The organism is Streptomyces sp. NPDC057307, assembly GCF_042667665.1.
Lineage (GTDB): Bacteria > Actinomycetota > Actinomycetes > Streptomycetales > Streptomycetaceae > Streptomyces.
In genome coordinates this window covers 1-87,371 of record NZ_JBHUZM010000018.1, presented here as the reverse complement: position 1 = coordinate 87,371, position 87,371 = coordinate 1, and the positions used below count along the sequence as shown (strand labels likewise).

The following is an 87,371-nucleotide window of genomic DNA, read 5'->3' as shown; positions in this document are numbered from 1 at the left end:
GATCTTGATGTCCCGGAACCCGTGCTCCTCGAACAGCGACGCCTCCCACAACGCCGACTCCACCAGCGCCTCCGGAGTCGCCCTGCCGTACTTCCGCAGCAGCCGCGCGTCCAGCGAACCCGCGTTCACCCCGATACGGATCGGCGTCCCCGCCGCCGAGGCCGCCTTCGCGATCTCCTTCACCTTGTCGTCGAACTGCTTGATGTTCCCCGGATTCACCCGCACCGCCGCACACCCCGCGTCGATCGCCGCGAACACATACTTCGGCTGGAAATGAATATCCGCGATCACCGGAATCTGCGACTTCCGCGCGATCGTCGCCAGCGCGTCCGCGTCATCCTGCGTCGGACACGCCACCCGCACAATCTGACACCCCGACGCCGTCAGCTCGGCAATCTGCTGCAACGTCGCCCCGATGTCCGACGTCCGCGTCGTCGTCATCGACTGCACCGACACCGGCGCATCCCCACCGACAGCCACCGAACCGACCTGGATCTGTCGACTGACCCTCCGGTCGGCGAGCTTCGTCGGGATGTCGGGCATGCCCAAAGCGATGGTGGTCATGGAGTGAGTGTCCTTTCCGGGGTCAGCCGGGCCAGCACCTCGGTGGTGACGGCGTCGGCGGTCAGGCCGCAGTGGGCGAGGACCTGGGCCCGCGACCCGTGGTCGAGGAATTCGCGCGGCAGGCCGAAGTTCCGTACGGGGGTGTCGATCCCGGCGTCCCCCAGGGCCTGCGCGAACGCGCTGCCCACGCCGCCGACGCGTCCGCTGTCCTCGATGGTGATCACCTGTTTGAAGTACGCGGCGGCCTCCACCAGTGTGGGGTTGACCGGTACGACCCAGCGCGGGTCGACCACCGTCGCCCCGATGCCCGCGTCCGCGAGCTGCCCGGCGACGTCCAGCGCGAGCCGGGCCATCGGGCCCACGGAGACGATCAGCAGGTCGCGGCCGGGCGCGTTGTGGAGCACGTCGAAGCCGTCCGTCGTGCTGAGGGCGGGGATGTCCGCGCCGGGCGTGCCCTTGGGGAAGCGCAGCACCGTCGGCCCCCGGTCCCAGGCGACCGCCTCGCGGAGCAGTTCCCGCAGCCGCGTACCGTCGCGTGGCGCGGCGATACGGATGCCGGGTACGGCCTGGAAGAGCGTCAGGTCCCACATGCCGTTGTGGCTGGCGCCGTCGTCGCCGGTCACGCCCGCGCGGTCCAGCACCAGCGTGACCGGGGCGGAGTGCAGGGCGATGTCGGTGACCATCTGGTCGATCATGCGGTTGCCGAACGTCGCGTAGATGGCCAGCACCGGGTGCAGCCCGCCCAGCGCCAGGCCGGCCGCCGCTGCCGCCGCGTGCTGCTCGGCGATCCCCACGTCGATCGTGCGCGCGGGGAACTCCCGCTGGAACTCCAGCAGTCCGACCGGTTCCGCCATCGCCGCCGTGATCGCGACGACATCGGGGCGCTCCGCCCCGATACGGACCATCTCGGTCGAGAACACCGAAGTCCAGGAAGGGGAGGAGGGGGCGGCAGCAGCAGACGGTGGCGTCGCCCGGACCACATGGCAGCGGTCCAGCTCGTTCGTCTCCGCCGTCTCCCAGCCCCGCCCCTTCTCCGTCACCACATGCACCAGCACCGGACCGCCCATCGCCCGCGCCCGGCCCAACGCCTCCTCCACGGCCGCGATGTCGTGCCCGTCCACCGGGCCGAGACAGCGGAACCCGAACTCCTCGAAGACGTTCCCGAACCCCGACTCCACCCCCGCTTCCGCCCCCGCCCCCGCCCCCGCGCGCAGCCGCGCCAGGTGCGCCGCCAGGCCGCCCACGGTCGGCGCGTAGGAGCGCTCGTTGTCGTTCAGCACCACGATCACCGGCCGCTGCCGCGCACCGCCCAGGTTGTTCAGGGCCTCCCACGCCAGCCCGCCGGTGAGCGCGCCGTCCCCGATGACGGCCACCACCGCGCGGTCGGTGTCGCCGCTCAGCTCGCGGGCCCGCGCCAGCCCGTCCGCGTAACTGAGGGCCGTCGACGCGTGGGAGTTCTCGATCACGTCGTGCTCGGACTCGGCGCGCGAGGCGTACCCGGACAGCCCGCCGCGCGTACGCAGCCCGCCGAACGCGGCGTGGCGGCCGGTCAACAGCTTGTGTACGTACGTCTGGTGGCCGATGTCCCAGAGCAGCGTGTCCCTGGGTGAGTCGAAGACCCGGTGCAGCGCGATGGTCAGCTCCACCACGCCCAGGTTGGGCCCGAGGTGTCCGCCGGTGCGGCACACCGCGTCGATCATCAACTCCCTTATCTCACCGGAAAGTTGGTCCAGCTGTGGCGGAGTGAGGGCGCGGAGGTCGCGAGGGGCCGCGATCTCGTCGAGTAGGGGCATGACCGAATCCTCCATGTCGTACGGGGCCGTCACGGCCGGCCCGGACCCGTGTCGCCGGCCGTGGACGGCGGCGGACGGAAGGTCACCTGCGAGCCGGGGCGCAGCCCGGCCTCGGGACCGGTGAGTGTCCAGGCGGTGTGGATCAGCACGTTGTAGTGGTTGGGGAAGTGGCAGGCGTCGAAGCCCAGGAGAGTGCCGATGGGCTCCCCGTCGACGAGGACGATGTCGCCCCGGTCCAGCACCCCGGCGACCGAGATCTCCACGAATCCGAGGAAGCCGACCCGGTCGATACGGGAGCCCTCCTCGGTCTCCAGGTGGTCGGTGGTGACCAGTTCGTGCAGCTCGCCCTGGCGTACGCAGCGGGAGGCGAACTCCTCCAGGCGCATCCCCCGGTCCGTACGGCGGTGGCGCAGCACCTTGACCACCTCGGACCTGACGGTGCGCTTGTCGCCGTTCTCCGGGCTGGGCGCGAGCGGCGCGGGCGCCGGGGGACCGTACGCCGTCCTGTTCAGCACGGGACCGCCCCCGCCCGCTCGGTCCGGTACGTCGCGTCGACCAGTTCCAGCATCGCGAGCCCGGCGCGGGAGGCGTCCGTACCGGCGCGGACCGCCTGCTCGAACTCGCCCAGCACACCCACGTATTCGTGCTTCAGCGAGCTTTTGAACGCGTGGTGTCCGGCCAGCATGTCGGCGTGGTGCTCGGTGCCGTCCTTCAGCCGGACGGTGACGTCCTTCGCCTCGCCGTGCGGATACGACCAGTCCAGCTCCACGGTGGCGGGCACCCCGCCGGCGGAGCGCAGCGCCACCCGCGCCTGCCGGTCGACGCCCTCCTCGTCGCGTACGACCTCGGCGGACTCGACCGTCAGCTCGCCGAGGAACAGCCGCACGGTGTCGAAGGCGTTGGGGCCGTTGTCGGCGACGCAGCCGCCGCCGCAGCGCGCCGGGTCGAGATACCAGCGGTCCGCGCCGACGTGCTCCTCGATCTTCTCCAGATAGCGGACGGTCACCGACTCCACGGCCGACGCGTCGGCGGGCAGTGAACGCAGCAGGCCGAGCACGTTGTCGTTGTAGCGCCGGTGGAACGCGGTGAACAGCACCGACCCTTCGCGCGCGGCCAGTCGGGTCAGCGCGCGGCCCTCGGCCAGGTCCAGCGCGAGCGGCTTCTCGACGCAGACCGCGACGCCCGCCTCCAGCGCGTCCCGGCAGACGGCCGCGTGCGCGTCGTTGGGGACGTTGACGACGATCGCGTCGAGTCCGGCCTCGGCCAGCATCCGCCGGTGGTCCCGGTAGCAGGGCAGGCCGGCGGCGCGGTGCGGGGCCAGGGCCTCCTCGCGCAGGTCGCACACCGCGACCAGGTCGAGCGTGGGCAGGCCGGGGAAGGCGTCGAGATAGAACCGGGAGATGACCCCGAGCCCCACCACGCCTGTCCGCAGGGGTTTCATTGTCTGTGTCCTCCTTGATGGGGCTGTAGGGCGCTTCGGCGTCGCGTGTCAGTTGGGGGGCGGCAAGGGCGCGGGCGCCGTGAGGCCCCGCTCCGCCGCCACCGCCACCAACTCCTCGAACAGCGAACGCGACAGTGGCACCCCGCTCTTGCCGTGCTCCGTCGCCCGCTCCGCCTCGAACCAGCCGGGGTAGCGGACGGGACGGTCCTCGGCCACCGCCGGGGAGCCGACCAGCGCGTCGAACATCCCCGCCGTCTGTGCCTCGAAGTCCTCACGCGGACGCAGCTCCGCGGGCGCGACGACCAGCACCGTGAAGCCGATGTCGTCGTCCTGGCCGCTGGGGCTGCCGCTGCCGGACCAGGCTTCCCTCGCCGGGCCGAGCCCCGCCCCCGGCAGGAGCGCGCCGAGGACTTCCACGAGCAGGCCGAGCCCGTACCCCTTGAAAGCCCCCGTCGCCGGATCGCCGCCCAGCCACTTCAGATAGCCGTCGCCCCGGTCGAGCGCGTGCGGATCCGTCACCGGCCGGCCGTCCCCGTCCTCCAACCACCCCTCGGGGATGGGCTGTCCGGCCCGCGCCGCACCTCGGACGCGCCCGGTCGGGACCACGGTGGTGCTCATGTCGAGTACGAGCGGGGGCCGCGGACCCGCGGGGGCCGCGAACGCGAGCGGGTTGGTGCCGAGCAGCGCGGCCCGTCCGCCGGGAGGCCGGATGATGCGCTGCTGACCGCAGTTGGAGACCAGCAGACAGATCATTCCCCGGTCCGCCGCGCGCTTGGCGTGCGCGCCCGCGCAGCCCAGGTGGGTGGCGTCGCGTACGGAGACGAGCCCGACGCCGTAGGCCAGGGCACGCTCGGCGGCCAGGTCGACGGCCTCGCTCGCCGACCAGAGGCCGAGTGCGCGGTGCGCGTCGAGCAGTACGGCGGCGCCCCGGTCGGCCAGCACCTCGGGTTCGGCGGCAGGGTCGCAGCGGCCGTTCTCGAACAGCTTGAGATAGAGGCGGGTGAGGTTGGTCAGGCCGTGCGAGGTGATGCCGGTCAGGTCGCCGTGGACCAGGGCGTGCGCGGCGGTCAGGGCCCGTTCGGCGGGCAGGCCGTGGTGCCGGAACACGGCGGCGGTGAAGGCCACCAGTTCGGTCGCGTCGACCCGCACCGAAGTGCCGGTGCCGGTGGCGGTAGTGGTGGCGGTGATGGCTGTGGAAGTGCTCGTCGTCATAGGTCAGTTCCCCTGGTCGAGCCGGTCGAGCCGGTTGCGTGCGAAGGAGATGAGCAGGCGGTCGATGTGCCGCGCGTACCGGTCGAGGTCGGCCAGATCGGCGAACTCCCCTTCCGCGTGTGCCTGGTTGCCGCCGAGGTCGCCGGGGCCGAAGACCACCGTCGAGGTGTCGGGTACGCCGGCCAGCCAGATCGCGTCACAGGTGAACGCGGGCAGCCCGGCGGGCCACGGGGCGAACCCCGCCCGGTCGAGCAGCAGCTCGCCGACCCACGTGTCGTCGGCGGACAGCGCGGGCAACCCCCGCTTCAGCCAGTCGAGATGGGTCACACGCGCGGCGTCGCGGGCGGTGGTGGCGAAGGCCGGGATGCCGGCGAAGCGTTCGCGGAAGCGCTCCACGCCGGTCCGCAGCGCGTCGTCCAGCGCGGCTTCCAGCTTGCGCCCGGTGTCCTCGGAGCCGTACGACAGATTGAGCAGCAACTGCCCGGTGCCGTAGACCTTGTTGTGCATGGAGCCGGTGTTCATACCGGCGACGCAGACCTGGCCGTCGACCGCGTACGGAGGCAGTTCGGTGGCGAGGTGCTGGGCGAGATAGCCCAGGAGCACCGTCGCGTTGTGGCCCGCGCCCGGCTCGTCGTCGATACCGTCACGGCCGGCCACGCGCAGGCGCGCGGTCATGGAGGCGGTGGCCCTGCCCAGTACGCGAAGGCCGGTCGGCTCGCAGAACACGTTGAGCCGCCCCACGTACCCCTGCTCGACCAGCGGTCTGGTGCCGAACACGCCCATGGCGCCGCCCTCTTCGCCCGAGACGAGCTGGATCAGCACGCCCACCTCGGTACCGAGCGCGGGGGAGGCGGCGAGGGCCGCCCGTACACCGGCGAGCAGTCCGACGGCGGGGCCCTTGGCGTCGATGGAGCCGCGGCCGTGGAAGCGCGACCCGTCGAACGAGACGGGGCCGCCGCCCGCGACGGTGTCCAGGTGCACGTTGAACATCACCGTTGCCGCGCGCGGCAGTTCGGGTCCGAGCCGCAGCACCATGTTCGGCTGGCAGTCCAGGAAGCCGGGCAGGGTGTCGGCGGCTTGGCGCACCGCCCGGGGCACGTCGGAGCCGGTGAGCGCGTCCGGTCCGGCGGGGGTGTGGTGGACGACCCGGAAGCCGAGTTCGGCCGCCGCCGCCGCGTACGCGCTCTGCGCCTCCCACAGCTCCACCGGCTGACCGCCGCCGGTCTCCAGCGGCCCGGCGGTGCGCAGGGCGAGCAGGCGCAGCAGCAGTGCGCGGTCGGACCCGGTCAGCGCGGCGGTGGTGGACGGGTCGATCCGGCGGGGGCGCGGGGCTGGGTGGGTCATGGGCGGTCCGCCGCCGGGCCCAGCCCGTTCACGAGCTTTTCGAGTCGCTTCCCGTACGCCACGAACTCGTCCACGTAGTCCCCGGACGGGTCCGACCACCCCTCGTGCGGACGGATGTTGATGTGCGGCTCGATCGAGACGGCGCCGGAGTAGCCCCGGGCGAACAGCAGCCGCAGCGAGTCCGCGACCCGGCAGTCCCCGTCGCCGGGGAGCGAGTAGAACTGCGCGGTCGTGTCGCCCGTGCCGTCCTTCACATGCACATGGGCGACGTACGGCGCGACGGTCGCGAGCAGGTCGTACGCCTCGTAGCCGTACGCGATGCCGTTGCCGACGTCGAAGAGCAGCCGCAGCGCGGGGCTGTCGGCGGCGTCGAGCAGCCGGAGCATGCGCGCCGGGTCGGTCGCGGCCCAGCCCGCGCAGTTCTCGTGCACCAGCACCAGCCCCGCGCCCTCGGCGCGGATCGCGAGCCGCCGCACCCGGTCGAGTACCTCACGCTCCCAATCACCCTCGGACAGACCGGCGTTGGGGTACGACATGATCCGTACGAAGCGGGTGCCGAGGTGGTCGCACCGGTCGGCGAGCCGGTCCAGTTCGGCCAGGTCGTCGGCGAACGGGGAGACGACCGTACGGGCCCAGTTGCCGATCCGGGAGTCGACGCAGGAGACCCCGAGCCCGGCGTCGGCGATCCGGCCGGCCACCCGGTCGAAGGCCGGGGCGTCGAGGTCGGCGAGGGGGACACCGTCGACCGAGCGCAGCTCCAGGCTGTCCCAGCCGAGCCGCCGCACCGCCTCGATCTGGCGGTCGAGTCCGGGGGCGGCCTCGTCGCCGATGCCACTCAGCCGGATGTCAGCTCTCATGGTCGGCTCCGCTCCGGAGGGCGGGGGAGACCCCGGTCAGCTGTGGGCGGGGGGACGCGGGCTGCCCTTCGCGCCGTGCGGAGGCCAACAGACGCGCTTCTTGCAGGAGTTGGACCACTCGCCGGGCGATCGTGTAGTCGTCCCGGCCGTCGGAACCGCCCGACCGGTCCGTGCCCGCCGCGTAGTCCCGGTAGGCGCCGTCGACGTAGCTGGTCAGCGCGTCGTCGAAGAGGAGCCGGGGGGCCGGTGTGGCGCCGCCGGTGCCGTCGTGGACCGTCAGGGTGGCGTAGTGGTCGACGTCGCTGATCGGGTAGTGGCCGACGACATGACCGGTGTCGAACCGCAGCCCGATCCGGCGTTCGCGGACGGGCGAGGTGAGGTCGGAGGCGATCTCCGTGGTGACGCCGTTGTGGTGCCGGAGCGTCAGCCGGGCGCCGCCCATGTCGGGGATGACGGTGTCGCCGATCCGCATGTCCGTCAGCGCCGCGTCGGTGATCCGGGCGTCGCCCGCGAGCCGCAGGGCGACACCGAGCGAGTGCGGCAGCTCCACGTCGAAGGCGGTGGTGTGGTTGTCGGAGCGCAGGGTGCGCGTCCAGCGCGGCTTGAACTGGGTGAAGGACATCGAACGCAGCGCGCCCAGCTCACCGCCCGGCGCCTCGCCTTCGGCCCCGTACCGCACCAGCTCCGCCAGCTTCCCGGTCAGCGAGCTGGCCAGCCACGGCGAGACGACCCGCAGCCGCAGACCGCGCACCCGCGCCAGCATGTCGATGGCCTCCAGACCGGCGGTGCCGACGGCCAACGGCTTCTCGACCACGATGCGCGTGTAGCCGAGGTCGGCCAGCTCCTGGAGCGTGGCGAACCGGTCGGCCGGCGGTGTGCACAGATGGACGACCGTGGTGGCGGGGTCCGCGAGCGTGGCGGCGTGAGCCGGCGAGTCCGCGGGCAACAGGCCCTCGGCCAGGGCCTGTTCGCGGATGTCCTGGACGTCCCAGACCACGGGCGGATCCGGTGACCACAGGCCGGATTCGTCCGGCAGGGCGCGCAGCTTGCGCAGCACCGGCCAGTGCAGCCCGAGGCCGGCTCGCCCGCCGCCGACGATGAACGTGTTCAGCATGACGTGACCTTCGCTCTTGAGGAGACCTGGCGACTCCGAGAGGGAACGGACGGACGGTCGGATCAGTGGTCGCGGTAGGCCACGGACACGGCCATGTCGGCGAGTTCGCGCTTCCACTCCTCGCCGATGGGGGCCGCCGACAGCGCCTCGTGCGCCTGCACCACCAACTCGTCGATGCGGTGCTCCACTTCGGCGCGCACACCGCTGCTGTTCAGCGCCTCCGCGAGGGCGGCGCCGTCCCAGTCGGCGGCCCGGACCAGCTCGCCGACACGGGCGTCGCGCAGCGCGGCGAGGCTCACCAGGAGCGTCATCTTGTGCTGTTCGGCGTCGGCGCCGACCGGCTTGCCGACGGCCTCGGCGTCGCCGTAGGTGTCGATGAGGTCGTCGCGCAGCTGGAACGCCTCGCCCAGCGCGGTGCCGTACGCCTCGAAGGCGGCGGCCGACGAGGAGTCGCCCGCGATGGCCGCGCCGAGTTCCAGCGGGCGGTGGACGCTGTAGTGGCCGGACTTGGCGTTGGCGATGTACCGGGCCAGCTTCGGGTCCGGGAGGGATTCCGCGGCGACCGTGACATCCAGGTGCTGGCCGATGATCATCTCGCTGACGAGCCGCCCCCAGACCAGCCGGGCCTCGGCGGGCAGGTCCTGGATGAGCTGCCCGGCGTACGAGAAGGCCAGGTCACCGGCGAGTACGGCGATGCCCTCGCCGTAACGGCGGGCCTCGCCCTGCCAGCCGCGCTCACGGTGCTCGTCGATGTGCCGGACATGGACCGTGGGCTTGCCGCGGCGCAGGTCGGAGTCGTCGATGACGTCGTCGTGGATGAGCGCGAACGCGTGCAGCATCTCGATGGCCGCCGCCGCGTCCACCACCCGCGAGTCGGACAACTCGCCGCCCGCCGCGAGGAATCCGGCGGCGCAGAACGAGGGGCGCAGCCGTTTGCCGCCCGCCCGGATCAGGTCGCCGATGGCCTCGACGGGGACCGCGGCGCGCGCGTCGACCGCCGCCCAGCGGGAGTGCTCCGCGGCGAGCATGGCGTCGAGCCGCGCCTCGGTACGGTCCAGGACGGCCGCGCGGGACCGGGCGGCGAGGCCCCCGAGGCGTTCGACGGCCGGTGCGGGCGGTGAGACGGTCATGAGCGTTCTCCTGTCGTGTCGGCGATCTGGTCCTTGGGGCGACGGGTCGGTGCCCTTTGGGCGTACGGCTCCGAGGCCCGGGGCTCCCGGCTCGCGGCGCCGGCTCCGGTGCGTACGCGGCGCACCTCGTACGGCACCCGTCGGAGAGGGCCGACGGCTCGGCCACCGGCCTCACGCCACCGGCGCGACGCCAACGGCCTCACGCCACCGGCGCGACGCCACCGGCCTCACGGCTCCGGTCAGGCGGACGGCCGCGCCCGGGTGAGGCCCGGCGGCAGCTGGAAGACGATGTCCTCCTTGGTCGTGACGGACAGCTCCACATCGTGGAAGTCCAACTGGTCCAGCCGCTCCAGCAGTTGGTCGACCAGCAGCTCGGGAGCGCTGGCGCCGGCGCTCACGCCGACCGTCCGTACCCCGTCCAGCCAGCTCACGTCCAGCTCCGTGACGTCCGGCACCAGATACGCGGCGGTCCCTTCGAGGAGGGCCACCTCCACCATCCGTACCGAGTTGCTGGAGTTGCGCGACCCGACGACCAGCACGAGATCGCTGCGCGCGGCGATCTCCTTCACCGCGACCTGCCGGTTGGTGCTGGCGTAGCAGATGTCGCCGTCGGCGGGACTGCGCAGGTCGTCGAAGCGCTCGCCCAGCGCGGCGACGATGCCGGCGGTCTCGTCCATCGAGAGCGTGGTCTGGGTGAGCACCGCGACCGGGGTGTCACGCGGCAGGTCGAGCGCGTGCGCGTCCTCGACGCTCTCCACGACCACCGTACGGTCGGGCGCCTCGCCGTACGTGCCCTCGACCTCCTCGTGGTCGGCGTGGCCCACCAGCAGCAGGGTGCGGCCGTCGCGGGCGTAGCGCCGCGCCTCCTGGTGGACCTTCGACACCAGCGGGCACGTCGCGTCGATGGTGTCGAGCCGGCGGGCGGTCGCGTTCTCACGTACCTCCGGGGAGACGCCGTGCGCGGAGAACACACAGACCGCGCCGGGAGGCACGTCCGCCTCGGAGTCCACGAAGATCGCGCCGCGTCGCCTCAGCACTCCCACCACGTAGTGGTTGTGGACGATTTCTTTTCGCACATAGACGGGGGCTCCGTGGACCTCCAATGCCTTCTCGACGATTTCTATCGCCCGGCGTACCCCCGCACAGAATCCGCGTGGCTCGGCGAGGATCACTTTCTTGTCGGTCACGACTGGAAACTCCTGTCGGTCCGTGGAATTGGGCTTCACCGTCCGTCACAACGAAGAGGCAAGTCAAGGTTTTTCGGACCGGCAATAAGTAACGACCCGGGTAATAGGCAGAGTTCTGCACACGCTTGCCTGCGCCGTCCTCGGCAATTGCCAAGGGATTGCCGGGTGATTGCTATCGAAGGCGCGTCGGCGTGCCGTCTACGTTCGAACCGCTGAGAGATCCGCCCGACCGCTTTACCGCCGAGACGAGTGGAGTGAAATGAACAGCAAGGCGATGCCGGCTCCGGCGAGCAGCGTCCCGTTCTTCACACAGGCGGAATCCTTCGAGCGGCTGTGGCCCCGACTGAGCGCGTATCTCGACGAGGTGTGCGAATCGGGTACGTACTCCAACGGGCCCAGGACCGCCGAGCTGGAAGCCGCCCTGCGCGCCTACACCGGTGCCCGGCACGCGATCGCCGTCGGCAACGGCACCGACGCGCTCGTCCTGCTGCTGCGCGCGGCGGGGATCGGGTACGGCGACGAGGTGATCGTGCCGGCCTTCAGCTTCTTCGCGTCGGCCAGTTCGGTGGCGCTCGTCGGGGCGGTCCCGGTCTTCGTCGATGTCGACCCGCTCACCTACAACCTCGACCCGGCCGCGCTCGAAGCGGCGGTCACGGAGCGCACCAAGGCCGTCATGCCGGTGCATCTGTTCTGCCAGCCCGCCGACATGACCGCGGTGCTCACGGTGGCCGAACAGCATGGACTGCTCGTCCTGGAGGACAGCGCCGAGGGCATCGGGATGCGGCTGAACGGCCGCCACACCGGTCTGATCGGGGCGGGCGGCGTGCTGTCGTTCTTCCCCACCAAGACGCTGGGCGCGCTCGGCGACGCCGGCATGGTGCTGACCGACGACGACGCGCTCGCCCGTGCCGTACAGCGGCTGCGCGACCACGGCCGGCCCGCCCTGGCACCTTCTGCCGCGCCGCAGGCGCCGACCGCGCGCGCCGAGTACGCGCGGCAGGGTGAACTGGCCGGCACCAACAGCAAGATGGACGAGATCCAGGCCGCGGCCCTGCTCACCAGGCTGACCACGCTGGACGACGACATCCGCCGCCGCGCCGTGCTCGCCGACGCGTACACCCGGCGCCTGCGCGGCATCCCCGGCGTCCGCCGGCTGCCCACGGTGGTGGAGCGCGGTGAGCCGGTGGACCCCGTCTTCTACGTCTATCTCGTCGAGACCGACCGGCGCGACGCCCTCGTCTCGCACCTCGCCGCCGCGGGCATCGGCACCGAGACCTACTACCCGCTGCCGCTGCACCTCCAGCCGTGCTTCGCCCATCTCGGCCACCAGGAGGGCGACTTCCCGCACGCCGAGGCGGCGAGCCACCGCACCGTCGCGCTGCCGCTCTACCCCGAGCTGACCCTCACTCAGCTCGGCCGGGTGTGCGACGCCGTCCGCTCCTTCTTCACCGGGAGTACGTCATGACCACCGAGACCTCGCCCGCCCAGACCAAGGCCCAGACCAAGGCCCAGGCCCGGACAGCGCCCTCCGCCCCGGCCCCGGCCGCCGACGTCGTCCCCTACGCCCACACCCGGCTCCCCGACACCGAACGTGAACTGCTGCGCGAGGTGCTGTACGAGGTCGGCACCGACCCCGAGCAGAAGTTCATCCTCGGCCGCCGCACCGCAGAGCTGGAACGGCGGCTGGCCGAACGCACGGGCGTACGCGACGTGGTCGCCTGCGCCAGCGGGACCGGCGCGCTCACGCTCGCTCTGCGGGCCGTCGGGGTCGCCCCCGGCGACGAGGTGATCGTGCCCGCCTTCGGCGCGGAGCCGCTGGCCGCGACGGTGCTGGGTGTCGGCGCGGTGCCGGTCTTCGCCGACGTGGACCCGGTGACGATGGTCCTGGACCCGGTCGACGCGGAGAGCCGGGTGACCGGCCGCACCCGCGCGGTCGTCCCCGCCCACACCTTCACGACGATGGCCGACATGCCCGCGATCCGGTCCTTCGCGCGCCGCCGGGGGATCGCGGTCGTCGAGGACGCTGCGGTGGCCCAGGGCGCGACCCTGGGCGGCCGGGCGGCCGGTACGTGGGGGGACGTCGGGCTCTACTCGTTCTTCCCGGTCAAGCCGTTCGGGATGCCGGGCGAAGGCGCGGTCGTCCTCTCCGACGACGCCGAACTCGCCTCACTCGTACGGAGGTTGCGCAACCACGGACAGGACGGCGTCCAGCGCTTCGTGCACCACGAGGTCGGCTTCAACAGCCGCTTCGACGAGGTGCAGGCCGGCTTCCAGCTCGGCCGGCTGGAGCGCGCCGACGACATGGTCGCCCGGCGCGCCGCCGTCGCCGAGCACTACAACGCGCGCTTCGCGGCGCTGCGCGGGCGCGGCCTGCTCGCCCCGACCGCCGGGGCCGACGGCCAGTGCCACTACGTCTACGCCGTACAGACCATCTGCCGGGACTCGCTGGCCGCCCACCTCGCCGCGCACGGAGTCGGCAGCCGCGTCTACTACCCGGTGCCGCTGCCCCGGCTGGCCGCCTTCGCGGCGTACGCGGGAACGGGCGCCGACGGGCGGCGGCCCGGCGCGGAGCTGGCGAGCGCCCGGCATCTCGCGCTGCCGCTGAACCTGAGCCTGACGGACAGTCAGGTCGAGCGTACGGCCGACGTGGTCTGCGCGTTCTTCGACTGAGCGGGGCCGCGCCCCACGGAGTCCGGCTCGCACAACTCCGCCCGCCCGATCGGCCGCCCGAACGACCGATCGCCCGACCGACGGACCAACTGACCCGACCAGCCGACCAGCCGACCAACTGACCCACAACCAACACCCCCACCACCAACTGACCCACTTCCTCCGACGGGAGCAACCGTGAAAAGCAAGGTCGTCGTTGTCGGGCAGGGGTACGTGGGCCTGCCGCTGGCAGTCCGGGCCGCGCTGGCCGGCCACCAAGTGGTCGGCTACGACGTGGACACCGACCGCGTCAAACGGCTCATCGGCGGTGAGTCCTACGTCGAGGACATCCCCGACGCACAGCTCGCCGTCCTGCTCGACCAGGGCTCCTACCTGCCCACCACCGACCCGTCCGACCTCGACGGCTTCGACGTCGCGGTCGTCACCGTGCCCACCCCGCTGCGCGACGGCGCGCCCGACCTCTCGTACATCGAGTCGGCCGCCCACACCCTCGCCGCCCGGCTGCGCCCCGGCGCGACCGTGGTCCTGGAGTCCACCACGTACCCCGGCACCACCGTCGAACTGCTCGTCCCACTGCTGGAGGAGGGCTCGGGCCTGACCGCGGGCGACGACTTCCACCTCGGCTACAGCCCCGAGCGCATCGACCCCGGCAACCCGACCTGGCGCCTGGAGAACACGCCCAAGGTGGTGTCCGGCATCGACGCGGCGTCACTCACCGCCGTAACGGCCTTCTACGACACCATCACCAGTACCACCGTGCCGGTGCGCACGACCGAGGTCGCCGAGCTGTCCAAGCTGATCGAGAACACCTTCAGGCACGTCAACATCGCGCTGGTCAACGAGATGGCGATGTACGCGCACGAACTCGGCGTCGACGTCTGGGAGGCGCTCGACGCCGCCGCCTCCAAGCCCTTCGGGTTCATGCGCTTCACCCCCGGACCCGGCGTCGGCGGGCACTGTCTGCCCGTCGACCCGGAGTATCTGTCCTGGCGCGTACGGCGCACCCTCGGCCGCCGCTTCGAGTTCGTCGAACTCGCCAACCACATCAACGGGCACATGCCCGACCATGTGGTCCAGCGGCTGCTGCTCGCCTTCAACGCCCGCCGCAGGCCGCTCGCGGGCTCCCGCGTCCTGCTGCTCGGCCTCGCGTACAAGCCGAACACCGGCGACGCGCGCGAGTCGCCCGCGCTGCGCGTGGCGGAGCTGCTGCTCGGTCTGGGCGCCGACGTGCGCGCGGCCGACCCGTACGTGGTCGAGGCGGTGACCGTGGACAGCAAACTGACCCGCTGCGACTTCTCCGAGGCGGAGCTGGCGGCGGCCGACGCGGTGGTGCTGCTGACCGACCACGACGCCTTCGACTACGAACTCGTCAGCCGTGCCTCGGACTTCGTACTGGACTGCCGGCACCGGCTGGAGACCGGCCCCACCGTCGAAGTCCTCTGACCGGCCGCGTGGATGCCCAACGGGAGACGGAGACAGGGACGGAGACGGAGACACACGTGAGTGACGGACATCTGGAGGTCTGCGTCGTCGGCGGCGGACCCCGGGGCCTCTCGGTCCTGGAACGGCTCTGCGCCAACGCGCGCCGCCGCCTCCCGCCCGGCTCCACCCTCGTGGCGCACATCGTGGACCCGTACCGCCCCGGCGCCGGAAGCGTGTGGCGCACCGACCAGTCCCACCACCTGCTGATGAACACCGTCGCCTCACAGGTCACGCTGTTCACCGACGAGAGCGTGGGGATCGAGGGCGAACTCGCCCCCGGCCCCAGCCTGTTCGACTGGGCGGCCCGGCTCGGCACGGAGCCGGGGGAGGCGTACGACGACCAGGTCCGCGCCGAGGCCCGCGACCTCACCCCGGACTCCTACCCGACCCGCGCCTTCTACGGCCACTACCTGGAGTGGGTCTTCGGCCAGGTCGTCCGCACCGCGCCCGCGCACGTCCGCGTCGTCGTCCACCCGGGACGGGCCGTCCGGCTGGACGGGGGCCCGGACGGCCCGCAGGCCGTGCTGCTCGCCGACGGCTCGCGTATCGAGGACCTGGACGCGGTCGTCCTCGCCCAGGGCCATCTCCCGGTCGTCGGCGGCCCCGGCGAGCGCGAACTGGCCGGCTTCGCGCGGGCCCACGCGCTGACGTACGTCCCGCCCGCCAACCCCGCCGACACCGACCTGTCCGCCGTCCGGCCCGGCGAGGCCGTCGCCCTGCGCGGACTCGGGCTGAACTTCTTCGACCATCTGACGCTGTTCACACTCGGCCGCGGCGGCACGTACACCCGCCGGGACGGCCGGCTCGTGTACGGCCCCTCGGGACGCGAACCGCGCCTGTACGCCGCCTCCCGGCGCGGCATCCCGTACCACTCGCGCGGCCGCAACCAGAAGGGCGCGCACGGCAGGCACATCCCGCGGGTCCTCACCCCGGCGGAGCTGGAGCGGCTGCGTACCGCCGCCCGGCTCGGCGGCGGCCTCGACTTCGGCCGCGACCTCTGGCCGCTGATCGCCAAGGAGGTCGAGACCGTCCACTACACGGCGCTGCTCGCCCGGCGCGTCGGCGAGCACGAGGCGGGCCGGTTCGCGGACCGGTATCTGACCCCGGCCTGGGGGTCGGCCGAGGAGTCCGACCTGCTCGACGCGTACGGCATCGGCCCCGACGACCACTGGGACTGGAAGTACCTCTCCGCGCCCCACGCCGACCGGGGCTTCCGGGGCCCGGCGGACCACCGCGACTGGCTGCTGGACCTGCTGCGCCGGGATCTCGCCGAGTCCGACGCGGGCAACGTCGACGGCCCCCTCAAGGCCGCGCTCGACGTGCTGCGCGACCTGCGCAACGAGATCCGGCTGGTGGTGGACCACGGCGGACTCACCGGCGGCTCGCACCGCGACGACCTGGAGCGCTGGTACACCCCGCTCAACGCCTTCCTGTCCATCGGCCCGCCCGCGATACGGATCGAGCAGATGATCGCCCTGATCGAGGCCGGGGTGCTGACCGTCCTCGGCCCCGGCCTGCGCGTCGGCACCGACCCCGGCCGGGGCGCCTTCACCGTCGAGGCGCCCGCCGTGCCCGGCTCCCTGACGCACGTCACCACCCTGGTCGAGGCCCGCCTGCCCGAGCCCGACCTGCGCCGGACGGCCGACCCGCTGCTGACGGACCTGCTGGCCACCGGGCAGTGCCGCCCCTACGCGATAGCCGACCCACGGCTCGGCGCGTACGAGACCGGCGGCCTCGCCGTCACCCCCCGGCCGTACCGGCTCGTCGACGCCGAGGGCCGCGCGCATCCCAGGCGCTTCGCCTACGGTGTGCCGACCGAATCGGTGCACTGGGCGACCGCCGCCGGGGTCCGCCCCGGCGTCAACTCCGTGACACTGGGAGACTCCGACGCCATCGCGCTCGCGGTACTGGCCCTGCCCACGGGCCCGCCACGGCCGCCGGTGCCGGATCATCAGAGGTCCAAGGCGACGTGAAATCGCCATCTCTCAGCAGTCTTTGACGGGGGATCAGATATGACGACCGACCAGTTCGCCGCAGACACGGGGCTGTTCTCCCCGGTCCGGGCCGGCACCCCGGCCGAGGCCGCCACCACCGACGCCGCGTGCCTCCAGGCCATGCTCGACACCGAGGCGGCCCTGGCCCGCGTCCAGGCCCGGCTCGGCGCCGTACCCGAGTCCGCCGCCCGCGCCATCGGCGCGGCCGCGCGGGCCGAGCACTTCGACCTGTACGACCTGGCGGTGCGCTCACGCGGCGCCGCCAACCCGGTCGTGCCGCTCGTACGACAGCTCACCGCGCTGGTCGCCGCCCAGGACCCCGACGCCGCGCACAGCGTCCACCAGGGCTCCACCAGCCAGGACATCCTCGACACCGGCCTCATGCTGGTCGCCGCGCGCACCCTGGACCTCGTCCTGGCCGACCTGGACCGCACCGCCGACGCGCTGGCCCGCCTCGCCGCCCGGCACCGCGACACCCTCATGGCCGCCCGCACCCTCGGCCAGCACGCCGTACCGACCACCTTCGGCCTCAAGGCGGCCGGCTGGCTGCAAGGCGTACTCGACGCGCGCGACCGGCTGCGCCGGGTGCGCGGCGAGGGGCTGCCGGTCCAACTCGGCGGCGCCGCGGGCACGATGGCCGGATATCTGGAGTACGCGCTCCTGCACGTACCGGACGCCGCCGACGACGGAGGCGCGCGGTACATCCAGGAGCTGCCGGCCGCGCTCGCCACCGAGCTGGGCCTCACCGAACCGCTCGTGCCCTGGCACACCGTCCGTACCCCCCTCGCCGACCTCGGCGCGGCGCTCGCCCTGCTGACCGGCGCCCTCGGCTCCGTCGCGGCGGACGTCCAGCTGCTGTCCCGCACCGAGTCGGGCGAGGTCGCGGAGCCGGCCGCCGAGGGCCGGGGCACGTCCTCCGCCATGCCGCACAAGCGCAACCCCGCCCTCTCGGCGCTGATCCGCTCCGCCGCCTACCAGGTGCCCTCCCTCGTCGGCACCCTCATGCAGGTGTCGGTCCACGACGACGAACGGCCCGCCGGCGCCTGGCACGCCGAATGGCTGCCGCTGCGCGACTGCCTGCGCCTGGCCGGCGGCGCGGCGCACACCGCCGCCGAGCTGACCGAGGGCCTGACCGTCCACGAGGACCGGATGCGGGCCAACCTCGACCTCACCGGCGGCCTGGTCGTCTCCGAACGGCTCGCGGCCCTGCTCTCCGTGGAACTCGGCAGGGCCGAGGCGAAGACCCTGCTCGCCCAGGTCTCGGCCGAGGCGGCCACCACCGGCCGCCCCCTCGCGGACGTCCTGGCCGAGGCCCCGGCCCTCACCGGCCGCCGATCGGCCGACGACCTCAGGAAACTGGCCGACCCGGCGCACTACACCGGGGCGGCGGGCCAGTTGGTGGACCGGGTCCTGGGGCGCTTCCACCTCGATCGGCCGACGGGCTGAGCCCGTCCCGGCACTCAACTCGCTTGTCAAGATCGAGCCCTATGTAAGGATGAGCCAGTCGCCCGGCAATGGGCCGCGCGGCCCGTACGACTCCCTTCCCTGGATGGTCTTGGATGCAGAGCTCTCAGCGTCGTATCGTCCGAACCGCGCCTCTTCCCGCCGCAGATGAGTCCGTTTCGCGTCCGCAGCACAGCGACCTCTTCCTGGAGGCGCACTACACCATCGACCTTCCCCCCCTCGACGACGAGGCGGACTTCGACGGCACCACCGTCCCCGACCCCGGCGCCTACCGGGGAGGGCGCCCGCATGCCGCCGGATGAGAAGGGCCAGGACGACGGGCCGGACGTCCTTCTGGACGGGCTGACCGTCGACGACCGGAACCCCGAGCAGCCCGTCCTGCTCGACAAGTCCGGCCGCCCCGTACAGACATGGCGGCAGAACTACCCGTACGACCAGAAGATGCGCCGCCGCGAGTACGAGCGGACGAAGCGCACGCTCCAGATCGAACTGCTCAAGTTCCAGCGCTGGGTGAAGGACACCGGCCGACGGGTGGTGGTGGTCTGCGAGGGCCGGGACGCGGCGGGCAAGGGCGGCACCATCCAGCGGTTCACCGAGCGGCTCAACCCGCGTGGTGCCCGCGTGGTGGCCCTGGAGAAGCCCACCGAGCGAGAAGCGGGGCAGTGGTACTTCCAGCGGTACGTGGCGCATCTGCCGTCCGCCGGGGAGATCGTCTTCTTCGACCGCTCCTGGTACAACCGGGCCGGCGTCGAGCGGGTGATGGGCTTCTGTACGCCGGAGGAGTACGAGCACTTCCTGCGCCAGGCGCCCCAGTTCGAGCGGATGCTCACCGACGACGGCGTCCTGCTCGTGAAGTTCTGGTTCTCGGTCTCGCACGACGAGCAGCGCACGCGCTTCGCGATCCGCCAGATCGACCCCGTACGGCAGTGGAAGCTCTCGCCCACCGACCTCGCGTCGCTGGACCTCTGGGACGCGTACACCGCCGCGAAGGTCGACATGTTCCGGGCCACCGACACGGCGCACGCGCCCTGGAGCGTGGTCAAGAACAACGACAAGAAGCGGGGGCGGCTGGAGGCCATGCGCAGCTTGCTGTGGCGGATGGACTACGACCGGAAGGACGAGGAACTCCTCGGCGTACCCGACCCGCTCATCGTGGGCCCGGCCGACACCCTGCTCGAAGAGGGCGAGGAGAGCACCGACCTGTCCCCGACCCCGCTCGCCGCCCACACCCACGGCCCCGGCGACCACCCGGCGGAGCCCACGAGCTGAACGCGGGGCGGGGGTCGGGGGGCGGGGGCTTCTCGGAGACGCGAGGGTGTCCCAGATCCGCGCCGGTGGCTCAGAGGTAGCGGCGGATCGGGACCACGGACGCCTCCCGGGCCCGCTGCGCCAGCGAGCGGCGCTTCCAGCGGCGCGGACAGATCGGCTCGCTCACCGTCAGATCCTCCTCGAAGTGGCCGTCCAGCTCGGCCGTGAAGGACTCGTCCAGTACGGCGAGCATGACCTCCTCGTCGTGGTCCAGCGAACGCCGGTTGAAGTTGGTGGACCCGATCAGTGAGGCGATCGAGTCGACGGTGATGACCTTCGCGTGCATCATCGTCGGCTGGTACTGGTAGATCTTCACGCCGCACGCCGTCAGGTCCTCGTAGTACCGCTGTCCGGCCAGCAGACAGACCCGCTTGTCCGTGTGCGGCCCCGGCAGCAGGATCTCCACCGAGACTCCGCGCCGGGCCGTCGCGCACAGCAGCTTCACGAAGTACTCGTCCGGCGCGAAGTACGCCGTCGCCAGCCGTACGCGCTCCTCCGCCGATTCCAGCATCACCCGGATCAGGGTCTGCATGTCCTGCCAGCCGAAGCTGGCCGACCCACGCACCACCTGCACGATCGCCTCGCCGTGCGTGGACTGCTCCACGAACCGGTCCCGCTCGTCGAACATCTCCTGGTGGCACTCCGCCCAGTTCTGGGTGAACGCGGCGGCGATCCCGTCCACCGCGGCCCCCTGGACACGGACGTGCGTGTCGCGCCACTCGCTCTCGTTCCGCGCGTCGCCGCACCACTCCTCGGCGATGCCCACACCACCGGTGAACGCGGTCGTCTCGTCCACGACGAGCACCTTGCGGTGGCAGCGGTGGTTCTGCTTGAGGGGCGACAGATACAGCGGCTTGCGGAACCAGGCCACCCGCACCCCGGCCCGCTCCATCGCCTCCAGCTGGTCCTTCTCGATGAGCCGGCTGCCGAAGCCGTCGAGCAGCAGCCGCACGCGCACCCCGGCGCGCGCCCGCTCGCCGAGCGCCTGCGCGAACTCGTGGGCGATGTCGCCGCGCCAGTAGACGAACGTCATCATGTCGATGGTGTGCCGGGCGCCGCGGATGCTCTCCAGCATCGACGCGAAGATCTCGTCGCCGTTCCGCAGCGGGACGAGCGCGTTGCCCTCGGTCATGGCGATGCCGATCAGCCGCTCCAGGCGCCGCCGTATGCGCCGGATCTTCTCGGTGGTCATCGGGTCACCGTCGCCGATCTGACCGATGCCGCTCTGGCCGTCACCGCTCTGACCGTCACCGATCTGACCGGCCGGGAGCACGGCGGCGGGGAGAACAGACGTGTGCTGATCAAGGGAGGAACCCCTTTCGGGTCGCGTCGGGTCGCATCGGATCCTGGGCGTGTCTCCACGCCCTACGACCGGGTGCCCCTCTCCCGACCCGCCACGCTGTGTTCAGAAACGCATTCCGCCCACGGTGGTGAGGAACTTCTCGATGAGCCGGACGTCCTTCACACCCCGGCTGCTCTCCACCCCGCTGGACACGTCGACGCCCCACGGCAGCAGCGCCGTCGCGGCGTCCACGACGTTGTCCGGCGAGAGCCCGCCCGACAGCACCCACGACCCCGTCGGCCGCTCCGGCAGCGACTCCGGGGACCAGCGCTCGCCCGAGCCCGGCCGGGGTGAGTCGATGATGAGCAGGTCCTCGCCGTACGCGCCCGCCGTCAGCGGATCGCCCGACGCCGGCGAGGTGGCGCGGATCAGCCGGAATCCGTCGGCGCGCAGCGCGGCGAAGAACTCGGGCGGTTCCCCGCCGTGCAGTTGGACGGTGTCCGCGCCCGCCTCGGCCGCCGCCCGGCGCACCTCCTCCAGCGGCTCACCGCGGAAGACCGCCACCTTGGCGATGCCCGGCGGCACGAGCGCGGCGAGCGGACGGGCCTCGGCGGGGGACAGCCGCCGGGGGCTCGTCGTCAGGATGAACCCGACGGCGGAGGTCCCGCCGGCCACGGCGGCCTCGACCTCGGCGGGCTTCCGCAGACCGCAGACCTTGACGTACAAGTGGTGCAACTGGAGCTCCTCGCTCGACGGACCTGATGCGAGGGTACGAAGAAAGCGAGCCGTACGTTGCCGCACACCGCCGCCCTGACCGCCCCCGGGGCGCCCTTCGAGGTCGTACGCGCCGAGAACGGCTCGCTCATGTACGCGGACGGACCGCGCACCCTGCGGGAGTTCGTCGAGACGACCTGGGCTTACGGGGAGCGGCCCTTCCTCGTCGGCGGCGACGGGGCCCACCTCCTTACCTACGGTGATTTCTTCGCCGCCGCGACCATGCTGGCCAACCGTTTCGTGGACACCTACGGCCTGCGGCCGGGCGACCGGGCCGCCGTGGTGATGGGCGACCGGCCCGACTGGCAGAGCGCCTTCTGGGCCACGCAGCTCGCCGGGCTGGTCGCCGTACCGCTCGACGCGGCGTGGACCGGGGACGAGCTGGGCCGGGTGCTGGACCACTGCGCGCCCCGCGTGCTGCTCGTGGACGACGAGCGGCTGCCGGTCATCGCGGGGTGGGCGGAGCGCGAGCGCGTACGCGTCGTGGTCCTCGGCCCGGGGAAGCTGCCCGCGCCCGACCCGTACGCGGCCCCGCCGGACATCGAGATCCGGGCCGAGGACGACGCCACCCTCGTCTACGCGTCACCGGCGGACCCCCTGCGGGGCGCCGTCGCCACCCAGCTCGCGCAGGCGGGCGCCGCGATGGACGCCCGCTTCCGGGCCGCCGCCGACGCGCTCGGCCGCGGCGAACTGCCGGGCCTCGGCCCGGCCCCCGTCACGCGGCTCACACGCCCCTTCTCCGGCCCCGTCGCGCTCGCCCAGGTGTACGGCGCGATGGCGGCGGGCGGCGCGCTGGTCCTGGACGGCGCGGCGGAAGGGCCGGCGGAGCGGCCGGCGGAAGGGTCGGTGGAACCGTCCGAAGCGACGCTCCGGGCCACGCCCACCGCCGAGGGGCCCACCGTCGAGTCACGCGTCGTGGCGGAGACCGGCGAGCGGTGGCTGCGCGGTCAGTCGCTCCCGTACGCCTACTGGCGCGACGAGCGGGCCACCGCCGAGGCGTTCACCCCCGACGGCTGGTTCAGGACCGGCTGATCCGGACCCGGTAGCCGCCGTCCCCGCTCTTGCCGAGCACCGCCACGCTGACGCCGCTGTCCCGGTCCCGGAAGGTCTCCCCGGGCCCGTACGGCGCGTCCGACAGCTCCGCGTGCACGTTGGGCCGCCGCGTACACCCGCCGCTGCGCTCCTCGCTGTCGGAGACGGTCACCGGACCGCGCCCCGTGTCGACGTCGGACTCGACCCGGTAGATCAGCACGCCGGGCTTGCAGACGGCCTCGTCGTTGCCCGCGCGGGTGCGGACCTCGACGGCGAGGCCGGAGTCCTCGGAGAGCGGCACGAACGCGAGCTTGTGGCCGCCCTGTTCGGCGAGCGGGGTGAGGTCGTGCTCGCTCACGCCGGGGGCCGACGCGCAGCTGATCTGCTCGTTGTCGAGCCAGCCGAGCTTCCACTTGTGCCAGCCCAGCAGGTCGTTGTTGGCCCCCCAGTCCTCGGACATGATGTCCCAGTGCCCGACCGTGCCGCCGCCGTCCATCGTGTAGAGGTCGGGGAGGCCGAAGACATGGCCGTTCTCGTGCGGCAGGACCCGGTAGCCGGTCCGCGCGTACGACCCCGAGCCGTCGTCCTGCCTGCTGTAGACGAAGGACGTGTTGGAGAGCGGGACGCCGTCCGCCTTCGGGGCCTCGCCGTTGCCGGAGAACGTCACGGACAGGACGGTGTCGAGGGCCGAGGGGCCGGCGTTGGGGGTGACGAGGATGTTGACCAGGTCGTACTCGCCGAAGTCCACCTCGGGGTCGGCCGCCGTCACGATGTCCTGGACGAGGCGCCGGTAGCCGGGCTCGTACGGCGCGCCGCGCTCTATCCCGTACTCCTCGAACGGCAGCGGCATCCGCAGCCAGTCCTTCAGGGGGGCCTCGGGCCGGTAGTCGAGCCGCCCGTACGAGCTGGTGCGGAACCACTGCGACGTCTGCGGGAAGAACTCGCCGAGCCGGTCGGCGGCGCTGCCGGGACCCGGCGCGTCCGAGAAGTCGACCATCAGGTTGAGCGCGCGGACCGTGCCGGTGGAGCGGGAGTAGCCGGCGGGGGTGGGCACGCCCTCGGACATCTGGACGCCGGTGGCGGTGGCGATACGGCACGGGGCGAGCGTCGCGTCGTGCGCGGTGGAGACCGGGCCGGCGGAGGCGCGGGTGGGGAGCGGGAGGGTCGCGCTGGCGGTGGTGAGGGCGGCGAGGGTCAGGGCGGCGAGCGCGGCGAGTGCACCGAGCCGACGGGGTCTGGCATGGCGGCCGTGACCTGCGGTTCCGCGTATCCGACGGGTGTGCTTCATCGGCCGCCTTCGGGTCAGCGGCAGTCGTCCGTGCTGACTGCTCTCCGTCCGATCACACTGCGACGGGCGGCGTGTCGGCGCTCGCTGGGTGCGCCGATCGTGGGGTTTTCGTCGTGGGTGACCCAGCTCACACGCCCCGGTGAAATAACCGGGGACGGCTTCCCCGTTTGCACCCGTGTCAAGGAAAGCGGGGACACCTTCCCCACTTCCGTGAACAGAGCGAACCGAGTGACCCGAGTTGACCGAGGGAAGGGCCCGCCGTGACCACCGCTGCCGAATCCGATACGCGTCGCGTTCCGCGTCCGCGAGCGGACGCTCTGCGCAACCGGGAGCGCATCGTGGCGGCGGCCCGCGAGATCCTCGTGGAGTCGGGCCCGGACGTGCCGCTCGACGAGATCGCCCGGCGCGCCGGCGTCGGCAACGCGACTCTCTACCGACACTTCCCCGACCGTGCCGCGCTCGTCCTGGAGGTGGTGCACTCCGTCATGGCGCGCACCGCGGACCAGGCGGAGCGTGCCGCGGCCGAGGAGACCGACGCGTTCGTGGCGCTCAGCCGCTTCGTCCACGCGGCGGCCGACGAGCGGATCGGCGCCCTGTGCCCGCTCCTCTCCGGCAGTTTCAACGGAGACCTCCCTCACCTGCACGCGGCGCGCGAACGTCTCGAAGGGGCCGTGGAAGGTCTCATGGAGAAGGCGCGCGCGGCAGGCAGGCTGCGCACCGACGTCGCGGTCGGTGACCTGATGGTCGCGCTCTCCCAGCTCACCCGTCCGCTGCCCGGTATCGGCTGTCTGAACATCGACCGCTTCACGCACCGGCATCTACAGCTGTTCCTCGACGGTCTGGAGGCGCCCGCGCGCTCCGAGCTGCCGGGTGCGGCGGCGACTCTGGAGGACCTGCGGCACGGTCGATGACGACGTGTGACGCGCCCCCGGACCAAGAACTTCTGTCGACCACGTAACACCACTGCGTAACACCACTGCGTGACACCGGCACACAGGACCACTACGTCACGCCGCCGGCCTCGACCAAGCCGGGCGGCCACTCCCGAACCAGTAACGCGTAACCGCGCGTAGGGCCGACCAGTGCGTCCCCGCGCCCGTTATGAACTCTTCGTACGCATAGGCGGCCTCACCCATGTCAAAAACAGCCGAGACCCGGCTCCCGGACCCCCAGGTCCCCGATTCGGTCCCTGATCCCAACCGCTGGAAAGCCCTGGTGTTCATCGCCCTGGCCCAGCTGATGGTCGTGCTCGACGCGACGATCGTGAACATCGCGCTGCCCTCCGCCCAGCAGGACCTGGGCATATCGGACGGCAACCGCCAGTGGGTCATCACCGCCTACGCGCTCGCCTTCGGTGGTCTGCTGCTCTTCGGCGGACGTATCGCCGACCTGTGGGGACGTAAGCGCACCTTCACCGTCGGCCTGCTCGGCTTCGCCGCCGCGTCCGCCATCGGCGGCGCCGCGACCAGCGAGGCCATGCTGCTCGGCTCACGCGCCCTCCAGGGTGCGTTCGGCGCGCTTCTCGCGCCCGCCGCGCTCTCCCTGCTCGCCGTGACGTTCGGCGATCCCAAGGAGCGCGCCAAGGCGTTCGGCATCTTCGGCGCGATCGCCGGTGGCGGTGGCGCGGTCGGCCTGATCCTCGGCGGATTCCTCACCGAGTACCTGGACTGGCGCTGGACCTTCTTCGTCAACATCCCGTTCGCGATCGTGGCCGCCGTCGGCGCCTACTTCGTGATCCGGGAGCCCGCGGGCGGCCGTAACCGCAACCCGCTCGACATCCCCGGTGTCTTCCTGTCCACGCTCGGCCTGGTGGCGCTGGTGTACGGCTTCACGCGCGCCGAGTCCGAGGGCTGGTCCGACCCGACGACGATCGGCATGTTCGTCGCCTCGGCCGTACTGCTGGCCACGTTCGTCGCGGTGGAGGCACGGGTGAAGTCCCCGCTGCTGCCGCTGCGCGTCCTGATGGAGCGCAACCGCGGTGGTGTCTACCTCTCGCTGGGCCTGGCCATCATCGGCATGTTCGGTCTGTTCCTCTTCCTGACCTACTACCTCCAGGTCGTGAAGGGCTACTCGCCGGTCCAGACCGGCTTCGCGTTCCTGCCGATGATCGTGGGCATGATCACGGGCTCCACCCAGATCGGCGCCCGGCTGATGACCCGTGTGCCGCCGCGGCTGCTGATGGGCCCCGGCTTCCTGGTGGGCGCGACCGGCATGCTGCTGCTGACGCGGCTGTCGCTCGACACCTCGTACCCGGCTCTGATCCTGCCGGCGCTGCTGCTGCTCGGTCTCGGCATGGGTACGGCGTTCATGCCGGCCATGTCCCTCGCGACGCACGGCATCGAGCCGCGTGACGCGGGCGTCGCCTCGGCGATGGTCAACACCTCGCAGCAGGTCGGCGGCGCGATCGGTACGGCGCTGCTGAACACCGTGGCCGCCTCCGCCACCACCGCGTACGTCGCGGCGAACGCGGCGGGCGCGAACAACCCGAAGCTCCTGGAGCTGCAGGCGATGGTGCACGGCTACGCGAGTGCCATCTGGTGGGCGGTCGGCATCCTGGTCCTCGCGGCCGCGATCGCCTTCACGTTCATCAACACCGGCCGTCCGGGGAGCACCAAGGTGGCCAAGGGTGAGGGCGCCGACGCCTCGGCGGAGGACGTCCAGGTCCCGGTGGTCATGCACTGACGGTCCGGGCGGTGACCACCGGCCCTCGCCGGTGGTCACGCACCGACCCCTCGCCGGCGGTCACGCACCGACCCTCGGCAGCACGACGAGAACTGCCCTGGTGCCGCTGTTCCTCAGCGGCGCCAGGGCAGATCCGCGTCCGAACCGTCCGGCTGAAGGCCCTCCGCCAGCACCCGCATGATCTCCCCGAGCTGGGTCACCTGCTCGGGGCCGAGCCGGTCGAAGATCGCCTGCCGTACGGCGGAGACATGGCCAGGCGCGGAGTGCCTGAGTACCGCCTCGCCCGCGTCCGTGAGGATGGCGTTCTGCCCGCGCTTGTCGGAGGGGCAGTCCTCGCGGCGCACCCAGCCCTTCTTCTCCAGCCGGGCTATGGCGTGCGAGAGCCGGGACCGGGTGATCTTGGCGTTCTTGGCCAGCTGGGTCATCCGCAGCTGGCGGTGCGGGGCGCGGGCCAGATGCACGAGCAGCGCGTAGTAGATGTGCGGCATGCCGGCGTCACGCTGCAACTGGCGGTCGAGATGATCCTCCAGCAACGTGGTGGCCTGCAGATACGCCTGCCAGACGCCCTGCTCCTCGGCGCTGAGCCAGCGTGGCTGCCCGTCGCTCTCCATGCTCCCCACTGTACGTGCTCCTTGAAAGTTGAACTAGATGGAAGTAAGGTCCGGCTCAGTAAGTGCTTTAAGGTTCAAGTAGATCGTGACCGGCAGGGAGACGCCATGACCAGCACAGCGGAGCGCATGCCCGCCCTCTACCTCTCCCACGGCGCCCCGCCCCTCGCCGACGACCCCCTCTGGCCCGGACAGCTCGCCGCGTGGTCCGCCGACCTGCCGCGCCCCCGGGCGATCCTGATCGTCTCAGCCCACTGGGAGGAGGCACCGCTCGCCCTCGGTGCCACCGAGACCCTGCCGCTGGTGTACGACTTCTGGGGCTTCCCCGCGCACTACTACCAGGTGCGGTACGCCGCCCCCGGCGCCCCCGGCCTCGCCGACTCCGTCGAGAAGCTGCTGCGCGGCCCCGGCACCCCCGTACAGCGCGTCCCCGACCGCGGGCTCGACCACGGGGCGTACGTCCCGCTCGTCGAGATGTTCCCCGGCGCCGACATCCCCGTCCTCCAGATCTCCATGCCGACGCTCGACCCGCGCCAACTCCTCGCGATCGGCCGCAAGCTGGCCCCGCTGCGCGACGAGGGCGTCCTCGTCGTCGGCAGCGGCTTCTTCACCCACAACCTGGCCGCGCTGCGCCACGAGGGACCCGGAGTCCCGGGCTGGTCGGCCGAGTTCGACGCCTGGGGCCGGGAGGCGCTGCTGGCGCGCGACGTCGACGCGCTGCTCGACTTCGCCCACAAGTCCCCGGCCGGGCCGCTCGCCCACCCGCGTACCGAGCACTTCGCGCCGCTGTTCGTGACGCTCGGCGCGGCGGAGGACGAGCTGGACACCGTACGCAACGTCATCGACGGCTTCTGGATGGGGCTGGCCAAGCGGTCGGTCCAGTTCGGCTGATCCCTCTGATCCCTCGTCGGCCGATCGTCGGCCGATCCGTCGGCTGATCCGTCAGTGGTCGGTCCAATGGCAGACGGGTTCAGATAGGCAACGGTTCGACATCCCCTGGCCGACGGCACTTGACCGGGCAATCCGGGCTCCGTACGTTCCTGTGGTCTAGACATCCTGTTAGGGAGCGGCCATGCGGAAACATGTCATCGGGGCCCTTGTCGTCACCATGGCGCTCGGACTCTCTGCCTGCGGCAGCGGGGACTCGGGCGGGGACGGCGGCGAAACGTCGGGCAAGGGCAAGACCCTGACCGTATGGATCATGGAGGGGACCAACCCGGACCCCAAGCCCTTCTTCAACGAGGTCGCCGCGGCCTTCAAGAAGAAGACGGGCGCCACGGTCAAGGTCGAGTACCAGCAGTGGGCCACCGCGCAGAAGAAGTTCACCACCGCGATCGAGGGCGGACCCAGCCAGGTCCCCGACGTCGCCGAGGTCGGCACCACCTGGATCCCGCAGTTCGCCGAGACCGGCGGCCTCGTGGACGTGACCGACAAGGTGAAGGAATCCGGGCTGGGCGACGACCTGGTCGAGGGCCTGGCCGACGCGGGCACGCTGGACGGCAAGCAGTACGGCATGCCCTGGTACGCCGGTGTCCGCGGCCTCCTCTACCGCAAGGACATCTTCGAGAAGCACAACCTCAAGGCCCCGACCACCTGGAAGGAACTGCGCGACACCGCGCTGGTCCTGAAGGAGAAGGAGCCGGGCATGATCTCCTTCCCCGTCGCGGGCGGCGCGGAGATGTTCGCGACCCCGTTCATCTGGGGCGCCGGCGGCGAACTGGCCGTCGACGAGGGCGGCAAGTGGAAGTCCGGCATCAACTCCCCGGAGTCGGTCAAGGGCATCACGTACTACACCGACCTCGCGAAGAAGGACAAGCTGTCCCCGGCGAAGGTCACCACCTGGACCGAGAAGGAGGTGGCGACCGACTTCCAGAAGGGGAAGGTCGCCATGACCCTCTCCGGCAACTGGACGCCCAAGGCGTTCGTCCAGGCCGCCCCCGACCTTGAGGGCAAGCTCGCCGCGGCGCCCATCCCGGGTGAGACCGGCGGCATGAGCAAGTCCTTCCTGGGCGGCTCCTACCTCTCCACCTTCAAGGGCGAGAACCAGGACCTGGCCTGGGAGTACGTCAAGCTCGTCACCACCGGCGAGTTCGCCACCAAGTGGGCCGAGCAGACGAACTACTTCCCCGGTCAGAACTCCCTCCTCAAAGAGGTCCAGGCGAAGGCCGACCCGCTCGTCGCGCCGTTCGCCAAGCAGATGACCGAGGCCGGCGCGACCGTGCCCAAGACCCCCGCGTACGGCCAGATCCAGGCCACGCAGGTCGTCACGAAGATGATCCAGTCGATCCTGACGGACAAGCAGACCGTGCAGGAGGCCGCGGACCAGGCCGCCGAGGAGATGGACAAGATCTTTGCCTCCTGAGTCGCTCATCGAAGACTCGGCGCACGACGACGTGGCCGCGACGACCTCCTCCGTAAGGAAGTCGTCGCGGCCACGCGCCCCGCGTCCGGGCCCGACGCTGCGCCGCAAGCAGCTCGGTCGCACCACCCGCCCCTGGCTGCTGCTCCTGCCGTCCCTCGTGGTGCTGGCCGGTCTGCTCCTGTGGCCGCTGGTCAAGGTCGGCATCCTGTCCGTCCAGGACTACGAGGTGAAGTTCGGCGGCGGAGTCGGCACGTACACCGGCTTCGACCACTACAAGGACCTGCTCACCGACGGCGATCTGTGGCGCACGGTCCTGCCCAACACCGTGTTCTTCGCGGTCGCCTGCGTGGCTCTCACCGTCGCGCTCGGCACCCTCGCCGCCCTGCTGCTCCAGCGGCTCGGTACGACCTGGCGGGTCATCTGCTCCACCGCGATCATGGCGGCCTGGGCGATGCCCGCCGTCACCGGCACCTATGTCTGGGTGTGGCTGTTCTCGGCCGGCGACGGAATGATGAGCCAGCTCGCCGGCTCGCTCGGGCTCATCGACCCCGAGACCACCAACTGGTTCACCGAGCGGCTGTCCTTCTACGCCATCGCCACCCTCAACGTGGTGCACCACGGCTTCCCGTTCGTCGCCATCACCGTGCTCGCGGGGCTGCTGACCATCCCCAAGGAGCTGTACGAGGCGGGGATGATCGACGGCGCCAACGCCTGGCAGCGGTTCTGGAAGATCACCGTGCCCACCATCAAGCCGATCTTCCTCGTCGTCACCATCCTGTCGACCATCTGGGACTTCAAGGTCTTCACCCAGATCTATCTGATGCCGGGCGGCGCGGGCAGCAACGAAGAGGTCCTCAACCTGGGCGTGTGGTCCTACCAGCAGGCGTTCGCCCTGAACGACTACGGCGCGGGAGCGGCCACCGCCGTACTCCTCACCCTGCTCCTGCTGCTGATCACGATCGTCTACATCCGAACCCTCTTCAAGGAGAGTGACGAGCTGTGACCCGCACGACGACCGCCGGGCGGATCGGGCTCGCTGTCGCGGTGTTCGCGCTGCTGGTCTTCACGCTGTTCCCGGTGTACTGGATGGTCAGCACCGCGCTCGACCCCAACGCGATCACCCGTGGCGCCGACGTCCTGCCCAGCGGCATCAGCGGCGAGCACTTCAGCTACATCTTCGACCGGGGCAACTTCGGTCAGTTCCTGACCAATTCGATGATCGTCGGACTCGGCACCATCCTGGTCTCCGGGCTGCTGGCGCTGTTCGCCGCCGTGGCCGTCGCCCGCTTCCGGTTCCGGTTCCGCACCTCGGTGCTGATCATGGTGCTGATCGTGCAGATGGTCCCGCTGGAGGCGCTCGTCATCCCGCTCTTCCTCCAGATGCGGGACTACGAACTGCTCAACAGCCTCATCGGACTGACCGTCGTCTACATCGCGCTGTCACTGCCGTTCGCGATCTGGACGCTGCGCGGCTTCGTCGCGACGGTGCCCAAGGAGGTCGAGGAGGCCGCGTATCTGGACGGCTGCTCATGGCCGCGGATGTTCTGGTCCGTCCTGCTGCCGCTGGTCGCGCCCGGACTCGTCGCCACCAGCGTGTTCGCGTTCATCACCGCGTGGAACGAGTTCGTCTTCGCGTACACCTTCATGAAGGACGGCTCCAAGTACACGGCGGCCGTTGGCCTGTTCCAGTTCTTCGGCGAGAACTCCACGTCCTGGGGCCCGGTCATGGCCGGCTCCACCCTCATCACCCTGCCCGTGCTGATCTTCTTCATCATCGTGCAGCGGCGGCTGGCCTCCGGACTGGCGGCCGGGGCGGTCAAGGGATGACCGCCCGGGATTCCGCCGGAGGGGTCCTGCGCCTGGTCAACTCCGTCCTGCTGCCCGGCTTCCACGGCACCGAGCCGCCCCGGTGGCTGCTCGGCGCCGTGGACGACGGGCTGGCGGGCGTCGTGTACTTCGCGCACAACGTGCCCGACCCCGAGACCGCCGCGGCCCTCTCGGCGACCCTCTACGCCCGCCGCGCCGACCTGATCGTCGCGAGCGACGAGGAGGGCGGCGACGTCACCCGCCTGGAGGCCGCGACCGGCTCCTCGTACCCCGGCAACGGCGCCCTCGGCGAGGTCGACGACACCGACGTCACCGAACGGGTCGCCCGCGCCATCGGCCACGACCTGCGCGCGGCGGGCATCGGCCTGAACCTCGCGCCCGACGTGGACGTCAACGCCGACCCGGACAACCCGGTCATCGGCATACGCGCCTTCGGCTCGGACGCCGCCCTGGTGGCCCGGCACTCCGCCGCGTACGTCACGGGCCTGCAGTCCGCCGGTGTCGCGGCCTGCGCCAAGCACTTCCCCGGCCACGGCGACACGGCCGTCGACTCGCACCTGCGCGTGCCCCAGCTCGACGCCGACCTCGACCTGCTCCGGCGGCGCGACCTGCTGCCGTTCACCGCCGCGATCGAGGCCGGCAGCCGCTGTCTGATGACCGGGCACATCAAGGCCCTCCCCTTCGGGGAGGCACCGGCCTCACTGAACCCGGAGGCCGCCCGGCTGGCCCGGGAGGAGCTGGGCTTCACCGGCGCCATCGTCACCGACGCCCTCGACATGGGCGCCGTCCTCGCCGACCCGGGCTTCGGCCCCGCCTGCGTCCAGGCCGTGCTCGGCGGCGCCGACCTGCTGTGCCTGGGGAACCCGCAGAGCGCGGAGGCCGCCTCGCTCTCCTACGCGACGGCACGCGACGCGCTCCTCGACGCGGTCGCCTCCGGAGCGCTGCCCACGGAGCGTCTCGCGGAGGCCGGCCGCCGGGCCCGCGAGCTGGCCGAGTGGATCGTCGCCGCCCGTGCCACGCCGCCGCCTCCCAAGGAGGACGCGCTGCCGCTCGCCGTGGCCCGTACCGCACTGCGGGTACGCGGCAACGTGGCCCTCAGCTCGGCGCCGTACGTGATCGACCTGCGACAGCGCGTCAACCACGCGTCCGGCAGCCGCGCGCGGCACCTGAACCGGCTGCTGGCCGAGGCCATGCCAGGCCTGACCACCACCGGCGTACCCGCCGAAGGCCCGACCGCCGCCCGCGCGGACACCGCCCTCCAGGACTCCGACGGCCGCCCCCTGGTCGTCATCGCCAGGGAACCGCACCGGGACGCCGCCGAGCTCGCGCTGCTGCGCGAACTGGTCGCACGCCGCCCGGACGCGGTCGTCGTCCTCACCGGCTGGCCGCACGCCGTGGACGCGCTGGCGGCCAACACCGTCGTGACGTACGGCTCTGCCCGCGTCAACGCCCAGGCGGCCGTGGAGCGCCTCCTGGGCGGCACCCCGCACGGAGGCTGACCCGGCGGCCTACCGACCGCACGACGCCTCCGCAGGCCCCGGACCGCACCGGTCCGGGGCCTGCCGCGCGTGTGCGGGACCCGCGCGACCCGCAATGAGGTCAGAACGGACATCCTGAGCAACCTTTATGCGATGTGCGCCGTCTTCCGGGTAGGAGAGCGGGCACGGGCGGCGTTGTACGGGAGTGAAGGCGCGGTGTCGAAGGTGATCGGCGTCTCACGGATGAAGTGGTGGTAAATGTCCGTGCGCGCCGTCGGATCGTCCTCGATTCCGGTTCTGACCAGCACTTCCGCCCGGCTTGGCACTATGCGTCCCCCCTCGGTGGCGGGACAGGGTACTGCATGATCACAAAAATGAGTGCACGCCGTGGGAATTCTGTCCGGATTCCAGTCGTTGTTTCCAACGGATGCAGGGCACCCGAAAAGGTGTCGCGACCGACTTAGTAAGGGAGCTCGCATGGCAACCCGTGCCGTCGCCCGTCGCACCGCCACCGGTGGTTCGAAAGCGGCAAGCAGTGTTCGCGCCGTAGGCGGGGAGATCGCCGACCGCGACCTGGTCGGCATGTACCTCGACGAGATCGCGCGCACGCCGCTGCTCGACGCCGCCAAGGAGGTCGAGCTGTCCCAGACCATCGAAGCGGGTGTGTACGCACAGCAGATTCTTGACGGAGGCGTGGAGAGCGAGGGTGCCGGCGCGCAGCGCGAGGAGCTCGAAGCCCTCGTCGCCGCCGGTGAGCGCGCGAAGGACGTCTTCATACGCTCGAATCTCCGTCTCGTCGTCGCCGTGGCCCGCCGCTACCCGCGCAGTGGACTGCCTCTGCTCGACCTCATCCAGGAAGGCAACGCCGGCCTGGTGCGCGCGGTCGAGAAGTTCGACTACGCCAAGGGATTCAAGTTCTCCACCTACGCGACCTGGTGGATCCGCCAGGCCATCACCCGGTCCATCGCGGACCAGTCACGCACGATCAGGCTGCCCGTCCACCTCGTGGAGGAGCTCGGCCGTATCCGCAGGGTGCAGCGCGAGTTCAACCGTGAGAACGGGCGCGACCCCGACCCCACCGAGGTCGCCGCGGAGCTGGGCTCCAACGCCGCGCGTGTCACCGACGTACTGGACTGGGCCCGTGACCCGGTCAGTCTGAACATGTCGGTGGACGACGACGGCGACACCCAGTTCGGCGATCTGCTGGAGGACACCTCGGCGATCTCGCCCGAGCAGTCCGTCCTCACGCTGCTGCGCAGCGAGGAGCTGGAAGACCTGATCGGCAGGCTCGACCACCGCACGGCCTCCATCATCAAGATGCGGTACGGCATCGAGGACGGCCGGGAGCGGACGCTCACCGAGGTGGGCAAGCAGCACGGCCTGACCCGTGAGCGGATCAGGCAGATCGAGAAGCACGCCCTTCTCGAACTGAAGAAGATGGCACACGACGTGGGCTTCGAATCCGCGGCGTGAGGCCCTGAGCCAGGGGGACCGACTTCCCCCCGCTGAACGGAGTCCCGGTACCCACCCCCCCGGTGCCGGGACTCCTCACGTACTCACGCGTCCCCGGCACCCGCCGCACCCGCCGCACGCGTCAGCCGGCCGCCCAGCTCACGGACGTGCTCGATCAGCCGCGCCGGCTGACGGACCGTGAACTCGCAGTCCACCAGCGCCAGTCGGAGCGCCAGCCACTCCAGCGAATCGGCCGCGCTTCCCCGCAGCCGGCAACTGTCCGGACCGGTCGGCTCCGGCACACCGACCGAGGCGGGCAGCCGCGCCGCCACGAACTCGGCGGGCGCCGCGAAGCTCACGTCCAACTCCACCTGCGACTGCGCCCGTGACATGGAGCTGCTCAGAAACTCCGCCGCGTCCCCCGTCGGCAGCTCACGAGGCGTGAAGCGGGCCCCCGTCGGATACGGCTCGCTGACCCGGTCGAGCCGGAACGTACGCCAGTCCTCCCGCCCCAGGTCGTACGCGACGAGATACCAGCGCCGGGCCGTCGACACCAGGCGGTACGGCTCGACCTGCCGCTTGGTCTCCGCGCCGTCCCCGGCGCGGTAGCCGAACCGCAGCCGCTCCGTACCGGTGATCGCGGCGGCGATGGCCGTCAGCGTCCGCGGATCCACACTCGCGGCGTCGCCCCGGACGAGCAGCGGCACCGTCGCGGCCTGAAGCGTCGAGACCCGGTGCCGCAGCCGCGACGGCAACACCTGTTCCAGCTTCGCCAACGCCCGTACGGACGCCTCCTCGACGCCCTCGATGGCATGCCCCGCACCGGCCCGCAGCCCCACCGCGATGGCCACGGCCTCCTCGTCGTCCAGCAGCAGCGGCGGCATGGCGGCACCCGCGACCAGCCGGTACCCGCCGACCGCGCCCCTGCTGGCCTCGACCGGATAGCCGAGATCGCGCAGCCGGTCGATGTCCCGGCGAATCGTGCGCGCGCTGACGTCGAGACGCTCGGCCAGCTCGCTGCCCGGCCACTCGCGCGGGGTCTGGAGAAGCGACAGCAGATTCAGGAGTCGTGCCGGGGTGTCCGTCATACGTTCCAGAGTGGCAGCCATCTAGGACATGACCTGACCTAGATGATGACTAGCTTCCTCGCATGACTTCTCCAGCGACCTCCCCGGTCGCCCTACCTGACACAACCCTCGCCCCCGCCTCCACCCCCGTGCCGGCTCCGGGGCCCGCCGACCGCCGGCGCTGGCTGGCGCTGGCCGTGGTCATGACCGCGGCCTTCATGGACCTCGTCGACGTCACCATCGTCAACATCGCCATCCCCAGCATCGAACGGGACCTCTCCGCGAGCTTCGGCTCGATCCAGTGGATCACCGCCGGATACGCGCTGGCCTTCGCCGCCGGACTGATCACGGGCGGCAGGCTCGGCGACATCTACGGCCGCAAGCGCCTCTTCCTCCTGGGCATCACCGGCTTTACCCTCGCCTCCGCGCTCTGCGGCTTCGCGGTGAACCCCGAGATGCTCGTCGCCTCCCGGCTCCTCCAGGGCGCGATGGCCGCGCTGATGGTGCCTCAGGTGCTGGCGATCATCCATGTCACCTTCCCCGCGCACGAACGCGGCAAGGTCTTCGGGATGTTCGGCGCGATCGTCGGCCTCGGCGCGGTCTCGGGGCCGCTGCTCGGCGCGCTGCTCACCCAGTGGAACCTCTTCGGCCTCGAATGGCGCCCGATCTTCCTGATCAACCTGCCCGTCGGCATCGCCGGCGTGATCCTGGGCCGCAGGTTCATCACCGAGTCCAAGGCCCCGAAGGCCCTGCGGCTCGACGTGGTCGGCGTCGTCCTGGTGACCGGTGCGCTGCTGATGCTGATCTACCCGCTCACCCGCGGCCGCGAGCTGGGCTGGCCGCTCTGGGGCCACCTGTGCATGGCGGGCAGCTTGCTGGTGTTCGCGGCGTTCGTGGCGTACGAGAAGGTGAAGACCCGCAAGGACGGGTCACCGCTGGTGGAACTGTCCCTGTTCAAGGTCAAGAGCTTCGCCGCGGGCATCGCCGTACAGCTCACCTTCGGCGTCAGCCTCGGCATCTTCTTCCTGGTCTGGACGCTCTACATGCAGATCGGCCTCGGCTGGAGCCCGCTGCACGCCGGACTGACCGGGCTGCCGTTCTCGCTCGCCGTCTCCACGGCGGCGGGACTCTCCGTACAGAAGCTGGTCCCGCGCTTCGGCCGCAAGGTCCTCCAGACCGGCGCGCTGACGATGACCGCGGGCGTACTGATCTACCTCTGGGAGGCGGGTCGGTACGGCGCGGACATCAGCACCTGGCAGATGGTGCCGCCGCTGGTCGTGATGGGCCTCGGGATGGGCCTGATCGTGGCACCTCTGACGGACGCGGTGCTGTCGGACGTCCCGCGCGAGCACTCGGGTTCGGCGTCGGGCCTGATCAACACGGTGCAGCAGATGGGGACCGCGCTGGGTCTCGGGCTGGTGTCGGTGGTCTTCTTCGGGGTGGTGGACGACCGCGGGGCAACGACGCCGGACGCGGTGGCGACGGCGTTCACGGACGGGTTCCAGAACGCGCTGTGGTGGGTGGGGGCGGTACTGGTGGGGATCTTCCTGCTGATGTTCGCGCTGCCGAGGCGGCGGGGTGCGGGGGTGCATTGACCGGTGCCGCCCGGTGGTCGGTTTTGTCCTCAAGCGCCGGACGGGCTGGGGTGGTTGCGGTGGTGGCCGGGTGCCGCTCCGGGGTCATGGCCGGACGGCGTGACTTACGCCGCGTGCACGGCTCGTTGGACCCGAGGGAACCGGGCTTCCCACGCGGCACAAGTCAGCCTGAGTGTCCGACCACGACCCCTGCGCGTCCCCCTTCCAACCCGCAGACCGGCGGTAGGTGTGAACAGCGCCACGTGACGGCGTGAGGGGGGCGGGGTCGCAGGAGGGGTGTGTTCGGACACTCAGGCTGACTTGTGCCGCGTGAACAAGAACGTCTCATCGGGTCCAACGAACGTTGCACGCGGCGTAAGTCACGCCGTCCGGACATACCCCTCCGGAGACCCCGCACCCCGCCCACGACCGGTCACGGCAACCACCCCCAGCCCGTCCGGCGCTTGAGGACAACGACCACCGGGCGGCACCGGCAAACGAAACCCAGAAACCGCACCCCCGGAGGCGCCCGCCCACATGCGTTTACTTCCACGAACTCCCGCCGTAATGTGACCCCGAAACCACAGACTCGGGCACGGAACGGACTCAAACCCACATGTACGCACCAGAGCGGCAGCAAGAGATCCTGCGCCTCGCCCGCGAGGGCGGCCGCGTCGACGTGCTGTCGCTCGCCGAGGAGTTCCAGGTCACCGCCGAGACGGTCCGCCGCGACCTCAAGGCGCTCGACCGCGCCGGCCTCGTACGCCGGGTGCACGGCGGCGCCATCCCCGCCGGCCGACTCGACTTCGAGCCCGACCTCGCCGAGCGCGAGTCGACCGCCGCGGACGAGAAGGACCGCATCGCGCACGCCGCGCTCGCCGAACTGCCCCGCACCGGCAGCGTGATCCTCGACGCGGGCTCCACCGTCGCGCGGCTCGCCGCGGAGCTGCCGCTGGACAGCGAACTCACCGTCGTCACCCACGCGTTGCCCGTCGCCGCGCGCCTCGCCGACCACCCCGGCATCGACCTCCACCTCGTCGGCGGCAGGGTCCGGCACCGTACGCGCGCCGCCGTCGACGCGTGGGCCCTGCGCGCGTACGGCGAGATCCGCGCCGACGTCGTGTTCCTCGGCACCAACGGCTTCTCGCCGGACGGCGGCCTCACCACCCCCGACCTCGCCGAGGCGGCCGTCAAGGGCGCGCTCGTCGCGGCGGCACGCCGCGTCGTCCTGCTGGCGGACTCGGCCAAGCACGGCCAGGAACACTTCGCGCGCTTCGCCCGCCTCACCGACGTCGACCTGCTGATCACGGACACCGGCCTCGCCCTCGACGCCCGCGCGGCGATCGAGGCCGTGGGCACCGAGGTCCTCGGTGTCTAGGCCCTTCGAGCCCGTCCGGCGATCGAGGACAGGCCGCCCCACCGCCACCGCCCGGAGGGCCGCCGCGTGATCCTCACCGTCACCCCGAACCCCAGCCTGGACCGTACGTACGAGATACCCGCCCTGGACCGCGGTGAGGTCCTGCGTGCGACCGTCGAGCGGATGGACCCCGGCGGCAAGGGCGTCAACGTCTCGCGGGCGGTCGCGGCCGCCGGGCACCGTACCGTCGCCGTGCTGCCCCTCGGCGGCGCCCCCGGCGCGCTCGTCGCCCAACTCCTCGCCGGCCAGGGCATCGACGTCGCCCCCGTGCCGATCGCCGGCGCGACCCGCTCGAACATCGCCCTCGCCGAACCGGACGGCACGCTGACGAAGATCAACGCGCCCGGCCCCGAACTGACCCCGGCCGAGTCGGAGTCCCTGCTGTCCGCCCTCGACGACCATGCCGTGGCGGAGGGCGACTGGATCGCCTGCTGCGGCAGCCTGCCGCGCGGGCTTGGCCCGCGGTGGTACGCCGAACTCGTCGCCCGCGCCCACGCCGCCGGCGCCCGCATCGCGCTCGACACCTCCGGCGCCTCGCTGCTGGCCGCGCTCAAGGAACGCCCGGACGTCGTGAAGCCCAACGCCGAGGAACTGGCCGCCGCCGTCGGCCGCCCGCTGGCCACCGTCGGCGACGCGCTGAAGGCGGCGGAGGAACTGCTCACGTACGGTGCCGGCTCCGTCCTCGCCAGCCTCGGCGCCGACGGTCAGCTTCTGGTCTCCGGCGCGGGCGCCCACTTCGCCAGTGCCTCCGTCGCCACCGTCCGCAGCAACGTCGGCGCCGGTGACGCCTCCCTCGCGGGCTTCCTCGCGGCGGGCGGCACCGGCCCGGACGCGCTGGCCTCGGCCGTCGCCCACGGCGCGGCCGCCGTCCAACTGCCGGGCAGCGTGATGCCGTCGCCCGCGGACCTCGACCCGCGGGCGGTCACCGTGTCCGCCGACATCCCCCTGAACCGTCCCCTCTCGGAGCCCGCCTCATGACTTCTCCCCGTACGTCCGCACGAAGGAGCCCGCGATGAGCGACATGATCACCGCGGACCTGGTCGACCTCGACCTGGCCGCAGAGACGAAGGAAGCCGCGGCCCGCTCGCTGGCCGAACGCATGGTGGCCCTGGGCCGGGTCACCGACCTGGACGGCTTCCTCGCCGACGTGGCCGCCCGCGAGGCGCAGCTGCCGACCGGGCTCGACGGCGGGATAGGCATCCCGCACTGCCGCAGCGAGCACGTCACCGAGCCGACCCTGGCGTTCGGCCGCCCGGCCGAGGGCATCGACTTCGGGGCGCCCGACGGCCCGGCGGACCTGATCTTCCTGATCGCGGCCCCGGCGGGCGCCGACGACGCGCACCTGTCGATCCTGTCCGCCCTGGCCCGCCGTCTGATGGACCCGGACTTCACGGCGGCGCTGCGCGCGGCGACGGACCCGGTGGCGACCGCGCGCCTGATCAGCGGCGACGCGCCGCCGCAGACGCCCGCCCCGGCGGAGCCGGAACCGCCCGCCGAGGAAACCCCGCCCGCCGTCTTCCGTATCGTGGCCGTCACCTCCTGCCCCACCGGCATCGCGCACACCTACATGGCCGCCGAGGCCCTGGAACAGGCCGGCCAGGCCGAGGGCGTCGAGGTCGTCGTCGAACCGCAGGGCTCCGCCGGGTTCACCCGGATCGACCCCGCCGTCATCGCCGCCGCGGACGGCGTGATCTTCGCGCACGACGTACCGGTACGGGAGAAGGAACGCTTCGCCGGCAAACCGACCGTCGACGTCGGCGTCAAGGCGGGCATCAACCGCCCCGCAGAACTGATCGCCGAGGTCCGCGGCAAGGCGGCCCGCGGCGAGACCACGGCCCCCGCAGGCACCGGCTCACCCGTCGACGACGCGGGCGACCCCGGCGAGGGCTACGGCACCAAGCTGCGCAAGTGGCTGATGTCCGGCGTCAGTTACATGGTCCCCTTCGTCGCGGCCGGCGGACTCCTCATCGCCCTCGGCTTCGCCATCGGCGGCTACACCGTCGACAAGGCGCCCTCCGTCGCCGAGCACTTCGTCTGGACGGACTCCACGAGCTGGGCGGCTCTGCTGTTCCAGGTCGGCGGCCTCGCGTTCAGCTTCCTGGTGCCGGTGCTGGCGGGCTACATCGCGTACGGGATGGCCGACCGCCCCGGTCTGGTCCCCGGCTTCGTCGGCGGCTCCATCGCGCTCACCATCAACGCGGGCTTCCTGGGCGGTCTGGCCGCCGGTCTGATCGCGGGTGGCACGGTCATGGCGATCCAGCGGGTCAAGGTGCCCGCCGCGCTGCGCGGCATCATGCCGGTGGTCGTCATCCCACTGATCTCCTCCGCCGTCGTCGGTTTCCTGATGTTCCTGGTGGTCGGCAAGCCGATAGCCGAACTGCAGAAGGCCCTCACGGACTGGCTGTCGGGACTCTCCGGCACCAACGCGATCATCCTCGGCGTCGTCCTCGGCCTGATGATGTGCTTCGACCTGGGCGGACCGCTCAACAAGGTCGCCTACGCCTTCGCGGTCGGCGGCCTCGCCAACCCCAACGACGGCAGCCTGAAGGTGATGGCGGCCGTGATGGCGGCCGGCATGGTCCCACCGCTCGCCATGGCGCTGGCCACCGTCGTACGCGGTGGCCTCTTCACCCGCACCGAACGCGAGAACGGCAAGGCCGCGTGGGTGCTCGGCTCCTCGTTCATCACCGAGGGCGCGATCCCCTTCGCCGCCGCCGACCCGCTGCGCGTCATCCCGTCGGCCATGGCGGGCGGCGCGGTCACGGGCGCGCTGTCGATGCTCTTCGAGTGCACCCTGCGGGCCCCGCACGGCGGGATCTTCGTGCTCCCGCTGATCGGCAACCCGGTGCTCTATCTGATCGCGATCCTGGCCGGTACGGCGGTCAGTGCCGCCCTGGTCATCCTGCTGAAGGGCATGGGCGGTCGCGGCGACGGCAAGGACCTGGACGGCGCCGCCGCCCCGGAGTCCGGGGCCGCGCCCAAGGTCCCGGCCACCGTCTGAGCGGCCGCCTCACCCGGTCATCTGACCCGCGCGCGGAGCTCCATCGCTTCGCGCGCGGCGCTCTGCGCCGCGTACACCTCACACATATGACGGCCGTCGGGCGTCGCCGTGTGCTCGACCTCCCACAGGCTCGTCTCCGTGCCGTCCAGCAACAGGAACGCGTGCTCGTACAGCGTGAAACCCGCGTCCTTGCCCTCGACATGGCCGTGTCTGCCGAAGACCTGGGTGATCTGGTGGGCGAAGGCGGCCCGCAGCGGTCCCGCGACCTCCTCGCCCGGCCGGTCCACGTTCTCCGCGCGGCGCAGCACGCGGCGCGCGTGGTCGGCGGAGTTGTCCGGGAGATACACCCGGGGCAGCGGTGTCTGGGGCGCCGTCAGCAGGTCGCTGAGCAGGTCGAGATCGGCCGCGAGGTCGGACTCGAAGCTCGGATCGAGACTGACGCCGAGGCCCGACTCGAAACGGGACCCGAAGAGCGCGTCGGAATCGGCGGCGGGATCGAGGGCTTTGGGATCGATGGATCGGGGGGAGGGGCGGCGCAGCCGGGAGGCTGCCAGCCGTGCCTCGTACTCGTCGGTGTAGAGCTCGTGCTGTTCGGCGCCGTCGCGCCCGGTGTTGTGGACCAGCTCCCAGAGGGTGAGGGCGGTGCTGTCGGCAAGCAGGTAGGTATGCCGGTAGGTCTCGCGATGCAGTCCCGCACTGTGGTGCGAGGATCGCAATGAACTGGCGTGCGCCAGAGCGGAGTCGAGCCGCTCGATCACGGCGTCGGGCAGATCGAAGGAGTTGAGTGCCCGACCCAGGAGACGCTCTAGATGCGTCTCGCTTGTCTCATACGGATCGTTCAAGGTGGGTCTCCAGGCCGTCGCCACATGTCACTTGGTGATTGCATAACGTAGCCCCTGGGGCTGACATTGCGTCCCAAGTTTGGTAAAACGATTGGGGGCGCGCGGGAAGTTCCCTCAAGCCCCCCTCAACTCCCTTACGCCGCCGGTCAGTCCGAGCCGTACAGATCGCGGTACGCGGGGAACGTACCGCCCGGCCCGTCGACCCCCTCGGCCACCACCATCGCCCGGACGATCGCCCTGGTCACAGCGTCGGCCCCGGCCGCGAGGAGTTCGTTGAGCGCCAGCGGATCCGCGGTGTCGAGCGTGCGTTCCCCAGTGGCGAGCGTGAAGACCGTGTCGCCGTCATTGAGCATATGTACAGGACGGACGGCGCGCGCGATGCCGTCGTGCGCCGTCCCCGCGAGCTTCTGCGCCTGTGCCTTGGAAAGGTCGGCGTCGGTCGCCACGACGGCCAGCGTGGTGTTCAGCGGAGGCCGCCCGTCGCGCTCGCGCACCTCGGCGAGCCGCGCGAGGGCCGCCCCGTGCACACCGGCCGCAGGATAGGCGGGACGGCCCTGGAAGTACCGCCCGTACAGCACACCCGTCAGCGGATCCACCGCGGAGCCCGCCGCGTTCGCGACAACCAGCGCCGCGACGGTGATCCCGGACGCCAGCAGCACGCTCGCCGTACCGACGCCGCCCTTCAGCTGCCCCACCACGGCCCCGGTCCCGGCACCCACCGCTCCCTCGGCGACCGGTGCCCCCGATTCGGTACGGGCCGCCGCCTCCACCGCCGCGCGGCCCGTGGAGGCGTCGGGGCGGGCCCGCCAGTCGCCGCCGCGCCCGAGGTCGAAGACGCAGGCGGCCGGGACGACCGGCACCACCTGGGCCGGATCGGGCCCGACCCGGACGCCCCGCCCCCGCTCCTCCAGCCACGCCATCACGCCGGCGGCGGAGTCGAGCCCGTACGCGCTGCCGCCGGTCAGCACGATCGCCTCGACGCGTTGCACCAGATTGCGCGGATCCAGCGCGTCCGTCTCACGGGTGCCGGGACCCCCGCCCCGTACGTCCACGGCGGCGACCGCGCCACCCTCCGGCGCGAGGACGACCGTCGTACCGGAGAGCGCCCGGTCCCCGCCCACCCGCGCGTGGCCGACCCGGATCCCCGCCACATCCGTCAATGCGTCATTGGTTGCCATGGGCCCCATGCGTACCACGAGGTCGGACCCCGCCACGGCGGATCACCCCGTCCGCCACGCCCACCCCCGTACTCTGGACGCATGAGTACCGCCCGCACCTCCGGACCGCGTGACACCGTCACGGACCCGCCGCGACCGGCCCCGCCCAAGCCGGCGCCCCCGAAGCCGGGCCCGCCCAAGCCGCCGATCGTCTTCGACGACCCGCTGGACCGGCAGTCCTCCGACGACACGGACACCGGCTGGGGGGAGCGGCCGGCCGCGAGCGGCGACGGCGCCGCCGACCTGGCCCGCTTCCTCGACGAGAAGCCGCCCCACCACATCTGAGCGCCCGGAGCCCGACCGCACCGGCCGGGGTCTGTCCCGCGAGGATCCGCCGGACAGGCCCTACGGAGTGCCGCTCTGCTCCGGCCCACGCCGCTGAGCCACCAGGGCGTCCCTGATCTCCTTCAGCACCTCCAGCTCGCTCACCTCCATGACCTCCTCCACCTGCTCCTTGGCGGCCAGCAGCCTGGCGCGCCTGGCCAGATACTTCGCCATCGGCAGGACCATCAGGAAGTACACGACGGCGGCGGTGATCAGGAAGCTGAGTGTCGAGCTGAGGACCGTCCCCCACATGATCGGGATGCCCGACACGACGTCGCCCGCGGCGTTCGTCTCGCACGGCTCCTGCAGGCATGAGGTGTAGCGGTCCAGGTCCTTGGTGCCGAACGCGCCGACGACCGGATTGATGACGCCCTTCACCAGGGAGTTCACCACGTTGGTGAACGCGGCGCCGATGACCACCGCGACCGCGAGGTCGATCACGTTGCCACGCGTCAGGAAGGCTTTGAAGCCCTCCAGCAAGCTGTCCTTCTTGTCGCTCACGAGTGAGCCCTTCGTCGTGTGTGCCATGGGGGCGGCGATCGGGACCGCCAATCGCCTGGACACCATGGGCAACTCGCGCCCCGGCTGTCCAATCCGCCCATGCTTTCGTGTGACCAGTCTGCTCATCAGTACGACGGCTATGAGCCCGGACCGGCACAGGGCGGCTCAGCACAGCGTCACCGCCAGCCGGGAGTTCGTGCTCGCCCCCGCCAACTCGGCGGCCACGTCCCGCGCGACAGTCAGCAGGACCAGCGCCCCACCGTCGGCGGCGCTCTCCAGCGCCCGCGGGACTGATTGCACCCGCACCTCCGTGGCGAGCACCCGGGCGTCCGACTCCCCGCCACCGGGGGAGTGGGCGGCGGCGATCACATCGACCCGGTCGCCCGGACGCAGCAGCCGGACCGTCGCCACATCCGCGATGCGCACCGGCGCCGTCACCAACTCCACCTTCCGCGGGCCCGGCCGAGCGGCCGCGCCCGCACGGGACGCGCCACCCGCCGCCGCCTCGGCGCGGTCCTCCGCCCCGGCCGCGGCACCGGGACCACCCGCGCCCGACGCCGCCAACGCGGCCGCCGTCACGGCCAGTCCGGCCGCCATCGCGCGCCGCCGCCGGAGCAGCGCCCTGCGCAGCCGATGCCCGCCGCCGCGCACCCGCAGCGGATCGAACGCCGGCACCCCGCACGGGGCGGGCGCCGCGACCACCGGCACGGGCGGAAGGAACGGAGGATCAGAGGGCTGGGTGACGGGGGAGTGGGGAATGGAACGCGAAGAAGATGAAGAAGAACGGGACATGGCAACCACCACCTGCCGTGAGGAGTTTCTGCTGGCCGCTCCTCACGATCCACGCCCGGCCGAAATCCTGCCGAAGCCTGTGGACAACTACCCCGATGTGAATATCTCGCTCACCCGAACGAGGCCCACTTCAGGCGTTTACGGCAGCTCAAGCCCCGTATCGATGCCATCCAGCGCATGCGAGCACAGACAGTCCCGCGTCTCGCCGGCCTGCAGCCCGCCCACCGTGTCGAACAGCACCGTGCGCAGCCGGTCCACGTTGGAGGCGAAGACCTTCAGCACCTCCTCGTGCGAGACGCCCTCACCCGTCTCGGCCCCGGCGTCCAGGTCGGTCACGAGCGTCAACGACGTGTAGCAGAGCCCCAGTTCACGGGCGAGCACGGCCTCGGGGTGACCCGTCATCCCGACCACGGACCAGCCCATCGACGCGTGCCAGCGTGATTCGGCGCGGGTCGAGAAGCGCGGTCCCTCGACCACCACCAGCGTCCCGCCGTCCACCGGCTCCCACTCACGTCCACGCGCCGCGGCGAGCGCCGTCCTGCGCCCCTCGGGGCAGTAGGGATCGGCGAGCGAGATGTGGACGACCTTCGAAGCCCCGCCGTCGGGCAGCGGCACACCGTCGTAGTACGTCTGCGTACGCGCCTTCGTACGGTCCACCAACTGGTCCGGTACGAGCAGTGTCCCCGGCCCGAACTCCTGCCGCAGCCCGCCCACCGCGCACGGACCGAGCACCTGCCGCACGCCGACGGACCGCAGCGCCCACAGATTGGCGCGGTAGTTGATGCGGTGCGGGGCGATGTCGTGCGCGCGCCCGTGGCGCGGCAGGAACGCGACGCGCCTGCCCTCGACGTCGCCGAGGAACAGCGAGTCACTGGGCGGTCCGTAGGGGGTGTCGACGGTGACCTCGGTCACGTCGTCGAGGAATGAGTACAGGCCCGAGCCGCCGATGACGCCGATCTCCGCGGTCTCCGAGCCCTCTGCGTTCGCCTTGGTCGCCATGACGATCACCCTAGCCGGGGCCCGAGGGCTCGCGTGAGCGCGGCCGTGCGGGAACGCCGAGGACCCCGCCGTACCGCACGGCGGGGTCCCGGAGAGGAGGAATCAGGCGATCAGGCGGCGGAGGAACCGCTGGAGCCGGAGCTGCCGCTCGAAGCGCTCGACTTCGAGCCGGAGCCGGAGGAACCCGAACCCGACGAGGACGACGAAGAGCCGTTCGACGACGAGGACGAGGCCGACGACGAAGACGTCGACTTCGAGTCGGACGACGACGAGCCCGACGCGGAGGACGACTTGTCGCCCGAACCGCCCGAACCGCCCGAGTCACCCGAACCGTTCGACGCGCCCGCCTTGGCCGGCGTGCTGCTCGTGGACGAGCCGCGGCTGTCGTTCCGGTAGAAGCCGGAGCCCTTGAAAACGATGCCGACCGCCGAGAACACCTTCTTCAGGCGTCCTTCGCACGCGGGGCACACGGTGAGGGAATCATCGGTGAATTTCTGCACCGCCTCGAGGCCCTCGCCACAGTCGGTGCACTGGTACTGATAGGTCGGCACTTGTTCCTCCTGGCACTCTCACTCAATGAGTGCTAACGACGCTCCATAGTGACGTATTCCGCTGGATCAGTCCACTGCCACCGGCACGCGGTGACCCATTCCACGCGCGGCGACGAGCCCGGACGCCTTCGGCGTGAGCCGTGAGCGCAGCACGACGAGCGTGGCCAGAGCCAGCGCGGTGCCCACCAGTGGCACCACGAATCCGGCGCTCGCGCCGTGCGCGTCCGCCAGCTGACCGGCCACCGACACGGCCCCGGCCTGGCCCAGCGCGACCGCGCCGGTCAGCCAGGTGAAGGCCTCCGTACGGGCCCCGGCGGGGACCAGCGCCTCGATCAGCGTGTAGCCACTGATCAGCGCGGGCGCGATGAAGAGCCCGACCAGCAGGCCGAGCCCGGCGAGCAGCGGCACCGAGTGCACGGCCCACAGCCCGGAGGCGGCCAGCGTCAGGCCCACGTAGCCGGTGATCAGCCGGCGGCGGGGGCCGATCTTCCAGGCGATGGCACCGCACGCGATACCGGCGAGCATGTTGCCGGCGGCGAAGACTCCGTACAGAAGGCCGTTCGCGCCGGGGTTGCCGATCTCCTCGGCGAAGGCCGTGAGCGAGACCTGCATGCCGCCGAAGACCGAGCCGATACCGAGGAAGACCACGGCCAGCACGCGTACGCCGGGCACGGACAGCGCCGAGACAGGCGCGCCGCCCGACCCGGCCGCGCCGGTGGCGCTCTTCGAACCGGCCGCACCCTGCCGCCGTACCGGCTTCGGCTGCGTACCCCGCTGCGCGGCGAACAGCAGCCCGCCCGCCAGAGTCAGCGCCGCCTCGGCGACCAGTCCGGCCGCCGGGTGTACGCCGGTGCACAGCGCGGTCGCGAGGACGGGCCCGATGACGAAGGTGAACTCGTCCGTGACGGATTCGAAGGCGGCGGCTGTCGGCAGCAGCCGCGCGCGCTCCTCGGAGGTGCCGAGGACGGCCGCCCAGCGGGCCCGCACCATCGGCCCCACCTGCGGGATCGAGGCGCCTGTCGGTACGGCGGCGACGAACAGCGCCCACAGGGGCGCGCCCGCCAGCGCGAGCACGGTCAGGGCGGTGACGGACGCCGCGTGCAGCAGCACGCCGGGCACCAGCACCGCGCGCTGCCCGAACCGGTCGGCCAGCTTGCCGTTCTGCGGCGCGAAGAGCGCCATGGAGACACCGGTGACGGCGGCGACGATGCCCGCGCTGCCGTACGAACCGGAGGTGTGCTCGACGAGCAGCACGATGCCGATCGTCAGCATCGCGAAGGGCTGCCGCGCGGCGAAGCCGGGAAGCAGAAACGTCCAGGCGCCGGGTGTACGCAGCAACTGCCCGTAACCGGGACGGCGGGCCGGACTCGTTCCCTCGGAGGCGCCGGCGGTGGTGTCGACCGTGTCGGACACGGTCCTTGCCTTTCTGCCGCCTGGTGGCGCCCCCGGACGTGCGGGGGCTGCCGAGAGCTGTCCTCTTGCGCGGAACTGCGGTAGATACCCGGGTCCACTGAAGGGGACACCACGGCCGCCATACGGTCGCGCCAGCTCTGCGTCAGGCAGAGTTGGTCGATCAAGTCGGTGCGCCACGTCTTCTCGACGCGACAGGCACGGGCCTTATCCTACCCGGGAAATACCAGGAAGATCCCGGCCCGTACCTGTGATTGACGCCTCCGGACGGCACAGCCTTCGATTCCTCGGCGGCCCCCCATCAGGCCTCCGTCAGCCTCCGTCAGGCTTCCCGTCAGCCGGGCCCTCGGCCGATCCCGCCGACCCCGCTGCCCGGCCTCCTGGTCGGCCCACCAAGGCCACCCGCGCCACCCGCGCCCCCCGCGCCGCCGGCGCCACCTGTCCCACCCGTCCCGTTCGTCCCCAGCCAGTCGGCCAGCTTTCCGCCCTGCCCGACGGCCCGCAGCCGCCGCTCGGCCGCGTCCCGAACCGGATCCGTCGCCACCACCAGCAGTTCGTCCCCCCGCCGCAGCACGGTGGACGGCCCCGGCACGAAGCTCTTGTCCTCCCGTACGACCAGCGTGACCGCCGACCCCGGGGGCAGCCGCAGCTCGCCGACCTCCACGCCGTGCATCTTCGACCGCTCCGGGATGGCCACGGACAGCAGATGGCCGCGCAGCCGCTCCAGCGGCGCGGACTCGACCCCGAGGTCGGCCGCCTCGGCGGGGTCGCCGAGGTGCAGCATCCTGGCGACCCAGGGCAGCGTCGGCCCCTGCACGAGCGTGTAGACGACGACCAGCACGAAGACGATGTTGAAGATCCGGTGGCTGCCCTCGATCCCCGAGACCATCGGGATGGTCGCCATGACGATGGGCACGGCGCCGCGCAGCCCCGCCCACGACATCAGCGCCTTCTCCTGCCAGGGGATACGGAACGGCGCGAGGCTGACCAGCACGGACAGGGGCCGCGCCACCGCGGTCAGCACCAGACCCACTATCACCGCGGGCCAGAAGTCGTCGCCCAGTTCGTGCGGTGTCACCAGCAGCCCGAGCAGGACGAACATGCCGATCTGCGCGAGCCAGCCGAGCCCCTCCGCGAAACCACGGGTCGCGGGCGCGTGCGGCAGCTTGGAGTTCCCCAGCAGCATGGAGGCCAGATACACGGCGAGGAACCCGCTGCCGTGCGCCATGGCCCCCGCCGCGTACGCGACGACGGCGATGGCCATCACGGCGATCGGATACAGGCCGGAGGCCGGCAGCGCCACATGCCGGAGCCCGAAGGCGCCCAGCCAGCCGACCGCGATCCCGATGGCGGCGCCGATGGCCAGTTCCAGGACGATCTCGCCGACCAGTACGTACCAGTGCTCCACCGGTCCGACGGTCGACAGCGCCACGACCATGATCACCACGGGGGCGTCGTTGAACCCCGACTCCGCCTCCAGCGCGCCCGTCACCCTCGACGGCAGCGGAATCTTCCTCAGTACGGAGAAGACGGCGGCGGCGTCCGTGGACGAGACGACCGCGCCGATGATCAGCGCCTGCCGCCAGTCCAGACCGACGAGATAGTGCGCGGCGGTCGCGGTGACGCCCACGCTCACCCCGACACCGACGGTCGACAGGGCGACGGCGGCCGGCAACGCGGGTTTGGCCTCTTTCCACTTGGCGGCGAGGCCGCCCTCGGCGAGGATCACGACCAGGGCGGCGTAGCCGATCACCTGGGTCAGCTCGGCGTTGTCGAACTTGACGTTGAAGATGCCGTCCTGGCCTATGACGACGCCGATCCCGAGGTAGAGCAGCAGGCTGGGCAGCCCGCTCCGGGACGAGATCCGTACCGCGGCGACTGCGATCAGCAGCACGAGCGAGCAGATGAGCAGGAGTTCATTGAGCTGGTGGACAGTCAGCGGCCGATCCTTCCCCTCGCGCACACCGGATCGTTTCTCCGGCAGTAGGCACTTCGTTACCTTACCTAATCTTTAACGTTTTCTTGACGCGATCGATCGCCCGTGCGATCGATCGCGTGATTTCCTGTGTGATCGTCCGAGGAGTCCCGCCAGGTGGCGGTCCGGGTCGTGGTCCGGGTCGTACTAGTGACACCGCGTCGGGACGGGTGAAGCGCTGCGCCTATGGTTGCTGCAGCATTCCAGGACCACCCTGCCCCTCGAAGGACAGCGATGCCCGCCAACTCAACGCCCCCTGCCACCAAAAAGAAGGGGCGACGCGCCCGCTTTGTCGTGATCGTCCTGGTGCTGGCGCTGGTAGCAGGCGTTGGTTACGGCGCCTACTGGGGCGTCAGCACCGTGCGTGCCTCGCTCCCGCAGACCACCGGCACGATCAAGCTGCCGGGACTCGACGGCCAGGTCGAGGTCAAGCGCGACAGTTACGGCATCCCGCAGATCTACGCGAACACCGACAAGGACCTGTTCCGCGCGCAGGGCTACGTCCAGGCGCAGGACCGCTTCTGGGAGATGGACGTCCGGCGCCACATGACCTCGGGCCGGCTCTCCGAGATGTTCGGCAAGGGGCAGGTCGAGACGGACGAGTTCCTGCGCACGCTGGGCTGGCGGCAGGTGGCCCAGGAGGAGTACGACACCAAGCTCTCGGACGAGACGAAGAGGAACCTCCAGTCGTACGCGGACGGCGTCAACGACTACCTCAAGGGCCGCGACGGCAAGGACATCTCCGTCGAGTACGCCGCGCTGAACTTCACCAACGACTACAAGCCCGCGAAGTGGACCCCCGTCGACTCCGTGGCCTGGCTCAAGGCGATGGCGTGGGACCTGCGCGCCAACATGCAGGACGAGATCGACCGTTCGCTGCTCACGAGCAGGATGGACGAGAAGCAGATCGAGGACCTGTATCCGTCGTATCCGTACGACAGGAACCAGCCGATCGTCTCCGAGGGCGCGGTCGACCCGCTCGCGGAGAAGTTCGACCCCAAGGCCGAACCGGGCGACGCGACAGGCGACGGCACGGGAACAGGGACCGGTACGGGAACAGGGACAGGAACCGGCACGGGCACCGGCACAGGTACCGGCACCGGCGTGGGTGACGCCGTCCAGGGCCTGGAGTCCCAGCTCGACGCCCTCTCCGGCACCCTCGACGAGATCCCCGCCCTCCTCGGCCCCAGCGGCAGCGGCATCGGCTCCAACTCGTGGGTCGTCTCCGGCAAGTACACGACCACCGGCAACCCGCTGCTCGCGAACGACCCGCACCTCGCGCCCCAACTGCCCTCCGTCTGGTACCAGATGGGCCTGCACTGCCGCAGTTTCACCAAGGACTGCCAGTACGACGTGGCCGGCTACACCTTCGCCGGAATGCCGGGCGTCATCATCGGCCACAACAAGGACATCGCCTGGGGCATGACCAACCTCGGCGCCGACGTGACCGACCTCTATCTGGAGAAGGTCAACGGCGACACCTACCAGTACGGGAACGAGCAGAAGAAGTTCAAGACCCGTCAGGAGACGATCAAGGTCGCCGGGGGTGAGAGCCGGACCATCACGGTCCGCTCCACCGAGGACGACCGCCCGGTCGTCTCCGACCGCGACTCCGAACTGCGCAAGGTCGGCGACAAGGCCCCCGTCAACAACGCGGCCCCCGACCGCGGCGAGGGTTACGCGGTCTCCCTCCAGTGGACCGCCCTCGAGCCCGGCAAGTCCATGGACGCGGTCTTCGCGCTCAACAAGGCCAAGAACTTCCCGGAGTTCCGCAAGGCGGCCGAGAACTTCGAGGTCCCCTCGCAGAATCTGATCTACGCGGACACGAAGGGCAAGATCGGCTACCAGGCGCCCGGCCGGATCCCGATCCGCGCCGAGGGCGACGGCTCGATGCCGGCCCCCGGCTGGAACCCGAAGTACCGCTGGGAGGGCTACATCCCCTTCGACGAGCTTCCTTACGAGGAGGACCCGGAGCGCGGCTACATCGTCACCGCCAACCAGGCCGTCATCGACTCGGACGACTATCCGTACCCGCTGACCGAGGACTGGGGCTACGGCGCCCGCAGTCAGCGGATCAACGAGCTGATCAAGTCGAAGATCAAGGACGGCGGCAAGATCTCCACCGACGACATGCGCACCATGCAGACCGACAACCACAGCGAGATCGCCCAGCTGCTGATGCCGCACCTGGTGAAGATCGATGTCTCGGACCCCGCCATCCGCGAGGCCCAGAAACTCCTCGAAGGCTGGGACTACTCCCAGGAGCCGGACTCGGCGGCGGCCGCGTACTTCAACGCGGTCTGGAGCAACGTCCTCAAGCTCGCCTTCGGGAACAAGCTTCCCAAGGAGCTGCGCGCCAAGGGCGATTGCCTCAACGTGCGCCCCGCCGACAGCACGGGCCCGGCCGACGACCTCGACGAGCTGGTACGGGAGTGCGGCCAGCGCTCCGCGGACTCGGCGCAGCCCGACGGCGGCGACCGCTGGTTCGAGATCGTCCGCAAGATCCTCAAGGATGAGGACAACACCTGGTGGCAGGCCCCGAAGACCCGTACGGAGAAGGCCGCCACGACCCGTGACGAGCTGCTGCTGCGCGCCCTCACGGACGCCCGCTGGGAGCTGACCGCCAAGCTCGGCAAGGACGTCTCCACCTGGAGCTGGGGCCGGCTGCACCAGCTGACCCTGGAGAACCAGACCCTCGGTACGGAGGGGCCCGACATCGTGAAGTCCCTGCTCAACCGCGGCCCCTGGAACCTGGGCGGCGGCGAGGCCGCGGTCAACGCCACGGGCTGGAACGCGGCCGGCGGCTACGAGGTCATGTGGGTGCCGTCGATGCGGATGGTGGTCAACGTCGGCGACTGGGACAAGTCCCGCTGGATCAACCTGACGGGTGCCTCGGGGCACGCGTACAGCGCGAACTACACCGACCAGACGGAGAAGTGGGCCAAGGGCGAACTGCTCGACTGGTCGTTCACCAGCAGAGCCGTGGAGGAGAGCACGGGGGACACCCTGACGCTCGCGCCGTAGAGCACCCCGCCCGGCCGGCGGCCCCGGCCGGGCACGCCTCTCAGACGCTCCCGAAGCGCCTTGTCCCGCCCGGAGTCACCACCACATGCACGGGACGGTCGTGCGGCTCCTCCGGGACCCGGGCGACCACCTCGTGGTCGTACAGCAGCACCGCGAGGACGGCCCCCGCCCCCGCCGCCTCCAGCCGGGCCAGGACGCGGTCGTACGACCCGCCGCCGCGCCCCAGCCGCATCCCGCGCCCGTCCACGGCCAGCCCGGGAAGCAGCACCACCCGCGCCTGAAGCACCGCGCCCACCCCCAGCCGCGCACCGTCGGGCTCCAGCAGCCCCCGCCCCGCGGGCGCCAGCCGCTCCGCCCCCTCGTACGCCGCCCAGTCCAGATCGTCGTCCGGCAGCAGCACGGGCAGGAGGACCCGCGCCCCCCGCTCGCGCAGCGCGTCGAGCAGCGCGCGCGTGCCGGGCTCGCGTCCTACGGAGACGTACGCGGCGACGGTCCCGGCCCCCGTGAGCTCGGGCAGTTCCAGGGCCCGCCGGGCGAGAACCGCGGAGGCGTTCCGCGCGTCCTCCTCAGAGAGGAGGCGACGTCCGGCGAGGAGTTCCCGCCGAAGTGCGGGCTTTCCTGACTTGTCGTAATTCAATGGACTTCGCAAATCTCTCGTATGCGTATGTATGGAGAGAAAGTTAACCGGAGCCACATCTTCCCCTCATGAGTGGCGGATATGGTTCTCGGCATGACTCAGTCGCCCCCCAGGATCAGCAAGGCCGTCATCCCCGCCGCCGGCCTCGGAACACGATTCCTGCCTGTCACCAAGGCCACTCCCAAAGAGATGCTGCCTGTCGTGGACAAGCCCGCGATCCAGTACGTGGTCGAGGAAGCCGTGATGGCAGGGCTCTCCGACGTTCTCATGGTCACCGGACGCAACAAGCGTCCCCTGGAAGACCACTTCGACCGAAATTACGAACTGGAGGAGGCGCTCACCCGCAAGGGAGACACCGAACGCCTCGCCAAGGTGCAGGAGTCCAGCGACCTGGCGACGATGCACTACGTCCGGCAGGGCGATCCCAAGGGCCTGGGCCACGCCGTCCTGTGCGCCGCTCCGCACGTCGGCGACCAGCCCTTCGCGGTTCTCCTCGGTGACGACCTGATCGACCCCCGCGACCCGCTGCTGTCCCGCATGGTCGAGATCCAGGAGCGCGAGGGCGGCAGCGTCATCGCGCTGATGGAGGTCGAGCCCGACCAGATCCACCTCTACGGATGCGCCGCCGTCGAGCCCACCCCCTACGGGGACGTGGTGAAGGTGCACGACCTGGTCGAGAAGCCCGACGCGGCGGACGCCCCGAGCAACTACGCCATCATCGGCCGTTACGTCCTGGACCCCGCCGTCTTCGAGATACTGCGCCAGACCGAGCCGGGCCGCGGTGGTGAGATCCAGCTCACCGACGCGCTCCAGCAGCTGTCCGCCGACGAGAAGGTCGGCGGCCCGGTCCACGGCGTCGTCTTCAAGGGACGCCGCTATGACACGGGTGACCGCGGCGACTATCTGCGTGCCATTGTCAGACTCGCGTGCGAACGTGAAGACCTGGGACCGGACTTCCGGGCCTGGCTCCGCAGTTACGTCAACGAGGAGATGTAGCACCTTGAGCAGTACGGCGACACCGGCACCGGCATCCGTCTCGGGCCAAGGACGGCTCTGGACGGTGGACGAGCACCTGGCGGACATCCTCGCCACGGTCCGCCCGCTCGACCCGATCGAGCTGCAACTGCCCGACGCCCAGGGCTGCGTCCTCGTCGAGGACGTCACGGTGCCGGTGGCCCTGCCGCCGTTCGACAACAGCTCCATGGACGGCTACGCGGTCCGTACGGCCGACGTGTCCGGCGCCGACGAGGAGTTCCCGGCCGTCCTGACCGTCATCGGCGACATCGCGGCGGGCGGTGACTCCCTGCCCCGCGTCGGCCCCGGCCAGGCCGCCCGGATCATGACCGGGGCACCGCTCCCGCCGGGCGCCGAGGCCGTCGTCCCCGTCGAGTGGACCGACGGCGGTACGGGCGGCGGAGCCGCCACCTCCATGCGGCCGGCCGGCTCCGACCCCGAGGGCTCCGGCGGCGAGGTCCGGGTGTACCGCCCCGTCGAGCCCCGCGCCCATGTCCGCGCGCGCGGCAGCGACGTCCAGGCCGGGGACCTCGCCCTGGAGGCCGGCACGATCCTGGGACCGCCGCAGATCGGTCTGCTGTCCGCCATCGGCCGCGCCACCGTGCGGGTCCACCCACGCCCGCGCGTGGTCGTCCTGTCGACCGGCAGCGAACTGGTCCAGCCGGGCGAGCCGTTGGGCCAGGGCCAGATCTACGACTCCAACAGCTTCGCCCTCACCGCCGCCGCGCGGGACGCGGGCGCCATCGCCTACCGGGTCGGCGCGGTCACCGACGACGCGGAGACCCTCCGCTCCACCATCGAGGACCAGCTGATCCGCGCGGACCTGGTGGTGACGACCGGCGGGGTCAGCGTCGGGGCGTACGACGTGGTCAAGGAGGCGCTGTCCTCCGTAGGAGACGAGGACGAGCCGGGCAGCGGCATCGACTTCCGCACGCTCGCGATGCAGCCGGGCAAGCCCCAGGGCTTCGGCTCGATCGGCCCCGAGCACACCCCGCTGCTCGCCCTCCCCGGCAATCCCGTCTCCAGTTACGTCTCCTTCGAGCTGTTCGTACGCCCCGCGATCCGCGCGCTCATGGGCCGCCAGGACGTCCACCGCCCGACGGTCCGCGCGACCCTGAAGGCCGACAAGGCGCTGACGTCCCCGGCCGGCCGGCGCCAGTTCCTGCGCGGTACGTACGACGCCGAGAGGGGCTCGGCCGTCCCCGTCGGCGGCGCCGGTTCCCATCTCGTCGCCGCCCTCGCCCACGCGGACGCGCTGATCGTGGTCCCAGAGGAGGCCACGTCGGTGGAGCCCGGAAGCGAGGTCGACGTGGTGCTGCTCGGCTGACGGCCGCCCGGTGGCGGTAGCGTGTCCTGCCTAACAGGCCCCGCCGGGCCCGGACCGGGAGCGCCACAGCGATGACTGCGTTTTCCCGGGGGGAGACCCCCGGACCTTCTCGACAAGGCCGCCTGACGCATATCGACGAGGCGGGCGCGGCCCGCATGGTCGACGTCTCCGCCAAGGAGGTCACCGCGCGCACCGCCAGCGCGAGCGGCCGGGTGCTGGTGTCGCCGCGCGTGGTCGAACTGCTGCGGGGCGAGGGGGTGCCCAAGGGCGACGCCCTGGCCACCGCACGTATCGCGGGCATCATGGGCGCGAAACGGACCCCGGACCTGATCCCGCTCTGCCATCCACTGGCGGTCTCGGGAGTCACGCTCGACCTCGCCGTCGCGGACGACGCGGTCGAGATCCTGGCGACGGTGCGGACGACGGACCGCACGGGCGTCGAGATGGAGGCCCTGACCGCGGTCTCGGTCGCGGCGCTGACAGTGGTCGACATGGTGAAGGCCGTCGACAAGGGCGCCGTCATCACGGACGTACGGGTCGAGGAGAAGACCGGCGGCAAGTCCGGCCACTGGTCCCGCCGGGCAGCGGCCGGGCCTGAGCATCCGAACGGGACACCGGAGAGGGGCACGGCATGACCGATCCCGCCGAGAGCGGCCCCGCGGCCCCCGCGCCGCGGGCGAGGAAGCCGTACCGCGCGCTGGTCGTCACCGCGTCCAACCGCGCGGCGGCCGGCGTGTACGCGGACACCGGAGGCCCGGTCATCGTGAACGCCCTCACGGAGCTGGGCTTCTCCGTCCAGGGACCGCTGGTCGTACCCGACGGCGACCCGGTCGAGCAGGCCCTGCGGGACGGGGTGGCCGCCTCGTACGCCGTCATCCTGACCACCGGCGGCACCGGCGTCTCGCCCACCGACCGCACCCCCGAGGCCACCCGTCGCGTCCTCGACCAGGAGATCCCCGGCATCCCCGAGGCGATCCGCGCCGAAGGCGCCCGCAAGGTCCCCACCGCCGCGCTCTCTCGGGGCCTCGCGGGCGTCGCGGGCCGGACCCTGATCGTGAATCTGCCGGGGTCCTCCGGCGGTGTACGGGACGGGCTCGCCGTCCTCGACCGGCTGCTCGTCCACGCCGTCGACCAGATCCACGGCGGCGATCACCCCCGTACCGACGGATGAACCCCTTCTGGCCCGTGGCGCTGGTGGACGGCGATGTCGTCCTGCGCCCCATAAAGTCGCGCGACCAGCGGGCCTGGCGCGAGGTGAACCGGCGCAACCGCGAGTGGCTCCGTCCCTGGGAGGCGACGATCCCGCCGCCGCCCCCCGGCGCCCCGGTCGCCCAGCGGCCGACGTACCGGCAGATGGTCCGTCATCTGCGGGCCGAGGCGAACGCGGGGCGGATGCTGCCGTTCGTCATCGAGTACCAGGGGCGCCTGGTCGGCCAGTTGACGGTGGCCGGGATCACCTGGGGCTCGATGTGCTCGGGGCATGTCGGCTACTGGGTGGACCGCGACGTCGCGGGGCGCGGCGTCATGCCGACGGCTGTGGCCCTCGCCGTCGACCACTGTTTCCGCATGGTGGGGATGCACCGGATCGAGGTCTGTATTCGCCCCGAGAACGGGCCGAGCCGCCGTGTCGTGGAGAAACTCGGATTCCGCGAGGAAGGCACGCGCCCCCGCTATCTGCACATCGACGGGGCCTGGCGGGACCATCTGGTCTTCGCGCTGACGGCGGAGGAAGTGCCCGAGGGACTCCTGTACCGCTGGCACCAGGCGCGACCTGGTACGCCCTATAAATAAAACAAGCGTTCGAAATTAATCCCTGTCCGACCATCAAGTGATCCGAACAATCACAAAAAAAGTCCGTGATATCAGCCAGATCGTGCGACACACCGGCTCAATTGGCGGATGCCCCCGCGCGAACACCTCTACGGTGTGAACCGTGAGCAGCAGCGGCCTCATCTACGCAGTCATCGTCGGGGCCTGGGCCGCCTACTTGGTACCGATGTGGCTCCGCAGGCAGGACGAGCTGAACGAAGCCCGTCCGACGGAACGCTTCAGCACCGCCATCCGGCTGCTGTCCGGACGGGCGGCGATGGAGCGCCGGTACGCCAAGGAGTTGCAGGACCGCACCACCGAGGAGGCCGGGCCCGACGGTGCACCGGACGTCGCGGCGGAGCCGACGAGCTCTGTCGACGTCCGGTCCTTCTCCGCGCCCGCGGCCCATACGGAAGCCCGCCTGGAGATCCCGGCACCGGCCCCGGCCCCGGCACCGCCCGAACGGCGCGCTCGCCCCTCTTCCGGCGCCGCGGCCGAACGCGCCCGGCGCGCCCAGCGTTCGCAGGTACTCGCCCGCCGCCGGCGCACCACCGTCGTGCTCTTCCTCGCCTTCACGACCGGCGCGATCGTCGCGGGCGTCCAAGGGCTCGCCTTCCTGTGGGCGCCGGGCGTCCCCGCCGTACTCCTCAGCGCGTACATCGTGCATCTGCGCGCCCAGGAACGGCGCCGCTTCGTCTTCACCATGGACCGCCGCAGGGCCGAGATCGCCGCGCAGCGCCTGCGCGAGAACCGCCCCCGCCGCCACCACCAGGCCGCGGCCCCGGCGGACCCCGACGAGGAGCCCGACCCCCGCCCCGCCCCGGAACCGGCCGCCTCGGTCTCCCCGCAGGAGGCCGGCCGCCGCGCGCTGGTCGAGCAGACGGACCACGCGGAGTGGGTCGACCAGCAACGCGAACGCGAGCGCGGCCCGGCCCGCGGCGACAGCTGGGAGCCGGTCCCGGTCCCGCTCCCGACGTATGTGACGGCCCCGGTCGCCCCGCGCGCCTCGGGCGGCGTGAACGTCAGCGACCCGGAGACCTGGAGCGCGGCCCGCTCCTCCACGGCGGAACCGACCCCCGCGGACGCGCCCACCCCCGAACCCCCCGCCCCACGCCGCCCCCGCGACCGCGGCCGCGGCCGGACCCCACTGTTCGACCAGTACGACGAGGACGACCGCCCCCGCGCCGCCAACGAGTGACCAGCGCGGAACGGATTTCCAAGCAGCCCGACGGGGGTGCTAAAGTTTCATTCGTCGCAAGGGCCTGTGGCGCAGTCTGGTAGCGCACCTCGTTCGCATCGAGGGGGTCTGGGGTTCAAATCCCCACAGGTCCACCGCGTTCACGAAGATCCCGTCCGATCGTCACGATCGGACGGGATCTTCGTTTTCCGGCGGGTCCCGTTCTCCCGCGTCCTCACTGCCCGTCAGGACCTCGCCGGCACCGGTTCCGCCGGGCCGGCCCACACCCGGCAGGAGACGGCCACCACCAGCGGCCACACGGCCTGGACGACGGTCACCACCCGTTCCGCGATGCCCGGTGCCTTCCCGCTCTGCAGCTCGAACACGAACCACAGCGCGCAGAGGCACATCGCGGCGCTCGCCACGACCGACACCTTGAACCGGAGTCCCCACGGCGCGTGTCGCTTCCGGCGGCGCGCGGCCAGTGCCGGCCAGATCGCGAGCAGGACGAAGCCGGTGGCGGCCACCACCCCGTGGCCCAGCGCCCCGCCGCTGAGAGGTGCCGGGACCAGGGTCAGGGCCATCGCCGCGACCCCGCCGCCCGCCAGGGCGAGGCGGCCGGGGAGCGCCGCCTCGCGCAGGCCGTGTGCCGTGGCCATGTAGCAGGCTCCAAGCACCAGCAGTATTCCCGTCATGAGCCAGTAGCCGCGGGCACCGTAGGACGCGAGGATGCTGAGCGTTTCCACCGCGGGGTTGTAGGCCGGTCCTTGCAGCACCTGCGAGATCGCCGAGGCACCGACCAGAAGCACAGGGGCGCCGCTCGCGGAGAGCAGCACCCACCAGGGGGCACGTCGCATCAGCCCACCGTAAACAGCACGCGCACTCTCTTCCCGTTGACACACCATCACCTGAACCAACCGGGCCCCGCACCCGTGCCTCCTGTACAAGATCCGCGGCACAGGCCGCCACCTCTACAGGAGAACCCCATGGCCACGGCGCCCCCACAACAGCCGGAACCGCAGGCGGCGACGAGCGGCGGTCCGGAGGGCAAGGACAACTGGCTCGCGCGCATGGCGCTGCGCTTCACCGCGTTCACCGAGAAGTGGCTGCCCGACGCGCTCGGGTTCGTCCTCGTCGGTACGTTCGCGGTCTTCGCGCTCGGACTCGCCACCGGGGAGGGGCTGTACGGGCGGCCCGACGACCCCGCCGACACCGCCGGGTTCGGGCTGGTGGACGCGTGGGGGCAGGGATTCTGGTCGCTCATCACCTTCACGCTCCAGATGGCGATGATCATCATCGCCGGGTACGCGGTCGCCGTCTCCCCGCCGATGAGCCGGCTGATCGCCAGGATCGCGCGCGTGCCCCGTACCCCGCGTGGCGCCATCGCGTTCACCGCCGCCGTCGCCATGGCGACCTCGTACCTCAACTGGGCCTTCAGCCTCATCTTCACGGCGATCCTGGCCAAGGAGATAGCCCGGCGTATCCAGGGTGTGGACTACCGGGCGCTCGGCGCGATGGCCTTCCTCGGGCTCGGGACCGTCTGGGCGCAGGGGCTGTCGGGGTCCGCCGCGCTCCAGGTCGCCAGTGAGGCATCGAGCCCGCCCGCCGTCCAGGAGGTCATCGCGGACGGGCGCGGCGGCAGCGGGCTCATCCCGCTCACCGAGACCATCTTCCTGTGGCAGGGCATGGTCGCCACGGCGATCATCTTCGTCATCGCGGTCGTCATGGCCTGGTTCCTCTCCCCGTCCCCCGAGCGCGCGAAGACCGCGGAGCAGCTCGGTATCGAGCTGGGCCCGAGCGTCGCCGAGAAGCGGGCGGAGACGCGGCGCGGCCGGCCGGGGGAGTGGATCGAGTACAGCCCCGTCTTCGCGATCCTGTTGTTCGCGCTGGGTGCCTGGTACCTCGTACGGCACTTCGCCCTCGCCGAGGGCGACCCGCTCAACGCGCTCGACCTCAACACCGTCAACCTCATCCTGATCCTGCTGGCCCTCATCCTGCACTGGCGCCCCGTCCGTCTCGCCCAGGCCGTCAAGGAGGGCACACCCGCCGCGTCCGGCGTTCTCCTCCAATTCCCCCTCTACGGCGGCATCTTCGGGATGATCGCCTTCACCGGGCTGAGCAAGACCATCGCCGGCTGGCTGGTCTCGGTGTCGAACGAGTTCTTCTATCCGGCCTTCATCGGCATCTACAGCATGGTGCTGGGCGTCTTCGTGCCCAGCGGCGGCAGCAAGTGGGTCATCGAGGCGCCGTACGTCCTGGAGGCGGCCAACCAGCTGCAGGTGAACCAGGGCTGGATCGTCGTCGTGTACGACCTCGGCGAGGCCAGCGCCAATCTGCTCCAGCCGTTCTGGATGCTGCCCACGCTGACGATCCTCGGCCTCAAGGCGCGCGACATCATGGGCTACACCTTCGCCATGTTCCTCGCCTGTTTCCCCGCGGTGCTGATCCTGGTGACCCTCTTCGCCCGTACGCTTCCCTTCCCGTAGGGAAGAGGACACGCGGAGGAGTGGCGGACGTGCGGCGTATCGACGTGGCGGAGCGGCGGGCACGGCTGGGCGTACGGCATCGGCTCGCGGTGGCCGCCCGCGCGGACGGTCCCGTCGAGGTGGCACGCGCCCTCGTGGCGCTGCACAGCACCGACCCCACTTCCGTGTACGTCGCCACCTGGGCACGGACGAACGGCGGTGCGGTACGGGACGTGGAACGCGCCCTGTACGAGGACCGCTCCCTCATCCGCCTCCTCGGTATGCGCCGTACCGTCTTCGTCACCCCACTCGACGTGGCCCCCGTGATGCAGGCGGCCTGCTCGCACGCGGTGGCCGCGCGCGAACGCCGCAAGCTGCTCGGCTTCCTGGCCGCGTCGGGGGTCGCGGACGACGAGGCGGGCGTACGCGAGTGGCTGGCCGAGACGGAGAGCATCGCCGTGCGCGCGCTCGCCGCACGCGGTGAGTCCACGGCCGCCGAACTCGCCGGCGACGACGCCCGCCTCAGTACGAAGGTCGTGCTGTCGGCCGGCAAGGACTACGAGGGCACCCAGAAGGTCGCGAGCCGGCTGCTGCTCCTGCTCGCCGCCGAGGGCCGTGTCGTACGCGGCCGGCCACGCGGCTCGTGGGCCTCGCACCAGTACCGCTGGGCCCCGCTGACCGACTGGTTCCCCGGCGGCCTCGCACCGTGGGACACCCACCGCGCGGAGGAGGAACTGGCCAGGCGCTGGCTGCGGGCGTTCGGACCGGCGACGGCCGACGATCTGCGCTGGTGGGCTGGGTGGACGAAGACGCAGGTCAAGCGGGTGCTGACGGAGCTGAAGCCGGTCGAGGTCGATCTCGGCGGCGGTACGACGGGTCTGCTCCTGCCCGACGACCTCGCGGAGACCGCGCCGCCCGAGCCGTGGGCCGCGCTGCTGCCCGCGCTCGACTCCACGCCGATGGGCTGGCACGAACGCGACTGGTTCCTCGGCGACCACGGCCCACGCCTCTTCGACAAGGTCGGGAACATCGGCCCCTCGCTGTGGTGGGACGGCCGCGTCGTCGGCGGCTGGGCGCAGGACAGTAGCGGCGAGATCGTGTGCCGCTTCCTGGAGGACGTCGGCGCGGACGCCGAGGCGGCGGTACGACGCGAGGCGGAGCGCCTCGCCGTCCCCCTGGGCGAGGTCAGACTCAGCGCCCGCACCCGGGGCCGCACCTGGCTGGAGGACGAACTGGCGGGTTAGGCAGCCTCCTTGGACCGGGCCGCGTCCTTGGGAGGCCGGCCCAGCGCCAGGCTCAGTGCCGCGCTGACGAGCAGCGCCGCCGTCGCCGTCAGGACGCTCGCCGTGAACGCCGTCGCGTACGCGTCACCGCCCCCGTCCCCGTCCACCACGGTGAAGAAGATCGTGCCCATCCCGGCCACCCCCACAGCCGCCCCGAACTGCTGGCTCGTGCTGTAGATGCCCGACGCCGAACCCGCGTGCTCGGGCGGCACGGTCGAGAAGAACAGCGTGCTGAGCGTCGGCATGACGAGATTCATCCCGACCCCGATCGCGGCCAGACCCGGCACCAGCGCCCAACTGTCCACGCTCCCCGGCGCCGTGGCCCCGGACGGCGCCGCGTACAGCACGGCCAGCGTGCCCGCCACGGCCAGCAGACACCCGGCCACCACCACCGAGCGGCCGAACCGGACGACGAGGCGCCCGACGAACGGGGACATGGCCAGACCGCCCGCGGAGAAGCCGATGGTCAGCACGCCCGCGTCCAACGCCGAATAGTGGTGCCCGTTCTGCAGCCACAGCACGAACACCAGCAGGAACCCGGTGAACGCGGCGAAGGCCACCAACTGCACGGTCAGCGCGGTGACGACCAGCCGGTTGCGGAACAGCGCCATCGGCAGCAGCGCCCCCGCCCGCCACGCCGGCCTCCGGTGCTCGGCGACCGCCAGCCCCAGCACCGCCAGGACACCCGCGGCCAGGCAGCTCCAGATCCACCAGGGCCAGCCGAACGTACGGCCCTCCATCAGCGGGAACACCATCGCGACCAGACCGGCGGTGAGCACCCCGGTCGACAGCCAGCGCGGCCGCGCGCTGCCCGGCACCCGGCTCTCCGGCACCAGCCAGGCCCCGAGCGCCACGAGCACTGCGGCGGCCGGGACGGTGATCAGGAAAACCGCGCGCCAGCCGAGCCCGGCGACGTCCGCGCCGATCAGGGCACCGCCGAGCAGCAGGCCCCCGGCCTGGGCGAGCCCGGCGACGATGCCGAACGTGCCGAAGACCGTGGCGCGTTCGCGGCCCTGGAAGAGGGTGAACAGGATGCTCATCACCTGCGGCGCGAGCGCCGCCGCGGCCAGCCCCTGCGCGGCGCGGGCGGCGATCAACTCCTCCGGACCGTTCGCGAAGCCGCTCCACAGCCCGGTGAGGCCGAAGGCGACGATCCCCAGCAGGAAGACCCGCTTGCGGCCCCACAGGTCCCCGGCGCGCGCGAAGGTGATCAGCGCGGCGGCGAAGGCCAGCAGATACGACGCGGAGATCCACTCGAGCTGGGTGGAGCTCGCGTCGAGGTCGCGCTGGATGGCCGGCAGTCCGACGTTGACGATCGTGACGTTCAGCAGGTCCAGCATGAAGGCCAGGATCAGTACGACCATGGCCACCCACCGCCGCGGGTGGGGTGATTGCCCGGTGTCGTCCGTGACCTCGCCGTCGCTCTCGGGCTGTACGGCCAGCTTCTCGGCAGTCATGACGGTCCCCCTGGTTGTCCGGTCCGGCGGCGTAAAATGGCAGCGGCGAGAGACTCGCCGAAGCGACTGTGTCGCCAGGACGACTAAGTCGTGGTGACGACAGATTAAGCAGGGAGGCCGTCGATGACAAACCCGTCAGCCGCGCTGTGCGACCGCATGCAGGCCGCGGCACTCCGGCACGCGGCGGCGTCCGCCCGGTTCGACCACGAGGTCGGGGCCCAGGCGGGGGTGACTCTCAGCACGTGGGAGGCGAACTTCGTCAACCTGCTGCGCCTGCACGGCCCGCTCAGCCCCGGGCAGTTGGGCCGGCTCGCCGGGGTCAGCTCGTCGGGGACCATCACCGGCGTGATCGACCGCCTGGAGCAGGTCGGTTACGTCACCAGGACCCGCAGCCGGGACGACCGCCGCAGGGTGACCGTGTCGCTGAACACCGCGTGGCTGGAGCGGGAGGACGCTCCCCGGCTCAAGCGGCTGCGCGCACTGCTCGCCGACTACGACGAGGCGCAGCTCACCACGATCGCGGAGTTCCTCACGCGTCTCGCGGACGTCGAGACCGAGGCGGCGGACGCCGTCGCGTAGCGACGCGCCCCCCCCGCCCCGTCGAAGGACATCGAAGGACGTCGAAGGGCTCAGTGGCCGCCCGCGAACGCGCACGGCATCGAGCGCACCCGGTTGTCGAAGTTCGACGGCACCAGCACCGGTGCTCCCACGGTGCGCAGTTCGGGCGATCTGGTCAGCAGCTCCCGGAACAGCGCCTTCATCTCCTGCTTCGCCAGGAACGTGCCCAGGCAGTAGTGCGGCCCGCCGCCCCCGTACCCCACATGCGGGTTGGGGCTGCGGGTGATGTCGAAGCGGTCCGGGTCGGTGAAGACCGACTCGTCGCGGTTGGCGGAGGCGTAGAACAGCACCACCCGGTCGCCCCGCCGGAAGTCGTGGCCGTTCATCCGGTGGTCCTGCGTGAGTCTGCGCCGGAACTGGATGATCGGCGTCGAATGGCGCACGATCTCCTCGACGGCGCCGTCCGCGTACCGGTCGAAGTCGTCGAGCAGCAGGGCCCGTTGGTCCGGATGGTCGGTCAGCAGGGACATGCCGTGCGCGATCGCGTTACGAGTGGTCTCCACGCCGGCGACCATCAGCAGCGAGAAGAACGAGCCGAGTTGGCGGCCGTTCAGCGACTGCCCGTCGATATCGGCGTTCACGAGCGCGGAGATGAGATCCCCGGTCGGATTCCTGCGCCGTTGCCGCCCGAGGTCGGCGACCATTCCCTGCATGGACGCCAGGGCACGAAGGCCCTTTCCGGGTACGCGAATTCGCTGCCGTACCGTACGCGCGACGCCGGTTTCGACGGATGCCCGATTCACCTGCGCGAGGATCGACGGGCGCTCCTTCTCCGGGATACCCATCAGATTGCAGATGATTTCGAACGGCATACGTGACGCGACGGCCGTGACGAAATCCGCCGGACGCTCCCTGAGCAGGTCGTCCACAATGCGCTTCGCCACCGAGCGGACATCCTCCTCCGTCGCGGCGAGAATGCGCGGAGTGAAGGCACGGGAAACGATACGCCGCAGTTGAGCGTGCTGGGGCTCGTCCATATTGACCAGGGACTCCCCGAACAGCGCCCGCACCCAGCGGGCCGGCTCGGGAGTGGTGACGCCGGGCGCGCTGCCGAACACCTGGGCGTCGCGGCTGGCCTCCACCACGTCCGCGTGCCTGACCAGCGCGTAGAAGCCCCGCTCCGGCCGCAGTCGACCCCCCGGCCGCTCCACGAAGTACCGCGGCGCCCCGGCGGCACGCAGCCGCGCGAAACCCGCCAGCCTTTCGGAATGCGGCAGTTGCCAGAACGAGGGATCGGCGAGATTCGGCGTCATTGTTCATTCCTTCCGTGGCTTCGAGCTTCCCACGGCCGACAACACATCAGCGTGCGCCGAACACACGGCAGACGGGGGTATCGAACGGCCGCCGTCGCACAGAGGGACGAATGCTCCGCCACTCGGGTGACGCGAACTCACCTGTGGCGCCCACGGGCCGCTACTGTGCCGAAGCATGACCTCTACCAACACCGCGCAGGGAAGCCTGCAATACGCCCCTCTGCTGGGCACCCTCACGGTAATTCCCTGGACCAGCGAGCCTTCCGACGACGAGCGCAACCCGCCTTTCCTGCTGGCCTATTCACTCGGCGACGGCCGTGACGGCGCGGAGGCCGGGGAAGAGGCGATGCGCGCCGTGATCAAGGAGGTCGGTCTCCGGACCGGCGCCGGACTGATCGATGTGGCCAAGTCGCCCAACGTTCCGATCACGCTGCTCGTACAGGCCGGGCGGGCCGTACTGACCATGCCGTACCTCAAGGCGCAGTGCGCCGTTCCGCCGGAGTGGGAAGAGGACGCGCGCGAGACCGGCGCGGTGTACTTCATCATCGCCACCCAGCCGTGGCCCGAGGGCGCGCCCGGCAAGCCGGTCGGCGAGGAGACGCTGCGCGCCTTCGTCGGCGACGAGGCCGTGCTGACCGGAGCCGCGCACTGCCTGGTGCCGGTGAGCAGCCTGCGCTGAGCGCGACCCCCCCCGCGGGCCCGCGCCCCGGTTCACCCGCCGTTCGCGGGCACCGTACGTCCCGCCGCGCCCCACTCCCGTACCAGAGCGCTGTAGATGGGAGTGGGGATCGGCGCGGCGGTGGGCGGAGGCGGGGTCGGCGGAGTGGGCGGGGGTACCGCTTCGGCACGGAGCTCGGGCACCGCTGAGAGGCGCTGCCATCGGGGTGCTCGGACGGAGTTCATGCTCTGGCAACGCCGTACTCGACCCCGGAGTCACTGTGCCCGGCGTGTCGAGGGGGACAGCTGAAACGCTACTTCGAATGCGTGACCGAACCGTGGAGTGGACACCATGGCAACAGCATTGACCGACAACGCGTCGTCGTCCGACGCGGACAGGTACGAGGACAGGTACAAGGACAGGCACGAGGACAGCTACGAGGACGACCCCGCGCGGGACGGGACGCGCCGCTTCGGGGCGGGGCGGGTGCTGGCGTGGTTGCTGGTGGTGACGGGTGCGGCGGGTGTGCTGGCGTCGTGGGTGATCACGATCGACAAGTTCAAGCTGCTGGAGGACCCGGGCTTCACGCCGGGGTGCAGCCTGAACCCGGTGGTGTCGTGCGGGAACATCATGACGAGCGACCAGGCGTCGGCGTTCGGGTTCCCGAATCCGATGCTGGGGCTGGCGACGTACGCGGTCGTGATGTGCGTCGGCGCGGGGCTGCTCGCCGGGGCGCGCTACCGGCGGTGGTTCTGGCTCGGGCTCAACGCCGGGATGCTGTTCGGCGTCGGCTTCTGCACCTGGCTGCAGTACCAGTCGCTCTACAACATCGGCTCGCTCTGCCTCTGGTGCTCGCTGGCGTGGGTCGCCACGATCGTCATGTTCTCCTACGTCACCACGCACAACATCACGCACCGGATCCTTCCCGCGCCGGCGGGACTGCGCACCGCGGCGGGGGAGTTCCACTGGGTGCTGCCGGTGCTGTGGATCGGGACCATCGGGATGCTCGTCCTGACCCGCTGGTGGGACTTCTGGACCGGCTGACCCGGCCCGGCCCCGTACGAGAGACGAAGCGGCCGCCCGGAGCCCGCACTCGCGTGCGGTGACTCCGGGCGGCCGCCGTCGTACGGAAGCGGTGCCCCTTCGGTACTACTGACCGAGCGGGAGCCCGCCGAGCATCGCGCCGCCCTTGCCGCTCTTGGCGCCGCCCTTGCCCTTGCCCTTGCCTGTGCCCTTGCCCTTACCGTCCTTGGCGCCGCCGTTCAGGCCCTTCGCCACGTCGCCCAGGCTGTTGACGAGCGAGCCCTCGTTCTTCGGGTCCAGCGCGTTCGTGTTCACCACCGAGGGGTCCAGCCTCTCCTGGTTGGTCACCGTCTCGGCGGCCTGGCCCAGTCCGCCGTTCAGGCTCATCGGGAGGTTCTCGCCGGCGAACGCCGGGGCGGCGGCGCCCAGCGCCAGCACGGAACCGGCGACGACAGCGGCGGCCTTCAAGGGCTTCATGGTGAATCCTTCTCTCAACGGTGGTTCTCGCTTACTGACCTCGTCCTCAGTAACGATCTCCGAGCGTGCCGGACACGACGAACGGCCGTACGGGCCCCGTGTTGACGAGGTCCGTACGGCCGTTGCGGCGTACGCGGTGTTACGGGAGCTTCGGCGTCGACGGCACGCCCGGCAGCTCCGGAGCCGGCGCGGGAGCCTCGGCGCCCGGCAGCTTCGGCAGCTCGGGCAGGCCCGGCAGGTTCGGGGCCGGCAGGCTGCCGTTCATGACGACCGTGGTGGTCAGGTTGACCAGCGACGTCACGACGGCCTTCGACTGGGTGGCGACGGCGGTCGCGTCCTTCGTGGTCGTCGCCTTGAGCAGCGCGTCCGTCGCCTTCTGTACGGAGGCGACGGCCTGGGCCGTCACGTCGGCCGCGGCCGGGGCCTTGTGGTCGGCGCCCACGGCGTTCACCGGGTTGGCGTTGCCCGCGTTGCCCGCGGGGTCGGCCGGCTTGGCGGGGTTGGCCTGCGCGGTGTTCTTCACCGCGTCCAGCGCCTTCTTGATGGCCGCCTGGTGCTTCTGGACGTCCGCGGCGGCGATCTGGCCGTTGTCCGCCTCGAGGACGGCCGTGAGCAGCTCGGTGACCGGCGTGATGGCGCCGGACAGCGAAGTCAGCGTCTGCGTCTGCTGCTTGAGGGCCTCGGCGTCGGCGATCGGGGCGCGGGCCACGTCGGCACCGACACCGGCCGGGGTCTCGTGGGCGGTGGTGGCGACGGCGGTGCCGGCGGTGCCGAGGACGAGTGCGGCGCAGACGGCGGCGGCTGCGGCGCGGGAAGAGACGAGGGAACGCATGAAAAGGTCCTTTCAGGACACGTCGGGGGGTTTCGTCTTCACCGTGGGTCGCGGGGCCGTGGCCCGCAACCGTTCGGGAGCGCCGCCCGGTGTCCGCCAATCGGCCGCTTCGCCCCCGCTGACCTGGGCCGGGCGGCCGGGGATTCTCACCCGTCCGGGACGCGTGTCGCCGCCGAAAGGGTGGCCGGACCCCGCCCTCGTACAGCGGAGGCCGTCGCACAGCGGAGTGCGGTGGGGCGCAACGGAAGAGCCGCCCTCCCCCGGAGTACCCGGTGCGGAGAGCGGCTCTTGCCGTGGGTGACGGCAGGACTGACTGCTGTCGGAGTCAGGCGTTGACGCAGGTGTTGCCGAAGGCCGGGTTGAGCAGGCCGATGACGTCGATGGTGTTGCCGCAGACGTTCACGGGCACGTGCACGGGGACCTGGACGGCGTTGCCGGAGATGACACCCGGGGAACCGACAGCCGCGCCCTGGGCGCCACTGTCGGCAATGGCGGCACCGGAGGCGCCGACGACGGCGGCGGCAGCCGCGGAGGACAGAACAACAGCCTTGGCGATACGCGACATGGGGATGAGCTCCTCGGTCTTAAGGGAATGGCGTTACGGGCGCAGTTGCCCGACTTACCGATCAACGCGGGGCGTGCTGATCGGTTGCGGTCCGAATGAGTGAAGAAACGGTTCCGGGTCCGACAGCGGTGCTGTCGGACCCGGCCGTGCCTGAAGCAGCGCTCGGGGAGCCTCTTCAGAGGTCAGGCGTTGACGCAGGTGTTGCCGAAGGCCGGGTTGAGCAGGCCGACGACGTTCACCGTGTTGCCGCAGAGGTTGATCGGCACGTGGACCGGGATCTGGACCACATTGCCGGAGAGGACGCCCGGGGAGTTGGCCGCGACACCCTCGGCACCGGCGCTGGCGGAAGCCATGCCGGCACCGGCGAGGAGAAGGGCGGCACTCGACGATGCCAGGACGACGGACTTAGCGACTCGCTTCATCACCATATCCTTTCGATTTACCAATGGTGCGACAGGCTCAACGACCGGCGGCCGTTCGGGAAACGCCGGATCCCCCGAAGAGTTCGAAAGGCCGTGGGAAGGGGTTTGGGAACGGCCAGATTCCGGGAAAGCGACCGTGCTTTGGTACGGTCCGCGCGTCTCACGTGATTTTCAGTCCGCGCTCTGTAAGGGTGCACTGTCGATTCATTCTTCGGGTCGGAGAGTCTCCATGCGCGATAGCGCGGTTCATGCTGTAAGGCGCGGTCTCCTGTTCGCCGTGACGGCGACGGCGACAGTGTCCGCGGTGGCGATGGCTCCGACCTCGGTCTCGTCGGCCGCGCCCACCGAAGAGGGCAGTCGAATTCCGTTCGGCGAGCGCTATCACGCCGTGCAGCACGGTGGGATCGTCCGGGCGGCCAATTCGGCCATCACCTGCCGTACCACGGGCGTGTTCACCCCCGTCAGTCCCGCCGACGCCGACGCCTGCCGGGTCGCGCGGGACAGCGTCACGGCGTCCAACGATCAGTACGACATGTTCTACACGGACCTCGACAAGGACCCGAACACCTACAACTCGACCCGGGGTGAACTGCGCGTACCGGCCGGCGCCAAGGTGAGTTACGCCCGGCTCTACTGGGGCGGAAACCTGCGCGTCGGTGAGCAGAAGCCGCCGGAGGACAACGGCCGCGTACTGATCGCCGAGCCCGGTGGCGCGTACAAGGAAGTCCTGTCCGACACGCTGGTCGGCCACCGTACGGCCGGTGGCGCCGATGCCTACCAGGCGTCGGCCGACATCACGCCGCTGGTCCGGTCGGCGGGTTCGGGCATGTACACGGTGGCGCAGATCAACGTCGCGATGGGGAGGACGGCGGCGGGCGCGTGGGGTGGCTGGACGATGGTCGTCGCGTACGAGCGGCCCGAGGACCCGCTGCGTCATCTGGTGGTCTGGGACGGCTTCGAGGCGCTCGACGACCGGCACCGGGAACTGCGGGCCGACCTCGGGAAGCTGCCGACGCCGGCTCGCGGTACGGGCTCCATCGGGATCGTCTCCTACGACGGGGACTCCGGTACGGACGGCGATTCGCTGACCGTCGGGACGGGACGCGGGAAGGCGCGTTCGATCGGCGACCGCGCGAATCCGGCCTCCGATGTGATGAATTCAAGTATTGCTGATGACGGATCCAATCAGATTAAACGACTACCCGCTTACAAGAACACTCTTGGATATGACTCCGATGTCTTCGAGTTGCGTGAAGCGCTCGTCCCGGGAGGCGACACTATGAACGTAAGTTTCCGGACCGGGCGCGACTCGATCTGGCTCGGCGCGTTTTTCGTAGCGGTGGACGCGCGGCGCTGAGCCGGCTCACTCGGCGGCGCTTCAGCGGCGCTTCCGGGTTTAACGGATTGTCCGATCCACGACACCAGAGACCACGAGTGGAGTGAGTTGCGCGTGCGGTCACCAAGGCACAGTCCGGGTCCCGGCTTCACCGTTCTCCATCTCGTCCAGCCCGTCGACGGAGGAGTGGGCCGGGTCGTCGCCGATCTCGTACGCGCGCAGGTCGCCGCCGGAATGCGGGTCGTCGTCGCCTGCCCCGACCACGGACCGCTCATGGCCGACGTGGCCGCGCTGGGCGCCGAGACCGAGGTCTGGCACGCGACCCGCGACCCCGGCCTCGGACTGCCCGCCGAGATCCGGCGGGTCGCCGAACTGGCCGGGCGGATCCGGCCCGACGTGCTGCACGCGCACAGCGCGAAGGCCGGCTTCGCCGGACGCCTGGCCGTACGGGGACGCGTCCCGACCGTGTTCCAGCCGCACGCCTGGTCGTTCGAGGCCGTCAGCGGTACGACGGCGGTTCTCGCCCGCGGCTGGGAACGCCTGGCCGCCCGCTGGACCGCCCGCGTCGTCTGCGTGAGCGAGGCCGAGCGCGACCGCGGCGAGCGCGCCGGGGTACGGGCGCCCTGGGCCGTCGTCCACAACGGCGTCGACGCCGACCGCTTCCGTCCGGCGGACACCGCCGACGGACTCGCCCCGACCGGACCCGCCCGCGCCGCGCTGCCCCGGCTGGCCGAACTCCCGCCCGACACGCCCCTCGTCGTGTGCGTGGGCCGGCTCTGCCGGCAGAAGGGCCAGGACATCCTGCTCCGGGCCTGGCCGCTGGTCCTGAAAGAAGTGCCCCTGGCCCGTCTCGTACTCGTCGGCGACGGCCCCGACGCCGAGCGGCTGCACGCGAGCGCCCCGCCGTCGGTGCTCTTCACCGGAGCCGTACGCGACACCGCGCCCTGGTACCGGGCCGCGGATCTCGTCGTACTGCCGTCCCGCTGGGAGGGCATGGCGGTCTCGCCGCTCGAAGCCATGGCCAGCGGGCGCGCCGTACTGCTCAGCGACGTGGACGGGGCGCGCGAGAGCCTGCCGCCCGGCCAGCGGGAGCACTGTCTGACCCCGCCCGAGGACCACGCCGCGACGGCCACCGCGATCACCGCGCTGCTGCGCGACCGGCCCCTGCGCGAGACCTTCGGCCGCCAGGGCCACGAGCACGTACTCAGCACCTATGACGTGCGGCAGACCGCGAGGGCCGTCGCGGACGTGTACCGCGACGTGGCCGCCGTGCCGCGCTCCGAGCGCAGGGAGCCGATCGCTCAGTGACCACGGAAAGCACCAGCGTCCCCGCACCGTCGGGGCGCGGACCGACAGGGCACCCGGCCGCGGGCGCCGGGCCGCGAGGCCGGGGCTCGAGAAGCCACGCCCCCGGCGGCCCCCACGCCCCTCACGCCCCCGGCGCACTCGGCGCGCTCGGTCCGGCGACCGTCACCGCCACCGGACAGCCGTCCCTCGGGTTCGTCTCGATCGCACCCCAGCGCGAGGCGACCGACCGTCTCGCGCTGCCGCCCCGCCGCCGTACGGCCGCGCCCCTGCGTTTCGCGCTGCCGCTCATCGCCGCCGACTGGGCGGCCGCCCTGCTGAGCACCGTCGTACTCGGCTCCGAACAGCGCCACACGGTGCTGATCGCACAGCTCGTGGTGTGCGTCACCGTCCTCAACGCGTACGCCGGTCTCTACCGCCCGTCGGGGCCGCGCACCGCCCTGGACGAACTCCCCGCGCTGGCCGCGCGCGTCCTCGTCGCGTGGTGCGCCGCCGGTGCGGTGTTGGCCGCGCTCCTTCCCGCGCACGCGCTGGACCTCACCGCCCTGCTGGCCGGCAGCGGCGCGCAGTTGCTGGCCGTCTGCTGCTGCCGGGCCGTCGTCCACGGACACCGGCGGCGCACGGCGCGGAACCGGCTGAGTTCCGCGCTCGTCGTCGGCACGGGGCCGGCGGGCCGACGGCTCGCCGCGCTGCTGGCCCGGCACCCCGAGTACGGCCTGCGGCCCGTCGGGATCGTCGCCCCCGTACGCGGCGACGGGCCGCCATCCGACCCGGACGCCGACGTGGACGCGGACCAGCTCGCTCCGGCGCTCCCCGTGCTGACCACCATCGAGGAGATCCACCGCGCCGTCATCCAGAACGGCGTCCAGCAGGCGGTGTTCGTCGACGCCACGAGAAGTACGGCAGGCGCCGGGGCCGACAGGTCCGGGCTCGTCGCGCTCTTCCACGAGTACGGCTGCGCCACCTGGTTCGTCGGCGGCGGCTACGGCGCCGGCGGTCGCGGCGGAATGTCGCAGCACGTCTGGGGCTTCACCTGCCGCCGTGTCGACCCGCCCACCGCACGCCGCGGCACCCTCGCCAAGCGCCTGCTCGACATCACCGTCGCGGCCCCCGTCCTGCTCGCGATCTCACCGGTGCTGCTGACCTGCGCGCTCGCCGTACGACTCCTCGACGGCCCCGGAGTGCTGTTCCGTCAGGAACGCGTCGGGCAGCACGGCCGCCCCTTCACCCTGCTGAAGTTCCGCACCCTGCGCCCCGCCGACGACCACGAGGCCGCCACCCGCTGGTCGGTCGCCAACGACCGGCGGATGAGCCTGGTCGGCCATCTCCTGCGCCGTACGTCGATGGACGAGCTGCCCCAGATCTGGAACGTCCTGCGCGGCGACATGAGCCTCGTCGGACCCCGCCCCGAACGCCCCTTCTTCGTCGCCAACTTCAGCAAGACGCACCCCGGTTACGCGGCCCGCCACCGGATGCCCGTCGGTATCACCGGCCTCGCGCAGGTCCACGGGCTGCGTGGGGACACCTCCATCGAGGACCGCTCCCGATTCGACAACCACTACATCGACCACTGGTCGTTGTGGCAGGACGTGTGCATCATCATCCGAACCGCACTCTCGCTCGTCCGCCCGGCGGGGAGCTGACGTGGCCGACGCCCGAGGCGCGCTGCTCCTGGCCCCCCGCACCGAGTCCGACCCCCTCCCGGCCACCGCGTCCGTCCCACGGGACTGGCGCGACGCGCTGCGCCGGGACGCGCCGCTGCTGCCCGTCCTGGCGGTCGTGGCGCTCCTCGCCGTCCCGGTGACGGGCCCCTCCGGGGACGGGTCGGCCGGTTCCGGGACGGTCGCCGACGCCGCGTCCGCGCTGCTGGTCGTCTTCTGTCTCCTACGGGCGCTGCGCGACCGCGCCCGGCCGCTGACCCGAACGACCGCGCTGGTCCTGGGACTTCCGGTGTTCGGGGTGTGCGCCGCCGCGATCACGTCGTACGACCCCGCGTCCAGCCTGCCGGGCGTGGCGCGCTACCTCCAGATCTTCGTGCTGGTGCCCGGCGCGCTGCTGCTGCTCATCAGGAACCGCCGGGACTTCCGGCTCGTCGCCTGGTCGATGGTGGCCCTCGCGCTGGTGCAGGGACTCATCGGCGTCGTCCAGTACCTGACCGGCACCGGCGCCTCGTACATGGGTGAAGACGTCCGCGCGGTCGGGACGTTCGGCCCCACCGACGTCATGGGCATGGCCACCGTCGTCTCGTACGGCCTGGTCGCCGCCGTCGGTCTGGCCCTGGGCGCGGGGACGGGACCGGCGGGCCGGCGGGACGTCCCGCGCGGACAGCGCGCCGCCGCGCTCGGCTGCGCCGCGCTGCTGTTCCTGCCGCTCGTGCTCTCCTTCAGCCGGGGCGCGTGGATCGCCACGGTCGTGGCCGTCACCCTGCAACTCGCGCTCTCCGGGCTGCGCCGCGCGGCCCGCGTCGCGCTCGTGGCGGCGGCGCTCGGCGTCGTACTCGTCGGCGGACTCGGCATCGGCTCCCAGCTGGTCTCCGACCGGCTCGGCAGCATCACCGAAGTCACCGAGGCGCCCGACCGGTCGGTCACCGACCGGTACACGATGTGGGCGGCGGCGGCCGGGATGTGGCGCACCGACCCCGTCACCGGCGTCGGGCTGAAGGGCTTCCCCGCCTACCGCGACAGCCACTCCTCGATCGCGCTGTCGTCGGGCAGCGACACGGCCGGCGCGGGGATGGGCTTCCAGCGCCAGCCGCTGCTCTCGCCGCACAACATGTATCTGCTGATCCTCAGCGAACAGGGGCTCGTCGGCCTGCTCGCACTGGCCGGGAGCTGGGCGGCGCTGCTCGTCCTGGCACTGCGGCGACTGCCCGGCGCGCGGCGCGGACGTACGGGCGTCGACTGCGCGCTCGTCGGCGCCGGACTGCTGATCTGGCAGCTGGTGGACTTCGGTTACGCGGACATCGGCGGGCCCTCCACGGTGCTGACCGCCGTCGTGCTCGGCCTCGCCGCGTGGTGGGCGCTCGACCGGCGGGCCGAGGCCGGGGGAGACGGTGGCGGCGCGTCCGGCGCGGCCGCCGGTCACGTCGCGCGCGGAGGCGTCGAGTCGGGGGCCGGTGCGGCATGACCGATCTGACCGATCTGACCGGCGCGACCCAGTCGCCGCCCGCCGAGCCCGGCCGGGCGACCGAGCCCGCCGTCCCCGGCCGCCGCCCGCCGCCCGCGTCCGTATCCGCGCCTACGCCCGCCCCCGCCCCGGCGTCACCGCCCGCCGGGCCGCCGCCGCCCGACACGAAGGCCGCCGCCCCGACGGCCGATCCGGACAGCGGTCGCGGTGCCTATCTCTCCAACCGCTTCCTCGCCCGCGCAGCGCTGGTCACCGCCCTCCTCACCGCCGCCGGCGCGGTGCTCGGTCTCGTACGCGACCAGACCATCGCCCATCTCTACGGCGCCGGCCCCGGCACCGACGCGTTCCTCGTCGCCTGGACCGTTCCCGAAGTCGCGTCGACGCTGCTCATCGAGGACGCGATGGCGCTCATCCTCGTCCCCGCCTTCAGCCTCGCGCTCGCCCGCCGGGCCGCGCAGGGCCCACTCCTCGAAGACCTGCCGCCCGACAGCGGGTCGGCGCGCGACCGCGACCCCGTGCACGCCCTGCTGCGTACGACCCTGCCGAGTCTGCTGCTCGCGCTCAGCGCGGGCGCCGTCCTGCTGATGCTGGCGGCGCCCTGGGTGGTCGCCCTGCTGGCCCCCGGCCTCCCCGACACCCAACTGGCCGTCGACTGCACCCGGTTGACGGCCACCTGCGCCTTCAGCTTCGGCATCGCCGGGTACTGCAGCGCCGCGCTGCGGGCGCACGGCAGCTTCGTACCGCCCGCGATGATCTACGTCGCGTACAACATCGGCATCATCGCCACGATGCTGATCCTCAGCGACCGGCTCGGGGTGCGGGCGGCGGCCGCCGGGGTCGCCGTCGGCGGGGTGCTCATGGTCCTCGTCCAGGCGCCGGTCGTCCTGCGCCGGCTGCGCGAGCGCCGCGCGACGGCAGTCCAGGAGCAGGAGCGGGAGCAGCAGGAAAAGGAGCGGGAACAGCAGGAGCAGCCCCCGGCACACGACCCGCCCGGTGAACAGCCCGGCGGCGCCGCCCGGCCGCTCGTCGCCCTCGGGCTCCTCGCCCCCGTCATCGTCTTCGCCCTCACCCGCCAGTCCCAGGTCCTCATCGAACGCTTCCTCGCCGCCCCTCTGCCCGCCGGCGCCATCTCGCATCTCAACTACGCGCAGAAGGTCGCGCAGATGCCGATGGTCCTGTCCCTGATGCTCTGCACGGTCACCTTCCCGGTCGTCGCGCGCGCCATGGCGGCCGGGGACACCGACCGGGCCAGGCGGCGCGTCGAGCGTGACCTCGCCCTCGCCGGTGTCATCGTGCTGGTGGGCGCCGCGACTGTCATCGCGTGCGCCCCGCAGATCATCGAAATCCTCTTCCAGCGCGGTGCTTTCGACCGGGCGGACACGGCGGCCACCGCCGCCGTGATGCGTGTGTACGCACTGGGGCTGCTCGGCCACACCCTCGTCGGTGCCCTTGTCCGCTGCTACTTCTCCGCGGCCCGCCCCCTGTGGTTCCCGGCGCTCGCCATGCTCGTCGGCCTCGCCCTCACCACGGCGGGCGGCGCACTGCTCGTCGGCGCCTGGGGCGTCCTCGGCATCGCGGCGGGCAACGCGCTGGGCATCACCGTCACGGCCGTACTGCTGCTGCACGGCGTCGCCCGGCACAGCGTCCCCGTGCGCGTCCGCCACATGACCGGAGGGCTCGTCAAACTCAGCGCCGCCGCCGCTGCCGCCACCGGCGCCGGATGGCTCTGCGGCGCCCTCATCCCGGCACCCGTGCCGGCGGCGGCCGTCGCCTGCCTGGTGGTCGCCGCCGTGTTCCTCGTCATCGCCCGCGCCCTGCAGGCACCCGAGATCAACTCCCTTGTCCGCTCCGCCACACGAAAGCTCATCGATGTCCGCTGACACGGTCTCCGCAGGCCCCCTGTGGGCAGCCATGTACCACTCGATCACCGACCCGACCGACGACCCCTACCGTGTGACGGTCTCCCCCGACCGGCTCGACCGACAGCTGCGCTGGATGCGCCGCCGCGGGCTCACCGGCGTCAGCATGGAGCGACTGCTCGTCGCCCGCGCGGAGGGCCGCGGCGCCGGACTCGTCGGGCTGACGTTCGACGACGGTTACGCCGACTTCCTCACGAACGCGGTGCCGCTGCTGCACCGGTACGAGTTCACCGCCACCGTCTATGTGCTCCCCGGCCGCCTCGGCGGCACCAACGCATGGGACAGCCTCGGCCCGCGCAAGCCCCTCCTCGACGAGGACGGCATCCGCGAGGCAGCGGCGGCGGGCATGGAGGTCGGCTCGCACGGGCTGCGCCACACCGATCTCACCGAGGCCGACGACGCCCTGCTGGACGAGGAGACGCGCGGCAGCCGGGAGGCGCTGAGCGCGATCGTCCGTAAGGAGGTGACCGGGTTCTGCTATCCGTACGGCACGGTCGACGAGCGCGCCGTCACCGCCGTACGGGACGCCGGTTACCGGTACGCGGTCGGCATCAGCCCCGGCCCGCTCACCGGTCTGTTCGCCCTGCCGCGTGTCCACATCGGCCAGGAGGACACCGCGCCCCGGCTGTTCCTCAAGCGCGCGCTGCACGGCCGGCGCCGCGAGCCGGTCCCGTACGACGCGTACTCCGGCGCCCGGGCCGTCGGGACCACCGTGCGCGACGGCGGCGCCTCGTGAAGGTGCTCCATGTCATCACCGGCCTCGGCATCGGCGGCGCCGAACAGCAACTACGCCTTCTGCTGCGCCAGTTGCCCACCGACAGCGCCGTCGTCACGCTCACCAACCCGGGCGCCGTCGCACGAGGCATCACCGCCGACGGCTTCCCCGTCACGGACCTCGGCATAAGAGGCAACCGGGACCTCGGCGCGCTGCCCCGGCTCACGCGGCTGATCAGGGACGGCCGTTACGACCTGGTCCACACGCACCTCTACCGGGCCTGTGTGTACGGACGCCTCGCCGCGCGCCTCGCGGGCGTGCGCACCGTCGTCGCGACCGAGCACTCGCTCGGCGCCCACCAGATCGAGGGCCGCCCGCTGACCGCGGGCGCCCGCGCCCTCTACCTCGGCAGCGAACGCCTCGGCACGGCGACCGTCGCCGTCTCGACGACCGTCGCGCACCGGCTGCGCCGCTGGGGCGTACGCCGCGACCGTATCCACGTCGTACCCAACGGCATCGACGTGCCGCGCTTCGCCTACGACGAGACGGCCCGGCAGAAGGCGCGGGCCGAACTCGGCCTGCCCGCGGACGCGTTCGTCGTCGGCGGCGTCGGCAGGCTCAGTACGGGCAAACGTTTCGACACCCTCGTCAGGGCCGTCGCCGCCCTGCCCGCCGCCCGCCTCCTGCTGGTCGGCGAAGGTCCGGAGCGCGACCGACTGCGCTCCCTGGCAACGGAGTCGGGGGCCGCCGACCGCGTACTGCTGCACGGCGCGTGCGAGGACCCGCCACCGAATCCCGGCACCGACAACGGACCTGACCTGCCGTCACTTCTCGCCGCCATGGACCTCTTCGTGTCCACCTCCGAGGAAGAGGCTTTCGGGCTCGCCGTGGTCGAGGGCCTGGCCGCCGGGCTGCCCGTCCTGCACGTCACCTGCCCCGCCCTCACCGACCTGCCCGCCGACGCGGCACCCGGAGCGCGCCAGATCGGCGGGACGGTCACGGACCTTGTCGCCGAACTGGCCACGTACCAGGGGCGGTTCATGGGCGACGGCTCCCACCGGCTGCCGGTACCGCCGGCCGCCCGCCACTACGACATCTCCCGCAGTGCCGAACAGCTGATGTCCGTCTACGACCACGCCCTGCGCCGGAACGGCGGCTCCTCCGGGCGCCCCGTCCGCCGCCCGGCCACCCCCGAGGAGTGAGTTCGACGATGACCGAGAACGAGAGCGGCGGGCGCCGCGCGGGCGCCCGGCCCGGCCGCGTCCTGTCGAGGATCAGGGCCCTGCCCGTCTGGTGGATCGTGCCGGTCGGCGTCCTGATCGGGGCGCTCGCGGGCGGTGGGTACGGCATGCTCCGTACGCCGCAGTACTCCGCCACCAGCTACGTACTGGTCGTACCGACCGACAAGGCCGACCCGGCCGCGGCCCTCGGCTTCGCGCAGGCGTACGGGCGGGTCGCCTCCCAGGTCGCCGCCGTCGGCGACGCCCAGGTGTGGGCCGGGGTCTCCTCGAAGGTCCTCAAGGAGAACGTCACCACCGTCACCTCGCCGGACGCCCCGATGATCTCCGTGACCGCCACGTCGAGCGGCCGGCAGGCGGCCGTCAGCATGGCGGACGGCGTCGCGCGCTCGCTGGTCCTCAACGGCACGCAGATGCAGGGCAGTACGAACGTCCGGGTGGTCCAGTTCTCCCGCGCGGTCAAGCCCACCAGCCCCGTGTCACCGTCGGCGCCGCTGGCCGCGCTCGTCGGCGCCGCCGCCGGCGGACTGCTCGGCGGACTCGGACTGCTGGTCCGTCCGAAGCGCCGGCGGGCCGCCGAGGCGCACGCGTCGGTCCCCGGTCCATCGACGGCACCCGTGCCGCAGACAGAAAGCGTGTGATGGCAACGGAATCGACCACCAGGCGCCTTGTGCGTACGGGCACGGCCCCGGTCGCGCCCGTCGGCAGAGGCACCTTCACCGCCCTGACCTCCGAGATCTGCCGGGACCCCGACCGGTTCGGCGCGCTCGCGGCCGAGTGGACCGCGCTCCACCGACGCTGCGCCACGGCCACCCCCTTCCAGAGCCACGCCTGGCTGCACTCCTGGTGGCTGTCGTACGGCACGCCCGGCCGGCTCCGTGTCGTCCTCGTACGCCGTGGTGGCACCCTCGTCGCGGCGGCCCCGCTGACGCTGGTCCACCGGCCGTTCCCCGTCCTGGTCCAACTCGGCGGCTCCATCTCCGACTTCTCCGACGTCCTGCTCGACGACGACTGCGCCGACAGCGCGGCCCAGGCCCTCGCGAAGGCGCTCGCCACCGCCGCGCGCACCGCCGTCATCGACCTCCGAGAGGTACGGCCCGGAGCCGCCGCCGAACGCGTCTACGACTGCTGGGACGGCGCCCGCGACCGGCTGGTGGACTCGCTCTGTCTCGAACTGCCCGCCGTCCCCATGGACGAACTGCTCGGCCGTCTCCCGTCGTCCCGCGCCCAGCGCGCCAGGGCCAAGATCCGCAAGATCGACTCCCTCGGCATCGAGGAACGCGTCGTACCCGTGGACGAGGTCCCGACCGCCGTCGCACGGCTCCTCCAACTGCACCGGCTCCAGTGGCAGGGGCGCGGCGTCACCCCCGAGCACCTCAGCGCGCGCTTCGCGGAGCATCTGACCCGGTCGGCCCGGTCCATGGTCGAGTGCGGCGACGCGATGGTCACCGAGTTCCGGCTCGCGGGCGAGGTGGTGGCCGCCGACCTCACCCTGATGTCACCGCGGCTCGCGGGCGGCTATCTGTACGGCGCCGACCCGATGCTGCGCGACCGCAAGGTCGACGTCGCGACCATGCTGCTGCGGGAGAGCGCCCGGCGGATCAGCGGCGGCGGGGCCGGCGGGGCCGGTGGAGTCGGTGGGTGTACGACGCTGAGCATGCTGCGCGGCAACGAGCCGTACAAGCACCACTGGCGCCCGGAGACCGTCTGCAACCAACGGCTGCTGCTGGCACGCGCTCTGCTGGCCCCGTCGCTCCGGCTGGTCGCCGCCCGCGCCGCCGCGCGCGGCCGGGCCGCCGTCCTGGTCAACGAGCGGCTGCCGGCGATGAAGGCGGGCCTGGCGAGGCGGACGCGCCGCGGCGACGGCAAGGGACGGCCCGGGACATGACCCGGGACAGGCCCTCGCCGCCGCCGCGATGACGACCGGTCAGGAAAGCCAGCGCTCCCAGCCGCCGAAGCGGAGGCAGACCTTCTTCCCGAGCAGGGCCTCGATCCACGAACTCAGGGTCAGCGCCTTGCAGTTCGAGGGCGCCTCGGGCTTCGCCGGGGTGCTGGGCTCGGGCACCGGCGTGACCGGCGGCGTGCTCGGCCCGGTGACCGGCGGGACGCTCGGCTCCGGGACGGGCGTGACCGGCGGCGTGCTCGGTTCCGTGACCGGCGGGACGCTCGGCTCGGGTTCGGGCTTCGGCTCCGGCTTCAGCCCGTACAGCGCGGAACGGAACACCTTCGAGGACCGCGGATTCTCGGCGCACTGCCAGACACCGTGCGGGCAGTAATCCGTGAGCGTGTGATACATCGGCCGGTGCTCTTCGATCCACTTGAGCATGCCGCGCATGTACGCGGGGTTGTCACCGTTGCGGAAGAGGCCCCACTCCGGATAGGAGATAACCTTTCCATGTTCAGCGGCGAACTCCACATGCTTACGGAGTCCGTACGGCTCATTCACCTGCTCGTCGAACGTCCGTCCCGGCGGCTGGTCGTAGGAGTCCATTCCCACGATGTCCACGACGTCGTCGCCCGGATAGCACTCGGTCCAGGCAATGGCGTCCTTTCCGCGGTTCGGAGCGAAATCGAAACGGAATTCCTGGCCGGGCACGGCCCGCATGGCTCCGACGATCCGCTTCCAGTACGCCTTCCACGCCTGCGGGTCGGGACCGCAGCGATGGGTGTACGTGGTGCCGTTCATCTCCCAGCCCAGCACGACGACCGTGTCCGGCACACCGAGCGAGACCAGCCGCCGGCCCAGGACCTCGAAGTGCCGGTCGTAGTCGCCCCGCGCGCCCCGGCGCAGCTCCTTGCGTACGACCTGGTCGGGGACCCGGCCCTCGTTGCGTTCGAGCATGGGGACGTTGAGCACGAAGACGCGGTCGGCGCGGGCCTTCTTCCACTCGGCCCAGTCCCGCACGAAGCTCGGGCTGCCCTCGATGTTGGACCACACGTCCCCCGGGAGGTACGTGTGCCCGACCCGGAGTTCCGTACCGCCGAGCCACTTCTGCATACCGGCGATACGGCGGACGCCCTCGGGACCGTAGTCGAGGTACGCGCCGACCGCCGGTGAAACCACTTCCGGTGGTTCGGGACTTCCGGGTGCGTCGGGACCGGCGGCGTAACTCGCCATCGGCAGCACGGAACCTGAAGCGAGGAGGCCGGCCGTGATGACACCCAGCCAGGTGCTGATCAGCCGTCGACGTCGATAGGACATATGTGCTCCTCATGAGGGGACGTTCCGTACCGCACTGCTCCCAAAAGTATTTCTAATGAGCCGATCGGGAACCCGGTCCGCCCTTTCACTAGACCGTTCGGGAATTTCACCCCTCGCATGGGTCATCGAAAATGAAGGACACCACCGTGGCGAGCTTTGACATCAGCGTCCCCGCTGTGCTTGTGCGGCTCGACCCGAATCCGTTTCATCACGGAACCCTTGGCGCCGTCAGATCCCTCGGCCGGGCCGGAATCACGGTGCACGCGGTGATCGAGTCGCCGCGCAGCCCGGTCGCCAGGTCCCGCTATCTGCGGAGCGTGACGGTGGCCGAGAAGGGGGAGGAGCCGTACGGTCTGCTGCTGCGGCTCTCGGAGCGGCTCGGCACCCCCGCCGTCCTCGTCCCCCTGGACGATCTGAGCGCGATCACGGTCGCCCGGCTCAGGCCCCGGCTGGCCGGCCGCTATCTCCTGCCTGAACAGCCGTCAGGCCTGCCTGAGCGGGTCGCCGACAAGGGGGAGCTGGCCGCCATCTGCGGCACGCTCGGGCTGCCGCACCCCCGCACGGTCGTGCCCGGTGACCGCGAGGAGGCCGCGCGGGCGGCGTGGGCGCTCGGGCTGCCGGTGGTCGCGAAGTGGAGCAGGCCGTGGCTGCTGCCCGAGGGCTCCGGGCTGCGCAGCACCGTCGTGGTGCGCTCGCCGAGGGAGGCCGGGGAACTGTTCGGGCGCAGCGCGGAGGCGGGGAGCCGGCTGCTGCTCCAGGAACTGCTGCCGGTGGGGCGCGATCTCGACTGGTTCTTCCACGGCTACTGCGGCCGTGACGGCACGCTCCTGATGGGCGCGACCGGCCGCAAGGAGCGGTCGTGGCCGGTCGGGGCCGGGATGACGGCCGTCGGCCGGTGGCTGCCCAACCCCGCCGTGGAGCGGCTGGCGGGCGAGGTGGTCGCCGCGCTCGGGTACCGGGGCATCGTCGATCTCGACTTCCGGCTCGACGCCGCCACCGGCGCGTACCACCTGCTCGACTTCAACCCGCGGCCCGGCGCCCAGTTCCGTCTCTTCACCGACCCGTCGGGCACGGACGTCGTACGGGCGCTGCATCTGGACCTCACCGGGCGGCCCGTCCCGGCCCCGGTGCCCGCGTACGGCCGGACCTTCGTCGTCGAGAACTACGCGCTGCTGTCCGCGCTGTCCTCGGCGGGGCGCCGGGACCGGCGTCCGGCGCGCGGGCCCCGGCGGGTCCGGGCGGTGAGCACGGAGACGGCGTGGTTCGCGCGGGACGACCCGTGGCCCGCGTACGCCATGACCGCCGCCTGGCTCCGGCACGCGGCGCGCGGCGGCGTACGCCGGCTGAGGCACCGGCCCCGTACCGCGCCCCCGCGGTCGCTCCTGTCGGGCGTACGACAGCGGCGGCGCGCCCCGGACGGCACCACGCCTCCCGTACCGCGCTGACCGACGCCGGTCCGCGCGTCCGTCCGACCCCGAGAGAACAGAGAGAGCGGCGAACTTCCATGCAGGACTTGGTAGTTGTGGGTGCGGGCCCGTACGGCCTGTCGATCGCCTCGCACGCGGCGGGGGCCGGCCTCCGGCCCCGGGTGTTCGGGCGGCCGATGGCGGCCTGGCGGGACGGCATGCCGCCCGGCATGTTCCTGAAGTCGGAGCCGTGGGCGTCGAACCTGTCCGACCCCAAGGGCGCGTACGGACTGGCGGCCTACGCGGCCGCCCAGGGGGTGGAGGCCCGGCACGGGGTCCCGCTGCCGGTCGGCTTCTTCGCCTCGTACGGCCTCTGGTTCGCCGCCAACGCGGCGCCGCCGGTGGAGGAACGGACCGTCACCGCCGTACGTCCCCGGGCCGGGGGCGGCTTCGAGGTCACCGCCGACGACGGGGGCGGGGGCCGCGGGGAGACGTTCCTCGCCCGCACGGTCGTGCTGGCCGTCGGCGTCCGGCCCTTCACCGACGTCCCCGGCCCGCTGCGGGCCCTCCCGCCCGAACGGGTGTCGCACAGCGTCGACCACGCGGATCTGACGCGCTTCAAGGGCCTGGACGTGACGGTCGTCGGGGCGGGCCAGGCCGCGCTGGAGACCGCGACGCTCCTCGCGGAGCAGGGGACGGCCGTACGGGTGGTCGCCCGGTCCCACCGGCTGAACTGGAACACCCTCCCGCCGCCCCTGGACCGCCCCTTCGGCGAGACCGCGCGCGCCCCGCACACGGGCCTGGGCTGCGGCTGGAAGAACTGGCTCTACTCGCAGACTCCCGGCGTCTTCCGCCGGCTGCCCGCGTCGACCCGGGCCCGTGTCTTCACCTCGGCGCTCGGTCCGGCCGGCGCCTGGTGGCTGCGGGAGCGGTTCGAGCGGTCGGTGGAGGTCCGGTTCGGCGAGAGCGTCGCCGCGGCCGTCCCGGCCGACGGCCGCGTACGGCTCGACCTGGTCTCCGCGCGCGGCTCCGTGGACGCCGTCACGACCGACCACGTCATCGCCGCCACCGGCTTCACCCCGGGCCTGGACCGGCTCGGACTGCTCGACGAGCGGCTGCGCCGGAGCCTGCGCACGGTGGGCGCGAGCGCCGCCCCCGAGACGGACGGCGTCTTCGAGACCTCACACCCCGGTCTGTTCGTGACCGGTCTGCTGAGCGCGCCGTCGTTCGGCCCGTCGATGCGCTTCGTGTTCGGCGCGACGTACACGGCGGGCCGGGTGGTACGCGGGGTGCGCCGACGGCTGGGAACGGGCTCCCGGCACGAGCGGCCGGGAGAACCGCGCGAGACACTGCCGGCCGGCGCGGCGCAGACGAACTGGATGGACCGCTTCTGAGACCCGGCCGACGGTGTCCCCGATCGCCGGACGGGCCCCCGGGCGGCCCGCCCGGCGATCGGGAACGTACAGGTCACGCACCGGACAAGGCCCCGGACAGGCTCTAGCGGCGTGCGGCCGCGTGGCTGCGGCGGTAGAGGATGCCGCCGCTGATCAGCAGGCCGGCGCTCATGGCCGCGGCGGCGAGCAGGTTGGCGTCCGAGCCGGTCTCGGCCAACTGGTCGATGACGTCGCCCTCTTCGACGGCCTGCGGGGGCTCCGGGAGCATCGGGTCGTGGGCGACCGGCACGGCCGGGGGCTCGATCGTGCGGTCCACGGGCGGCGTCGACGGGGCCGGCGGGTCGACCGGGGCGTGCGGGCCGGGCGGCACCGGGGCTTCGGGGGTGGCGTCGTCGGAGTCGTTCGCGCAGCCGTTGCCGAAGGCGGGGTTCAGCAGACCGACCAGGTCGACGCTGTTGCCGCAGGCGTTCAGCGGGATGTCCAGCGGGGCCTGGACGAGGTTGCCCCCGAGCAGACCCGGCGAGTTGGTCGCGGCGCCGGAGGCCGACGAGCCGCCGTCGTCCGCGTGGTCGGCGTGGTGGCCGCCCTTCGCGGGTGCGGAACCGCCGCCCTGTTCACGGGGGTTGGCGGCGCCGTGCGTCGAGCTGGCGTCGTTGTCGTTGTCGTTGTCGTGGCCGGTCCGCGACGGGCCGGCGGGCGGCGCCTGGGCGGGCACGACGTGGGTCGCGGGCTCGGCGCGGGGGGCGACGGGCGGCGCGTGGTGGGCCGGCCGGTGCCTGGGCGGCGCCGCGTGCGCGCCGGACGAGTTGCCGCAGCTGTTGCCCATGGTGGGGTTGCCCACGCCGACGGGGTTCACCGTGTTGCCGCAGACGTTGACCGGGACCTCGACGGGTGCCTGGACGCTGTTGCCCGACAGCAGCCCCGGCGACCCGGCGGCGGTGGCGGCGCCGCCGGTGGCCTGGGCGTAACCGCTTGTCATGGTCAGCACGCTCGACGCCGCCGCGGCGGTGAGCAGTCCTTTGCCGATGAGTTCTCGCATCTGGTTCTCCTGATATCGCCGGTGTGTCGCCGGTGCGTCGGTGTGTCGGTGTCGACTGAGGCCGGTCCCGAGACGCGTATCGCCGTACGTCTCGGGACCGGCCCCGGGGGCGCCCCTCAGGGCGCTTCAGTGCGTGTCGGTGCGTGTCGGTGCGTGTCGGTGCGTGTCCGTGCCTGTCCGAAGGTCAGGCGTTGACGCAGGTGTTGCCGAAGGCGGGGTTCAGCAGACCGATCACGTTGATGCTGTTGCCGCACACGTTGAGGGGAATGTGCACGGGGATCTGGACGACATTGCCGGACAGGACGCCCGGGGAGCCCACGGCGGCACCGGCCGCGCCCGCGTCGGCCATGGCCGGCGCCGCGGCACCGACAGACAGGAGAACGCCCGCGACGATGGTGGCTGCCTTCTTGGCATTCATGATTGAGCCCTTTCCGCAACGGGGTCGCGCGCGCGGCTCTCGTGCCACGCGAACACGGCTCTCTCAGCCCGCACCGCCGCTGCTGGAACTCCAACGAGTACACGCTTATGAGGAAACTGCCCTGATTTATGGCCTTTGTTGGTTCACTCGATCGCCACGGGAATTGACGTTTCTTCGGGTGAAAGTGGTGCGGGAGTCGTTCATATGACACTGAGAC

78 protein-coding genes and 1 tRNA gene are annotated in these 87,371 nt (G+C 71.7%); 45 read left to right on the top strand and 34 right to left on the bottom strand.

Annotated features, from left to right (window positions below; genetic code table 11):
* From ACFUN8_RS10275 to ispH, 10 genes are all read right to left on the bottom strand, one after another.
* The coding region (locus tag ACFUN8_RS10275; RefSeq protein ID WP_383634213.1) for a flavodoxin-dependent (E)-4-hydroxy-3-methylbut-2-enyl-diphosphate synthase at positions 1 to 564 on the bottom strand (564 nt) is incomplete at its 3' end.
* Entirely contained in the window at positions 561 to 2,357 is a 1,797-nt protein-coding gene (locus ACFUN8_RS10270; protein ID WP_383634211.1) for a 1-deoxy-D-xylulose-5-phosphate synthase, read from the bottom strand. The genes ACFUN8_RS10270 and ACFUN8_RS10275, both read right to left, overlap by 4 nt.
* Before the next feature lie 29 nt (positions 2,358 to 2,386).
* Positions 2,387 to 2,872, bottom strand: coding sequence for a DUF6917 domain-containing protein (locus tag ACFUN8_RS10265; protein WP_383634209.1), 486 nt, complete (start codon positions 2,870 to 2,872; stop codon positions 2,387 to 2,389).
* On the bottom strand, positions 2,866 to 3,798 hold the full coding sequence (locus tag ACFUN8_RS10260) for a Gfo/Idh/MocA family protein (RefSeq protein WP_383634207.1): 933 nt from the start codon (positions 3,796 to 3,798) through the stop codon (positions 2,866 to 2,868). Before ACFUN8_RS10260 ends, ACFUN8_RS10265 begins: the two co-directional genes overlap by 7 nt.
* Before the next feature lie 48 nt (positions 3,799 to 3,846).
* On the bottom strand, positions 3,847 to 5,010 hold the full coding sequence (locus ACFUN8_RS10255; RefSeq protein ID WP_383634205.1) for an Ldh family oxidoreductase: 1,164 nt from the start codon (positions 5,008 to 5,010) through the stop codon (positions 3,847 to 3,849).
* A gap of 3 nt (positions 5,011 to 5,013) precedes the next feature.
* A complete protein-coding gene (locus ACFUN8_RS10250; RefSeq protein ID WP_383634203.1) occupies positions 5,014 to 6,354 on the bottom strand; it encodes a M20/M25/M40 family metallo-hydrolase in 1,341 nt (446 codons plus the stop codon).
* Positions 6,351 to 7,211 (bottom strand): sugar phosphate isomerase/epimerase family protein, encoded by an 861-nt coding sequence (locus ACFUN8_RS10245; RefSeq protein WP_383634201.1) that lies wholly within the window; start codon positions 7,209 to 7,211, stop codon positions 6,351 to 6,353. The genes ACFUN8_RS10250 and ACFUN8_RS10245 overlap by 4 nt, the downstream gene beginning before the upstream one ends.
* Positions 7,201 to 8,325 carry a hypothetical protein gene (locus ACFUN8_RS10240; protein ID WP_383634199.1) on the bottom strand — a complete coding sequence of 375 codons (1,125 nt, stop codon included), beginning with the start codon at positions 8,323 to 8,325 and terminating at the stop codon, positions 7,201 to 7,203. Before ACFUN8_RS10240 ends, ACFUN8_RS10245 begins: the two co-directional genes overlap by 11 nt.
* A 62-nt stretch (positions 8,326 to 8,387) precedes the next feature.
* Positions 8,388 to 9,455: a polyprenyl synthetase family protein gene (locus tag ACFUN8_RS10235; RefSeq protein ID WP_383634197.1), complete on the bottom strand. Its 1,068-nt coding sequence runs from the start codon at positions 9,453 to 9,455 to the stop codon at positions 8,388 to 8,390.
* 239 nt (positions 9,456 to 9,694) lie between these two features.
* Positions 9,695 to 10,642, bottom strand: a complete 948-nt coding sequence (ispH, locus tag ACFUN8_RS10230; protein WP_383634195.1) for a 4-hydroxy-3-methylbut-2-enyl diphosphate reductase — start codon at positions 10,640 to 10,642, stop codon at positions 9,695 to 9,697.
* A 259-nt stretch (positions 10,643 to 10,901) separates the two neighbouring features.
* Between ispH and ACFUN8_RS10225 the strand changes: the two genes are divergently transcribed.
* The 7 genes from ACFUN8_RS10225 (at position 10,902) to ppk2 (ending at position 19,521) form a co-directional block, all read left to right on the top strand.
* On the top strand, positions 10,902 to 12,107 hold the full coding sequence (locus ACFUN8_RS10225; protein ID WP_383634193.1) for a DegT/DnrJ/EryC1/StrS family aminotransferase: 1,206 nt from the start codon (positions 10,902 to 10,904) through the stop codon (positions 12,105 to 12,107).
* A complete protein-coding gene (locus ACFUN8_RS10220) occupies positions 12,104 to 13,312 on the top strand; it encodes a DegT/DnrJ/EryC1/StrS family aminotransferase (protein ID WP_383634191.1) in 1,209 nt (402 codons plus the stop codon). Before ACFUN8_RS10225 ends, ACFUN8_RS10220 begins: the two co-directional genes overlap by 4 nt.
* 177 nt (positions 13,313 to 13,489) lie before the next feature.
* Entirely contained in the window at positions 13,490 to 14,755 is a 1,266-nt protein-coding gene (locus tag ACFUN8_RS10215; RefSeq protein ID WP_383634189.1) for a nucleotide sugar dehydrogenase, read from the top strand.
* A gap of 56 nt (positions 14,756 to 14,811) precedes the next feature.
* Complete coding sequence (locus ACFUN8_RS10210; protein WP_383634187.1) at positions 14,812 to 16,767, top strand: FAD/NAD(P)-binding protein; 1,956 nt, start codon at positions 14,812 to 14,814, stop codon at positions 16,765 to 16,767.
* A 39-nt stretch (positions 16,768 to 16,806) separates the two neighbouring features.
* Positions 16,807 to 18,234 carry a 3-carboxy-cis,cis-muconate cycloisomerase gene (pcaB, locus tag ACFUN8_RS10205; protein WP_383634185.1) on the top strand — a complete coding sequence of 476 codons (1,428 nt, stop codon included), beginning with the start codon at positions 16,807 to 16,809 and terminating at the stop codon, positions 18,232 to 18,234.
* A gap of 113 nt (positions 18,235 to 18,347) precedes the next feature.
* The gene (locus ACFUN8_RS10200; protein WP_383634183.1) at positions 18,348 to 18,554 is read left to right on the top strand and encodes a hypothetical protein; all 207 of its coding nucleotides are present in this window, start codon (positions 18,348 to 18,350) and stop codon (positions 18,552 to 18,554) included.
* The gene (gene ppk2, locus ACFUN8_RS10195) at positions 18,541 to 19,521 is read left to right on the top strand and encodes a polyphosphate kinase 2 (RefSeq protein WP_383634181.1); all 981 of its coding nucleotides are present in this window, start codon (positions 18,541 to 18,543) and stop codon (positions 19,519 to 19,521) included. The genes ACFUN8_RS10200 and ppk2 overlap by 14 nt, the downstream gene beginning before the upstream one ends.
* A 70-nt stretch (positions 19,522 to 19,591) precedes the next feature.
* On the opposite strand, the gene ACFUN8_RS10190 is transcribed toward ppk2, so the two are convergent.
* Both ACFUN8_RS10190 and ACFUN8_RS10185 read right to left on the bottom strand, forming a co-directional pair.
* The gene (locus tag ACFUN8_RS10190; protein WP_383634223.1) at positions 19,592 to 20,752 is read right to left on the bottom strand and encodes a phosphatidylserine/phosphatidylglycerophosphate/cardiolipin synthase family protein; all 1,161 of its coding nucleotides are present in this window, start codon (positions 20,750 to 20,752) and stop codon (positions 19,592 to 19,594) included.
* A gap of 213 nt (positions 20,753 to 20,965) precedes the next feature.
* The gene (locus ACFUN8_RS10185) at positions 20,966 to 21,577 is read right to left on the bottom strand and encodes a phosphoribosylanthranilate isomerase (RefSeq protein WP_383634179.1); all 612 of its coding nucleotides are present in this window, start codon (positions 21,575 to 21,577) and stop codon (positions 20,966 to 20,968) included.
* 57 nt (positions 21,578 to 21,634) lie between these two features.
* Here ACFUN8_RS10185 and ACFUN8_RS10180 point away from each other — a divergent pair, with 57 nt between their 5' ends.
* Positions 21,635 to 22,648 (top strand): AMP-binding protein, encoded by a 1,014-nt coding sequence (locus ACFUN8_RS10180; RefSeq protein ID WP_383634177.1) that lies wholly within the window; start codon positions 21,635 to 21,637, stop codon positions 22,646 to 22,648.
* On the opposite strand, the gene ACFUN8_RS10175 is transcribed toward ACFUN8_RS10180, so the two are convergent.
* Complete coding sequence (locus ACFUN8_RS10175; RefSeq protein ID WP_383634175.1) at positions 22,635 to 23,936, bottom strand: M6 family metalloprotease domain-containing protein; 1,302 nt, start codon at positions 23,934 to 23,936, stop codon at positions 22,635 to 22,637. The genes ACFUN8_RS10180 and ACFUN8_RS10175 overlap by 14 nt on opposite strands.
* A 260-nt stretch (positions 23,937 to 24,196) precedes the next feature.
* Here ACFUN8_RS10175 and ACFUN8_RS10170 point away from each other — a divergent pair, with 260 nt between their 5' ends.
* Positions 24,197 to 24,847 carry a TetR/AcrR family transcriptional regulator gene (locus tag ACFUN8_RS10170; protein ID WP_383634173.1) on the top strand — a complete coding sequence of 217 codons (651 nt, stop codon included), beginning with the start codon at positions 24,197 to 24,199 and terminating at the stop codon, positions 24,845 to 24,847.
* A gap of 223 nt (positions 24,848 to 25,070) precedes the next feature.
* Complete coding sequence (locus tag ACFUN8_RS10165) at positions 25,071 to 26,618, top strand: MFS transporter (protein ID WP_383634171.1); 1,548 nt, start codon at positions 25,071 to 25,073, stop codon at positions 26,616 to 26,618.
* Positions 26,619 to 26,731: 113 nt separating this feature from the next.
* On the opposite strand, the gene ACFUN8_RS10160 is transcribed toward ACFUN8_RS10165, so the two are convergent.
* A complete protein-coding gene (locus ACFUN8_RS10160; RefSeq protein WP_383634169.1) occupies positions 26,732 to 27,229 on the bottom strand; it encodes a MarR family winged helix-turn-helix transcriptional regulator in 498 nt (165 codons plus the stop codon).
* A gap of 105 nt (positions 27,230 to 27,334) precedes the next feature.
* Between ACFUN8_RS10160 and ACFUN8_RS10155 the strand changes: the two genes are divergently transcribed.
* From ACFUN8_RS10155 to ACFUN8_RS10130, 6 genes are all read left to right on the top strand, one after another.
* Complete coding sequence (locus ACFUN8_RS10155) at positions 27,335 to 28,117, top strand: dioxygenase (protein WP_383634167.1); 783 nt, start codon at positions 27,335 to 27,337, stop codon at positions 28,115 to 28,117.
* 181 nt (positions 28,118 to 28,298) lie between these two features.
* Positions 28,299 to 29,588 carry a sugar ABC transporter substrate-binding protein gene (locus ACFUN8_RS10150; RefSeq protein ID WP_383634165.1) on the top strand — a complete coding sequence of 430 codons (1,290 nt, stop codon included), beginning with the start codon at positions 28,299 to 28,301 and terminating at the stop codon, positions 29,586 to 29,588.
* 31 nt (positions 29,589 to 29,619) lie between these two features.
* Positions 29,620 to 30,591, top strand: coding sequence for a carbohydrate ABC transporter permease (locus ACFUN8_RS10145; protein ID WP_383634221.1), 972 nt, complete (start codon positions 29,620 to 29,622; stop codon positions 30,589 to 30,591).
* The gene (locus tag ACFUN8_RS10140; protein ID WP_383634163.1) at positions 30,588 to 31,415 is read left to right on the top strand and encodes a carbohydrate ABC transporter permease; all 828 of its coding nucleotides are present in this window, start codon (positions 30,588 to 30,590) and stop codon (positions 31,413 to 31,415) included. The genes ACFUN8_RS10145 and ACFUN8_RS10140 overlap by 4 nt, the downstream gene beginning before the upstream one ends.
* Positions 31,412 to 32,914: a glycoside hydrolase family 3 N-terminal domain-containing protein gene (locus tag ACFUN8_RS10135; protein WP_383634161.1), complete on the top strand. Its 1,503-nt coding sequence runs from the start codon at positions 31,412 to 31,414 to the stop codon at positions 32,912 to 32,914. The genes ACFUN8_RS10140 and ACFUN8_RS10135 overlap by 4 nt, the downstream gene beginning before the upstream one ends.
* A 456-nt stretch (positions 32,915 to 33,370) precedes the next feature.
* Entirely contained in the window at positions 33,371 to 34,366 is a 996-nt protein-coding gene (locus ACFUN8_RS10130) for an RNA polymerase sigma factor RpoD/SigA (protein ID WP_383634159.1), read from the top strand.
* A gap of 83 nt (positions 34,367 to 34,449) precedes the next feature.
* Here ACFUN8_RS10130 and ACFUN8_RS10125 read toward each other — a convergent pair whose 3' ends face one another.
* Positions 34,450 to 35,433 (bottom strand): helix-turn-helix transcriptional regulator, encoded by a 984-nt coding sequence (locus tag ACFUN8_RS10125; protein ID WP_383634157.1) that lies wholly within the window; start codon positions 35,431 to 35,433, stop codon positions 34,450 to 34,452.
* Between the two features lie 62 nt (positions 35,434 to 35,495).
* Here ACFUN8_RS10125 and ACFUN8_RS10120 point away from each other — a divergent pair, with 62 nt between their 5' ends.
* The 4 genes from ACFUN8_RS10120 (at position 35,496) to ACFUN8_RS10105 (ending at position 41,404) form a co-directional block, all read left to right on the top strand.
* Positions 35,496 to 37,007, top strand: coding sequence for an MFS transporter (locus ACFUN8_RS10120; protein ID WP_383634155.1), 1,512 nt, complete (start codon positions 35,496 to 35,498; stop codon positions 37,005 to 37,007).
* Positions 37,008 to 37,602: 595 nt separating this feature from the next.
* Positions 37,603 to 38,364 (top strand): DeoR/GlpR family DNA-binding transcription regulator, encoded by a 762-nt coding sequence (locus ACFUN8_RS10115; protein ID WP_383634153.1) that lies wholly within the window; start codon positions 37,603 to 37,605, stop codon positions 38,362 to 38,364.
* Between the two features lie 66 nt (positions 38,365 to 38,430).
* The gene (gene pfkB / locus ACFUN8_RS10110) at positions 38,431 to 39,381 is read left to right on the top strand and encodes a 1-phosphofructokinase (RefSeq protein WP_383634151.1); all 951 of its coding nucleotides are present in this window, start codon (positions 38,431 to 38,433) and stop codon (positions 39,379 to 39,381) included.
* A 34-nt stretch (positions 39,382 to 39,415) separates the two neighbouring features.
* Positions 39,416 to 41,404 carry a fructose-specific PTS transporter subunit EIIC gene (locus ACFUN8_RS10105; protein WP_383634149.1) on the top strand — a complete coding sequence of 663 codons (1,989 nt, stop codon included), beginning with the start codon at positions 39,416 to 39,418 and terminating at the stop codon, positions 41,402 to 41,404.
* 17 nt (positions 41,405 to 41,421) lie between these two features.
* Here ACFUN8_RS10105 and ACFUN8_RS10100 read toward each other — a convergent pair whose 3' ends face one another.
* Together ACFUN8_RS10100 and ACFUN8_RS10095 are read right to left on the bottom strand one after the other, a co-directional pair.
* Complete coding sequence (locus ACFUN8_RS10100) at positions 41,422 to 42,246, bottom strand: DUF6227 family protein (protein WP_383634147.1); 825 nt, start codon at positions 42,244 to 42,246, stop codon at positions 41,422 to 41,424.
* Between the two features lie 146 nt (positions 42,247 to 42,392).
* Positions 42,393 to 43,424: a P1 family peptidase gene (locus ACFUN8_RS10095; protein WP_383634145.1), complete on the bottom strand. Its 1,032-nt coding sequence runs from the start codon at positions 43,422 to 43,424 to the stop codon at positions 42,393 to 42,395.
* Between the two features lie 81 nt (positions 43,425 to 43,505).
* Between ACFUN8_RS10095 and ACFUN8_RS10090 the strand changes: the two genes are divergently transcribed.
* A complete protein-coding gene (locus ACFUN8_RS10090; RefSeq protein WP_383634143.1) occupies positions 43,506 to 43,748 on the top strand; it encodes a hypothetical protein in 243 nt (80 codons plus the stop codon).
* Between the two features lie 60 nt (positions 43,749 to 43,808).
* Here the strand turns inward: ACFUN8_RS10090 and ACFUN8_RS10085 are convergent, their stop codons facing one another.
* The 6 genes from ACFUN8_RS10085 to ACFUN8_RS10060 all read right to left on the bottom strand — a co-directional run bounded on the left by ACFUN8_RS10085 (position 43,809) and on the right by ACFUN8_RS10060 (position 49,979).
* On the bottom strand, positions 43,809 to 44,315 hold the full coding sequence (locus tag ACFUN8_RS10085; protein WP_383634141.1) for an MscL family protein: 507 nt from the start codon (positions 44,313 to 44,315) through the stop codon (positions 43,809 to 43,811).
* Between the two features lie 138 nt (positions 44,316 to 44,453).
* The gene (locus tag ACFUN8_RS10080; RefSeq protein WP_383634139.1) at positions 44,454 to 44,996 is read right to left on the bottom strand and encodes a hypothetical protein; all 543 of its coding nucleotides are present in this window, start codon (positions 44,994 to 44,996) and stop codon (positions 44,454 to 44,456) included.
* Positions 44,997 to 45,218: 222 nt separating this feature from the next.
* The gene (locus ACFUN8_RS10075; protein ID WP_383634137.1) at positions 45,219 to 46,079 is read right to left on the bottom strand and encodes an S-methyl-5'-thioadenosine phosphorylase; all 861 of its coding nucleotides are present in this window, start codon (positions 46,077 to 46,079) and stop codon (positions 45,219 to 45,221) included.
* A gap of 110 nt (positions 46,080 to 46,189) precedes the next feature.
* Entirely contained in the window at positions 46,190 to 46,630 is a 441-nt protein-coding gene (locus ACFUN8_RS10070; RefSeq protein WP_383634135.1) for an FmdB family zinc ribbon protein, read from the bottom strand.
* A 66-nt stretch (positions 46,631 to 46,696) separates the two neighbouring features.
* Entirely contained in the window at positions 46,697 to 48,043 is a 1,347-nt protein-coding gene (locus tag ACFUN8_RS10065) for an MFS transporter (protein ID WP_383634133.1), read from the bottom strand.
* A gap of 331 nt (positions 48,044 to 48,374) precedes the next feature.
* Entirely contained in the window at positions 48,375 to 49,979 is a 1,605-nt protein-coding gene (locus ACFUN8_RS10060) for a potassium/proton antiporter (protein WP_383634219.1), read from the bottom strand.
* Positions 49,980 to 50,249: 270 nt separating this feature from the next.
* Here ACFUN8_RS10060 and ACFUN8_RS10055 point away from each other — a divergent pair, with 270 nt between their 5' ends.
* Positions 50,250 to 53,039, top strand: coding sequence for a penicillin acylase family protein (locus ACFUN8_RS10055; RefSeq protein ID WP_383634131.1), 2,790 nt, complete (start codon positions 50,250 to 50,252; stop codon positions 53,037 to 53,039).
* A gap of 40 nt (positions 53,040 to 53,079) precedes the next feature.
* On the opposite strand, the gene ACFUN8_RS10050 is transcribed toward ACFUN8_RS10055, so the two are convergent.
* Positions 53,080 to 53,676: a 5-formyltetrahydrofolate cyclo-ligase gene (locus tag ACFUN8_RS10050; protein ID WP_383634129.1), complete on the bottom strand. Its 597-nt coding sequence runs from the start codon at positions 53,674 to 53,676 to the stop codon at positions 53,080 to 53,082.
* Between the two features lie 93 nt (positions 53,677 to 53,769).
* Between ACFUN8_RS10050 and galU the strand changes: the two genes are divergently transcribed.
* From galU to ACFUN8_RS10015, 7 genes are all read left to right on the top strand, one after another.
* Positions 53,770 to 54,672 carry a UTP--glucose-1-phosphate uridylyltransferase GalU gene (gene galU / locus ACFUN8_RS10045; protein WP_382566211.1) on the top strand — a complete coding sequence of 301 codons (903 nt, stop codon included), beginning with the start codon at positions 53,770 to 53,772 and terminating at the stop codon, positions 54,670 to 54,672.
* Between the two features lie 4 nt (positions 54,673 to 54,676).
* The gene (gene glp / locus ACFUN8_RS10040; protein ID WP_383634126.1) at positions 54,677 to 56,017 is read left to right on the top strand and encodes a gephyrin-like molybdotransferase Glp; all 1,341 of its coding nucleotides are present in this window, start codon (positions 54,677 to 54,679) and stop codon (positions 56,015 to 56,017) included.
* A gap of 71 nt (positions 56,018 to 56,088) precedes the next feature.
* Complete coding sequence (moaC, locus tag ACFUN8_RS10035; RefSeq protein ID WP_383634124.1) at positions 56,089 to 56,652, top strand: cyclic pyranopterin monophosphate synthase MoaC; 564 nt, start codon at positions 56,089 to 56,091, stop codon at positions 56,650 to 56,652.
* Complete coding sequence (locus ACFUN8_RS10030) at positions 56,649 to 57,188, top strand: molybdenum cofactor biosynthesis protein B (RefSeq protein ID WP_383634122.1); 540 nt, start codon at positions 56,649 to 56,651, stop codon at positions 57,186 to 57,188. The genes moaC and ACFUN8_RS10030 overlap by 4 nt, the downstream gene beginning before the upstream one ends.
* The gene (locus ACFUN8_RS10025) at positions 57,185 to 57,808 is read left to right on the top strand and encodes a GNAT family N-acetyltransferase (RefSeq protein WP_383634120.1); all 624 of its coding nucleotides are present in this window, start codon (positions 57,185 to 57,187) and stop codon (positions 57,806 to 57,808) included. The genes ACFUN8_RS10030 and ACFUN8_RS10025 overlap by 4 nt, the downstream gene beginning before the upstream one ends.
* A gap of 142 nt (positions 57,809 to 57,950) precedes the next feature.
* Entirely contained in the window at positions 57,951 to 59,024 is a 1,074-nt protein-coding gene (glpR, locus tag ACFUN8_RS10020) for a gephyrin-like molybdotransferase receptor GlpR (protein ID WP_383634118.1), read from the top strand.
* Positions 59,025 to 59,084: 60 nt separating this feature from the next.
* Positions 59,085 to 59,158, top strand: a tRNA-Ala gene (locus ACFUN8_RS10015).
* A gap of 90 nt (positions 59,159 to 59,248) precedes the next feature.
* Here ACFUN8_RS10015 and ACFUN8_RS10010 read toward each other — a convergent pair.
* Entirely contained in the window at positions 59,249 to 59,860 is a 612-nt protein-coding gene (locus ACFUN8_RS10010) for a DUF998 domain-containing protein (protein WP_383634116.1), read from the bottom strand.
* Positions 59,861 to 59,989: 129 nt separating this feature from the next.
* On the opposite strand from ACFUN8_RS10010, the gene ACFUN8_RS10005 reads away from it, so the two are divergent.
* On the top strand, positions 59,990 to 61,489 hold the full coding sequence (locus ACFUN8_RS10005) for a short-chain fatty acid transporter (RefSeq protein ID WP_383634114.1): 1,500 nt from the start codon (positions 59,990 to 59,992) through the stop codon (positions 61,487 to 61,489).
* A gap of 38 nt (positions 61,490 to 61,527) precedes the next feature.
* A complete protein-coding gene (locus tag ACFUN8_RS10000) occupies positions 61,528 to 62,712 on the top strand; it encodes a winged helix DNA-binding domain-containing protein (protein ID WP_383634217.1) in 1,185 nt (394 codons plus the stop codon).
* Here the strand turns inward: ACFUN8_RS10000 and ACFUN8_RS09995 are convergent.
* Positions 62,709 to 64,208, bottom strand: coding sequence for an MFS transporter (locus tag ACFUN8_RS09995; RefSeq protein WP_383634112.1), 1,500 nt, complete (start codon positions 64,206 to 64,208; stop codon positions 62,709 to 62,711). The genes ACFUN8_RS10000 and ACFUN8_RS09995 overlap by 4 nt on opposite strands.
* A 123-nt stretch (positions 64,209 to 64,331) precedes the next feature.
* Here ACFUN8_RS09995 and ACFUN8_RS09990 point away from each other — a divergent pair, with 123 nt between their 5' ends.
* On the top strand, positions 64,332 to 64,787 hold the full coding sequence (locus ACFUN8_RS09990; RefSeq protein WP_383634110.1) for a MarR family winged helix-turn-helix transcriptional regulator: 456 nt from the start codon (positions 64,332 to 64,334) through the stop codon (positions 64,785 to 64,787).
* Between the two features lie 50 nt (positions 64,788 to 64,837).
* Here ACFUN8_RS09990 and ACFUN8_RS09985 read toward each other — a convergent pair whose 3' ends face one another.
* Positions 64,838 to 66,079, bottom strand: a complete 1,242-nt coding sequence (locus ACFUN8_RS09985; RefSeq protein ID WP_383634108.1) for a cytochrome P450 — start codon at positions 66,077 to 66,079, stop codon at positions 64,838 to 64,840.
* 175 nt (positions 66,080 to 66,254) lie between these two features.
* Between ACFUN8_RS09985 and ACFUN8_RS09980 the strand changes: the two genes are divergently transcribed.
* Positions 66,255 to 66,758 carry a DUF5949 family protein gene (locus tag ACFUN8_RS09980; RefSeq protein WP_383634106.1) on the top strand — a complete coding sequence of 168 codons (504 nt, stop codon included), beginning with the start codon at positions 66,255 to 66,257 and terminating at the stop codon, positions 66,756 to 66,758.
* A 330-nt stretch (positions 66,759 to 67,088) separates the two neighbouring features.
* A complete protein-coding gene (locus tag ACFUN8_RS09975; RefSeq protein ID WP_383634103.1) occupies positions 67,089 to 67,781 on the top strand; it encodes a vitamin K epoxide reductase family protein in 693 nt (230 codons plus the stop codon).
* 105 nt (positions 67,782 to 67,886) lie between these two features.
* Here the strand turns inward: ACFUN8_RS09975 and ACFUN8_RS09970 are convergent, their stop codons facing one another.
* The 4 genes from ACFUN8_RS09970 to ACFUN8_RS09955 form a co-directional block, all read right to left on the bottom strand.
* Positions 67,887 to 68,237 (bottom strand): hypothetical protein, encoded by a 351-nt coding sequence (locus ACFUN8_RS09970; protein WP_383634101.1) that lies wholly within the window; start codon positions 68,235 to 68,237, stop codon positions 67,887 to 67,889.
* A 139-nt stretch (positions 68,238 to 68,376) separates the two neighbouring features.
* A complete protein-coding gene (locus ACFUN8_RS09965) occupies positions 68,377 to 69,069 on the bottom strand; it encodes a hypothetical protein (protein WP_383634099.1) in 693 nt (230 codons plus the stop codon).
* 325 nt (positions 69,070 to 69,394) lie between these two features.
* On the bottom strand, positions 69,395 to 69,634 hold the full coding sequence (locus ACFUN8_RS09960; RefSeq protein ID WP_383634097.1) for a chaplin: 240 nt from the start codon (positions 69,632 to 69,634) through the stop codon (positions 69,395 to 69,397).
* Positions 69,635 to 69,816: 182 nt separating this feature from the next.
* Entirely contained in the window at positions 69,817 to 70,056 is a 240-nt protein-coding gene (locus ACFUN8_RS09955; RefSeq protein ID WP_383634095.1) for a chaplin, read from the bottom strand.
* Between the two features lie 229 nt (positions 70,057 to 70,285).
* On the opposite strand from ACFUN8_RS09955, the gene ACFUN8_RS09950 reads away from it, so the two are divergent.
* The 9 genes from ACFUN8_RS09950 (at position 70,286) to ACFUN8_RS09910 (ending at position 81,583) form a co-directional block, all read left to right on the top strand.
* Positions 70,286 to 71,413 carry a DUF3344 domain-containing protein gene (locus tag ACFUN8_RS09950; protein ID WP_383634093.1) on the top strand — a complete coding sequence of 376 codons (1,128 nt, stop codon included), beginning with the start codon at positions 70,286 to 70,288 and terminating at the stop codon, positions 71,411 to 71,413.
* 93 nt (positions 71,414 to 71,506) lie between these two features.
* Complete coding sequence (locus tag ACFUN8_RS09945) at positions 71,507 to 72,700, top strand: glycosyltransferase (RefSeq protein WP_383634091.1); 1,194 nt, start codon at positions 71,507 to 71,509, stop codon at positions 72,698 to 72,700.
* Positions 72,697 to 74,340 (top strand): sugar transferase, encoded by a 1,644-nt coding sequence (locus ACFUN8_RS09940; RefSeq protein WP_383634089.1) that lies wholly within the window; start codon positions 72,697 to 72,699, stop codon positions 74,338 to 74,340. The genes ACFUN8_RS09945 and ACFUN8_RS09940 overlap by 4 nt, the downstream gene beginning before the upstream one ends.
* A gap of 97 nt (positions 74,341 to 74,437) precedes the next feature.
* Positions 74,438 to 75,823 (top strand): O-antigen ligase family protein, encoded by a 1,386-nt coding sequence (locus tag ACFUN8_RS09935; protein ID WP_383634215.1) that lies wholly within the window; start codon positions 74,438 to 74,440, stop codon positions 75,821 to 75,823.
* Positions 75,820 to 77,703 (top strand): murein biosynthesis integral membrane protein MurJ, encoded by a 1,884-nt coding sequence (murJ, locus tag ACFUN8_RS09930; RefSeq protein ID WP_383634087.1) that lies wholly within the window; start codon positions 75,820 to 75,822, stop codon positions 77,701 to 77,703. Before ACFUN8_RS09935 ends, murJ begins: the two co-directional genes overlap by 4 nt.
* On the top strand, positions 77,693 to 78,478 hold the full coding sequence (locus tag ACFUN8_RS09925; RefSeq protein ID WP_383634085.1) for a polysaccharide deacetylase family protein: 786 nt from the start codon (positions 77,693 to 77,695) through the stop codon (positions 78,476 to 78,478). Before murJ ends, ACFUN8_RS09925 begins: the two co-directional genes overlap by 11 nt.
* The gene (locus tag ACFUN8_RS09920) at positions 78,475 to 79,659 is read left to right on the top strand and encodes a glycosyltransferase (RefSeq protein WP_383634083.1); all 1,185 of its coding nucleotides are present in this window, start codon (positions 78,475 to 78,477) and stop codon (positions 79,657 to 79,659) included. The genes ACFUN8_RS09925 and ACFUN8_RS09920 overlap by 4 nt, the downstream gene beginning before the upstream one ends.
* Before the next feature lie 8 nt (positions 79,660 to 79,667).
* Positions 79,668 to 80,336 (top strand): lipopolysaccharide biosynthesis protein, encoded by a 669-nt coding sequence (locus tag ACFUN8_RS09915; RefSeq protein WP_383634081.1) that lies wholly within the window; start codon positions 79,668 to 79,670, stop codon positions 80,334 to 80,336.
* Positions 80,336 to 81,583, top strand: coding sequence for a GNAT family N-acetyltransferase (locus ACFUN8_RS09910; protein ID WP_383634079.1), 1,248 nt, complete (start codon positions 80,336 to 80,338; stop codon positions 81,581 to 81,583). The genes ACFUN8_RS09915 and ACFUN8_RS09910 overlap by 1 nt, the downstream gene beginning before the upstream one ends.
* A gap of 39 nt (positions 81,584 to 81,622) precedes the next feature.
* Here the strand turns inward: ACFUN8_RS09910 and ACFUN8_RS09905 are convergent, their stop codons facing one another.
* Entirely contained in the window at positions 81,623 to 82,897 is a 1,275-nt protein-coding gene (locus ACFUN8_RS09905; protein ID WP_383634077.1) for a glycoside hydrolase family 26 protein, read from the bottom strand.
* 131 nt (positions 82,898 to 83,028) lie between these two features.
* Here ACFUN8_RS09905 and ACFUN8_RS09900 point away from each other — a divergent pair, with 131 nt between their 5' ends.
* Together ACFUN8_RS09900 and ACFUN8_RS09895 are read left to right on the top strand one after the other, a co-directional pair.
* The gene (locus ACFUN8_RS09900; RefSeq protein WP_383634075.1) at positions 83,029 to 84,342 is read left to right on the top strand and encodes an ATP-grasp domain-containing protein; all 1,314 of its coding nucleotides are present in this window, start codon (positions 83,029 to 83,031) and stop codon (positions 84,340 to 84,342) included.
* Between the two features lie 59 nt (positions 84,343 to 84,401).
* Positions 84,402 to 85,697 (top strand): FAD-dependent oxidoreductase, encoded by a 1,296-nt coding sequence (locus ACFUN8_RS09895; protein ID WP_383634073.1) that lies wholly within the window; start codon positions 84,402 to 84,404, stop codon positions 85,695 to 85,697.
* Positions 85,698 to 85,800: 103 nt separating this feature from the next.
* Here the strand turns inward: ACFUN8_RS09895 and ACFUN8_RS09890 are convergent, their stop codons facing one another.
* Together ACFUN8_RS09890 and ACFUN8_RS09885 are read right to left on the bottom strand one after the other, a co-directional pair.
* Positions 85,801 to 86,736, bottom strand: coding sequence for a chaplin family protein (locus tag ACFUN8_RS09890; protein ID WP_383634071.1), 936 nt, complete (start codon positions 86,734 to 86,736; stop codon positions 85,801 to 85,803).
* Positions 86,737 to 86,920: 184 nt separating this feature from the next.
* Positions 86,921 to 87,154: a chaplin gene (locus ACFUN8_RS09885; RefSeq protein ID WP_383634069.1), complete on the bottom strand. Its 234-nt coding sequence runs from the start codon at positions 87,152 to 87,154 to the stop codon at positions 86,921 to 86,923.
* Positions 87,155 to 87,371: the final 217 nt, after the last annotated feature.

Coding starts and splice junctions, on each gene's coding strand:
- pcaB (WP_383634185.1), top strand. CDS start 16,807: ATGACGACCGACCAGTTCGCCGCAGACACGGGGCTGTTCTCCCCGGTC.
- ACFUN8_RS09995 (WP_383634112.1), bottom strand. CDS start 64,208: ATGACTGCCGAGAAGCTGGCCGTACAGCCCGAGAGCGACGGCGAGGTC.
- ACFUN8_RS10030 (WP_383634122.1), top strand. CDS start 56,649: ATGACCGATCCCGCCGAGAGCGGCCCCGCGGCCCCCGCGCCGCGGGCG.
- ACFUN8_RS10055 (WP_383634131.1), top strand. CDS start 50,250: ATGCCCGCCAACTCAACGCCCCCTGCCACCAAAAAGAAGGGGCGACGC.
- ACFUN8_RS10245 (WP_383634201.1), bottom strand. CDS start 7,211: ATGAGAGCTGACATCCGGCTGAGTGGCATCGGCGACGAGGCCGCCCCC.
- ACFUN8_RS09905 (WP_383634077.1), bottom strand. CDS start 82,897: ATGTCCTATCGACGTCGACGGCTGATCAGCACCTGGCTGGGTGTCATC.
- ACFUN8_RS10260 (WP_383634207.1), bottom strand. CDS start 3,798: ATGAAACCCCTGCGGACAGGCGTGGTGGGGCTCGGGGTCATCTCCCGG.
- ACFUN8_RS09955 (WP_383634095.1), bottom strand. CDS start 70,056: ATGAAGCGAGTCGCTAAGTCCGTCGTCCTGGCATCGTCGAGTGCCGCC.
- ACFUN8_RS10120 (WP_383634155.1), top strand. CDS start 35,496: ATGACTTCTCCAGCGACCTCCCCGGTCGCCCTACCTGACACAACCCTC.
- galU (WP_382566211.1), top strand. CDS start 53,770: ATGACTCAGTCGCCCCCCAGGATCAGCAAGGCCGTCATCCCCGCCGCC.
- ACFUN8_RS09950 (WP_383634093.1), top strand. CDS start 70,286: ATGCGCGATAGCGCGGTTCATGCTGTAAGGCGCGGTCTCCTGTTCGCC.
- ACFUN8_RS10095 (WP_383634145.1), bottom strand. CDS start 43,424: ATGGCAACCAATGACGCATTGACGGATGTGGCGGGGATCCGGGTCGGC.
- ACFUN8_RS09895 (WP_383634073.1), top strand. CDS start 84,402: ATGCAGGACTTGGTAGTTGTGGGTGCGGGCCCGTACGGCCTGTCGATC.
- ACFUN8_RS09890 (WP_383634071.1), bottom strand. CDS start 86,736: ATGCGAGAACTCATCGGCAAAGGACTGCTCACCGCCGCGGCGGCGTCG.
- ACFUN8_RS10175 (WP_383634175.1), bottom strand. CDS start 23,936: ATGAAGCACACCCGTCGGATACGCGGAACCGCAGGTCACGGCCGCCAT.
- ACFUN8_RS09925 (WP_383634085.1), top strand. CDS start 77,693: ATGTCCGCTGACACGGTCTCCGCAGGCCCCCTGTGGGCAGCCATGTAC.
- ACFUN8_RS10085 (WP_383634141.1), bottom strand. CDS start 44,315: ATGGCACACACGACGAAGGGCTCACTCGTGAGCGACAAGAAGGACAGC.
- ACFUN8_RS09960 (WP_383634097.1), bottom strand. CDS start 69,634: ATGTCGCGTATCGCCAAGGCTGTTGTTCTGTCCTCCGCGGCTGCCGCC.
- ACFUN8_RS10160 (WP_383634169.1), bottom strand. CDS start 27,229: ATGGAGAGCGACGGGCAGCCACGCTGGCTCAGCGCCGAGGAGCAGGGC.
- ACFUN8_RS10130 (WP_383634159.1), top strand. CDS start 33,371: ATGGCAACCCGTGCCGTCGCCCGTCGCACCGCCACCGGTGGTTCGAAA.
- ACFUN8_RS10235 (WP_383634197.1), bottom strand. CDS start 9,455: ATGACCGTCTCACCGCCCGCACCGGCCGTCGAACGCCTCGGGGGCCTC.
- ACFUN8_RS09980 (WP_383634106.1), top strand. CDS start 66,255: ATGACCTCTACCAACACCGCGCAGGGAAGCCTGCAATACGCCCCTCTG.
- ACFUN8_RS09985 (WP_383634108.1), bottom strand. CDS start 66,079: ATGACGCCGAATCTCGCCGATCCCTCGTTCTGGCAACTGCCGCATTCC.
- ACFUN8_RS10090 (WP_383634143.1), top strand. CDS start 43,506: ATGAGTACCGCCCGCACCTCCGGACCGCGTGACACCGTCACGGACCCG.
- ACFUN8_RS09975 (WP_383634103.1), top strand. CDS start 67,089: ATGGCAACAGCATTGACCGACAACGCGTCGTCGTCCGACGCGGACAGG.
- ACFUN8_RS10135 (WP_383634161.1), top strand. CDS start 31,412: ATGACCGCCCGGGATTCCGCCGGAGGGGTCCTGCGCCTGGTCAACTCC.
- ACFUN8_RS10270 (WP_383634211.1), bottom strand. CDS start 2,357: ATGCCCCTACTCGACGAGATCGCGGCCCCTCGCGACCTCCGCGCCCTC.
- ACFUN8_RS10200 (WP_383634183.1), top strand. CDS start 18,348: ATGCAGAGCTCTCAGCGTCGTATCGTCCGAACCGCGCCTCTTCCCGCC.
- ACFUN8_RS10165 (WP_383634171.1), top strand. CDS start 25,071: ATGTCAAAAACAGCCGAGACCCGGCTCCCGGACCCCCAGGTCCCCGAT.
- moaC (WP_383634124.1), top strand. CDS start 56,089: ATGACTGCGTTTTCCCGGGGGGAGACCCCCGGACCTTCTCGACAAGGC.
- ACFUN8_RS09990 (WP_383634110.1), top strand. CDS start 64,332: ATGACAAACCCGTCAGCCGCGCTGTGCGACCGCATGCAGGCCGCGGCA.
- ACFUN8_RS10150 (WP_383634165.1), top strand. CDS start 28,299: ATGCGGAAACATGTCATCGGGGCCCTTGTCGTCACCATGGCGCTCGGA.
- ACFUN8_RS10115 (WP_383634153.1), top strand. CDS start 37,603: ATGTACGCACCAGAGCGGCAGCAAGAGATCCTGCGCCTCGCCCGCGAG.
- ACFUN8_RS10240 (WP_383634199.1), bottom strand. CDS start 8,325: ATGCTGAACACGTTCATCGTCGGCGGCGGGCGAGCCGGCCTCGGGCTG.
- ACFUN8_RS10225 (WP_383634193.1), top strand. CDS start 10,902: ATGAACAGCAAGGCGATGCCGGCTCCGGCGAGCAGCGTCCCGTTCTTC.
- ACFUN8_RS10155 (WP_383634167.1), top strand. CDS start 27,335: ATGACCAGCACAGCGGAGCGCATGCCCGCCCTCTACCTCTCCCACGGC.
- ACFUN8_RS10025 (WP_383634120.1), top strand. CDS start 57,185: ATGAACCCCTTCTGGCCCGTGGCGCTGGTGGACGGCGATGTCGTCCTG.
- ACFUN8_RS09970 (WP_383634101.1), bottom strand. CDS start 68,237: ATGAAGCCCTTGAAGGCCGCCGCTGTCGTCGCCGGTTCCGTGCTGGCG.
- ACFUN8_RS10190 (WP_383634223.1), bottom strand. CDS start 20,752: ATGACCACCGAGAAGATCCGGCGCATACGGCGGCGCCTGGAGCGGCTG.
- ACFUN8_RS10250 (WP_383634203.1), bottom strand. CDS start 6,354: ATGACCCACCCAGCCCCGCGCCCCCGCCGGATCGACCCGTCCACCACC.
- ACFUN8_RS09885 (WP_383634069.1), bottom strand. CDS start 87,154: ATGAATGCCAAGAAGGCAGCCACCATCGTCGCGGGCGTTCTCCTGTCT.
- ACFUN8_RS10220 (WP_383634191.1), top strand. CDS start 12,104: ATGACCACCGAGACCTCGCCCGCCCAGACCAAGGCCCAGACCAAGGCC.
- ACFUN8_RS10075 (WP_383634137.1), bottom strand. CDS start 46,079: ATGGCGACCAAGGCGAACGCAGAGGGCTCGGAGACCGCGGAGATCGGC.
- ppk2 (WP_383634181.1), top strand. CDS start 18,541: ATGCCGCCGGATGAGAAGGGCCAGGACGACGGGCCGGACGTCCTTCTG.
- ACFUN8_RS10010 (WP_383634116.1), bottom strand. CDS start 59,860: ATGCGACGTGCCCCCTGGTGGGTGCTGCTCTCCGCGAGCGGCGCCCCT.
- murJ (WP_383634087.1), top strand. CDS start 75,820: ATGACCGATCTGACCGATCTGACCGGCGCGACCCAGTCGCCGCCCGCC.
- ACFUN8_RS10125 (WP_383634157.1), bottom strand. CDS start 35,433: ATGACGGACACCCCGGCACGACTCCTGAATCTGCTGTCGCTTCTCCAG.
- ACFUN8_RS09910 (WP_383634079.1), top strand. CDS start 80,336: ATGGCAACGGAATCGACCACCAGGCGCCTTGTGCGTACGGGCACGGCC.
- ACFUN8_RS10105 (WP_383634149.1), top strand. CDS start 39,416: ATGAGCGACATGATCACCGCGGACCTGGTCGACCTCGACCTGGCCGCA.
- ACFUN8_RS10255 (WP_383634205.1), bottom strand. CDS start 5,010: ATGACGACGAGCACTTCCACAGCCATCACCGCCACCACTACCGCCACC.
- ACFUN8_RS10005 (WP_383634114.1), top strand. CDS start 59,990: ATGGCCACGGCGCCCCCACAACAGCCGGAACCGCAGGCGGCGACGAGC.
- ACFUN8_RS09900 (WP_383634075.1), top strand. CDS start 83,029: ATGAAGGACACCACCGTGGCGAGCTTTGACATCAGCGTCCCCGCTGTG.
- ACFUN8_RS09965 (WP_383634099.1), bottom strand. CDS start 69,069: ATGCGTTCCCTCGTCTCTTCCCGCGCCGCAGCCGCCGCCGTCTGCGCC.
- ACFUN8_RS09915 (WP_383634081.1), top strand. CDS start 79,668: ATGACCGAGAACGAGAGCGGCGGGCGCCGCGCGGGCGCCCGGCCCGGC.